Annotated in this window: 106 protein-coding genes, 1 pseudogene and 1 riboswitch (1 of these 108 running past the window's edge); of the genes and pseudogenes, 77 read left to right on the top strand and 30 right to left on the bottom strand. The window is 40.4% G+C overall.

Going from position 1 to position 115,343, the window contains the following annotated elements; genetic code table 11:
• From tgt to HRT96_RS03740, 6 genes are all read left to right on the top strand, one after another.
• Window positions 1-165: the end of a tRNA guanosine(34) transglycosylase Tgt gene (tgt, locus tag HRT96_RS03765; RefSeq protein WP_293135918.1), read on the top strand. It extends 975 nt beyond the left edge of the window; the window shows 165 of its 1,140 coding nt (coding positions 976-1,140); the start codon falls outside the window, past its left edge; it ends in the stop codon at window positions 163-165.
• Window positions 166-283: 118 nt separating this feature from the next.
• Window positions 284-622, top strand: a complete 339-nt coding sequence (gene yajC, locus HRT96_RS03760) for a preprotein translocase subunit YajC (RefSeq protein WP_293152419.1) — start codon at window positions 284-286, stop codon at window positions 620-622.
• 29 nt (window positions 623-651) lie between these two features.
• On the top strand, window positions 652-2,496 hold the full coding sequence (secD, locus tag HRT96_RS03755; RefSeq protein WP_293152416.1) for a protein translocase subunit SecD: 1,845 nt from the start codon (window positions 652-654) through the stop codon (window positions 2,494-2,496).
• A gap of 11 nt (window positions 2,497-2,507) precedes the next feature.
• Window positions 2,508-3,452 (top strand): protein translocase subunit SecF, encoded by a 945-nt coding sequence (gene secF / locus HRT96_RS03750; RefSeq protein WP_293152413.1) that lies wholly within the window; start codon window positions 2,508-2,510, stop codon window positions 3,450-3,452.
• Window positions 3,453-3,660: 208 nt separating this feature from the next.
• Entirely contained in the window at window positions 3,661-4,086 is a 426-nt protein-coding gene (locus tag HRT96_RS03745; RefSeq protein ID WP_293152409.1) for a hypothetical protein, read from the top strand.
• A 233-nt stretch (window positions 4,087-4,319) separates the two neighbouring features.
• Window positions 4,320-4,688, top strand: coding sequence for a rhodanese-like domain-containing protein (locus HRT96_RS03740; RefSeq protein ID WP_293152406.1), 369 nt, complete (start codon window positions 4,320-4,322; stop codon window positions 4,686-4,688).
• A 105-nt stretch (window positions 4,689-4,793) separates the two neighbouring features.
• Here the strand turns inward: HRT96_RS03740 and HRT96_RS03735 are convergent, their stop codons facing one another.
• Window positions 4,794-6,014 carry a response regulator gene (locus HRT96_RS03735; RefSeq protein ID WP_293152403.1) on the bottom strand — a complete coding sequence of 407 codons (1,221 nt, stop codon included), beginning with the start codon at window positions 6,012-6,014 and terminating at the stop codon, window positions 4,794-4,796.
• A 396-nt stretch (window positions 6,015-6,410) separates the two neighbouring features.
• On the opposite strand from HRT96_RS03735, the gene HRT96_RS03730 reads away from it, so the two are divergent.
• The 5 genes from HRT96_RS03730 (at window position 6,411) to HRT96_RS03710 (ending at window position 12,669) form a co-directional block, all read left to right on the top strand.
• Complete coding sequence (locus tag HRT96_RS03730) at window positions 6,411-7,187, top strand: ABC transporter ATP-binding protein (protein WP_293152400.1); 777 nt, start codon at window positions 6,411-6,413, stop codon at window positions 7,185-7,187.
• Window positions 7,162-8,226, top strand: a complete 1,065-nt coding sequence (locus HRT96_RS03725) for an iron ABC transporter permease (RefSeq protein WP_293152397.1) — start codon at window positions 7,162-7,164, stop codon at window positions 8,224-8,226. Before HRT96_RS03730 ends, HRT96_RS03725 begins: the two co-directional genes overlap by 26 nt.
• A complete protein-coding gene (locus HRT96_RS03720) occupies window positions 8,223-9,269 on the top strand; it encodes an iron ABC transporter permease (protein ID WP_293152394.1) in 1,047 nt (348 codons plus the stop codon). The genes HRT96_RS03725 and HRT96_RS03720 overlap by 4 nt, the downstream gene beginning before the upstream one ends.
• Before the next feature lie 64 nt (window positions 9,270-9,333).
• The gene (locus tag HRT96_RS03715; RefSeq protein WP_293152391.1) at window positions 9,334-10,302 is read left to right on the top strand and encodes an ABC transporter substrate-binding protein; all 969 of its coding nucleotides are present in this window, start codon (window positions 9,334-9,336) and stop codon (window positions 10,300-10,302) included.
• 288 nt (window positions 10,303-10,590) lie between these two features.
• Window positions 10,591-12,669 (top strand): TonB-dependent siderophore receptor, encoded by a 2,079-nt coding sequence (locus HRT96_RS03710; RefSeq protein WP_293152388.1) that lies wholly within the window; start codon window positions 10,591-10,593, stop codon window positions 12,667-12,669.
• Window positions 12,670-12,745: 76 nt separating this feature from the next.
• Here the strand turns inward: HRT96_RS03710 and HRT96_RS21915 are convergent, their stop codons facing one another.
• The 5 genes from HRT96_RS21915 to HRT96_RS03690 form a co-directional block, all read right to left on the bottom strand.
• The gene (locus HRT96_RS21915) at window positions 12,746-13,057 is read right to left on the bottom strand and encodes a DUF2218 domain-containing protein (RefSeq protein WP_366051320.1); all 312 of its coding nucleotides are present in this window, start codon (window positions 13,055-13,057) and stop codon (window positions 12,746-12,748) included.
• 15 nt (window positions 13,058-13,072) lie between these two features.
• Window positions 13,073-13,900 (bottom strand): ABC transporter ATP-binding protein, encoded by an 828-nt coding sequence (locus HRT96_RS03705; RefSeq protein WP_293152385.1) that lies wholly within the window; start codon window positions 13,898-13,900, stop codon window positions 13,073-13,075.
• Window positions 13,897-14,979 carry an iron ABC transporter permease gene (locus HRT96_RS03700; RefSeq protein ID WP_293152382.1) on the bottom strand — a complete coding sequence of 361 codons (1,083 nt, stop codon included), beginning with the start codon at window positions 14,977-14,979 and terminating at the stop codon, window positions 13,897-13,899. Before HRT96_RS03700 ends, HRT96_RS03705 begins: the two co-directional genes overlap by 4 nt.
• Window positions 14,976-16,121 (bottom strand): ABC transporter substrate-binding protein, encoded by a 1,146-nt coding sequence (locus HRT96_RS03695; RefSeq protein WP_293152379.1) that lies wholly within the window; start codon window positions 16,119-16,121, stop codon window positions 14,976-14,978. Before HRT96_RS03695 ends, HRT96_RS03700 begins: the two co-directional genes overlap by 4 nt.
• A gap of 77 nt (window positions 16,122-16,198) precedes the next feature.
• Complete coding sequence (locus tag HRT96_RS03690; RefSeq protein WP_293152376.1) at window positions 16,199-18,253, bottom strand: TonB-dependent siderophore receptor; 2,055 nt, start codon at window positions 18,251-18,253, stop codon at window positions 16,199-16,201.
• Window positions 18,254-18,392: 139 nt separating this feature from the next.
• Between HRT96_RS03690 and HRT96_RS03685 the strand changes: the two genes are divergently transcribed.
• The 5 genes and pseudogenes from HRT96_RS03685 (at window position 18,393) to ribA (ending at window position 22,730) form a co-directional block, all read left to right on the top strand.
• A complete protein-coding gene (locus HRT96_RS03685; protein WP_293152373.1) occupies window positions 18,393-19,406 on the top strand; it encodes an AraC family transcriptional regulator in 1,014 nt (337 codons plus the stop codon).
• Window positions 19,407-19,755: 349 nt separating this feature from the next.
• Window positions 19,756-20,730 carry a DMT family transporter gene (locus tag HRT96_RS03680; RefSeq protein ID WP_293152370.1) on the top strand — a complete coding sequence of 325 codons (975 nt, stop codon included), beginning with the start codon at window positions 19,756-19,758 and terminating at the stop codon, window positions 20,728-20,730.
• A 58-nt stretch (window positions 20,731-20,788) separates the two neighbouring features.
• A complete protein-coding gene (locus HRT96_RS03675; protein ID WP_293152367.1) occupies window positions 20,789-21,460 on the top strand; it encodes a cytochrome b/b6 domain-containing protein in 672 nt (223 codons plus the stop codon).
• Window positions 21,461-21,677: 217 nt separating this feature from the next.
• A pseudogene (locus HRT96_RS21910) lies at window positions 21,678-22,097 on the top strand (NADAR family protein); the annotation flags it as partial.
• On the top strand, window positions 22,089-22,730 hold the full coding sequence (gene ribA / locus HRT96_RS21905; protein ID WP_366051361.1) for a GTP cyclohydrolase II: 642 nt from the start codon (window positions 22,089-22,091) through the stop codon (window positions 22,728-22,730). The pseudogene HRT96_RS21910 and the gene ribA, both read left to right, overlap by 9 nt.
• A gap of 71 nt (window positions 22,731-22,801) precedes the next feature.
• Here ribA and HRT96_RS03665 read toward each other — a convergent pair whose 3' ends face one another.
• Window positions 22,802-23,557: a transporter substrate-binding domain-containing protein gene (locus HRT96_RS03665; protein WP_293152361.1), complete on the bottom strand. Its 756-nt coding sequence runs from the start codon at window positions 23,555-23,557 to the stop codon at window positions 22,802-22,804.
• An 81-nt stretch (window positions 23,558-23,638) separates the two neighbouring features.
• On the opposite strand from HRT96_RS03665, the gene HRT96_RS03660 reads away from it, so the two are divergent.
• The 3 genes from HRT96_RS03660 (at window position 23,639) to dnaJ (ending at window position 29,625) form a co-directional block, all read left to right on the top strand.
• Window positions 23,639-25,945 (top strand): response regulator, encoded by a 2,307-nt coding sequence (locus HRT96_RS03660; RefSeq protein WP_293152358.1) that lies wholly within the window; start codon window positions 23,639-23,641, stop codon window positions 25,943-25,945.
• A gap of 531 nt (window positions 25,946-26,476) precedes the next feature.
• On the top strand, window positions 26,477-28,402 hold the full coding sequence (dnaK, locus tag HRT96_RS03655) for a molecular chaperone DnaK (RefSeq protein WP_293152355.1): 1,926 nt from the start codon (window positions 26,477-26,479) through the stop codon (window positions 28,400-28,402).
• Window positions 28,403-28,497: 95 nt separating this feature from the next.
• Window positions 28,498-29,625, top strand: a complete 1,128-nt coding sequence (gene dnaJ, locus HRT96_RS03650) for a molecular chaperone DnaJ (protein ID WP_293152352.1) — start codon at window positions 28,498-28,500, stop codon at window positions 29,623-29,625.
• 91 nt (window positions 29,626-29,716) lie between these two features.
• On the opposite strand, the gene HRT96_RS03645 is transcribed toward dnaJ, so the two are convergent.
• Window positions 29,717-30,439, bottom strand: coding sequence for a lipoate--protein ligase (locus HRT96_RS03645; protein ID WP_293152348.1), 723 nt, complete (start codon window positions 30,437-30,439; stop codon window positions 29,717-29,719).
• A gap of 276 nt (window positions 30,440-30,715) precedes the next feature.
• Here HRT96_RS03645 and HRT96_RS03640 point away from each other — a divergent pair, with 276 nt between their 5' ends.
• The 8 genes from HRT96_RS03640 to carB all read left to right on the top strand — a co-directional run bounded on the left by HRT96_RS03640 (window position 30,716) and on the right by carB (window position 40,416).
• Complete coding sequence (locus HRT96_RS03640; RefSeq protein ID WP_293152345.1) at window positions 30,716-31,648, top strand: ROK family protein; 933 nt, start codon at window positions 30,716-30,718, stop codon at window positions 31,646-31,648.
• A gap of 189 nt (window positions 31,649-31,837) precedes the next feature.
• Entirely contained in the window at window positions 31,838-32,611 is a 774-nt protein-coding gene (locus HRT96_RS03635) for a hypothetical protein (RefSeq protein WP_293152342.1), read from the top strand.
• Between the two features lies 1 nt (window position 32,612).
• The gene (locus HRT96_RS03630; protein WP_293152339.1) at window positions 32,613-33,017 is read left to right on the top strand and encodes a hypothetical protein; all 405 of its coding nucleotides are present in this window, start codon (window positions 32,613-32,615) and stop codon (window positions 33,015-33,017) included.
• Window positions 33,005-33,463 carry a hypothetical protein gene (locus tag HRT96_RS03625; RefSeq protein WP_293152336.1) on the top strand — a complete coding sequence of 153 codons (459 nt, stop codon included), beginning with the start codon at window positions 33,005-33,007 and terminating at the stop codon, window positions 33,461-33,463. Before HRT96_RS03630 ends, HRT96_RS03625 begins: the two co-directional genes overlap by 13 nt.
• 138 nt (window positions 33,464-33,601) lie before the next feature.
• The gene (locus tag HRT96_RS03620; RefSeq protein WP_293152333.1) at window positions 33,602-34,219 is read left to right on the top strand and encodes an FKBP-type peptidyl-prolyl cis-trans isomerase; all 618 of its coding nucleotides are present in this window, start codon (window positions 33,602-33,604) and stop codon (window positions 34,217-34,219) included.
• Window positions 34,220-35,023: 804 nt separating this feature from the next.
• A complete protein-coding gene (gene dapB / locus HRT96_RS03615; RefSeq protein ID WP_293152330.1) occupies window positions 35,024-35,842 on the top strand; it encodes a 4-hydroxy-tetrahydrodipicolinate reductase in 819 nt (272 codons plus the stop codon).
• A 182-nt stretch (window positions 35,843-36,024) separates the two neighbouring features.
• Entirely contained in the window at window positions 36,025-37,170 is a 1,146-nt protein-coding gene (carA, locus tag HRT96_RS03610) for a glutamine-hydrolyzing carbamoyl-phosphate synthase small subunit (RefSeq protein ID WP_293152326.1), read from the top strand.
• Between the two features lie 27 nt (window positions 37,171-37,197).
• Window positions 37,198-40,416 (top strand): carbamoyl-phosphate synthase large subunit, encoded by a 3,219-nt coding sequence (gene carB / locus HRT96_RS03605; protein ID WP_293152323.1) that lies wholly within the window; start codon window positions 37,198-37,200, stop codon window positions 40,414-40,416.
• Window positions 40,417-40,564: 148 nt separating this feature from the next.
• Here the strand turns inward: carB and HRT96_RS03600 are convergent, their stop codons facing one another.
• A complete protein-coding gene (locus HRT96_RS03600) occupies window positions 40,565-40,786 on the bottom strand; it encodes a hypothetical protein (protein ID WP_293145015.1) in 222 nt (73 codons plus the stop codon).
• A 186-nt stretch (window positions 40,787-40,972) separates the two neighbouring features.
• On the opposite strand from HRT96_RS03600, the gene HRT96_RS03595 reads away from it, so the two are divergent.
• From HRT96_RS03595 to HRT96_RS03530, 14 genes are all read left to right on the top strand, one after another.
• The gene (locus HRT96_RS03595) at window positions 40,973-41,503 is read left to right on the top strand and encodes a Tfp pilus assembly protein FimT/FimU (RefSeq protein WP_293152320.1); all 531 of its coding nucleotides are present in this window, start codon (window positions 40,973-40,975) and stop codon (window positions 41,501-41,503) included.
• Window positions 41,504-41,555: 52 nt separating this feature from the next.
• Window positions 41,556-42,110 (top strand): hypothetical protein, encoded by a 555-nt coding sequence (locus HRT96_RS03590; RefSeq protein WP_293152849.1) that lies wholly within the window; start codon window positions 41,556-41,558, stop codon window positions 42,108-42,110.
• Window positions 42,110-42,577, top strand: a complete 468-nt coding sequence (locus HRT96_RS03585) for a hypothetical protein (RefSeq protein WP_293152317.1) — start codon at window positions 42,110-42,112, stop codon at window positions 42,575-42,577. Before HRT96_RS03590 ends, HRT96_RS03585 begins: the two co-directional genes overlap by 1 nt.
• On the top strand, window positions 42,578-43,015 hold the full coding sequence (locus tag HRT96_RS03580) for a hypothetical protein (RefSeq protein WP_293152314.1): 438 nt from the start codon (window positions 42,578-42,580) through the stop codon (window positions 43,013-43,015).
• 152 nt (window positions 43,016-43,167) lie between these two features.
• Window positions 43,168-44,382 (top strand): serine/threonine transporter SstT, encoded by a 1,215-nt coding sequence (sstT, locus tag HRT96_RS03575; RefSeq protein ID WP_293152311.1) that lies wholly within the window; start codon window positions 43,168-43,170, stop codon window positions 44,380-44,382.
• Between the two features lie 342 nt (window positions 44,383-44,724).
• Window positions 44,725-45,735 (top strand): low-specificity L-threonine aldolase, encoded by a 1,011-nt coding sequence (gene ltaE / locus HRT96_RS03570; protein ID WP_293152308.1) that lies wholly within the window; start codon window positions 44,725-44,727, stop codon window positions 45,733-45,735.
• A 155-nt stretch (window positions 45,736-45,890) separates the two neighbouring features.
• Window positions 45,891-46,304, top strand: coding sequence for an acyl-CoA thioester hydrolase YciA (gene yciA, locus HRT96_RS03565; RefSeq protein WP_293135551.1), 414 nt, complete (start codon window positions 45,891-45,893; stop codon window positions 46,302-46,304).
• A gap of 400 nt (window positions 46,305-46,704) precedes the next feature.
• Window positions 46,705-47,559, top strand: a complete 855-nt coding sequence (locus HRT96_RS03560) for a sigma-70 family RNA polymerase sigma factor (protein ID WP_293152305.1) — start codon at window positions 46,705-46,707, stop codon at window positions 47,557-47,559.
• Window positions 47,560-47,758: 199 nt separating this feature from the next.
• On the top strand, window positions 47,759-49,447 hold the full coding sequence (locus HRT96_RS03555; protein ID WP_293152302.1) for an NAD-dependent malic enzyme: 1,689 nt from the start codon (window positions 47,759-47,761) through the stop codon (window positions 49,445-49,447).
• Window positions 49,448-49,687: 240 nt separating this feature from the next.
• Window positions 49,688-50,878, top strand: coding sequence for a glycine C-acetyltransferase (locus HRT96_RS03550; protein WP_293152299.1), 1,191 nt, complete (start codon window positions 49,688-49,690; stop codon window positions 50,876-50,878).
• A 102-nt stretch (window positions 50,879-50,980) separates the two neighbouring features.
• Complete coding sequence (gene tdh, locus HRT96_RS03545) at window positions 50,981-52,006, top strand: L-threonine 3-dehydrogenase (protein ID WP_293152296.1); 1,026 nt, start codon at window positions 50,981-50,983, stop codon at window positions 52,004-52,006.
• A gap of 309 nt (window positions 52,007-52,315) precedes the next feature.
• Complete coding sequence (locus tag HRT96_RS03540; RefSeq protein ID WP_293152294.1) at window positions 52,316-53,458, top strand: fatty acid desaturase; 1,143 nt, start codon at window positions 52,316-52,318, stop codon at window positions 53,456-53,458.
• Between the two features lie 88 nt (window positions 53,459-53,546).
• Window positions 53,547-53,882, top strand: coding sequence for a hypothetical protein (locus HRT96_RS03535; RefSeq protein WP_293152292.1), 336 nt, complete (start codon window positions 53,547-53,549; stop codon window positions 53,880-53,882).
• 144 nt (window positions 53,883-54,026) lie between these two features.
• Window positions 54,027-55,328, top strand: coding sequence for an inosine/guanosine kinase (locus HRT96_RS03530; protein WP_293152289.1), 1,302 nt, complete (start codon window positions 54,027-54,029; stop codon window positions 55,326-55,328).
• A gap of 210 nt (window positions 55,329-55,538) precedes the next feature.
• Here the strand turns inward: HRT96_RS03530 and dacB are convergent, their stop codons facing one another.
• On the bottom strand, window positions 55,539-56,933 hold the full coding sequence (gene dacB, locus HRT96_RS03525) for a D-alanyl-D-alanine carboxypeptidase/D-alanyl-D-alanine-endopeptidase (protein WP_293152286.1): 1,395 nt from the start codon (window positions 56,931-56,933) through the stop codon (window positions 55,539-55,541).
• Between the two features lie 187 nt (window positions 56,934-57,120).
• Here dacB and HRT96_RS03520 point away from each other — a divergent pair, with 187 nt between their 5' ends.
• Window positions 57,121-57,384 (top strand): GIY-YIG nuclease family protein, encoded by a 264-nt coding sequence (locus HRT96_RS03520; RefSeq protein WP_293152283.1) that lies wholly within the window; start codon window positions 57,121-57,123, stop codon window positions 57,382-57,384.
• Between the two features lie 29 nt (window positions 57,385-57,413).
• Here the strand turns inward: HRT96_RS03520 and HRT96_RS03515 are convergent, their stop codons facing one another.
• Window positions 57,414-59,201, bottom strand: a complete 1,788-nt coding sequence (locus HRT96_RS03515; RefSeq protein ID WP_293152280.1) for a GMC family oxidoreductase — start codon at window positions 59,199-59,201, stop codon at window positions 57,414-57,416.
• A gap of 314 nt (window positions 59,202-59,515) precedes the next feature.
• Between HRT96_RS03515 and HRT96_RS03510 the strand changes: the two genes are divergently transcribed.
• The gene (locus HRT96_RS03510) at window positions 59,516-60,193 is read left to right on the top strand and encodes a metallophosphoesterase (protein WP_293152277.1); all 678 of its coding nucleotides are present in this window, start codon (window positions 59,516-59,518) and stop codon (window positions 60,191-60,193) included.
• Here the strand turns inward: HRT96_RS03510 and HRT96_RS03505 are convergent.
• Window positions 60,190-62,091 (bottom strand): DUF3413 domain-containing protein, encoded by a 1,902-nt coding sequence (locus HRT96_RS03505; protein ID WP_293152274.1) that lies wholly within the window; start codon window positions 62,089-62,091, stop codon window positions 60,190-60,192. The two genes, HRT96_RS03510 and HRT96_RS03505, sit on opposite strands and share 4 nt — an antisense overlap.
• Before the next feature lie 81 nt (window positions 62,092-62,172).
• Window positions 62,173-62,403 (bottom strand): DUF1414 domain-containing protein, encoded by a 231-nt coding sequence (locus tag HRT96_RS03500; protein ID WP_293136546.1) that lies wholly within the window; start codon window positions 62,401-62,403, stop codon window positions 62,173-62,175.
• 80 nt (window positions 62,404-62,483) lie between these two features.
• Here HRT96_RS03500 and yejK point away from each other — a divergent pair, with 80 nt between their 5' ends.
• Window positions 62,484-63,518 (top strand): nucleoid-associated protein YejK, encoded by a 1,035-nt coding sequence (yejK, locus tag HRT96_RS03495; RefSeq protein WP_293152271.1) that lies wholly within the window; start codon window positions 62,484-62,486, stop codon window positions 63,516-63,518.
• 57 nt (window positions 63,519-63,575) lie between these two features.
• Here yejK and HRT96_RS03490 read toward each other — a convergent pair whose 3' ends face one another.
• From HRT96_RS03490 to HRT96_RS03480, 3 genes are all read right to left on the bottom strand, one after another.
• Complete coding sequence (locus HRT96_RS03490; protein WP_293152269.1) at window positions 63,576-64,073, bottom strand: hypothetical protein; 498 nt, start codon at window positions 64,071-64,073, stop codon at window positions 63,576-63,578.
• 205 nt (window positions 64,074-64,278) lie between these two features.
• The gene (locus HRT96_RS03485) at window positions 64,279-64,689 is read right to left on the bottom strand and encodes a hypothetical protein (RefSeq protein ID WP_293138261.1); all 411 of its coding nucleotides are present in this window, start codon (window positions 64,687-64,689) and stop codon (window positions 64,279-64,281) included.
• A 150-nt stretch (window positions 64,690-64,839) separates the two neighbouring features.
• A complete protein-coding gene (locus HRT96_RS03480) occupies window positions 64,840-66,555 on the bottom strand; it encodes a choice-of-anchor I family protein (RefSeq protein ID WP_293152266.1) in 1,716 nt (571 codons plus the stop codon).
• 222 nt (window positions 66,556-66,777) lie between these two features.
• On the opposite strand from HRT96_RS03480, the gene HRT96_RS03475 reads away from it, so the two are divergent.
• Window positions 66,778-67,077, top strand: a complete 300-nt coding sequence (locus HRT96_RS03475; RefSeq protein ID WP_293152263.1) for a Dabb family protein — start codon at window positions 66,778-66,780, stop codon at window positions 67,075-67,077.
• A 77-nt stretch (window positions 67,078-67,154) separates the two neighbouring features.
• Here HRT96_RS03475 and metE read toward each other — a convergent pair whose 3' ends face one another.
• Window positions 67,155-69,461, bottom strand: a complete 2,307-nt coding sequence (metE, locus tag HRT96_RS03470; RefSeq protein WP_293152260.1) for a 5-methyltetrahydropteroyltriglutamate--homocysteine S-methyltransferase — start codon at window positions 69,459-69,461, stop codon at window positions 67,155-67,157.
• Window positions 69,462-69,661: 200 nt separating this feature from the next.
• On the opposite strand from metE, the gene HRT96_RS03465 reads away from it, so the two are divergent.
• Window positions 69,662-70,579, top strand: a complete 918-nt coding sequence (locus tag HRT96_RS03465; RefSeq protein WP_293152257.1) for a LysR family transcriptional regulator — start codon at window positions 69,662-69,664, stop codon at window positions 70,577-70,579.
• Between the two features lie 120 nt (window positions 70,580-70,699).
• Here the strand turns inward: HRT96_RS03465 and HRT96_RS03460 are convergent, their stop codons facing one another.
• The 5 genes from HRT96_RS03460 to HRT96_RS03440 form a co-directional block, all read right to left on the bottom strand.
• On the bottom strand, window positions 70,700-70,927 hold the full coding sequence (locus tag HRT96_RS03460) for a hypothetical protein (protein WP_293152254.1): 228 nt from the start codon (window positions 70,925-70,927) through the stop codon (window positions 70,700-70,702).
• Between the two features lie 24 nt (window positions 70,928-70,951).
• Complete coding sequence (locus HRT96_RS03455; protein WP_293152251.1) at window positions 70,952-71,749, bottom strand: response regulator; 798 nt, start codon at window positions 71,747-71,749, stop codon at window positions 70,952-70,954.
• A 465-nt stretch (window positions 71,750-72,214) separates the two neighbouring features.
• Window positions 72,215-73,300, bottom strand: coding sequence for a hypothetical protein (locus tag HRT96_RS03450; RefSeq protein WP_293152249.1), 1,086 nt, complete (start codon window positions 73,298-73,300; stop codon window positions 72,215-72,217).
• A 206-nt stretch (window positions 73,301-73,506) separates the two neighbouring features.
• The gene (locus HRT96_RS03445; protein WP_293152248.1) at window positions 73,507-74,973 is read right to left on the bottom strand and encodes a HAMP domain-containing sensor histidine kinase; all 1,467 of its coding nucleotides are present in this window, start codon (window positions 74,971-74,973) and stop codon (window positions 73,507-73,509) included.
• Entirely contained in the window at window positions 74,963-75,667 is a 705-nt protein-coding gene (locus tag HRT96_RS03440) for a response regulator transcription factor (RefSeq protein WP_293152245.1), read from the bottom strand. The genes HRT96_RS03445 and HRT96_RS03440 overlap by 11 nt, the downstream gene beginning before the upstream one ends.
• Before the next feature lie 271 nt (window positions 75,668-75,938).
• Between HRT96_RS03440 and HRT96_RS03435 the strand changes: the two genes are divergently transcribed.
• The 5 genes from HRT96_RS03435 (at window position 75,939) to HRT96_RS03415 (ending at window position 83,230) form a co-directional block, all read left to right on the top strand.
• Window positions 75,939-76,394 (top strand): hypothetical protein, encoded by a 456-nt coding sequence (locus tag HRT96_RS03435; protein WP_293152242.1) that lies wholly within the window; start codon window positions 75,939-75,941, stop codon window positions 76,392-76,394.
• Window positions 76,395-77,024: 630 nt separating this feature from the next.
• Window positions 77,025-78,566 (top strand): Re/Si-specific NAD(P)(+) transhydrogenase subunit alpha, encoded by a 1,542-nt coding sequence (locus tag HRT96_RS03430; RefSeq protein WP_293152239.1) that lies wholly within the window; start codon window positions 77,025-77,027, stop codon window positions 78,564-78,566.
• 11 nt (window positions 78,567-78,577) lie between these two features.
• Window positions 78,578-80,113 carry a Re/Si-specific NAD(P)(+) transhydrogenase subunit beta gene (pntB, locus tag HRT96_RS03425; RefSeq protein ID WP_293152236.1) on the top strand — a complete coding sequence of 512 codons (1,536 nt, stop codon included), beginning with the start codon at window positions 78,578-78,580 and terminating at the stop codon, window positions 80,111-80,113.
• Window positions 80,114-80,339: 226 nt separating this feature from the next.
• Complete coding sequence (locus tag HRT96_RS03420; protein ID WP_293152233.1) at window positions 80,340-81,530, top strand: amino acid aminotransferase; 1,191 nt, start codon at window positions 80,340-80,342, stop codon at window positions 81,528-81,530.
• Between the two features lie 473 nt (window positions 81,531-82,003).
• Window positions 82,004-83,230 (top strand): OFA family MFS transporter, encoded by a 1,227-nt coding sequence (locus HRT96_RS03415; RefSeq protein WP_293152230.1) that lies wholly within the window; start codon window positions 82,004-82,006, stop codon window positions 83,228-83,230.
• Between the two features lie 61 nt (window positions 83,231-83,291).
• Here HRT96_RS03415 and HRT96_RS03410 read toward each other — a convergent pair whose 3' ends face one another.
• Window positions 83,292-83,780, bottom strand: coding sequence for a hypothetical protein (locus HRT96_RS03410; RefSeq protein ID WP_293136354.1), 489 nt, complete (start codon window positions 83,778-83,780; stop codon window positions 83,292-83,294).
• A gap of 441 nt (window positions 83,781-84,221) precedes the next feature.
• Between HRT96_RS03410 and mrcB the strand changes: the two genes are divergently transcribed.
• The 4 genes from mrcB (at window position 84,222) to HRT96_RS03390 (ending at window position 89,659) form a co-directional block, all read left to right on the top strand.
• Window positions 84,222-86,501, top strand: a complete 2,280-nt coding sequence (gene mrcB, locus HRT96_RS03405) for a penicillin-binding protein 1B (RefSeq protein WP_293152227.1) — start codon at window positions 84,222-84,224, stop codon at window positions 86,499-86,501.
• A gap of 97 nt (window positions 86,502-86,598) precedes the next feature.
• Entirely contained in the window at window positions 86,599-87,036 is a 438-nt protein-coding gene (locus HRT96_RS03400; protein ID WP_293152224.1) for a tetratricopeptide repeat protein, read from the top strand.
• Window positions 87,037-87,055: 19 nt separating this feature from the next.
• Window positions 87,056-88,933 carry a DUF294 nucleotidyltransferase-like domain-containing protein gene (locus tag HRT96_RS03395; RefSeq protein ID WP_293152221.1) on the top strand — a complete coding sequence of 626 codons (1,878 nt, stop codon included), beginning with the start codon at window positions 87,056-87,058 and terminating at the stop codon, window positions 88,931-88,933.
• Between the two features lie 9 nt (window positions 88,934-88,942).
• Window positions 88,943-89,659: a 3'-5' exonuclease gene (locus HRT96_RS03390; RefSeq protein WP_293152218.1), complete on the top strand. Its 717-nt coding sequence runs from the start codon at window positions 88,943-88,945 to the stop codon at window positions 89,657-89,659.
• A gap of 108 nt (window positions 89,660-89,767) precedes the next feature.
• Here the strand turns inward: HRT96_RS03390 and HRT96_RS03385 are convergent, their stop codons facing one another.
• The 6 genes from HRT96_RS03385 to HRT96_RS03360 all read right to left on the bottom strand — a co-directional run bounded on the left by HRT96_RS03385 (window position 89,768) and on the right by HRT96_RS03360 (window position 95,927).
• The gene (locus HRT96_RS03385; protein WP_293152215.1) at window positions 89,768-90,430 is read right to left on the bottom strand and encodes a TenA family protein; all 663 of its coding nucleotides are present in this window, start codon (window positions 90,428-90,430) and stop codon (window positions 89,768-89,770) included.
• Window positions 90,431-90,464: 34 nt separating this feature from the next.
• Entirely contained in the window at window positions 90,465-91,412 is a 948-nt protein-coding gene (locus HRT96_RS03380; protein WP_293152212.1) for an ABC transporter substrate-binding protein, read from the bottom strand.
• 89 nt (window positions 91,413-91,501) lie between these two features.
• Window positions 91,502-92,308: an ABC transporter permease gene (locus HRT96_RS03375; RefSeq protein WP_293152209.1), complete on the bottom strand. Its 807-nt coding sequence runs from the start codon at window positions 92,306-92,308 to the stop codon at window positions 91,502-91,504.
• Window positions 92,301-93,098, bottom strand: coding sequence for an ABC transporter ATP-binding protein (locus tag HRT96_RS03370; RefSeq protein WP_293152206.1), 798 nt, complete (start codon window positions 93,096-93,098; stop codon window positions 92,301-92,303). The genes HRT96_RS03375 and HRT96_RS03370 overlap by 8 nt, the downstream gene beginning before the upstream one ends.
• Window positions 93,091-93,990: a bifunctional hydroxymethylpyrimidine kinase/phosphomethylpyrimidine kinase gene (gene thiD / locus HRT96_RS03365; RefSeq protein ID WP_293152203.1), complete on the bottom strand. Its 900-nt coding sequence runs from the start codon at window positions 93,988-93,990 to the stop codon at window positions 93,091-93,093. Before thiD ends, HRT96_RS03370 begins: the two co-directional genes overlap by 8 nt.
• 73 nt (window positions 93,991-94,063) lie before the next feature.
• Window positions 94,064-94,168: riboswitch (TPP riboswitch) on the bottom strand.
• A 178-nt stretch (window positions 94,169-94,346) separates the two neighbouring features.
• Window positions 94,347-95,927 (bottom strand): BCCT family transporter, encoded by a 1,581-nt coding sequence (locus tag HRT96_RS03360; RefSeq protein WP_293152200.1) that lies wholly within the window; start codon window positions 95,925-95,927, stop codon window positions 94,347-94,349.
• Window positions 95,928-96,396: 469 nt separating this feature from the next.
• Between HRT96_RS03360 and HRT96_RS03355 the strand changes: the two genes are divergently transcribed.
• The 6 genes from HRT96_RS03355 to HRT96_RS03330 all read left to right on the top strand — a co-directional run bounded on the left by HRT96_RS03355 (window position 96,397) and on the right by HRT96_RS03330 (window position 103,906).
• Window positions 96,397-97,110 carry a GntR family transcriptional regulator gene (locus tag HRT96_RS03355; RefSeq protein WP_293152197.1) on the top strand — a complete coding sequence of 238 codons (714 nt, stop codon included), beginning with the start codon at window positions 96,397-96,399 and terminating at the stop codon, window positions 97,108-97,110.
• Window positions 97,111-97,123: 13 nt separating this feature from the next.
• Window positions 97,124-98,032 (top strand): methylisocitrate lyase, encoded by a 909-nt coding sequence (gene prpB / locus HRT96_RS03350; RefSeq protein ID WP_293152194.1) that lies wholly within the window; start codon window positions 97,124-97,126, stop codon window positions 98,030-98,032.
• Between the two features lie 244 nt (window positions 98,033-98,276).
• Window positions 98,277-99,401 carry a 2-methylcitrate synthase gene (prpC, locus tag HRT96_RS03345; RefSeq protein ID WP_293152191.1) on the top strand — a complete coding sequence of 375 codons (1,125 nt, stop codon included), beginning with the start codon at window positions 98,277-98,279 and terminating at the stop codon, window positions 99,399-99,401.
• Window positions 99,402-99,579: 178 nt separating this feature from the next.
• Entirely contained in the window at window positions 99,580-102,183 is a 2,604-nt protein-coding gene (gene acnD / locus HRT96_RS03340) for a Fe/S-dependent 2-methylisocitrate dehydratase AcnD (RefSeq protein WP_293152188.1), read from the top strand.
• Window positions 102,183-103,376 (top strand): 2-methylaconitate cis-trans isomerase PrpF, encoded by a 1,194-nt coding sequence (prpF, locus tag HRT96_RS03335; RefSeq protein WP_293152185.1) that lies wholly within the window; start codon window positions 102,183-102,185, stop codon window positions 103,374-103,376. The genes acnD and prpF overlap by 1 nt, the downstream gene beginning before the upstream one ends.
• A 110-nt stretch (window positions 103,377-103,486) precedes the next feature.
• Entirely contained in the window at window positions 103,487-103,906 is a 420-nt protein-coding gene (locus HRT96_RS03330; RefSeq protein WP_293152182.1) for a lysozyme inhibitor LprI family protein, read from the top strand.
• Here the strand turns inward: HRT96_RS03330 and HRT96_RS03325 are convergent.
• A complete protein-coding gene (locus tag HRT96_RS03325; RefSeq protein ID WP_293152179.1) occupies window positions 103,903-105,117 on the bottom strand; it encodes an NAD(P)/FAD-dependent oxidoreductase in 1,215 nt (404 codons plus the stop codon). The genes HRT96_RS03330 and HRT96_RS03325 overlap by 4 nt on opposite strands.
• 288 nt (window positions 105,118-105,405) lie before the next feature.
• Here HRT96_RS03325 and HRT96_RS03320 point away from each other — a divergent pair, with 288 nt between their 5' ends.
• The 16 genes from HRT96_RS03320 (at window position 105,406) to HRT96_RS03245 (ending at window position 115,267) form a co-directional block, all read left to right on the top strand.
• Window positions 105,406-105,867 (top strand): GNAT family N-acetyltransferase, encoded by a 462-nt coding sequence (locus HRT96_RS03320; RefSeq protein ID WP_293152176.1) that lies wholly within the window; start codon window positions 105,406-105,408, stop codon window positions 105,865-105,867.
• A gap of 44 nt (window positions 105,868-105,911) precedes the next feature.
• On the top strand, window positions 105,912-106,523 hold the full coding sequence (locus HRT96_RS03315; RefSeq protein WP_293152173.1) for a LysE family translocator: 612 nt from the start codon (window positions 105,912-105,914) through the stop codon (window positions 106,521-106,523).
• A 20-nt stretch (window positions 106,524-106,543) separates the two neighbouring features.
• Entirely contained in the window at window positions 106,544-107,014 is a 471-nt protein-coding gene (locus HRT96_RS03310; RefSeq protein WP_293152170.1) for a GNAT family N-acetyltransferase, read from the top strand.
• An 85-nt stretch (window positions 107,015-107,099) separates the two neighbouring features.
• Complete coding sequence (locus tag HRT96_RS03305) at window positions 107,100-107,900, top strand: class I SAM-dependent methyltransferase (RefSeq protein WP_293152167.1); 801 nt, start codon at window positions 107,100-107,102, stop codon at window positions 107,898-107,900.
• 509 nt (window positions 107,901-108,409) lie between these two features.
• Complete coding sequence (panB, locus tag HRT96_RS03300) at window positions 108,410-109,243, top strand: 3-methyl-2-oxobutanoate hydroxymethyltransferase (RefSeq protein WP_293152164.1); 834 nt, start codon at window positions 108,410-108,412, stop codon at window positions 109,241-109,243.
• Window positions 109,244-109,405: 162 nt separating this feature from the next.
• Window positions 109,406-110,131 carry a bifunctional 2-polyprenyl-6-hydroxyphenol methylase/3-demethylubiquinol 3-O-methyltransferase UbiG gene (locus HRT96_RS03295; protein WP_293152161.1) on the top strand — a complete coding sequence of 242 codons (726 nt, stop codon included), beginning with the start codon at window positions 109,406-109,408 and terminating at the stop codon, window positions 110,129-110,131.
• 23 nt (window positions 110,132-110,154) lie between these two features.
• Window positions 110,155-110,541, top strand: coding sequence for a nuclear transport factor 2 family protein (locus tag HRT96_RS03290; protein ID WP_293152158.1), 387 nt, complete (start codon window positions 110,155-110,157; stop codon window positions 110,539-110,541).
• A 72-nt stretch (window positions 110,542-110,613) separates the two neighbouring features.
• Complete coding sequence (locus HRT96_RS03285; RefSeq protein ID WP_293152155.1) at window positions 110,614-111,357, top strand: metallophosphoesterase family protein; 744 nt, start codon at window positions 110,614-110,616, stop codon at window positions 111,355-111,357.
• A 30-nt stretch (window positions 111,358-111,387) separates the two neighbouring features.
• A complete protein-coding gene (locus tag HRT96_RS03280; RefSeq protein WP_293152152.1) occupies window positions 111,388-111,762 on the top strand; it encodes a cupin domain-containing protein in 375 nt (124 codons plus the stop codon).
• The gene (locus HRT96_RS03275; RefSeq protein ID WP_366931162.1) at window positions 111,659-112,009 is read left to right on the top strand and encodes an FMN-binding negative transcriptional regulator; all 351 of its coding nucleotides are present in this window, start codon (window positions 111,659-111,661) and stop codon (window positions 112,007-112,009) included. Before HRT96_RS03280 ends, HRT96_RS03275 begins: the two co-directional genes overlap by 104 nt.
• Window positions 112,010-112,115: 106 nt before the next feature.
• Window positions 112,116-113,144, top strand: a complete 1,029-nt coding sequence (locus HRT96_RS03270) for a S66 peptidase family protein (protein ID WP_293152146.1) — start codon at window positions 112,116-112,118, stop codon at window positions 113,142-113,144.
• A 3-nt stretch (window positions 113,145-113,147) separates the two neighbouring features.
• Window positions 113,148-113,603, top strand: coding sequence for an N-acetyltransferase family protein (locus HRT96_RS03265; RefSeq protein WP_366931161.1), 456 nt, complete (start codon window positions 113,148-113,150; stop codon window positions 113,601-113,603).
• 1 nt (window position 113,604) lies between these two features.
• A complete protein-coding gene (locus HRT96_RS03260; protein WP_293152143.1) occupies window positions 113,605-113,820 on the top strand; it encodes a DUF6434 domain-containing protein in 216 nt (71 codons plus the stop codon).
• Between the two features lie 88 nt (window positions 113,821-113,908).
• Window positions 113,909-114,535, top strand: coding sequence for a LysE family translocator (locus HRT96_RS03255; protein WP_293152140.1), 627 nt, complete (start codon window positions 113,909-113,911; stop codon window positions 114,533-114,535).
• A 52-nt stretch (window positions 114,536-114,587) separates the two neighbouring features.
• Complete coding sequence (locus tag HRT96_RS03250) at window positions 114,588-115,052, top strand: N-acetyltransferase (RefSeq protein WP_293152136.1); 465 nt, start codon at window positions 114,588-114,590, stop codon at window positions 115,050-115,052.
• A gap of 23 nt (window positions 115,053-115,075) precedes the next feature.
• Entirely contained in the window at window positions 115,076-115,267 is a 192-nt protein-coding gene (locus tag HRT96_RS03245) for a nucleotidyltransferase family protein (RefSeq protein ID WP_293152133.1), read from the top strand.
• Window positions 115,268-115,343 lie beyond the last annotated feature (76 nt).

The raw sequence follows: 115,343 nt of genomic DNA, 5'->3' as shown, positions 1-115,343 counted from the left end.
ATCTTAGGTGCACGTTTAAACACAATGCATAACCTACGTTACTATCAAAACCTAATGCAAAGTATCCGTGACGCGATTGATTCTGATACCTTTGAACAGTTTGTTACAGATTTCTATACTAAACAAGGCCGTGAAGTGCCACCTTTAGCGAAGTCTGACGCTTAATTATTAAGCAAACACTAACCTGATTGTCGATCTAAGTTTGGTAAACCTTTCTCATTAGTAGTAATGTAATGTGATTGGTTTATCATATCAATATTAAAATTTATAAAGGGAAATAAAAATGAGTTTTTTCATTGCAAATGCAGTTGCTGCTGAAGGTGTTACAGGTCCTGCAGGTGGTGGTTACGAAATGTTGATCATGTTAGGTATTTTTGGTGTGATCTTCTACTTCATGATCTATCGCCCACAAGCGAAACGTCAAAAAGAACAGAAGAACCTAATGTCATCGTTGTCAAAAGGTGAAGAAGTTCTTACTGTTGGTGGCATCGTAGGTAAAATTACAAAGATTTCTGACGGTAATGATTACGTTGTGATCAGTATTGCTGATGCAACTAAAGTTACTATTAAGCGTGATTACATTGCCGCAGTATTACCAAAAGGTAGCATGCAGTCGCTTTAATCTTTTCCGTATCCCAGTAAGGTAATATTGTGTTAAACAAATATCCTCTGTGGAAGTATCTAATGGTGATCGCTACGATCGCCATTTGTTTACTCTATGCCACACCGAATCTATACGGGGAAGACCCCGCTGTTCAAGTCTCTGCTGCACGTGGTGCTGTTATTGAAGTATCAACTCTCGATAAAGTGAAAACCGAACTCGATAAACAAGATATCAGCTATAAAAGTGTTTCATTAGAAAATAATCAAGTATTGGTGCGTTTAAACGACAGTGAACAACAGTTACTTGCTAGTGAAATCTTAAAAGAGCAACTTGGTCAGAAATTCATTGTTGCTTTAAACCTTGCCCCTGCCACACCAGACTGGCTACAAAGTATTGGTGCTGGACCATTAAAACTCGGTCTTGATTTACGTGGTGGTGTTCACTTCTTATTAGAAGTTGATATGCAAGAAGCGTTAGTGAAAGCACAAGATCAAATGTTACAAGATTTCCGTACCGATTTACGTGAAGAAAAATTGCGTTATACCGCAATTCGTAAAAACAGTAACGGTATCACCGTGCGTTTTCGTGATGCTGAAACTCGTGATAAAGCCGAAGAATTCCTTAATTCTAAATATGCCGACCTACTGTTAACCGATAGTGAAAATAATGGTCAATTTAGCCTGTTGGCAAAAATGTCAGAAGACAAACTTGCTGAAATTAAAGAATATGCTCTGCAACAAAATATCACTATTATCCGTAACCGTGTCAACCAATTAGGTGTTGCTGAGCCGCTAGTACAGCGTCAAGGTGCAGACCGTATCGTGGTTGAATTACCGGGTGTTCAGGATACTGCTGGCGCGAAAGAAATTTTAGGCGCTACAGCTACGTTAGAATTCCGTTTAGTTGATAATAAAGCGGACCCTTATAGCAGCCGAGTACCTGCTGGTAGCCAAAAGTACACCACGCGCGACGGTCGTCCTGTAGTACTGAAAAAACAAGTGATCTTAACCGGTAATCACATCACAGGTGCAACGTCGAGCTTAGATGAATTTAGTCGTGCCCAGGTGAATATCGATCTTGACTCGCAAGGCGGCAGTAAAATGTCTCGTGCGACGAAAAAAGCAATCGGCACATCCATGGCGACAGTATTCATTGAATACAAACCAACGGGTGAAAAAACGGCTGATGGCAAATCGAAACTGCAAAAAATTGAAGAAGTCATTAACGTGGCGACAATTCAAGCGCAGTTAGGGCGTAGTTTCCGTATTACTGGCTTAGACAGTAGCAGCGAAGCGAAAAATCTGGCGTTATTATTACGTGCAGGTGCGTTAGTGGCGCCCGTTCAAATCGTTGAAGAACGTACCATTGGTCCTAGCCTAGGTAAGCAAAATATTGAAAACGGCTTAGCTGCGATGATTTATGGCATGATTGCTATTGTTGTCTTCATGGCTGTCTACTATCGTAAATTTGGTCTGGTTGCCAATGTGGCCTTATCTGCCAACATCATCATGATCATTGGTATTATGTCGATGATCCCGGGTGCGACAATGACGCTGCCAGGTATTGCCGGTATCGTATTAACGATTGGTATGGCTGTCGATGCCAACGTATTAGTATTTGAACGTATTCGTGAAGAGCTAAAAGAAGGCTGTAGCGTGCAACAAGCGATTCATCGTGGTTATGAGAATGCGTTATCAACCATTGCTGATGCCAATATTACCACGCTATTAACGGCGATCATTTTGTTTGCGGTTGGTACTGGTGCGATCAAAGGTTTCGCTATTACGCTAGCAATTGGTATTGCTGCTTCTATGTTTACTTCCATCATAGGGACACGTGCGATCGTGAATTTCCTTTGGGGTAATAAAAAGATCGATAAACTTTCAATCTAAGGGGATTAATTATGTTTGAAATTATTAAAACAAAACGCACGATCCACTTTATGAAGATGACGAAACCCGCGTTTATGTTATCCGCGCTGTTAGTTATTTTATCGATATCTTCTATTGCGATTAAAGGTATTAATTGGGGTCTTGATTTCACTGGTGGTACGGTGATTGAAGTGGGTTATGATAAACCTGCTGATCTTGAAGTGATTCGTCCGCTGTTATCTGCGGAAGGGTTTGGTGATGCGGTGATCCAACATTTCGGCTCTAGCCGTGATGTATTGATCCGCCTTGCCCCACGTGAAGGTTTGGACAATGAGCATCTTGGTAGCCAAATTATTACAGCATTACAGGGCTATGATAAGAGTGTAGAAATGCGCCGTATCGAGTTTGTTGGTCCAAATGTAGGTGATGAATTAGCTGAACAAGGTGGCCTAGCGCTGCTTGCTGCGTTAATTTGTATCTTGCTTTATGTTGGTGTACGTTTTGAATGGCGTTTAGCATCGGGCGCGGTATTAGCGCTTGCGCATGACGTTATCATCACGTTAGGTATCTTCTCGGTATTGCAGATTGAATTCGATTTAACTATTTTAGCGGCGCTATTGACCGTGATTGGTTATTCATTGAATGATACGATCGTGGTATTTGACCGTATCCGTGAGAACTTCCGTCGCATGCGTACTGATGACGCTGTGGAGATCATGGATGTATCATTAACGCAGACATTGTCACGTACGTTAATCACCTCAGGTACAACATTAATGGTATTAGTATCATTATTCCTGAAAGGTGGCGCACTGATCCACGGCTTTGCATTGGCACTATTAATCGGTGTTGTGGTTGGTACCTATTCTTCGATTTACGTAGCGAGTGCATTAGCACTGCGCTTAGGCGTATGTCGTGAAACGATGTTACCACCAGTGGTCGAAAAAGAAGGCGCAGATCAAGACCCAATGATGTAAGCCTTAGGGAAACCTAGTTAACTTATTGGTCTTCAGACTGTTATAAAACCCGCCTAGTGCGGGTTTTTTTATGGGTCTGTCGAAAACTAAAATATGCAGTTCTAAATGAAGTTTTTATTTTTGTAGACACCATAATCAGTCCTTGAACAGCGGGATGATTAAGATGTTTTACGTTGTAACGCTATGATTTAAAACTTTATATTGACTAATGTATGACATTTTATCTGCAATACTTTATAGTGACGGTATCATTTCTCAATCAAAAATAATTATGTTGTCTAAGTTAATACAAACAGTGCTGCATTTTGGCTACATCCATAAATTCATTCTTAGTTTATTACTGGTCTCCTTCGCTGCGGGTGGTTATATTATATTGTGGTTTAATGATAACTTTGTTACTGAGCCTCGTTATCCCCTCTACGAAGAGGCGGCTATTATTTATGGCTGTGCCAACGCTGGTCATGCTTTGCTAAAAGATAATTCGGAGAAAGAACGCCAGCGGATATGTGCTTGCGCGCTGCAAGAAACGATGCAAAAAATAGATTTTTTACAATATCAGGAAAAACCACGGTTATTTAATCAGTATCTTGGTAAAGGGTTACTTGATTGCAGTAAAGCGTCTATCTTTGGGTAAATTAAGCTTAGGTTCAGTTCTGTAATAAGTGCGACATGGTTACCAATAAAACTTGAGGATATCAGTCTTCTTAGTTATAACAGACTTGGTTTTTTGTGTGATAACAAGATTCAGCTCTTAGTTAATGGCAGAATATGATCAATCATTATTTTTTGTTTAGAGATTGAATTATCAGATACAAAATGAAATAGTAGTTTAGTAAACACTTGGTATTTAACTGAAAGGGTAACAACATGGCTCATAGTCAACGATTTTTAGATTTATGTAATGAAGCACGTAAAGTAGTCAAAGAATGTAGCTGTAATGATGTAAAGCAGTGGCAAGACGAAGGTAAGCAATTTGCACTGGTTGATGTGCGCGAAGAAAGCGAATGGGCTGCAAGTCGTATAAGCGGCGCTGAATACATGGGCCGTGGCATCATCGAGCGTGATTTAGAAGCTAAATATCCAGCACTTGATACCTGTATCGTACTGTATTGTGGTGGCGGTTATCGTTCCGCGTTATCAGCTGAGTTCATCCAACGTATGGGTTATACAGACGTAATCTCAATGGATGGCGGTTTCCGTGAATGGAAAATGAAAAGCTATCCGATCAGTAAATAGCTTATGTTGATTATCTAATGAATGTTGTAATGTGAAGTACAACATTCATCTTGTTAGCATAATATGACACAGAGAATTGATAACTTTTTCACTCTTCTTATCACACTATTGGTAGACAACTTGGTTACGGCCATTAGTTTTAGCTTTATATAAACGAGCATCGGCTTCGGAGATCATTTCATCAATCGGTTTATTGCCAAAGCTGACGCCTATACTGATCGTGATCTTGATGTTCTCGTCATTGTGCTTCATGGTTAATTGTTCAATCTTATGGCGCATTAATTCCAGTTGCGGCACAAAAATAGCGCGGTCGCTATTGCTTTGAATACAAAATTCTTCACCTCCAAAACGTGCCACAATAGCATCTGAAAAATGATTTTGTAATTGCTGGGCGATTGCCACTAAGACTGTATCTCCACCATCATGGCCATAGTTATCATTCACTTTTTTGAAAAAATCAATGTCCAGCATGGCAATATTCTTATGTTCAGCAGCGCTACTGCTACTGTGTTGACTAAAGAAGTAGCGTCGGTTCCATAAACCAGTGAGCGCATCTTGATTAGCCATCTTGTAGAGTTTGTCGGCGGTATCTTTCATGTTGAGAATATGATGGATTCGACAATAAAATTCTTCTTGATTAAAAGGCTTATAGAGAAAATCATTAGCGCCAGCTTTAAGAAAACGGGCCGTCATCGAGCGATCACTACTGCCAGATAGACCTAGAATGGCCAGTTGATTCCGATCGAACTGTCGCCGGATCTCTCGGGTCATCGTTATACCGTCTTTTTTGGGCATGTCATGATCTGTGATGATCAAACTGATATCGGGATGCTGTTGTAATAACTGGATTGCCTGCTCACCGTTTTCAGCCGCAATGACCTGCAAGTTTTGTCTCTCTAGTAAATTAATGAGATGGAAACGCACGGTTGCTGAATCTTCAACGACCAGCGCCTTATGGTGGCTATTGTCTTGCAGACGTTGTAATAATGGGATGAGATAGGATACTGACGATATGCTGTCTTTTAGCAAGTAGTCAATGACACCTTTTGATAATACTTTTTTGCGGATATGATCACTGAAATGAGCGGTTAAAATAATGGCCTGTACACCATAACTCAATACATGTTCGATGATCTCCCCGTCATGACCATCAGGTAAGCAATAGTCGAGTACAGAACAAAGAAAATCGCTTTCTCGTGCTAAGATCTCGCGCGCTTGTGCTATTGATTCAGCAAATACTACTTGAAAACCAGCTTGGCTCAGCTGGATATTCAGGTATTTGCGAAAAGCTCGGCTGTCTTCAACAACAAGTATTTTGCAGAGCAATTGGATATCCTTATTACCGTTAACTTTACCATCACCGTATTAGATATTAACTAATTGAAAAATAAAGGGATATATCTATGGCGTTGTGATTGGTTGAGTCTATTTAATTGATGAAACATTATAACACTATAACACTATAACATTCTTTGTGTTTTACCACCTTAGGTATAAAATTTAGGTTGATTCAATTTATTGTGGTCGATTACTGTCATATCTTGAACCTAATCCGTAAATTATATCCGATAAAACCTGCATTTACTTCAACTAAAGCCTGCTCATTAGTCTGTTATCACCTTCCTGTTATATTTGTCCTTTTTTTAGCCATGTTATACCTGCGGTTTACATCATATTTGTTATTGGTTATCATTCTCATCAACATAATCTTGTTGACACACTATGACTCTCAAAATCGATAACGTCAGTTTTTCCTACCAAGCTGACCGTAAAATATTAGATACTATTTCTCTGACTTTTAAACCGGGAAAGTTCTATGTGATCATTGGTCAAAATGGCTGTGGTAAAAGTACCCTGTTCAATTTGATCATGCGTCATTTACCCTTGTCATCAGGTCAGATCCGCATTAATGGCAAAGACCTACAGCAACTTTCTTTTAAAGAGCAAGCACAGCGCGTTTCAGTATTATCGCAGTCCATGCCATTGCCTGAGTTTATGACTGTCGCGGATATGGTGATGCAAGGGCGTTTTTGCTATCAAGGCTTTTTTTCTCGATTTAGTGCCGAAGACCGAACGATAGCTGAGCAAGCAATGCAAAAAATGCAACTGACCGAACTGGCAAATAAACGTTTGTCGACACTGTCCGGTGGTCAACAACAACGTGCCAGAATGGCGATGTTACTCACCCAACAAACAGACATCGTATTGCTGGATGAACCGACTACACATTTAGATTTAAAGCATCAATATATGCTGTTAGATCTAGGTCGAGAGTTGGCTCAGCAAGGTAAAACTGTGGTTGCTATCTTACATGATATGACCCAAGCGGCGTTATACGCGGATCATGTGATCGTGCTTGCCGAGCAAAAAATATATGCACAAGGTGCGGCACAATCGGTGATCACCGATACCATGATGCAACATGTTTTTCATGTAAATACGTCACGTGTTGGTAACGAAAAGGTCGGTATCCATGTTCCAACGCACCTCATTGCCTAGTACTGTATCGCGATCTTTATCGAGAATATTACCTGGCTATCGTTTCCTCGGTGCGGTATTTTTGTTGACGTTGATGCTGTTACTGGTGGCGTTAACTCACATCAGTATTGGTGCGCGGGCGATAGCCTGGGAAGATATTTTTAAAGCCATTTTCTCTTTTGACAGCCAGCAGTTTGTTCACCACATCGTGATCAAACAAAGATTACCGCGTTTGGTTGTCGCCATGGCCTGTGGGGCAATGTTAGGTCTGGCCGGTTTTAGCGCCCAGAAAATGTTTCAGAATCCGCTGGTATCATCTTCTACGCTCGGGGTCAGTAGTGGGGCGGTATTCTTCAGTTTGTGTGCCATCTATTTCTTTAATGTCTCTGAGAATGATATTTTTATTCCAGCGTTTCTCGGTGCCGCGATTGCCGGGCTCTTTACGCTGTCGATGACGGAAATGATGAACCGCTCTAGTATTTCCAAGAACTTGCATATTGTGCTGGCGGGCAGTCTGGTTTCTATGTTGTTCTCCTCGTTAAGTAGCTTTTTGATGCAGCTTGATCCACTGCGCTTTGCCAATGTTCAAGACTGGTTACTGGGAGATATAAGTCCCGCTGACTTCACCGATTTAAGTCGGATTTATCCGCTGGCATTGCTGGCGATAGGGGTGCTGTTAAGTCAAGGACGCTCGTTGGACGTGATGATCATGGGGGAGAAACAGGCGCACAGTGCCGGGGTTAATGTCACCCGAACCCGTAATGTCACCTTGCTGTGTATTTTTTTACTGGCCTCGTTGGTTGTCTCGATTGTCGGTCCTATCGGTTTTATTGGCTTGGTCGTACCGCATATCAGTAAGCTTTTTGTCAGCGAGGTGGGTAATAAAGGGGCCTGGTTATCGATGCTTATCGGTGGCTTATTATTGAGTTTGTCAGACTTACTCGCCCGTATCGTGATTGCGCCCAAAGTATTGATTGTCGGTGGTGTCAGTGCATCTATTGGCAGTATCTGCTTTTTATGTTTACTGTATTTTATGGTCCGGGATAAACGCATGTCATGAATATATTTGACGATCAAAATATGATCATAAGTCCCTCGAAAGGGATCAGCTTACCGATTTATAAGCGCACTTTTTGGGTGCTTTGTGCATTAGTGATATTGTTGAGTCTGAGTTTTATCTTTAGTCTTAAATTAGGCTCGGTCAGTGTTTTATGGGCTGATGTGTACGCGGTTATCGGCTTTGATGTCGCGCTTAATGACGCCACGTCTACTATCTATGAACTAAGATTACCGCGTATTATGGGGGCTATTGCTGCGGGCGCCTTGATGGCGTTATCAGGTTACTTGTTACAGACTGCCGCGCGTAACGCGTTGGCCGATCCTGGCGTATTAGGACTTTCTGATGGTGCAGCGCTGTCAGTCATTGTGCTGTATGTGGTGTTCTCACAGGTTTCCTTAACGGCGAGTATTCTTGCTAGCTTCTTTGGGGTATTCGTTACCGCGTTGCTGGTGCTCTGGTTTGTCCATAAAAACCTCAATGGTACCTTTATCGTATTAGTCGGTATTGCCGTGGGGGCGGTTGTGTCTGCGTTTAGCGATATACTCTTATCATCGGTTACTATCGAAGATATGGCTTTTCTTATGGCGTTTTTATCCGGCAGTTTTTTATCTCTGGATCTTGCCAGTGCCAGCTTTTTAAGTATCTGGATGACGGTCATCATCGGGGTGTTTTTGTTGTTAAGCCGTTATATTAATCCGCTCAATTTTGGTTATCAGCACGCCATGTCATTAGGCGTTGATGCCAAAAAATATTATATATTTATTATTATATTAGCGGTATTTGCTATGGCGCCTGTGATTGCTCTGGTTGGTTCTATTGGATTTATTGGCCTGATTGCTACCTTTTTAGCTAAAAATATTATTGGCTATCGCGGTACGGAATTAGGTATTGTCAGCATGTTGTTAGGGGCTATTATGACGCTCTGGGCCGACACCCTTGGACGGACACTCTTTGCGCCGATCATGATCAATGCCGGGGTATTTATTGCGTTAATCGGCGCATTATTTTTTATTATCATGACGCGTTACATTGTTAGGCCGTAGCCTGGTGCTCGTTAATATAATGATTAAATAATTTAGTGTAATGATGAAAGAATATAGGAAAATTATGAAATTTAAAAAAATTGTGCAGAGTGCGTTGTTGCTAAGCTTATCGTTGCAAGCAGTTGCTAACGAAACCATGATGATAACCGATCATGCGGGCAACAAGGTTGAGATATTAACCCACCCGAAACGTATCGCATCCCTGCATGTGATGTCGACAACGTCTATTTTGTTAGATGTTGATGCCCCGATAGTAGGCACTTCAACTTATATTAAATTACCGGGGAATATGCCTTATATTCGCGGCGGTGAAGAGGTCTTTGGTATTAAATTTGCCGATACGGGTTACTTCAACTACGGTAATAAAGGCAGTGATATCGAACAGATAAAAGCATCAAAACCAGACCTGATTATCGGCACGGTCAAATATCAGAAAAAAATATTTGATAAGCTCTCTAAAATTGCCCCAACTGTATTGATCCAACGGTATACGCCGAACATTTTTGATGCTTATCGCGATGTGGCTACCTGGGTGGGTAAGAAAGAGATTTTCGAACATAATTATGGCCAGTACCAACAAAAAATTGTCCGCTTTAAAGATAAATACGCAGATGAATTATCGGGTAAAACATTTATTTATGCGGTCCCTAGTAAAGGTCAGGCGGAAATTAAGATCCGCCAAAATTCAGGGGTCATTACCCAAGTATTATTTGATTTAGGCTTAACCCGACCAGCATTTTTGAAAGATAATTTTGACCCTGACGATGCGGGTGCCGAAGTGAGTTCTGAACTGATTGAGTCATTAGATGCAGATTGGTTTTTTAGTACCTACACATCGCAGTTAGGCGTGGGTCCGGAGTCAATCGACGCCGGTTTTGATGATGTTGCACCCGGTTGGCAATTTGCCTTAACGGCCTATCAAAACAACCAGTTTATTCGTTTAAACCGTGAACAAGCGTATACGCCGACTTTTGTTTCTGCAGATTATGTATTACATGCATTAGAACAACAGATTTTGAAAAATAGAAAATAGGGTCGAGATGACCCTTTATTTTAATGATCTGATTAATTTTATTCACTGATTTACCAGTTCTTTCATTGTCAAAAAGTTCCCCGTTAATTGATGTTTTACATATTTATTCTGTAAATTATTAAAAACCAAGCATTTAAAACTTGACACCAGTAAGCTAATCAATAAAATAAAGGCAAATAAGAACGATTCCTATTTCAGTTTGTATTTGGGTGGTTACACTCCCATACAAAATATTTTAGCGATGAAATATATCCAATGGATGTATTAAGCTACAAAGGTTTTACTTACATGAACACTCAAGTTAAATTTATATCCGCCGTTATTTCGACAATCCTTTATTCACAAGCGAGCCTCGCACAGGCTGTTCCAGCAGACACTACAGAAACGATGACAGTGGTTGGCTATCAGCAGCACTATAAAATCGATCAGGCTCATGCCGCGATGCGTTCGGATGTCTCCTTGTTAGAAACGCCGCAAATGGTCACAGTGATCCCTGCTGAGGTGTTAGAGGATCAGTTAGTTGTCACCTTAGGTGATGCATTAAGAAATGACGCGAGTGTTTCATTAGGTCGAGTTACATCGGATCGAGAACGCTTTAGTCTGCGTGGTTTTAGCTTGGAAGAAAATACTAATATCCTGAAAGATGGTCATCAGCATTTTGCTAAATACCGGATGCCGATGGCATTAATCGATAATGTTGAAGTATTAAAAGGACCATCAAGTTTATTATACGGTCAGTCAACACCCGGCGGTATCGTTAACTTAGTCACCAAAAAACCATCGAATGAACGTTCAGTTAAATTTGCGGTAAAAGGTGATGACCACGGTTCATTCCGTAACTCGATTGATGCGACTGGCAGCTTGAATGACAATAAAACTATTCGTTACCGTGCCATTATCGAGCAGCAAAAAAATAACAGCTGGCGTGAGTATCAAGACGGCAGCAACTTAGAAAGTGAGTCTGTGGTTGGCAGTTTAGTGGCTGAGTTTGATGTGACTGATGCGCTGACTATCGCCCTGCATTACGATAAATTGGATGATGTTTCTGGTCAGGACAGTGGCGCATTGGTTGATGATAATGGCAATGTGATCGGTGGTGATAACACCATCTGGGATATGCCCTGGACTAAGATCGATGCGCAAAGTGAAAACTACGGTGTGGATGTGACGTATCAAGTGAACTCATATTGGCAAGCGTCGACGGGTTATAATCACCAACATAACGAACGTGAACGTTGGGAAAGTAAACCGCAAACCGGTAAGTATGATCCCGTTGATGGCAGTTATGGCAACAAGCCTTATAACAAGTTAGAAGACTGGCAACAGCAGTCATTCTATTTTGATCTGATGGGCTCGGTGACAACTGGCGGTATTAGTCATGAGTTATTAGTGGGTGGAAACTATCTTTCTTATGAAAAAACGTCATTAAAAGTGAAGGATAAAGCAAAGCTAGATGGCAATATTAACGATGGTATTATTATTGAGCAACCGGTATTAGATTATGCTGATGGTGACGCTGAGAGTGAAGATTATAAGTACTATGGTATTTATGTTCAGGACCTGATGACCTTAAATGATCAGTGGCAGGTACTCGCAGGCGTTCGTTATGACCGTCAGGATAAAACCAATGCGAATAACAATGCGCTATTACCGAAGTTTGGCGTCATTTATCACCCACAAGATAATGCATCAATTTACGCGAACTACAGTGAAAGCTTTGAACCTCTGGGGCGTGTACTTGAAGACGGCCCTAGTGGTAATAATGGTACGGAGTTAGATCCAGTTAAGGGCAAGATGTACGAACTGGGCACTAAATGGCAAGTTATGGATAATAAGTTAGCGATTAACGCCGCTATCTTTGATATTACTCGCAGTAACATCGTGCTGAATGAAGGCACCAAAGATGAGCCAATCACCACTCAGGGCGGTGAACAGCATCACCAGGGTGCAGAGCTTAGCGCGATCGGTAAGGTTAGTTCTAATTTGTCTTTGATCACCTCGGTGATGTATCTTGACGCTAAATATGCGAATCATAATAAGTTAGAAGGCAATCGTCCGGAAGATGTACCGGAATGGACTGCATCAATCTGGAGCAAATATGCATTTACTGAGCAATTATCAGTTAATTTAGGCGCGTATTATGAAGGCGAACGTTATGGTGATGAGGATAATGAATTCTTAAAAGGCAGCTATATCCGCATTGATACCGGGATTAATTACCAGACTTCAGTTGCTGGTAACGCGCTGCAACTTCGTCTTAATATCGATAACCTGTTCGATACCGATTATCTTGCTGGCGGTGAAAATGGCGAGGTAAATGTGGGCGAACCAAGAACCTTTAAATTTGGTATTAGTTATATGCTCTAGCAGCGGGTTACTTTTCTAACTATTAAAATGGCCAATTTCGATTGGCCATTTTTTTATCTCAACGAAAGTATGTCCATTAGTTCGTTACTACCCGCGCAGGTTGTGTCGAATATTGCCAAACCGCCTCTATAGGTTCTCTTCTAGAAAATAAATGTAGATGCGAATCTATAATTGTTTGTTGTTTTTCTAGTTGCTCCTCATCCTTGCTTCGGCATTCAATTAATAATTCGTTGTCATTCACGATCATCATACATCGCCCAACTGGAAAGTTTATCTCTCCATGAGCCTCATTCCATGTTGCTGCCACCTTACGGCTAAAATGTCGGCATAAAACACTCAGGTACTTACTGGCTTTTTCTGTTTCTATGTACGTTATTGCGTATTTCAATGTTTAGTTCCTCTATTAAATTGCAGCATCAGTAATGATCATCGGATAACCTTGTGAGCAGTTCTCTACACGCGCTTTAATGCCATAAATTTGCGCTAGCATGGCGCTGTTAACAACGTCATTTGGTTTTCCAAAATGGGTAAGCCCTGCGTGTCCTAATACCCATACTTGATCACTAAAGCGCAATGCCAAATTAATATCATGGATAGCAATAATGGCGATACAATTGGTGCGTTGTACTTGTTGTTTTAAAGTATTAATGACTTTTAATTGCCAGCGTAGATCAAGGGCACTGGTTGGTTCATCAAGTAATAGTAATTTCGGTGTTCTAGTCAGTACGTTTGCCACCGCCACCATTTGCCGTTGCCCTCCAGATAGTTGCGATAACGGTGTAAGTGCAATATCTGATATTTCTAATTGCTTAAACACTTGAGTAATTAAGGTATTTATCTGGTGTTTTGGCGTTTGCTGGAGATGTAAAAGGCTACTCCTTAACATTTCGAAAGGGGTGAGAGGGGTTGTTTGTGGCAATGCTTGTGGCACATAACCAATATGCTCTAGGCGCTGTTTTGCGGTCATATCACTGAGTGGTAACTGATTTAAACACAGCTCACCTTCAACCTTTAGTAACCCTGCGATTGCTTTTAATAAACTCGATTTACCTATGCCATTGGCTCCGATGAGTGTCACTAGTTGACCAGGTTGTATATGAGGAATTATTATTTGTTCAAATAGCGTTTTTTTACGATAGCCAAGTTTAGCAAACTGGCCATGTAAACCGGCTTGCAGCTCATGCGATGACGCTATTTGTTGTTTGTGCGGTAAAACTATGTGCTGCTTCATAAACGACTCTGACGCGATAAGATTAAAGTGATGAATAAGGGAATGCCTACAATGGAGGTGACGATGCTAATAGGCAGCACAACACCACTAATAAGTACTTTACTGGCAATGGATGCAAAGGACATTAATAACGCGCCAGAGATCGCACTCATGGGCAGAAAGAAAGTATGATCTTCACCCACTAGTAAGCGTGCAATATGCGGCGCAATCAGACCAATAAAGCCAATCTCACCGACAAAGCAAATCGAAATTGCCGTAAGTAATGAGACGCGGATCATAATGCCATAACGCAGCTTACTGACATCAACCCCATTGGCTTGTGCATGCTGTTCGCCGCAGCGTAATAACGTCATTGCCGCGACGTTACGCAGTGCAAGCGGTAAACATATGCATAAACACACGGAGACAATGATAACTGTTAGCCAGCTTGCACGACTAAGCGAACCCATTGTCCAGAATACAATTTGTTGTAGTGCATTATCGTCACTTAAGAATTGTAGAAAGGACACCGCAGCGTTCAAAGCAAAAAATAGTGATATACCAAACAAGACAATAGTGCTGATATTGGCGTTAATGTAGCGGATCACAAGCAAGATGATCATGGTTGCCAATAGTGAAAAAACAAACGCCATGATAGGTAATAGGTATTGATTTGAAATTCCCGGTATTTGTAGATTAAACACCACTACAATGGCTGCGCCTAATGTTGCGGCGGCAGAAATACCTAATGTAAAAGGACTCGCTAAAGGATTGTTTAACGCCGTTTGCATTTCAGCCCCTGCGAGCCCTAAGCAAGCACCGACCACTATCGCCATAAGGGAATAAGGTAACCGAACCTCCCAAACAATGACTTGTTGATAGAGGTCTGCTTGTTGCTGATCAAATAAAACAGATAATACCGTATCTAGTCCCATCTCTGCGGGACCACTACTTAAATCAAACAGTAAAACGAACAGGGTGAAGACCAATAAACTACCAAGTAATAGCCACTTTCGACGTATTTGCTGGTTATACTCCTGTTGTAATGGTATTGGCGAACTATCGTCTGAGTTAATGGCTTGTGTTGATGATAAGCTCATAACAGGTCCTTCGCGCTATTGTGTTTCAGCTCAACCCAATATTGCCCGCTATATTCTATCGGTTGGAATTGGGCATACAGGCGTTTTAACGTGAGTTCTGGATCCAGATCTTTGAATGCTTGAGGATAAAACCATTTTGCCATTTGTTGGACTGCGACAACATTAAATGGCGAATTATAAAAGTGGTGCCAAATGCCATAAGCATTGCCTTGTTGTACGGCTTTTAAGTAGTGTAATTTATAGCTGGTGATCGCACTTGCTAATGTTTGCTGGGCATTTTCTTTGTTACTTGCCGCGCCAAGAAAGATACGATTGCCACCTTGTTCAAAAAAGGCTTTAGAACCAATTGCGGTACCAATATAGATATCGGGTTGATGAGTTAATAAATATTCATAATTAATAATACCATGGGTACCGGGTAGCAAATCTTGAGCAATATTATTTCCCCCAGCGGTGGTGACCATTTCGCCCAACATACCGTGTGACATCGAGTCGCAACAACTTTCAGAAAGCCCTAAGCGGCTATGTAAAAATACGCTTGGTGGTGGAGTGTTGATCGTCGCAAGTGTTTGAGTGACCTTGTCCATTTCTGCTTGGTAGGCGTCGATAAAGATTTCTGCACTGGCTGTATTGTTAAATATCTGTCCAAGTAATCTAATACTCGGTAGGGTATTTTGCATGGGCTTTCGTCTAAAATCGATGAACACAACTGCGATGTCTGCGGCTTCTAATTGCGCGATGACGCGCGCGCTTTTTGAGCCTGGACCGTGTCCCCCTAAACCAAATATAGCTAAATCAGGTTTGAGTGCGATCACTTTTTCGATACTAAAACTACTTGCATCATTACCACCCACTTCAGGAATGTTTTTGAGGTGTGGATATTGCGTTAGATATTTTTGATATCCATCGGCATCATACTTACGAAAGTCAGCCAGCATAGCTGTGATGCGTGATGTTATTTCTGGTTCAACAATGGCGATAGCAGGAATGAATCGACTTTCACCAAGTATGATTTTTTGGGGCTCAAGCGGGACGCTCACCGTTCTGCCACTCAGGTCGGTAACCTGTATATTCATCGCCGATAATGAAAAACACGAAAAAATTGTGAAGAAATATAACAGGTTTTTTAAATTATATTGCACTTTGAGTTCCTTTCTAAAGCCAATAAATGCATAACTACATTTATTGGCTTTAGGTTTTTTATTTAATAAACAAGTTGTTAGAATTGATAAGCAAGCGTTGCTTTAACATTTCGACCGGGTTCATAGTCAGTCATGTTAATTAGCTGACCACGATTAACGGTACCGCTGCGCGATGCATGAGACGCATACTGCTCGTTAAAGATATTGTCGATGCCAAAGGTGAGCGCTAACCCTTCAATTTGACGAGGTAACCATTGCGCATATAAGTTATGCACATCGTAGCTTGGTTTGACAGGTTGGTCTTGAGCGACGTTATCTTCTTCAAGGATAAAGCGAGAATTCCAACCCAAGATGACATCTAATGACGTCAGGTCATAATCAAGATTAAGTCCGATTGAATCACCAATATCAGTACTACGTGCAGAGTCTCGAGAAATAATCGGGGTGTTTGCCGTTTTATCCCAGTTATCTGATTTGGCGTAGGTAAGCTGCGCACCAAAATCATAAATACGGTATAAAATACTTGCCTCAAAGCCTTCGTATTCCACATCACCAATATTTTCAACATCGTAACCATGGTTCTGTGGGTTATATGTTTTTTGGATATAATCGTCGATATCAGTTCTAAATACCGTTAAGTTAGTGGCGATACTGCCATCACCTAAGTCATGTTCAAAACGGAAACCAACTTCAGTGTTCAAGCCTGATTCTGCTTTGATATTAGGATCTAAATAGGTCACCGCTTGATAGTTAATAAAGGTTTCGAGCAGTTGCGGTGCTTTGAACAATTGTCTGCTGTTCGCAAATAGTGTGAATCCATCTGTGATGTCATATTCAGCGGCGAGTGCAAAGCTTATATCATCAAAACTTTTGGTACTGGTAACGGCTTTACGTTTAAAGTAGTCATAGCGAACACCGGGTGTGATAGATAAACTATCAGTAATATTGATTCTATCTTCGACGAATACTGCACCACTGATTGCTTTTTCTTTGGTCTTTTCGGCATTACCGTATTGGCTAATACTTTGTTGCTCGTTACCATCAATACCATAAGTGATTTTGTGGTACATATTCACAAGTTCAACCTGACTTATCGCCGTGGTATTAAATCCGGTATTAATATTTTTCGCATTGTTTTCAGATAATCGATCGCCAGGCCAGCGGATCGTTAATCCCGATTCATCACGGGTTAAATCAATGTGGTTGCGATAGAGGCTACTGGTTAAATACAGCTCTTCATTTTTTTGTAATAAGTAATTTAAACTCAGCGTCTGTCTAATATATTCAGTTGGCATTACGGTCGCTTGTGACAGGGCTTCATTGGCAGAAGAGCCCATGTCAGGTCTTGGGTTATAGTCACCTTTATCTTTATAAAAATCATAAGCAAGGTCGAATCGTTGCTGGGAATCTGGTGCGAATCCGATTTTGAATAAGGCGTTGCCTATGGTGCCGTCAGAGCCGAATGTTGGCGTACCGTCGCCGTCAGAGAAATTGTTTCTATCATAAATGTAGCCATAAACCATGGCATCAAACTTTTCTGAAAGTTGGCCATAAAGTGCTAATGATGCTTGTTGGTAATCATTTGAGCCGTAATTCAGGCTTATGCGACTACCAAAGTCTTCATCTGCCTGTAACAGATCTTGTGCATTTTTGGTGGTGAAGCTAACTGCACCACCAATGCCCCCATTCACCACTGAGTTAGCGCCAACCTGCACATCTGCAGATTTCAAAATATCGGCATTTAAGGTTAAATTACCAATGTGATGGAACATGTTTGCTGACTGTGAGGCGCCATCTAATCGGATCTGTAAGTCTGTTTCATTCATGCCGCGTATATTGATACGCTGATTGACTGAGTGGGTTCCACCAACATCGACCCCTGGTGTATCCCTTAATAAATCAGATAAATGATCGGCTTGTTTAATGGCTATTTGATCATCCCCTAAAAATACCGATGAGCTATTAATTTCAGTCGCCCAAACTGTGGTGGTACTCGTCGTATCTTGCTCGTCATTGGTAGATTCAATATTTGCATAGACATTTATTGGCAATATTAATAATGACAGCTTTAGACAGCGAGTAAGGTAAGACAGTAAATATTTTTTACTTGTTGATGGGATACTGCAAGTCATGAACGAGATCCTGTTGTTTTTATAATAAAAAAGTTGGGTTGTATAAATCATTATTCTTTTTGATAATAATTCTCATTAATGTTAGCATTTTGGACACAAACTAATAGATGAAAGCGTTATTCGAAATCGGCGTTGAATTATGAAAATTGAGCAAACAGGAAAAAGTTCAAATAAAGGGGTGGTTGTCGGTGCGCAGCATATTGCAATGACGGAAGTCGTCAATGGCACCCAAATTATCAATAGAGGTAAGATTAAAAATGAGGTTTTAATTAAGGGGAAATTGGTTAATTTAAAATTACCTTCAGGCATCTTATTGTTTGGTGGTTCAACATTAGAGCAAGACAGTCGAACAGTGTTAGGGAGAGCTGGGCAGAGTTTATCTATTTGTTTGGTGTTAGAAGGTAAGCTGAATTTTAGTTATGGCGATAGTGCATTTGAATTACAGGGCAAAGAAGGAAAAGCCCATGCGGTCGCAGTACGACTTAAGCATGGTATTCCATTCACGCGAACCTTAAAATTAAATCAGCATATTAAAAAATTACATATAGTTTTAACGCCTGAATGGTTCACATTGCAAGGGTGTCAATTACAAGGGTTGCCACTGGCACGGCTACAAACACACTTAGCTGCATTTTATTGGACGCCTTCCACTGATGTTGTTATGGCTATTAATAATTTCTTTATTGAAGAATTGCCTGAGTGGCAAATTGCATTTTCGGCTGAGCGTATAGTGTCACTTATTTTACAGCAAATGTTAAAACTACTTGTTGAGAATAACTCGTTATCAAACTCTGATACAGAAGTCGAAAATCATGATAAACCGCATAACAATAAAGCGATCGGATTAGTGGTAAATTATTTGGAAGAGCAATTACATAATGATATTAATCTGACAGAACTTGCCTATAGTCAAGCGATGAGTATGAGTAGTCTGCAGCGTAAGTTTAAAGCCGAGTTTGGAGTGACGATTGCATTTTATATTAAAGAGCGCAGGTTAGAGCATGTCATGGCGGGTATTAAGAGTGGTCAGATAAACTGTGTCGCTGAAGCGGCTTACCAAGCTAAATATCAGCATAGCTCAAATTTTGTTACTGCATTTAAGAAGAAGTTTGCTGTAACGCCGGGTGAGTTAATGCAGCGTTATAAAAATTAAGCCGCGTCTATTGAGTAATACATAATTAAATCTATCCTGTTTATCGCTATATTTTTACTATATAAAAGTTAACCCTCGCGCTAAAGTGAGCATTTATATTGATTCGCTGCTTATCAAAATTATGAGCTTGTTCAATATTATGGTAACTGTCATGATGAATTTTAACTTTAGATCAAGGTAAGGGTGAATACTAATGACAATTTATTTTCGCGCTTACTCTATTATTCGATTATGGCTGTTCTGGAAACCAGAGTAGCAGCTAACTAATTTTGGCGAGGCTACGGGATCTGTAGTCTGCTATCTGTTTTATTCTACTTATTCCTAGCCTTCATTTTATCTTGGAGGGGTCATGGAACAGACTACTATCACCAGCAATAGCACCAGTACGACCAATAATACAAAGCAACGCACTATTCGTTCAGCTTTACGGAATAAGCTATCAGCCCATAAAATTGGTCTGTTGTGTGCATTTTTTGCTACCTGTTTGTTTTCGACAAAAGGTATTTTCATTAAACTGGCTTATCAATATGGGATCGATAGCATCACGTTAATGACGTATCGCATGTTCTTGTCGCTGCCTTTTTATATCGCCGTATTTGTGTGGATAATAAGAAAAAAACCTGCATTAAAATTACCGATAAAAGCACAGTTTATGCCGGTGATGGGCATTGGTCTTTTAGGTTATTACTTGTCCAGTTATTTTGATCTGCAAGGACTTAACTATATTAGCTCACAGCTAGAACGGTTATTGTTATTTACCTACCCAACAATCGTGGTGCTCCTCAGCTGGCTGGTATTGGGTAACCGCATTAATCGACAAGTGATTGGTGCGCTTATCTTGGCCTATGCGGGGGTTTTTGTACTGTTTTATCATGACTTGGGTAAGCAGGGGGAGGGTGTGATAACGGGATCTTTATTGGTGTTAACTGCGTGCTTTACGTTTGCTTGTTATTTGCTATTTAGTAAAACTAAGATCCAGAAATTAGGCAGTTTAGTTTTTACCTGTATTGCTATGTTTGGCGCCAGTTTTATGATCTTTGTGCATTTTTCCATTGAGCACGATGTCGCAGATCTAAGTATACCTATGCCTGTATTTTGGATATCGCTGTGGTTAGCGATTGGCTGTACTGTGATCCCTTCTTTTTTAATGAGTGAAGCTATTGCTAGAGTGGGGCCTGAGCAAACCTCGATTGTGGGGGGCAGCGGCCCAGTATTAACGGAGTTAATGGCGGTATTTTTACTGGATGAAGTATTCACTATTTTCCATTTTGTAGGTATGTCGATGGTAATTGTTGCTATTGTCTGGTTAAGTGTTAGAAAATAGCCCACATTATCTCAATGTGAGCTGGGCATTTACGTCGTTACGATTTACAGAGGGTTGTATGGTTAAGGTTAAAGTTTGGGACGGATTTATTCGTGGCTATCACTGGTTACAAGTGGGCTTGTTATTTGCATTGTGGTATTGCGCTGATAATGGCGAAATGGAATGGCACTTTGTGTTTGGCTACACATTACTTGCGCTTTGGATCACCCGCTTTATTTGGGGGGTTATTGGCAGTGATACGGCTAAATTCAGTTATTTTATAAAAAGTCCAAAAGCGTTAATCGATTACCTCGCGGATAAAAACAAATTTGACCGGGTTAAGTTTGGTCATAATCCTGCTGGCGCATGCATGGTGCTATTGTTTTTAGCCTTACTTGCAACCCAGTTATTCAGTGGACTGAGTGCCAGTGATGATATCTTGTCAGAAGGTCCATTAGCACAATATTTTTCTGCAGATACGGTCAGCTTCATGACCTGGTTACATAGCGTTAATTTCGACTTACTACTTTGGGCAATAGGCTTACATGTCATTGCCATCGGCACTTATAAATTCAAGAAGCAGCCGCTAGTAAAAGCAATGTTTACTGGCGCTGCAGAATATAAGTTAGTGAATTCTATTATACAGCCTACAATGATGAATGGCTTGGTGGCTTGGCTTATATTTGTGTGCATTGCTGGGATCATTTGGTGGCAATGGGGACATGAAAATTTAGGCTACCTGCTTTATTAGGTCTAACTATTTAAAATAATGTATAAAATGTATTCTTGCAGACATTAAAGTTAATTTTTTAACTTTAATGTCTAAACTTTTAAGCATGTAACACTATTGCTCTCGCCATAGCTCATTCCTTACTATCAGCCCTATACTCATTTTTATGCATGATATTCACGTATTTATATCTGATATATCGATGTTCATTAATATCTATATTCATGGAGTAGAGTAAATGATAGATGAAATACAGTTTTATGAACCGAATGATGAATTTGGTTTTCTGTCTAATTTTGCGCTAGCAGCAGTTAGGATAGACGGCGTTGTATGGCCGAGCAGTGAGCATTTTTATCAAGCGCAGAAATTCAATGATCCGCAATTACAAGGTTTCATTCGCACCGCTACTACACCAGATGAAGCTTTTAGTTTAAGTCGAGAGTATGCACAATTGGTAAAATCGGACTGGATGGCAGTACGTGACGGTGTAATGCGTGATGTCGTGATGGCAAAATTTAGTCAGAATCCATTTTATGCCTACCAACTTGTTGCGACAGGTGAACAAGTATTAACAGAACATTCGCATAAAGACGCGTATTGGGGCGACGGTGGTGATGGTCTCGGCCGTAATGAGCTGGGTAAAATATTAATGGATGTACGTCATCTGTTAGCATCACAAGCGCCGTATAATCTTGTCAGTTATGTTGATAGTGCAAAGTTACCGACCGAATTTGGCACATTTCAGATGAATGGTTTTATCGAACACGCCACGGGTAAAGAGCACTTAGCCTTAGTTTATGGTCAGCTTGATACCAGTAAACCGGTATTAATCCGTTTACATTCGGAATGCTTGACTGGGGATGCGCTATTCAGTGCGCGTTGTGATTGTGGTTTTCAGTTAGCAAAAGCAATGAAAAATATTGTCGCCAAAGGCAGTGGGGTGATTTTTTACCTGCGTCAAGAAGGCCGTGGTATTGGTTTGCTGAATAAGATCAGAGCTTATCACTTACAAGATGACGGTGCCGATACTGTCGAAGCAAACGAACGCTTAGGATTTGCGGCGGATATGCGAGATTATACGTTTTGCCAAGGTATGTTAGGTTATTTGAATATAAATACGGTTAATTTAATGACCAATAATCCGCGTAAGGTAGATGCATTAATGAAAGCGGGTATTAGTATTGCCGAACGCGTGCCGTTACAAGAAGGTCATAACCCGCATAATGCAGGTTACCTTAAAACCAAGGCGAACAAGCTAGGGCATATGTTTGAATCTAATTTTATTAATTGAATGTGATACGTCAGAATAGGTTTACATACACCGATAACTAAGTTGACGACTTATTTACCGGTGTTATGGTATTAAATATAGCGATTAATAATTTCTGTCAAAGTACCTGAATTCGATAATAATAATAATTGCTGATTAATAAATTTTTGGATATCGCCATCCATATTTGGGTCGAGTGCTAAGTAGATAGGATAACTTGGAATCAATGCAGAAAAGTCTTGTAGCTTATAATCCTTTAGGTTCCTTGAAAGCAGCTTAAGATTATATTTAATGCGTGATGTCATTTCAACAAATACAGCATCTTGCGGCATTCTATCTAAGATACGAAAGGCGGCTGCATAATCGTTCACTCGTAATTCTTTAATTTCGCTACTATCAATAAAAGGTTGTAAGCTCGGGTAATCAAAACCATTGAGTAATATAAAAATTTTGTCGTTTATGTCTTTAAAATCACGGAACACAAAGTCAGATTTAGCATGAGTCAATATACTGTGACTCACGGTATAAATAGATATGTCAGATAAGTTCGCTGCTTGCACTCCCCCCCAATTTGGACTGCCATAAGTTATCCAGTTTTTTTCACCACCAGATTCCAATTCTAAGATCATTCTGTTGAACGGATAGGTGTGATAATTAACAGTATATTTTTCAGCAAAGACACTGGATACAATATCTGAAACCATACCGGAATGCTGATTATTGTTGCTTATGATTTGAAATGGCATTGCTTGTTTGGCAATGACATAATAATTAATAGATTCAGCATGAACAGTAAAGCTAGCAAGACAAATCTGTAGAGTTAACATTATTGTAATAAAGCGTTTCATTTTTATGTCCTTATCGTCGTAATTCCCTTTCTAGTGTCTATTATTAGGTTAGTCGATTAGTAACAGGATGTGAGTTTAGGGATGAAGAAAGCGACTTTACACAAAAAAAAAATAGGTATTGCGAGGCAATTGCTCGTATCAATCATGCTTATCAGCTCTATTTTTACATTACTCATTACAGGTTTGAATGTCTATCTTGATTATAAAGAAGATATCTCAGGTATTGAAACTCAGCTTGATCAAATAAAACAAAGTTATTTATCCAGTTTAACGGCAAGTTTGTGGATTGAAGATCGTGAACACTTAACGCTGCAGGCAGAGGGGATAATGCAGTTACCAAGTGTTAATTATCTCGAAATTAGAGATGACAGCGGCATTGTCCTGCAATTAGGAAAACCGCTTGTTGAATATCAGTATAATGTAACTTGGCCAATGCAGCATCACTTTGCCAGTAAGACGTTTGAGCTGGGTATATTTAAGGTTCAGGCCGATCTTTATCCTATTTACAAAGGCTTGTGGGATAAATTTGTTGTCTTGTTATTATCGCAAGCAGTGAAGACCTTCATGGTTGCACTTTTCATTATTTTTGTGGTGTATAAAATTATTATTCGCCCCTTGACTGAGATGTCAGATGCGGTCAGCAAATTTGATAGCGAACAATTACCACAACCGCTTGAGCTAACAACGCGGTTATTTGATGATGAAATCACCACTCTCACCACCAGTTATAATGCCTCGGTTAAACACACCCGCCATCACTATCGCGAACTTGAAACTGCAAAACGTCAAGCTGAAAATGCCAACTTGAAGAAAAGTGAATTTTTGGCAAATATGAGTCATGAGATCCGCACACCAATGAATGGGGTCATTGGTACAGCATCCTTATTACAAGAAATGCCAATGGGGAGGGAGCAGAAAGAGTTTGTTGATATGCTTTACTCTTCGTCTATTACGCTACTTGATTTGATTAACGATATTCTCGATTTCTCAAAAATAGAGTCTGGCCAACTTATTCTGGCGAAAAATCCATTGAATCTATTTGAGTTATGTAAAGAGATTGAATCCAACTTTTCTATTATCGCGAGACAGAAACAGATCGCGCTAGTCTGTCATATTGATGACAACATACCTGATATGGTACTCGGTGATATTACGCAATTACGTCAAGTTTTGAATAACCTATTATCTAATGCGATCAAATTCACTTCTTTAGGTTGTGTTCGTTTGAATATCAAATTAATGGTTCGTAAAGATAATAATGCCGGAGTTATGTTTCAGGTTATTGATAGTGGTATTGGCATTGCTGCTGAGAACCAACAAAAAATATTTGAAAAGTTTCAGCAAGCAGATGGCAGTACAACACGTAATTATGGTGGTACGGGTTTAGGTTTAGCCATTTGCCGTAGCATTGTAAAATTAATGGATAGTGACATTCTTGTTTACAGTAAGCCAGGTAAAGGTAGCCGCTTTGAGTTTGCTGTGCAATTCGAATCTATTGACGAATCATTGCTGAGGTCTGATTCAGAACAAAGTCTTGCCGGGTTATCTATATTGTTGATCGATGACAGTATGTTGAATATGCGAATTACCTCTGCGCAATTGAAAAGTTTTGGGGCGACATCGATATGTTGTGATGATCCCTGTTTAAGCAAGAACGTTGTACTTGATGCGTTAGATAAAGGTAAGCCTTTTGATTTAGTTATCATCGATAAAGTGATGCCGACAATGGACGGTTTTACGGTTGCGAAACAATTACAAGATGAGTTTGCTGAACTCACTCCTCGGTTAATGCTTATGTCTGCAGAGGCTCAAGTAGGTGATGATGTATTGGCAAGACAACTCGGGGTAAGAGCATTTTTGAGTCGTCCTTATAAAGCCGATGTATTAAAAAAGGTTGTACTTCAAACGCTGATGAATGAGCAGCCTAAGCAAATTGAAACTGCTGTAGAGCAAACCGTGGCTGCCGATGAAATGCAGGTGTTATTGGTTGAGGATACCTTAATCAATCAGAAAGTAACTAAGATGATGTTACAAAAGCTAGGCATTGTAGTTACGATTGCTGGCAATGGCCAAATAGCGGTAGACTTATGTAAAGAGCAAGGGTTTAATTTAATATTGATGGATTGTCAGATGCCTGTACTTGATGGCTTTGATGCGACAAAAATTATTCGCGACAGTGAAACTGCTGGTCAGCACACTCCCATCATTGCATTAACCGCGAATGTACTGCAAACCGAAAAAGATAAGTGCTTTGCGGCTGGGATGGACGATTTTATCGCTAAGCCCGTCAGTAAACAGGTATTAACCCTGATGTTACAGAAACATTTATCGCCTTGGTTAGCGGATACGCCTTACAAGTATACCGTGATAGACATTGATACAGCGTAGCTGAGGGGCGCAAACATAAAAGGCGAACAATATACATTGTTCGCCTTTTTTAGATATGGTCGTGGTTATTTTGATTTTACCTCGATTACCTTCTTTGGCTACGGTCGCTAAGTTTTGTGCGTCTTTACTAAATTGGCTAAATTTAGCGGCGAAACCGTCCTTGCTCAACCCGTTTTTTCTCTTAATCCACGTATGGACGTTGAGTTATCGAGTGACGTGATTAATAAAGCAAAGTTTATTGTAGAATAACAGAGACCTAATCTAGCTTTAATATGCGCTATTTACTGTCGAACACCGAGTATTTAAGTCAACTTTTGCAATTATATTCAATTTTTTTTTAATAAATTCATTTTTCTGCTTGAAGCGTTCAATTTCGCCCCCATATTTATTTTCAATCGCAGAGATAACCTTGCAAGGCGCGGGTTGTCAGTGATGGGGAAAGTATTTTAATTGACTTGAAATTACTTTAACCATCACCATTTATTCTGTATCAAATTTGTAAATGAAAGTCTTTATTGGAGAATTACGATTATGGGTAGAATCATTGGTATCGATTTAGGTACAACGAACTCTTGTGTATCAATCTTAGATGGCGACACTGCTCGCATAATCGAGAATGCTGAAGGTGATCGTACTACTCCGTCAATCATCGCTTATAGCGCAGATGGTGAAACGTTAGTTGGTCAGCCTGCAAAACGCCAAGCTGTAACTAACCCTGAAAACACGTTGTTTGCAATCAAACGTATGATCGGCCGTCGTTTTGAAGATGAAGAGATCCAACGTGATATCAAAATCATGCCTTTCAAAATTGTGAAAGCTGACAATGGTGATGCATGGGTTGAAGTTAAAGGCGAAAAGATGGCTCCGCCACAAATTTCTGCTGAAGTTTTGAAAAAAATGAAGAAAACTGCTGAAGACTATTTAGGTGAAGCAGTAACTGAAGCCGTAATTACGGTACCTGCATACTTTAACGATTCACAACGTCAAGCAACGAAAGATGCTGGTCGTATTGCTGGTCTTGATGTTAAACGTATCATCAACGAACCAACTGCTGCTGCATTCGCTTATGGTGTAAACACAGCTAAAGGCGACAGCATCGTAGCTGTATATGACCTTGGTGGTGGTACATTCGATATCTCTATCATCGAAATCGATGAAGTTGATGGCGAAAAAACGTTTGAAGTATTAGCGACTAACGGTGATACGCATTTAGGTGGTGAAGATTTCGATACACGTCTAATCAACTACCTAGTAGCAGAATTCAAAAAAGAACAAAACTTTGACCTAACAAACGATCCGCTAGCAATGCAACGTCTAAAAGAAGCTGCAGAAAAAGCGAAGATCGAACTATCTACAACACAACAAACAGATGTTAACTTACCTTACATTACTGCTGATGCAACAGGTCCTAAACATTTAAACATCAAAGTGACACGTGCTAAATTAGAATCTCTAGTTGAAGACCTAGTTAAAGCAACGATGGAACCACTACGTATTGCATTACAAGATTCAGACCTAGCAGTTGGTGACATTAACGACATCATCCTAGTTGGTGGTCAAACTCGTATGCCTATGGTTCAAGCGGCTGTTACTGAGTTCTTCGGTAAAGAAGCACGTAAAGACGTTAACCCTGATGAAGCTGTAGCGATGGGCGCGGCGATTCAAGGTGCGGTACTTTCTGGTGAAAAAACAGACGTACTTCTTCTAGACGTTACACCTCTATCTCTGGGTATTGAGACTATGGGTGGTGTTATGACTAAGCTTATCGAGAAAAATACAACTATCCCGACTAAAGCGTCACAAACATTCTCTACTGCAGAAGATAATCAATCAGCGGTAACCGTTCACGCAATCCAAGGTGAGCGTAAACGTGCTGCAGACAACAACTCACTAGGTCAATTTAACCTAGAAGGTATTCGTCCTGCACAACGTGGTATTCCACAAATCGAAGTTTCATTCGATATTGATGCGGATGGTATCTTACACGTATCTGCAACTGATAAAGATACGGGTAAAAAACAAAAAATTACAATCCAAGCATCGTCTGGTCTTTCAGAAGAAGAAGTAGATGCAATGGTACGTGATGCTGAAGCAAACTCTGCTGAAGATGCTAAATTCGAAGAGCTAGTACAAGCACGTAACCAAGCTGATGCAATGGTTCACGGTACGCGTAAGCAAATTGAAGAAGCTGGCGAAGCACTACCTGCTGATGAAAAAGAAAAAATTGAAACAGCAATTGTTGAGCTAGAAGCAGCAATTAAAGGCGACGACAAAGAAGCGATTGAAGCGAAAACTCAAACGTTAATGGAAGCGGCTCAAAAATTGATGGAAATTGCTCAACAGCAAGCTCAAGCACAACAAGCTGGCCCAGAAGCCGGTGAACAGCCAAAAGAGAAAGATGTAACTGGTGATGTTGTTGACGCTGAGTTCGAAGAAGTGAAAGAAGACAAAAAATAATAACGCCTAAGTTATTCGTTTTTAAATAGCAAAGGCGTTGGTGCTTCACCAACGCCTTTCGTGTATCTAAATTATTTCAATTTAAGCTGATTATTATGTCAAAACGCGATTATTACGAAGTGCTAGGTGTATCACGCGACGCTAGCGAAAAAGATGTTAAAAAAGCCTATAAACGCATGGCTATGAAATATCACCCTGATCGAACTAAGGGTGATAAAGCGATGGAAGAGCAATTTAAAGAAGTTAAAGAAGCTTATGAAGTGCTAAATGATGCACAGAAAAAAGCGGCTTATGACCAATATGGACATGCAGGTTTAAATCAACAAGGCGGACACGGTGGTCAAGGTGACTTCGGTGATATCTTTGGCGATGTATTTGGTGACATCTTTGGCGGCGGTGGTGGCCGTGGTCGTCAGCAACGTGCTGCACGTGGTAGTGATCTGCGTTATAACATGGAACTTACCCTTGAAGAAGCGGTGCGTGGTGTAAGTAAAACAATCCGCATTCCAAGCCAATGTCATTGTGAAGTATGTAATGGTTCTGGTGCTAAAACAGGTACTAAAGCAACAACTTGTAGTACTTGTCATGGCCAAGGCCAAGTGCAAATGCGTCAAGGTTTCTTTGCTGTAAACCAAGCATGCCCAACCTGTCATGGTAAAGGCAAAATCATTAAAGATCCTTGCCGTAAATGTCATGGTGAAGGTCGTTACGAACGTAGCAAAGATCTCAAAGTAACGATTCCGGCAGGTGTTGATACTGGCGATCGTATTCGCTTAACTGGCGAAGGTGAAGCGGGGGATATGGGCGCCGGATCCGGTGATCTATATGTGCAAGTCAGTGTGCGTCAACATGCTATTTTTGAGCGTGACGGCAGCAACCTGTACTGTGAAGTGCCAATTAGCTTTGCCCATGCCGCTATCGGTGGCGAAATTGAGGTACCGACCTTAGACGGTCGCGTTAAATTAAAAATACCTGCTGAAACACAAACTGGTCGTATGTTCCGTTTACGCGGTAAAGGCGTGAAATCAGTACGTGGCGGTGCGACGGGTGATCTACTGTGTAAAGTAACACTTGAAACGCCGGTCAAGCTAAACGCTGAGCAGAAAGAGTTGTTACAGCAGTTTGAAGCATCATTAAACAATGCGTCGGCAAAGAAACATAAGCCAAAGTCAGAAGGTTTCTTTGACGGTGTGAAAAGCTTCTTTGATGATTTTACTAAATAATTAAGTCATTTTATTGATTTTACTATTATAAAGCCGCCGTTTTTACGGCGGCTTTATTTTTATCCATTATTATTACTTTTCTCGACTCTACTCAATCGCTCTTGATGGCATAAGTACTACGTAAAAATGCTTGGGTTAGTTGCTGATATATTGTGTCTATACTTGGACGTTCTTGAATATGCTCAAACAAACAAGTGTGCGCATTCGCCTTCACTAATGGTGTCTTACCTAACATTCCATAACAAAGATTGACCGGTTTAATTAATTCATCGAGCAGTACATCAATTAATATAAATGCTTGCGCCAGAACGATTTTACGGCCGCCTTTTTTTAGTATGACGCGCTGTGCAGTACCAACAATTTTTCGACCATTAATATTTAAGTTGTAATCACCATCGCAATAAGAGAAGGGGGTTGCAGCCGCGTTACTTTCTAATCCATATTGAGAAAAAAAGTCCTTTAGCACAGTACACAAATGTACATAAGCAGTAGCCGTAGAGTAAGCTGTTTTTTCTGGCCAAAGATAGATGTGGGATAAGTTGATGATACCGGGTGATTGAGGCACTGGCGCGCCCCCTGTTCGTCTCGATAATACCTGCCAAGATTGTTCTGCAAGCGCTTGTTTCAGGGTATTCGATTCAGGCCATTTATTCCCTGCCGGTAATACCAGTGTTGGTGTCTTAGCTTGCCATAACATTAAACATTGGCTTAATTCATCCTGTTTTATTTGGGCAATGAATTGTGCTTCTTTAGCGAAAGCATTATCGATATCGATACTTTTAAAACGGATGGATTTATTTTTAGGTGGCAGCATTTTAAAGTCTATAGTTTGGACCGTTACTGCTACTTTAAGCTTTATCACCTGTAACTACAAACTCTTAAGTTGGTGTAATATAGATTAACTGAGCGTGATTTCATCTTGTTCTTCGGTATTTCTGGTTACAGGATATTTAATAAATTGTTGATGTGTGATTGATTACACAGATATAAACCTGCCCATTAGTATGAAATTGATTACACTTTCATACTGAATTGAAATATCACTATATCATCAATTATTTAGCTGTTATTTAACGGTTATGGGGGTTAAATGTATTACGGTTTTGATATTGGCGGTACCAAGATAGAATTTTCGGTATATAACACAGATCTTGAGTGTGTTTTCAATGAGCGGATCCCCGCACCTACCGAAGATTACGAAGAATTATTAGATGCACTTGATACCTTTATTTTTAAAGCCGATAAAGAGTTTGGTTGTAAGGGCATGGTTGGTATCGGGTATCCAGGGGTGATGGACCCAGAAACTAATACCACCATTTGCCCTAATTTACCCAGTTTACATGGCCAGAATTTACAAACTGATTTACAGAAACGTATTAGTCGTGACGTAAAAGTGCAGAATGATGCCAACTGCTTTGCGCTATCAGAATGTTTTAAGGGTGCAGCGGAAGACGCCGATATTGCTATCGCGGTGACTTTAGGCACAGGTTTAGGTGGTGCCATTTGCATAAATAAAACCATTTTGTCTGGGCATAACTTTGGCGCAGGTGAGTTTGGTCATATGGCTATTCCTGGCACCATGTTACAACGTTATCCTGAGCTTCCATTGACTCATTGTGGATGTGGGGGGCATTCTTGTTTAGAAACTTATTGTTCAGGCACTGGACTTGCTGCGTTATATAAATTTTACAAAATCCATATCGATGGTTCATGTAACGAAGAACAGGCGCTGAAAGGCCCGGATATTATTGCTGCATATGAAGCGAATGATGCCGTAGCAGTCAAAACCGTGACGGTATTTTTAGATATTTTAGCCGCTGCACTAGGCAGTTTGATTATGATCCTTGATCCCCATGTGGTGGTGTTCGGAGGTGGCTTGGCGCGCTTTGAGGCCTTGTATACTCAACTACCTGAAAAGATAAAGGCTTATGTATTTGATAACATGAAATTGCCGCAGTTAAAGCAAGCCGAATTTGGTGGTGAAGGCGGTGTTCGTGGTGCAGCGCTGTTGAATTATAAATAGTCTTTCTATACGTTTTCCCCAACTGATTAGAGCGTAAATGGTTTCTATAAAGGCGCTTCTTCAGGCCTTTATTTAGTTGCATAGTATGAAATTAGTATGGTTTAACTGAATTTCTATTAATGAAGTCCCGCATCAGTGTTATCTTTAAATTTAAGATATTAATTTATCTCTTATTTTTCAAGGGTGAACATGTCACAAGCTCAGATAATCAAAGCCAAAATAAATGAAAATACCCAATCTATAAACATACTGTCTACAGAGCAGCTGCTTAACGCTTGGCATAAAGTAACAGGCCAATCCATTCAGGAACTCATGACGTCTGTTAGATATGTATCAAATTTTGCAGCTGCAGCCCTAGATTCGGTTACAGCGATGAAAGTTATAAACGATTTAGGTATAACCGGTAAAGTGGTACTGAAAACTGTAGGTGCTAAACAATATGTAATATTTAAAGGTTATGCTGGTGTACGCTCTATTTTTACGGCTACTCGCTACTTATCTACCAATGTTAAAGTTGTAGATATGGCAATTGGACAGGTCGGCGTTAGGAATTCAATAATATCAGGAACTCGATTAACTATTTACCTGATTGTACCAATGAATATTATTAATGTAATTTTGAGTGATGAGCAATCGATGTCAAGGTTGATTGGTTCTACAGCAACCGATCTAGTTAAACTTGGTGTTGCAGTTGCTTTGGCTGGTTTAGTTTCTGCTTCTGGTGTTGCGGCAACTTATGCTGTTGGTCCATTGCTTATCGCTATAGCAGTTGGATTATTAGTTAGTGTAACGCTTGATGCTATTGATAATCATTTTGGCGTTACAGATGCTTTGATTAAATTTATAGATGATTCAGTTGATAATACTATTGGTAATTTTTCAAGAGAAATTAACCGAGTTGAACGTGAATTGAAGTGGAGAATTATCAATGGTTTACCACTCGGATTGAGTGGATTTAACTAAAATGATAAAAATAAAGGATCACATAGTCTTGATAATTGCTGATTTAGCCGCATTCTTAGCTTGTATTTATGTTTACATTGAATATATAAACATTACTAAAAATGTTTACGAACTTGTTGATAATATTACACTTCAAAGTAATTATGGATTCTTTTTTATCTCTATTATAATTCCAATCATTCATGGTGTTAGTTGTATTAAAAAAAATAATCTTAATACAAGATATGTTAACTACGCTTTTATTTTTATTTTTTTATGTTTATTGGTAACTAATTTTTGGTTTGATTTTTGGTTAGAATCGAAGGTTGTGGATGCTGGATATACTTACTGTGAAGCAATGAGTAAATCAATGAGAATGATAGATTTTAACGTTTACTTAAAAGCAGGTGTGGAATGTCTAAAATAATAAGCACTTTTATTTTAATACTCACTTTTTATATTGAACCAAGCTATGCAGCACTGATAGTCACTCCGCTGGATCTAAAATGTGGCGTATATATTTCAAATTATGATGGCATTGAGCATTATTCAACAAGCAGTAATGTGTCATTGATCGGGCAAAAAAAAGATATAGAAGGATCGACACTCATTGGTGAAAATGAAAAATATGAATTTTGGGTTTTTACGAACGGTGTTATGTCTAGAGGAACCGCTTATCTCATCACCAGTTTTCAAGTCGCTATTAAGGTTAAAGCGACGGATGAATTTTTTCATGCTGTGAGTGACACAAGTTATGATCCAATGGTTTTACCAAAACAAGCCAGAATAAGTTTGATTAAATATTTCGATAACACTTTTCAAGAAGAGGGAAGTCTATTTTTTGAATGTTTATCTCTGAAATTTTTAGATTAATAATCAATTGATGTCAATTAAGCCGTAGTCAGTAGAAAAAATTTATGTTCTCCCTTGTTTTTATACAAATCGCCCATACCTAGTTATTTAAGCAACACAGTTACTGTGTTTATCATTAAGAATTATGGAAGTTTAATTATGTCTGAATTTGCAACAAGTGAACAAAAAGGTAGTTACGGTATTGGTCTACAAATGGGTCAACAGCTTGCTGCTAATCCATTCGAAGGTCTAGACATTTCAGCTGTTCAAGCTGGTCTTGCTGATGCGTTCGCTGGTGTAGACAGCAAAGTTAGCGATGAAGAGCTAAACGATGCTTTTAAACTGATCCATGAGAAATTAGAAGCTGAAAAAGCTGAAAAGTCTAAAATATTTGCTGCTGAAGGCGAAAAGTTCCTAACTGAAAATGCAGAGCGTGAAGAAGTTACTGTAACTGAATCTGGTCTACAGTATGAAGTTATCGCTCGTGGCGACATCGAGGAAAAACCAACTGCAGAATCTACAGTGCGTGTTCATTACCATGGCATGCTAACTGACGGTACTGTATTTGACAGCTCTGTTGAACGTGGTCAACCTGCTGAATTCCCAGTTGGCGGCGTTATCGCTGGTTGGACTGAAGCACTACAACTAATGAACGTTGGTGATAAATTCAAGCTATCTATCCCACACAACCTTGCTTATGGCGAACAGGGCGCAGGCGCTGCAATCGGTCCATTCCAAGCGCTAGTATTTGAAGTAGAACTATTAGACATCATCTAATTAGTCCTATATATACCCAAGTTACTTCAAGATGCTATATCAGAGACGAGCAGGGATAACAGAACAAGGCGCAATATGTAGATAATGGTTATCCATTTTCAAATATTGCAACGCTGTGCTGTTATTCCTGCTCGCCTCCCGTAGGGCAAAACGAATGAAGGCATCTTCGGCGTTATGAAGTCTTGATTTAGAATAACTAAATCCTCGACTTCATGCCTTGAATATACTCTTCATTCGGTTTGCTGATTGTGCATCTTGACGTAGCTTGGGTATAAACTAGCTAAACGCCTTGTTCATCGCGATATGAGCAAGGCGTTTTTTTATGTCTGAAATATGCTTTTAGTTCATTCGTTGGTACTATATCTGCATGCTCTGCGTTTTTTCATTAGTCGTAATATCTTAAATTTGAACTACCTATAAAGATATAAATTTGTTGTGTGGCTGATATAGTTGCTGCTGAGCTAATATTATTTAGGTAAGATGATTTTTGATTTAGATCAATTGATGGATAATGAGTAATGGCAACGTATAACGATTTTAACTGGAAATATGCATTAGTATTTTTAATTGTGTTTTTAACAATACCAACGATGCACCTATGGGCTGGCCTATTTGGTATCTTCGGTTGATTGCTAATATTCAGTATAACAAAACCCGCCTTCTAACAATTAGAATAGCGGGTTTTTTTATGCCTAATTTTTATGCTTAAGAAACGCAAGTTAGCGTTGTTGATGTGTTTCGAGGAGTGCTATTATCAAAGTACTTTAACTATTTGATTAATAATAAACACAGGGAGAAGTCTAGATGGGACAAGCGGTAAGAATTGCGGTGATGGGTTGTAATGGTCGTATGGGCCGTACGATTTTAGAAGCCATTCAAGATAGTGATGGTGCAGCCATTGTTGGTGCAGCAATCGAACGCCCTGAGTGTAACTTCTTAGGCGCGGATGTTGGAGAGTTAGCTGGTCTTGGTTCACTCGGTGTTAAAGTAGTTAGTAGCCTTGCTGACGTGGTGAATGACTTTGATGTTATTGTCGATTTTACCGCGCCAGAAGCAACCTTGCAGCATCTTGAGTTTGCGGTTGCGAATCATAAGAAAATAGTGATTGGTACAACTGGGTTTAGCGATGAACAAAAACAACTGATCCATGATGCCGGTAAGTCGACAGGCGTGGTATTTGCGCCCAACATGAGTGTTGGTGTTAATGTGATGTTTAAACTGTTAGAAATGGCGGCTAAGGTCATGGGTGATTACACCGACATCGAGATCATTGAAGGTCATCACCGTTATAAAGTGGATGCACCGTCTGGTACAGCATTAGGTATGGGCGAAGTGATTGCAAATACACTTGGTCGTGATCTGAAAAAAGTGGCAGTTTATGGCCGCGAAGGTAATACCGGTGAGCGCGATCGCGAAACCATTGGTTTTTCGACTATTAGAGCCGGTGATCTGGTTGGTGAGCATACCGCTATGTTTGCTGACATCGGCGAACGCATTGAAATTACACATAAAGCATCAAGCCGTATGACATTTGCAAAAGGTGCTATACGTGCATCAACTTGGGTATTTGCCCAAAAGCAGGGCTTGTATACAATGCAAGATGTGCTGGATCTTAAATCTTAAATTAAAAACGTAATAAAACAGTTGCGTAACATTTGTTTTATCTGTATTATCCGCGGAATTTGCCAAAATTTAGTAATTCAGAGATTGTTTTTTTTTAATCTCGAATTACTATGCTGTGTGACAGCCTGGGGTAAATAGTTGATTTATTTTATTATTTTTCTATCTATTTTTTGGAGGTTGTCTTGAGTAATATCGCCTTGTTGGTGTTGGAAGACGGAACAGTATTCCGTGGTGTGTCTATCGGTGCAGAAGGTCATTCGGTAGGTGAAGTAGTTTTTAATACTTCAATGACGGGTTATCAAGAAATATTAACCGATCCTTCCTATTCTCGCCAAATCGTTACTCTCACTTACCCACATATCGGAAACACCGGTACAAATGATGAAGATGCAGAATCTTCAGATGTTCATGCTTGTGGACTAATCATTCGAGATCTTCCTTTAGTTACTTCTAATTTCCGTAATCAACAATCACTTACTGACTATCTAAAAGAACGTAATGTTGTTGGCATCGCTGATATTGATACCCGTAAACTTACCCGTATTTTACGTGAAAAAGGTGCGCAAGCGGGTTGTATCATCGCAGGTGAAAGTATAGATGAAGCGAAAGCATTAGAACTTGCTAAAGCATTCCCTGGCCTAAAAGGCATGGATTTAGCGAAAGAAGTAACAGTGAAAGAAGCATACGAATGGAACCAAGGTAGCTGGACATTAATGGGTGGTTTACCAGCTGATGCGACAGACTCTCGCTTCCACGTGGTTGCTTATGATTATGGTGTTAAGCGCAATATCTTACGTATGTTAGTTGATCGCGGCTGCCGTATCACGGTTGTCCCTGCGCAAACATCGGCGAAAGATGTACTGGCATTAAACCCTGACGGTGTGTTTTTATCAAACGGCCCCGGTGATCCAGAACCGTGTGATTATGCAATCGCAGCAATCAAAGAAATTTTGACTACAGATATTCCAGTATTTGGTATTTGTTTAGGTCACCAATTACTTGCATTAGCAAGTGGTGCTAAAACATTAAAAATGAAGTTCGGTCATCACGGTGCTAACCATCCTGTAAAAGACTTGGAACGTGGCATAGTGATGATTACGGCGCAGAACCATGGTTTCGCAGTTGATCAAACCACATTACCTGACAATCTAATAATGACGCACAAATCATTATTTGATGACTCTTTACAAGGTCTTCATCGTACAGATAAACCTGCATTTAGCTTCCAGGGTCACCCTGAAGCAAGTCCTGGTCCACACGATGCAGCTCCACTTTTCAATCACTTTATAGAGTTGATGGAAAAGAGTATGGAAAAAAGCCAAGCCTAAGCCTGATACCTAGTAGAGAATTGAACTATGCCAAAACGTAATGATATAAAAAGTATTCTAATCTTGGGCGCAGGTCCTATCGTAATTGGTCAAGCGTGTGAGTTTGACTATTCCGGTGCTCAAGCTTGTAAAGCACTTCGTGAAGAAGGCTACCGAGTTATTCTAGTTAACTCAAACCCAGCTACCATTATGACTGACCCAGAAATGGCGGACGCGACTTACATCGAGCCGATCCATTGGGAAGTTGTACGTAACATCATTAAAAAAGAGCGTCCAGATGCGATCTTACCAACAATGGGTGGTCAAACAGCATTAAACTGTGCACTTGAGCTAGACAGCAAAGGTGTTTTAGCAGAGTTTAACGTTGAACTGATTGGCGCAACAGCTGACGCGATTGATAAAGCGGAAGACCGTAGCCGTTTTGACAAAGCAATGAAAGCCATTGGTCTTGAAACGCCTCGCGCTGGTATCGCACACACTCTAGAAGAAGCAAAAGGCGTGCTAGCTGAAGTTGGTTTCCCGTGTATTATTCGTCCATCATTCACTATGGGTGGTTCGGGTGGCGGTATCGCTTACAACATGGAAGAGTTTGAAGACATTTGTACGTTAGGTTTAGACCTTTCACCAACAACTGAACTATTGATCGATGAATCACTAATTGGTTGGAAAGAATACGAAACTGAAGTTGTACGTGATAAAAACGATAACTGCATTATCGTCTGTACCATTGAAAACATTGACCCAATGGGTATCCACACCGGTGACTCAATTACGGTGGCACCAGCGCAAACTCTCACGGATAAAGAATACCAGATCATGCGTAATGCATCGATGGCTGTTCTACGTGAAATTGGTGTAGAAACAGGTGGTTCAAACGTACAGTTCGGTATCAATCCAGCTGATGGCCGTATGGTCATCATCGAGATGAACCCACGCGTATCTCGTTCATCTGCACTTGCATCAAAAGCAACGGGTTTCCCAATTGCTCGAATTGCGGCAAAACTAGCGGTTGGTTACACGTTAGACGAACTATCCAATGATATTACAGGTGGTGCAACGCCAGCATCATTTGAACCAACACTGGATTATGTGGTCACTAAGATGCCACGCTTTAACTTCGAAAAATTTGCCGGTGCGAATGACCGTCTAACTACCCAGATGAAATCTGTGGGTGAAGTCATGGCGATTGGTCGTAACTTCCAAGAGTCAATGCAAAAAGCAATACGTGGCCTGGAAATCGGTAAGAACGGTTTTGATCCAGAAGTGAACTTAAACGACGAGTCTGCAGCAGCTAAGATCCGTCAAGAGCTAACAGAAGCGGGCGCTGAGCGTATCTTCTATATAGCGGATGCTTACCGTATTGGCATGTCAACAGATGAGATCTATGCGATCACATGTATTGACCCTTGGTTCTTAGTGCAAATCGAAGACATTGTTAACGCTGAAGCAAACGTCAGTAAAATTGGTTTAGCGGGTCTAAACGAAACGTCATTACGTCAACTTAAGCGTAAAGGTTTCTCTGATTTACGTCTGTGTAAACTTGCTGGTGTAAGTGAAAATGAAATCCGTAAATTACGTCATCGTTTAGAGATCTTTCCGGTTTACAAACGTGTCGATACTTGTGCCGCTGAATTCTCAAGTGACACCGCTTACATGTATTCTACTTACGATGAAGAATGTGAAGCAAACCCAACAGATAACGATAAGATCATGATCATCGGTGGCGGTCCTAACCGTATTGGTCAAGGTATCGAATTCGATTACTGCTGTGTACACGCGGCATTAGCAATGCGTGAAGATGGTTACGAAACTATCATGGTTAACTGTAACCCTGAAACGGTTTCAACTGATTACGATACATCTGATCGTTTATACTTCGAACCTATTACACTAGAAGACGTATTAGAAATCGTGCGTATTGAAAAACCGAAAGGCGTGATCGTTCAGTACGGTGGTCAAACACCCCTTAAACTAGCGCGTGAATTAGAAGCAGCTGGCGTACCAATCATAGGTACATCACCGGATGCGATTGACCGTTCTGAAGATCGTGAACGCTTCCAACAAGCGGTTGAGCGTTTAGGTTTGTTACAGCCTGACAATGCGACGGTAACAACGACTGAGCAAGCGGTTATTTCAGCTGAAGGTATCGGTTATCCGTTAGTTGTTCGTCCATCATATGTACTTGGTGGCCGTGCAATGGAAATTGTATATGACGAAATCGATTTACGTCGTTACTTCAAAGAAGCGGTCAGTGTTTCTAACGAATCACCAGTATTACTTGACCGTTTCCTAGATAACGCAATCGAGCTTGACGTTGATGCAATCTGTGATGGTAAAGATGTTGTTATTGGCGGCATCATGGAGCACATTGAACAAGCAGGTGTTCACTCAGGTGACTCCGGTTGTTCATTACCTCCTCATTCATTAAGCCCTGAAATTCTGGATGTTATGCGTGACCAAGTACGTGCGTTAGCATTAGAGCTAGGTGTTATTGGTCTAATGAATACCCAGTTCGCGGTGAAAGATAATGAAGTTTACTTGATTGAAGTAAACCCACGTGCTGCACGTACGATTCCTTTTGTTTCAAAAGCAACGGGTGTGCAATTAGCAAAAATTGCTGCACGTGTCATGGCGGGTCAAACGTTAGTTGAACTTGGTTTCACTGAAGAAGTGATTCCTCCATATTACTCTGTTAAAGAAGTAGTATTACCATTCGGTAAGTTCCCAGGTTCAGATCCGTTACTTGGCCCTGAAATGCGTTCTACTGGTGAAGTAATGGGCGTGGGTGATACCTTTGCTGAAGCTTATGCTAAAGCACAGCTTGGTGCTTCTGCTGAAGTTGCTAAGAGTGGTCGTGCACTTATCTCTGTTCGTAACGGTGATAAAGCGCGCGCAGCTGAATTAGCGAAGCAGTTAATTGAACTCGGTTTTGAGATTGATGCAACTCACGGTACTGCCGTTGCGCTAGGTGAAGCAGGTATTAATCTTCGTCTAGTTAACAAGGTACATGAAGGTCGTCCTCATATTCTTGACCGTATCAAAAATGGCGAATACAGCTACATCATTAATACGACTGAAGGTCGTGTTGCGATTGAAGATTCTCGTCAACTACGTGCAGCTGCTTTACGTTATAAAGTGAACTACACAACCACAATGAATGCAGCATTTGCAACGTGCCAAGCGCACTCTGCCGATGCCCGTGGTACTGTTCGTTCAATACAAGAGTTACATACTCGCATTAAGTAAGCAGTAAATAGCAGTATTTATAGTTAATAAAAAACCTCGCTACTTCAGTTACAGTTAGTAACAATAAGTAGCGAGGTTTTTTTATATCTGCAATTTAGCGTCATTAAAATCGTGATGACTTCAATGACAGTTTACAGAACTATTGCAACTACAGCTCAAATTCCAATTCAATAAACGTGCAACCTTTTACGCAGCCCACTCCGGTTTTAGATTCATCATTTTTGTTCTTTGGTGGTAATAACTTTAATGCTTGCTGGCACACTGGGCATAAAACCGTTTTTCCAAGGCATACATTTTTGATGGTATTACGCTGTTCATGAAACGATTTTGAACTGCTTTTGTTAATTGCTGAAAAATCTATTTTTGACATAATAACTCTTTAATTACACCTGTAATTTACTTGTTTATTTCACTGCGTTTAATCAAAGCGAACAAGCAGTCACTGTGGCTGTATTCAATAATAATGGAACATTTTACCTGTTTATTAATATAAAAGTATCAGTGATTACATTTTATTCTAGGGTTAGTGTTAGTCGATCACGAATAAATGAAGCTAATGCGAATGATACACCGTAAATTAAAATCCCCCGGGCTAACCTTAATCGAGTTACTGTTAACGTTGGCGATCGTGACTATATTGATGGCTTTAAGTGTGCCTTCATATAGTGCATATGTGCATAAAAATAAACTAGGCAATCTCACCAGACAATTAGTTGAAGCGCTAAATATCACGAAACAATTAGCGCTACTGCGAGGTGAACGGCATTATTTTAATGTCCAGGTTAATAATGCTGTCAATAGCACAGTCAAGTCATGCTGGATTATCAGTCATCACGAAAATTGTGATTGTTTAACATCGACTACGCTATGTCAGTCTACCGATGGACAAGCCAGCGCAGCGATAAGTGATATAGAGCTCACCGTTAATCGACCCCACTTATCTTTTTCACCATTATTTGGCACGACAAATGGTGCCAGTTATCAACTTTCCTTAGGTCGCTTTAGTACTATGGTTATTGTCAGTACTCAGGGACGTATTCGAGTTTGTATGGTGCGGGGAGATAGTGCTATTTATGCGCCTTGTTAAACCCTTTTGCTCCGGGCGTCTTCACATGTGTGGACATGGGTTAATTGAGTTGATGATATCAATAGCGCTAGGGGGTATTATTTTTACTGGGTCGAGTTATATATACGCCACACATGAAATTCAAAATAATCGGGCTGAACAATATTATCTCGTGCAGCAGGAGGCTCAGAATGTACTGACTATTATGCAGCGAGAGTTAGGTCGAGCAGGTTATAACAGCAATATTTCCGCAGCGAATCCTTTTATTTATAACGATGATAAAATTTATATTCTGAATCCCAGTAATGATTGTATTGTCTATCGTTATGATCGTAACGAAGATGGTATTTTTAGTCATGAAAGCTTTGGTTTTCGTTTGCATCGTGGAGGGATACAGCAGCGCAAAGGCAGCGAAGTTGACTGTGATGGTGGCTTAGGTTGGGAAATGATTTCAGATGCGGCGAACACCGAAATTATCCAATTGCAATTCACTGTGTCACAACAGCTATACACGCTACCGCATAAAGTTAAAGGTTATGTCAGTATCGCGCTTAGTATACGTCATCGTCAATTCACCGAGTTTGAACTCGGTTATTTTCGCAATAGCAGTGCGAGGGCTTTTCTATAGTGACGTCTAAGCAACCGCAATCCCATGCTGTTCGTGGTTTTTTTATGTTATCAATGACGCTAATCTTAGTATTCATTACGATCAGCAGCAGTTTGGCATTTACTTATATCCAGCAACAGCGTATTCAACGTAATCAGCGCCATATTAATTACCTGAAAGCTAAAATTATAGCGGCCAATAAATTGGATTTGTTTTATATCGTGCTCTATGAATCACCTGAATTGCTGGTTCTATCACCGCCATGTACCAACTTAGCGTTAGATACTCATCAGTTAGTTATTGCTAATGACCTGATGCATCAATATCTGTTGTCAGAGCGATTGTATTTATGCATTGCAGAGGACGCAGTGTTCAATATTGCGATAGAGGTTACCTACAATAATACGGAGCTAATTGTCATGCAGCGTCAGCTTATTACGACATCAATGCCTTGGACTTGGCAACCAACTTCATTATACGGTTTTTAAATGCGGTTGAGACAACATACTTTGCAGCAAGGTGGAAGTTTACTTGCAGTTATGATCAGTTTATTTATGCTGACCACCGCTATATTTGGCGTCACGAGTTTAAAGCTAACGCAGGCTCAAATTATATTACAGCAATCACAATACACAGCAGCATGGGCGTTAATGGAGTATAAGCTGAATGAAATACGGTATTTGACGGATTCGATTGATGGATATACTGCTTTGAATACCAATATCGGCGGTAACTTGAGTGCGGGGGATATTCAATATGATCAGCACTGGTTTAATTTAACTTGGCAAGTGAGATCGTTAACTACGCTTACCACCTCAAGTCAGCTAAAGGAAGTCGAGATTAAGATTCATTGGCTGGATAAGACTAATTCCCCTCAGATAATCAGTAGCATGACTATGCTGAATCAGGACGTTATTGTGAATTAATGGCGCAATGCAGGCGGTGTGAACTATTATTTCCAAATAAGTTAATATTTATTGTCAATTTGTGGTGAATCGCTCATATTTAGTATTATATTATCTTTTTAATTTGGTATTATCCTGCCTTTATTGGTGTTTATGGATATTTAGGACGTGATATGGGTAGTAAAGTAGCAAAGCTTTTTCAATTAAGTTTGGTTAAGCAGATCATGATTAGTATTATTGCGGGTATCGCGTTAGCGTATGCAGCCCCTAGTATTGCTGTCGAAGCAAGTTTGTTTGGTGGGTTATTTGTCAGTGCGTTGAAAGCAATCGCACCTTTATTGGTATTTGTATTAGTTATCTCTGCAATTGCAAATCAAGAATCTAACACTAATGCTAATATACGCCCAATTGTGACCTTGTATTTATTAGGAACCTTTGCAGCGGCGCTTGTCGCAGTAAGTTTAAGCTTTTTATTCCCCGTTCAACTTAGCCTAGTGACGGAAGCTGCAACAAATACAGCGCCGAGTAATATTACTGACGTGCTGCGTAATTTGATTTACAAGGTCGTCGATAACCCGATTAATGCGATTGTAACCAGCAACTTTATTGGTGTGTTAACTTGGGGTATTGGTTTTGGTGCTGCGCTAAAACATGCATCACCGACCACGAAGCAAGTGATCAAAGATGTTGCCGGTGGCGTATCTAAAATTGTGCATGTTGTTATCCGTTTCGCACCATTGGGTATCTTTGGCTTAGTCGCATCAACGTTTGCGACAGTCGGTTTCTCTGCGATGGTTAGCTATACTCATTTGTTAGCGGTATTATTAACCTCGATGGCTGTGGTTGCATTAGTGATTAACCCAATTATCTTGTTCGTCATGTCACGCCAAAATCCATATCCATTAATTTTCCAGTGTCTACGAGAAAGTGGCATTACTGCCTTCTTTACCCGTTCATCAGCTGCGAACATTCCAGTAAATATGGAACTGTGTAAAAAACTTAATTTACACAAGGATACGTACTCGGTCTCTATCCCTCTGGGAGCTACTATTAACATGGGTGGCGCAGCGATCACGATTACAGTACTCACACTCGCAGCGGTTAATACCTTAGGTATCGCGGTTGATTTACCGACAGCATTATTACTTAGTTTAATTGCGGCTATTTCTGCGTGTGGTGCTTCTGGTGTGGCTGGTGGTTCATTATTGTTAATCCCATTAGCTTGTAGTTTGTTTGGTATTGATAATGATATTGCAATGCAAGTTGTGGCAACGGGGTTCATTATCGGCGTATTACAAGATTCTGCTGAAACAGCGTTAAACAGCTCCACGGATGTGGTATTTACTGCTGCCGTGAGCCATGCTTATGAGCGTAAAACTGACGTATAAAAATAAGCGTTACTCTGATTAGTTTATGTGATTTTTAGTCTACGAGGCTAGGTGAATTACGTCAGTATATTGAATAACAAAGCAGCCATTTAGTCATAATAGGCTGCTTTTTTATTGGTTGATTTTAAATACGTAACGATTAGTGACTGAATAGAAAATCATAGTCGTAACACAATATAAAATTATAGTGAAAAAATACGAAATTAACCTGACTCTTGTTACTCGGATGTTATACTCATTTACAATTCGGAGAACCGAAATAGTAATGGATTAAAACATTAATCATCGATTTAAGATGAAAAGATAGTTTTTTGTATAAAGCACGGCCAAGGGAAGAGACAAATGTTCGACTTTAGAAGTGATACTGTCACACAACCCACCGCTGCAATGCGTAACGCGATGGCGACCGCCATTGTGGGGGATGATGTTTATGGTGAAGATCCGACGGTAAATAAGTTGGAAGCAATGGCCGCTGAACGTTATGGATTCGATGCCGCTATCTTTTGCTCGTCAGGTACACAGGCTAACTTGTTAGCTATTATGGCGCATTGTCAGCGTGGTGATGAATATATTTGTGGTCAAAATGCCCATAATTACCGTTGGGAAGGCGGAGGTGCTGCGGTACTAGGTAGTGTACAACCACAACCGATTGCCAACGAAGCCGACGGTAGTATTTGTCTGCAAGCGATCCGTGACAACATTAAACCTGATGATGATCACCATGCTAAAACCAAATTATTATCATTAGAAAATACCATTGGCGGTAAAGTCTTATCGCTTGAGTATCTAGCTCAAGCGCAAGCATTGGCCTTTGAGCATGGATTACGCATTCACCTTGATGGTGCGCGTGTCTTTAATGCTGCGGTTAAACTTAACGTAGATGCGAGCGAAATTACCCAATATTTTGATTCTGCGTCGATTTGTTTATCGAAAGGACTTGCTGCACCAGTCGGTTCGTTATTACTTGGCTCTGAGTCATTGATCCGCACCGCCAGACGTTGGCGTAAAATGCTGGGCGGCGGTATGCGTCAAGCGGGTATTTTAGCGGCTGCGGGTATTCTTGCGCTCGATGAGCAAGTTGAAAAACTGGCTATTGATCATGAAAATACGCAGTACTTAGCACAGCAGTTGCTGACGTTACCTGAGTTCTCGTTTGATTTAGACAGTGTACAAACCAATATGATTTTCACCCAATACACGGGGGGGAATGGTAAAGCACTGTCGGCATATTTACGTACTAAAGGCATTATTATTAGTGCCAGTAATGCGATCCGTTTTGTTGTTCATCAAGACATTACAGTTGACGCAATCGACTTATTAATTACAGAGATTAAGCATTTTCATTCAATGTAAATTAAGTCTTATTTCGCGTAAACAGGGCAGATCGAATATAATTATAATAAAGGCAATATCAGAGTTAGCATGTCAGATAGAATAGCGGCTAAATAATATGTTTTACTTAGAATCGCTACTTTTTAACTAATAAAAATAAAATTAAATACTAAGAGATGATTATGACTATACCAAAAGGCCAACTATTAACACGTACGTTATCAATGCCGAGTGATTGCAATGCAAATGGCGATATCTTCGGTGGTTGGATAATGTCACAAATGGATATCGCAGGTGGTATTTTAGCAAAAGAGGTGGCACAAGGACGAGTAGCTACTATTTCAGTTGATGGTATGACATTTCATAAACCGGTTGCTGTTGGTGATGTTGTTTGTTGTTATGGCTCGTGTACTCACATTGGTAATTCATCAATGACGATTAACTTAGAGGTTTGGGTTAAGCCCGTTCTTAATGCCCCTAAATCGATTAATTTCCGTTATATCGTTACCGAAGCAATATTCACCTATGTCGCAATTGATGATAATGGTAAGTCGCGTAAAATTGAACGTACGTGCGAACTGCCATCGTAATGCAGAAATAAAGTGATAATCATGCAGTAGGGTGTTCTTAGTGGGAACGCCCTTTTTTATAGCTAAAATTTAGGGTTAACCCCTCGTCATTAGCTCACGCCGTATTCAATTTGGTATTCTCAGCATCATAACGATCAAGATAAACTTATTAACAATAGGGGCTGATAATTATTGTCTGGTCCGACCTTGTTTGGTTTTATTGTATTTTATGACTAATCTAATAATGTTATTGTTTTTTTTAAGAATAACCTTTCTAAAAATTAATTCCCGACTAACCTTATTTCTACTACATTATTTTCTAATCAAAATTTGTTTCTAGTTAGTTTTATAGTTGTTGCTAGGTATGTTTAATTTGTAAGCGTGGTTTCATGTGGAGAGACTCGCTTAGGGAGATAGAAAAATGGAATTATCTAACGAGTCGAATGCGCTAGACGTATACATGTATCAAGTTAACCAAAGTAGTAAACTATTAACTAAAGAGGAAGAATATGAAACGGCTATCGCTTCTAATGAAGGTGATGAAAAAGCCAGACAACGCATGATCCAATCTAATTTACGTTTGGTGATTAATATCGCTAAACGCTACCAACATACCTCTCTACCGCTCGTTGATATTATCCAGGAAGGGAATACGGGGTTAATCCATGCTGTCGAGAAGTTTGATGCGACCAAAGGTTTTCGTTTCTCTACTTATGCAGTGTGGTGGATCAAAAATAATATCGAACGCTTTATTATGAATCAGTCACGTACTATCCGTGTGCCAATCCATATTGGTAAAGTATATAAACGCATTTTAAAAACAGCACGTGAACAAGAATTGGATTTGCAGTGTAATCATGATGTGATGACATTGGCAGAATTTCTGGAAATGCAGTACGCACAAGTTAATGAAGTGTTATCCTATTACTTTAATGAAGCAAGTTTAGATAAAACAATCGTTACTGATCGTGATTCGAGTACGGCGTTGGTCGATATGTTAGAAGATTATTCTATCTGTAAACCCAACGATGAACTCGAACATGCTGATACATTATGTTATTTGAATGAAGTATTAGGACATTTATCTGAACGTGATAGAAAAATCATTGAATTAAGATTTGGCTTAGGTGAAGAAGATCCACTGACTCTACATGTTATCGGCGAACGTCTATCGATGTCGAGAGAGCGAATTCGCCAAATTATTAATTTAAGCTTACAGAAAATTCAACCTGAGTTACTACAAAACACAGTACAAAAACAAGATTATCTCAATTAAATAATCGGCCTCAGTGCTTGTTAACTTTTTGTATATATAAAAAAGAATATATTGGAATATATTGTCAGCGATTATTGTTATCTTTAGTTTTTTTCTTTAGATCATGATACTTTAGATGGGTATATTCCTTCGTCATTTTAGCCCGTCCAGTAGTTACGGATTGTAACATACTGCACTTTTTCATATATATGAGATATCAATGAGCACAACAAGTCGTCCTCTGTATTTACCCTACGCTGGCTCTACACTATTAGAAACCCCTTTATTAAATAAAGGCAGTGGTTTTAGTGCAATTGAGCGTCAAAGTTTCAACCTTACTGGTTTAATCCCACCGATGGTTGAATCTATTCAAGAACAATCTGAACGTGCTTATAAGCAATTTTCTGGCTTTGAAAGTGCGATGGATAAACACGTTTATTTACGTAACATCCAAGATACTAATGAAACATTATTTTACCGTTTAGTTGATAATCATCTTGAAGAGATGATGCCAATTATTTATACCCCTACGGTTGGTGCTGCTTGTCAGCAATTCTCGGATATTTACCGTCGTGCTCGTGGTCTATTTATCTCTTACCCAGAGCGTGAAAATATTGATGATATTTTACATAATGTAAATAAACAAAATGTAAAAGTGATCGTTGTAACGGATGGTGAGCGTATTCTTGGTTTGGGTGATCAAGGTATCGGTGGCATGGGTATCCCAATTGGTAAACTATCACTCTATACTTCGTGTGGTGGTATTAGCCCGGCGAACTGTTTACCTATAGTGCTCGATGTGGGCACCAATAACGAAAAACGTCTGCAAGACCCAATGTACATGGGCTGGCGTAGCCCGCGTATTGACCAAGATAAATATAATGAATTTTTAGAGTTGTTCATTGATGCAATAAAACGTCGTTGGCCAAATGTATTATTACAGTTTGAAGATTTTGCACAACAAAATGCAATGCCATTATTACAACGTTACAAAGATAAGATTTGTTGTTTCAATGATGATATTCAAGGTACCGCTGCGGTTACGCTTGGTAGCTTGATGGCGGCATGTCGCGCTGCAAAAACCAAACTCAGTGAGCAAAAAGTTGCTTTCTTAGGTGCGGGTTCTGCTGGTTGTGGTATTGCCGAGCAGATCGTTGCGCAAATGAAGTCAGAAGGTTTATCTGATGGTCAAGCACGTGAGCGTGTATTTATGGTTGACCGTTTTGGTGTGCTAACCGACAAAATGCCAAACTTACTCGATTTCCAACAGAAACTGGTACAACATCAGGGACTGCGAGACGAGTGGGACATTAATAGTGATGTGATCTCACTACTTGACGTGATGAAACATGCTAAACCATCGATTTTAATTGGTGTATCTGGGCAGCCGGGTCTGTTTACTGAACAAGTGATTAAAACCATGGCGGCAAATACTGAGCGTCCGATTATATTCCCGTTAAGTAACCCGACATCTAGAGTCGAAGCAACACCACAAGATCTTATCCGTTGGACAGAAGGTCGTGCATTAGTCGCTACTGGTAGCCCGTTCCCACCGGTAAGTTATGGTGATGAATTGATCACTATTGCACAATGTAACAACAGCTACATTTTTCCAGGTATTGGTTTAGGTGTGTTGGCTGCAGAAGCGACGCGTGTAACAAATGCAATGTTAATGGCAGCAAGTCGTGCATTAGCGGATTGTTCACCGTTAGGTCGTGATGGTGAAGGTCCACTATTACCACCATTAACGGACATTCATTCGGTAAGTAAAGAGATTGCTTTCTGGGTAGCTAAAACAGCACAACTGCAAGGTGTTGCTCTGCAGACTTCTGATGAAGCGATCCGTAACAAGATTGAAAAGAACTTCTGGTTACCAGAGTATCGTGAATATAAGCGTGTCGCTAACTAGTTAATACCACTAAATATGCGATGCATATAGGTGTTCTATACTAACATTAAAAAAAACCAGCTATTTTAGCTGGTTTTTTTATAAAATTTACTGGTTATATGTTGCAATAAGTAGTGCTACGTAACAATTTTGCAAAAAATACTTGTGTATTTACCATATACTTCTGGCTTGATTAGCTATGTTTAGTAAAATATGTGGCGTTTATCTATCAAATCAACATTAACCTTAGGAGTTGGCCAGATGACCACGTCATTTTATTCGCAAATTCAATCTCAGCTAGAACAAACTAAAGCTGATGGCCTTTATAAACACGAGCGAGTGATTACTTCAGCCCAAAATGCCAACATTCAAGTGGCAGGTAATGAAGTTGTTAACTTCTGTGCGAACAACTATTTAGGTTTGGCTAATCATGCTGATTTAATTGCGGCTGCACAATCAGGTTTAGAAAGCCACGGTTTTGGTATGGCATCAGTACGCTTTATCTGTGGTACCCAGGACAAACATAAAGAATTAGAAAGTAAGATCAGTACTTTCCTAGGAATGGAAGATACTATCTTGTATACGTCTTGCTTTGATGCAAACACGGGTTTATTTGAGACGTTATTAAGTGCAGAAGATGCAATCATCTCAGATGAACTAAACCACGCGTCAATCATTGATGGCGTACGTCTATGTAAAGCAAAACGTTTTCGTTATAAAAATAACAACATGGCATCATTAGAAGAGCAACTTATTGCTGCCGATGCTGCAGGTGTGCGTCATAAATTGATCGCAACGGATGGTGTATTTTCAATGGACGGCGTGATCGCGAATCTAAAAGGCGTTTGTGATCTTGCAGACAAATATAATGCACTGGTGATGGTTGATGATTCACACGCTGTTGGTTTTGTGGGTGAAGGCGGTCGTGGTACCCCTGAACATTGTGGCGTAATGGATCGTGTTGACATCATCACCGGTACATTAGGTAAAGCACTAGGTGGCGCGTCAGGCGGTTACACTTCAGCTAAAAAAGAAGTTGTTGATTGGTTACGTCAGCGTTCACGTCCATACTTATTCTCAAACTCGGTTGCTCCTGCGATTGTTGCTGCATCAATTCGTGTTATCGACATGATGGAAGAAGGCCATGAATTACGTGCCAAAGTTAAATCTAACGCTGAACATTTCCGCCGTGGAATGAGTGCAGCAGGCTTTACACTTACTGGTGCAGACCACGCGATTGTACCTGTGATGATTGGCGATGCGGCACTGGCGGCTGAAATGTCAGATCGTTTATTAGCAGAAGGCATTTATGTGATCGGTTTCTCTTTCCCAGTGGTTCCACATGGTAAAGCACGTATCCGTACACAAATGTCAGCAGCGCACAGCGTAGAACAAATTGATATTGCCATTGCCGCATTTACCCGTATCGGTAAAGACCTTGGCATCATCTAAATAGACAATTAATTAAGCTTCGAAGTACCTAGTACCTAGTACCTACTATCTAGAGTCTAAGTATCGAAGCTTAATATCATCGAGACAAGTGGATTAAAGAAAATGAAAGCACTAGCAAAATTAAAACCTGAACAAGGTATTTGGATGACAGATGTGGAGAAGCCAACGCTTGGCCACAATGACCTGTTAATCAAGATCCGCAAAACTGCAATTTGTGGTACTGATATCCATATTTATAACTGGGATGAATGGTCACAAAAAACAATTCCAGTACCTATGGTTGTTGGCCACGAGTATGTGGGTGAAGTTGTTGGTATCGGCCAAGAAGTTCGTGGTTTCACTCTCGGTGATCGCGTTTCTGGTGAAGGTCACATTACGTGTGGTCACTGTCGTAATTGTCGTGCCGGCCGTACCCATTTATGTCGTAATACGATTGGTGTTGGTGTTAACCGTGAAGGCGCATTTGCTGAATACTTAGTTATTCCTGCATTTAACGCATTCAAACTGCCAGATGATATATCTGATGACATGGCGGCCATTTTTGACCCGTTTGGTAATGCAGTACACACAGCGTTATCATTTGATGTGGTTGGTGAAGATGTATTAATCACCGGCGCTGGCCCAATCGGTATCATGGCTGCGGCAGTATGTAAGCACGTTGGTGCACGTAATGTTGTGATCACTGATGTGAATGAATTCCGTTTAGACCTCGCTCGCAAGATGGGTGTTACACGTGCAGTGAACGTAACAACAGAGTCACTTACAGATGTGATGGACGAGCTTAAAATGACAGAAGGCTTCGATGTTGGCCTTGAAATGTCAGGTGTGCCATCTGCATTTCGCGATATGCTCGACAAGATGAACCATGGCGGTAAAATTGCTATGTTGGGTATCCCTCCAAATGACATGAGCATCGAATGGGGCAATGTTATCTTTAAAGGTTTAGTCATTAAAGGTATTTACGGTCGTGAAATGTTTGAAACCTGGTACAAAATGGCTGCATTAATTCAGTCAGGTTTAGACCTAACACCAATCATTACGCACCATTTCCCCATTGATAAATTCCAAGAAGGTTTTGATATTATGCGTTCAGGCATGTCAGGTAAAGTGATCCTTGATTGGGAATGATAAAAACATAAGATCTACCCAGAGGTACTTGGCTTAATGTTGATCAGTTAAGCAAAGTATGACCGGTTGAATGACTATTCTCAGTTGTCAAAATCCAAGTGTCTTCAACACTTGGATTTTTTTATGTCTATCAAGCCCTCGACGGTATTAGCTAAAAACATGATTTGTGTAGTATATTCAATTAAAGGCAGGCAAATAGTCGATTATATAGCTATTTTTGTAACATTGGATTGCTTTAATTAACAACTCAGCTTACACTTGTGCGCTGTTATTAATGAAACTACGTCATCAGACTTTAGAGATAGTATTATGAAAAAACCACCGTTAATTTGGTTAAACGTATTCGTTTTTGCTTCAACCTTCCTTGTCGCTATCACTGCAGTGCCTTGGTATGGTTATACGTATGGCTTTGAGACATTCGAAGTTGTTGCTATGATCATGGGTATTTTCATGTGTGGTTTGTCTATTACAGGTGGCTACCATCGGCTTTGGTCTCATCGTACTTACAAGGCGCATTGGTCAGTACGATTGATTTTTGCATTAGGTGGTGCGTTTGCATTACAAAACAGTGCAATCCATTGGAGCTCTGATCACCGTCGTCACCACAAACATGTTGATCACGATGAGAAAGACCCGTACTCAGCAAGTCACGGCTTTTGGTATTCTCATATTGGTTGGATGTTACGTGAGTATCATGCAATGTTGTATAGTGATTATACGAATGTGCGCGACTTACAAAAAGATGCTATCGCAGTATGGCAGCATAAATATTATAACGTACTTGCACTGGTGATGAATGTTGGCGTGCCTATTTTAGTTGGGCTGTTGTATGGTGATGTTTGGGCTAGCATATTATTATTAGGTGTTGCGCGTTTAGTATTGAGCCATCATTTTACTTTCTTCATCAATTCATGGGCACACATGTGGGGCACACAGCCTTATACTGACCGTAATACAGCGCGTGATAATGCCTTATTGGCTATCTTCACTCATGGTGAAGGCTATCATAATTACCACCATATTTTTGAAACAGATTATCGTAATGGGATTAAATGGTATCAATATGATCCAACCAAATGGTTAATCAATGTTTTAGCGTGGTGCAACTTAGCCAGTGATTTACGTTCTGTACCAGAAGCGCGTATCGAACAGGCTAAATTGAAGATGGAACTTAAACGCCGTCACGATAAAGTGCAACATTTGCCTAATGCTGACGAAGTTATTTTACGTCTTAATCAAGAATACGATGTATTATGTGAGAGACTTAACGCTTTTTATAAAGCAAAAATCGTACTATTTGAATCTAAGAAAAAATCACTGAATGTGAAATTTGATAAAATTCAATTTGAGCAACAAATTCGTGATACTAAATTGCAACTAATCCAACTTAAAAACGCCTTCTATGAACAGCGTGAAGTTTGGAATAACATGCAGTTTAGTTTTTCTCATTAGATAACGATATATGTAATAACAGTTAGGTTGTAATCTTAATACAGCCTGACAGATTGCCAAGGATGGCATATTTATCAAGGAAGATATTTTGATCAAGCATAAAGATATGCGTAAGTATTTACTTGCACATGATTTACCAACCAATGACTTCGGTAACGCCTCGTTTTTCGCCTTTGTTGAATATGTTAGTCCATTACGTAAGTGTCATGTAGAGACACTTGTCAGTTTTGTTCTGGCTGGTTATTGTGAAGGCACTGTTCGTCTTGATCCTAATGACGATCTAACCCAAACCGATTATATGATGAACTTCACGTGTGCCTGGCATGAATGTCATTTTGACCTTGCGAGTAGCAGTTTTACCATTCGTGGCAGTGATCAGGATAAAATGGGTGGTGATTTTGTCGTGAGGATCCGACAAGCTTAAGCGTCTTTTACCATTTATTTCGATTAAATCTATGTGATCGACCAGAATGTGGTTAATAATTGGATCATTAAATTGGTTTTGCTGGTATTTCAGAATTAGACTGGTAAAATCAGCCCCCTTTTATTCTCTCATGCTGGTTCAAATATGAAATTTCCCGGTCAACGTAAGTCTAAGCATTACTTTCCTGTTAATGCAGGTAATCCATTTGTCAAACCAGCAACTATTGCAAATGTAGCTCAACCTGTATTATGTGGTATTGATCAGACGCTCGTTGATATTGAAGCACATGTCGAAGATGCTTTTTTAACTCGTTTTGGTCTACGAAAAGGTGAGTCACTGATGATCAGTGATGAAATTGCCGAGCAAATTTATACCGAGTTAAAGCAACACGATCTTATCGTTAGCGAGTTCGCTGGTGGTACAGTAGCGAATACTTTACATAACTACGCGATCTTGTCTGAATCACAGTCACTGCTATTTGGTACTATGTGTGACCAAATTAAAATTGGTAGCTATGCGTACCAATATTTATGTAATACCAGCAGCAAGGTAAATCTTAATTACTTGCAACCTGTTAAGGGCCCGATTGGTCGTTGCTTTACCTTCATCTCTGCTGATGGAAATCGTAGTTTCGGTATCAATGCTGGCTTAATGAATAAATTAACCAAAGAGCATTTGCCTGTAGATCAACTGCAAAAAAGCTCTGGTTTACTTATTTCTGCTTATTTATTACGTTGTGCAGATGACGATCCAATCAAAGACGCTGCAATGTATATGGTTGAGCAAGCCAAATACCTTAATATTCCAATCATCCTTACACTGGGTACGCGTTTCATTATTGAAGGTAATGAAAAGTGGTGGCAGAATTTCATTAACGAATATGTGACCGTTATTGCAATGAACGAAGATGAAGGTGAAGCGTTAACAGGCTTTAGTGATCCTTTATTAGCGGCTGATGCGGCACTGGAATGGTGTGATCTTGTGCTTTGTACTGCAGGTGCAGAAGGTCTGTATATGGCTGGCTACACAGATGAGAAAAATAAACGTGAAACCAGTGGTCAACTATTGCCTGGTGCCATTGCTGAATTTAACCGCTATGAATATAGCCGTCCAATGCGCTTAGTTGATACCACTGAACCATTAAAAATGTATTCACATATTGCGCCGTACCTAGGCGGTCCTGTCGAGATCAAAAATACCAATGGCGCGGGTGATGGTGCATTATCGGCAATCTTACATGATATGTTAGCTAACTCTTATCACCGAGACATTGTGCCTAATTCAGATAAGCACACGGCGAACTGTCTGGCTTATTCATCGCTTTCACAGTTATGTAAATATGCAAACCGTGTCAGTTATGAAGTATTGGCGCAGCACTCGCCACGGTTATTAAAAGGCTTGCCTGAACGTGAAGATTCGCTAGATGAAGGTTATTGGTCTAGCTAATCGCGTTAGCGTCAAAGCCGTGTTGTTGATCGGTTATATGGCATGATGGGTAGATAGCTTGATAAAGAAAAATGGCGAATGACTAAACGGATATTCAGTTTAGTCATTCGCCATTTTTGTAACTGTTTCTTTATAATTGATTATGATACCGGAGCCAAGCGTTGGTATCCAAGCTCGTCTCTGATATAGCATCTTGTCGTTAGCTAATATTTAGTAATGGCTAACAATAGTATTAAAAAATGCCGCTGAATATTGTGTTAATGGTGACGGTTGTTTAGGTTTGTCCGCATCGCGTGGTTTCGGGTTATAACCACTGACCATAAGAACAAAAGGCACCATGTGGTTTTTTTCTGTTTTTACAATACCGACTAAATTTGATAAACCTTTTAACGAACCTGTTTTCGCAACGACTTTCCCGGTTAGTTTTTTAGTCAGTAAACCGCGACGATATTGTAATGTACCGTCCACACCAGATATCGGCATGGTATTTAATAATTGCAGTTCATCATCATGACTAATTATATATTCAAGTATATTGAACATCGTTTGTGCTGACACTAGATTATGACGTGACAGTCCGGAACCATCCGCGATCACATTTGAGGCTAATGATAAGCCTTCACCAGCCAAAATTTCACGCATGGCTTTAGCACCATTGCGGTAGTTACCCGGTTGCTGAAAGTATTCTGCCCCGATGGTTTTAAATAATATGTCTGCAATTAAATTATCTGATTCTTTCATCATCTTGGTGATAATGTCTGCCAGCGGTGGTGATTGGTGGTTAACAATGACAGCGGTATTCACCGTTTGAAAACTTTCAACCACGTTACCGGTAAATTCAATGTTGGCCTGTGCTAATTCAGCATTAAGTAATGCGGTAAAATAAGTTACTGGATCGGATATAGCAAATGATAAGGGTAGGTTGCGTTTAGAGGGCGTAATACAGCCAAATAAGGTGTAATTATTGTTTGGGTGACGTATGACCTCTAAATCACAAAACTGCGCTTGTTGCTGCTCTTTGCTAATGATATCGACTTGGCTCGTTAAAATGATCGGTTCATATTCTGGAATATAGATTGTGGCTTTTTTAAGATCGGCTGAGCGTCTTAAATTGCCTAATACACAATTATTGTTTATGACCAAGGCGGATGCCTGGGTGGCATAACAGACGGCTTGATCATTCCAAACCTGACCGTTGCCCCAATTATAACCATTAAAGCGACTTTGATTGAGCGTTATATCACCGTCAATCTTTGTGATGCCACTTGCTTTCAAGCGCTTAAGCATGTTCCGTAAATCGTCTCTGCTAAAGGTTGGATCGCCGGTAAAGTTGAATTCCATCTTACTTACACTTTGTTTGCTTATGCTGCCGTGCAAACTGGTATTAAATATATACTCGTCGGTAAGATAAAGTTTTGCGGTTAATGCTGTTAGTAGCTTTTGTGTTGAGGCTGGTGTTAATAACAGCTCGGCATTATGCTGGCTGACGGCATTGTGACTGACTTTTTCAGTCGCAGTAAAAGGCTGACCAATAATATAAGCGACATTTGTGCCTGGTGGAAGCAGCTTTTCTAAAGGCGCTATTTCAGAGGCATGAGTATTCATGCTGATGAAGCAGAGAGTGATACAATATAGGTAAGTTCGTAGCATATTATTTTTACATATTTATCGTTATATGGATGATTATTCTATCTGAGATTGTAAAGTAATAGAATGGGTATAATTAATTTACACTAAAAATTCATAATATGAACTGTTATGATATTAGTTATTATAAGTTCAGGGTTAAGTTGTGGTGAAAGCGAGTTTATGGATTGTTTATCTTATTGAAACGGATGCGGGGTTGTATTGTGGCATTACGACTGACATGGAGAGGCGTTATCAGCAACATTGTAAAGGCACTGGTGCAAAATTTTTCCGTCGGGCGAAACCGATACGTATTGCTTACACTGAAATTCAACCCGACCGAAGCCGGGCCAGTAAACGAGAGTACGCGATTAAACAACTACCGCGTAAACAAAAACTCGCTTTAATCAATTCAGCTATTTGTTGTTAACACGGCATGTTAGTAATATTTTATAAAAATTAAACTGCTTTGGCTATAATGTCTGGTACACCAGCTGTTTGCAGTGCCGAGGGATTACCATCGAGCGCGGCTGAAAAATGGATTGGTTTAATCTTAGCCGCTCTCTCGGCATCAAATACTGGGATCTGCGCCATCGCATGCTCAGTTAAGGCTAGGATCGTCAGCGATGGATTCACCCCTAAATTACCCGCAATAATTGAACCGTCAAGTATACGCAGGTGTTTATAACCATAAGTCTGACCAGTATCATCAATCACGGCAGTCTCAGGATCTTTGCCCATTCTTGCACCGCCCATCATATGCGCTGTGATAGGGGTGCCAGCGATAACCTCTAAGGCGAGATTACCAGCATCACCACCAGAGTATTTAATGTAATGTTCAGCCACTTTATGCGCAATCGGGAAGTAGTTTCTGAGCTTTTCATCACCTTTATGTTGCACCGGTATCCAAGTCGGTTTGAACGGTGAGTACCAAGCTCGTTTACTCTCGAGGTGGATATTGTTTTGCGCAGTTTGCATGACTAATAAAATGATGGTGTCTTTGGCTTTACCAACCGGGTTTATCATTTTTAGGGTTTTGATAGGTTGTTTGACAATGTTAAGCAGCATACTAACAGAGCGTGGGATACCTGATTGCTTTGACGTGAGAGGGACAGACATGCCCCCTGTGAATGCCGCATCGCTGCCTTTGGCATAACGTACTATTTCAACTTTCGTTTCATCATCAGGTGAAAAAATTGAAGTAATAGCAGCACCATTCCAAACTTCTTCTTTTTGCTCTTGCAAGGTTAAGCGATTATGTGAAACGGTTAATAATGTTTCTGAGTTTGTCAGTACATTTTGACCAAGGTTCGGGCTTAAGTTGGGTAATGTTTTGTCTACATCTCGCATTTTAAGCAATAACGGCATCGTGCCGAATACACCACCCGATACAACCACTCCTCGTGTCGTTAGGGTGTACTTTTTCTTATTAAACAGTCCCAGACCTTCAGTAATGTGGATGGTATAACCGGCGCTACCATCTTTGATGCCGTTGTCATCAGCAATCGGTTCAATCTTAGTTACATTTGATTCTGGGCGGATCTCTGCGCCATTACGTTCGGCAAAGTAAAGGTAGTTTTTATCAAGACTATTTTTAGCATTATGACGGCAGCCTGACATACAGTTACCACAATAAGTGCAACTATTACGTTGTGGACCATCACCATTAAAATACGGGTCGCCACGATCTTCACCTAAGCGTTCTACATCGATATTTTGTGAAACTTTATCTTCACCTTTTGGATAGAGCAGGCCGCTATATACTGTTTTAAAGGTATCTTCACGTCCCATATCGGTTGCAACGTCTTTTAAGATAAGATCGGCAGGACCAAAGTAGCGGTTTTTTTGTACGCCAATCATGCGTTGTGCTAGTGCGTAATAAGGAGATAGGCGTGCGTGCCAGTCATCATGCATCCCTGTCCAAGAGGGGTGTGCAAATATCGCTGCATCTGGAATAAGATGGGTATTGCCGTAAACGAGTGAACCACCGCCAACAGCACTACCGTGAACGAGGCTTATTTTACGGGTAACCGTGAATGTAAATGGGCCTGTTAATCCTAATTGCGGTAGCCACATAAAACGTTTTAGGTTCCAACTTGAGCGTGAAAACTCTTTGGTTCTAATACGCTTACCACGCTCTAAGACTAATACTCGAAATCCTTTTTCTGTTAAACGCAATGCGCTGGCGGAACCACCAAAACCAGATCCGATAATTATCTGGTCAAAATCAAAGTTAGTACTCGACATGTATTACCCCTACTGCTAGTCCGTTAGTTTCACACCAAGACTGTGCCTCAAGCACTATATTTATTTTAGAATATCTTTGGTGTGCTAATTAGGTTAATTAAGCCTAATGACTGAAATATGTTATCAAGATGTAGTTATCATGGTATGTACCATACTGTAGGTACGTAGTTAAATAATACTAGTAAAATTACTTGGCTGTGATATTTGGAGACGCTTTCCTTTATTAAATCGTGTTAGCGCTAACTAATCAGGGTATTAATGTGAGGGTCATCTCAAAAATAAAATATTGTTGGATATATCTAATGAGGTAGGAAATGCAAATACATAAAAATATACCCGCTAATCATACCGGGCAGGATTTTTTTGTGGGTGATATCCATGGTGAATATGATTTGTTATTAACAACATTAGATCAGTGTCAGTTTAATTTTGAATGTGATCGGTTGTTTTCTGTTGGTGATATTATCGATCGTGGTGTCGACTCTATTGCCTGCCTTGAATTATTGCATAAACCTTGGTTTTACGCCGTTCGTGGTAACCATGAAGAGATGTTGTTAGCGGATGAAGGCAGTGAATTGGCTCGTATTCACCGAAATTCGGGTGGTGAATGGTTTTTTCAGTGCTCGTCACAAGAACAATCTCGATTAAAAGCCTTGGTTGAACAGTATTGTCCCTTTGCTTTTACGATTGAATCTAAGTTTGGACATATTGGTGTTTGTCATGCCAGTTCACCGCTACATTGGTCTGCGCTACAAAATGCACGCGCAGATAATATTGAGCTATTAAAAGACTGTGCTTGGTCGACAAAACAATATCAGCAGGTGAAAAAAGGGGACGTCTTTCATATTAACGAGATCACATTTGTGATACATGGACATGTAAACTGCGCAAGAGTCACAACGAATTTAAACCAATTGTGGATTGATACGTTAATGCGGACAAGACGATTAACGATCCTGTCCGCACAACAAATCTATATGGTAATAGCCTAGTGCTTGATTTTTAACGCTTCATTTTGTATTTGCGCGGGCACGGCTTTGTAAAAGTAGTTTAACTCAGCAAAAATCTGTTTAAATTGAGTTTCATGCATAGCGGTTAGCGGAATCGATTTGTAATCATTACGATTGCGAACATCATGATTACCTTGACGGCTGAATAGACTTTGGTAAGTAAATAATGTGATTGTGTCTTTCTGCAGAATTACAAAGTTATTTTTATCGCCGAGCAGTTGCCATGTTTTAAAGTGACCAGAAAAAAGGTCAATACCATTGCTGTAATCTGAGATCGGGTTCTTGACTGCGGCAAGGTTAGTCAAAATAGTCGGGACTAAATCGGTATGATTAGTATCCTGTTCTATCACGCTTGGTGTTTTACCTGGCCACACAATAAAGAGGGGTACTTGAGTTTGGTACGTTGAATAATTACTGCCATATCCCCACGACTGATCTTCTGAATCATTAAATTCATTACCGTGATTGGCGGTGAAAATAATGACCGTATTATCATATTGTTTCGATTGTTCTAATTCATAAACAATTTTAGCGACGGCTTTATCAATATAACTGACACTATTTCGATAACTGTTAAACAGGGCGATTTGACGGTTAATTGCTTGGCTATTTAAGTCTTGAATATTAGGGTAGAACAACGCTGGGAAACCATTTGGCGTTTTCATTTTTTGCACTGATTGTAAACTAACGTAGGCAAACCAAGGGGTCGACTTATCTTGTTGTTTTATCCAGCGACGTGTTTCCTGCACTGTTTCATTATCTTTTTTTGTACCCGCTACTATGGTTGTTTTTGGGCCTTCCAAGTTAATGAATGTTGTTTGTTTTTGTTTAGCTAACACTTCGGTGTTAAAGATACCGAGGTTATAGCCCGCCTGAACGAAGTAATCGAGCATGAACGGTGGTTTGGCTGATGTCTCTATATCATCCCAATATTGGGGGGCGAGACCATACATGATCCCGAAGTTACCTAATAAATCATTATTGCTGGTACTAAAATGGTTATTAAATTGTAGGCCTTTACGCGCCAATTTAGACATTTCAGGCATCACGCTGTCATTAAGCATATCTGCTCTAAGTGCGCTGATGTTGATTAATAACACATTCAGTTTTTGATTGTCGTTATTAATCAGCAGTGGCTTCTTAGGGTAATCAAGACGTGAATCAGATTGTTTTCTGGTATCACTGATACGTTTATTAAACGCTTCTTTGTCTAACCAACCGTATTTAGCCAAGAAGGTTCTTGCTGTCATCGGGTAAGCGAGTGGGAAGTTGGCTTTTTGTGCCGTAATAGGTCGGTAAACTGCGGCATCAGCCCACATATGTAGTAGGTGTCCAGTTAAGAAACAGCAGAAAAAGAAGATGGCAATAATAGGGCCAAGTTTAAAGCGGCTTAACGGTCTTAATCTATGCCATAAAAAGCTTGAAATAAGTAACTCAACTAAAAATAAGAAAGGCACGAAAACAAAGAGGGATTGCCAATCAGAATTTAGTGTTTGTTCACTTTCGCCCAGCAGTATCTCAAAGATAATGGGGTTAATGTGTAAATTATATAGTTTAAAAATCTCGGTATCAATAATTAACAGAGATAGTCCCACGGTGGCAAATATGACCGTTAGAAAACGTAATGTGCGTGGGAACGGTATCAGGAAGCTGATCGGGAAGATCACCACCAAATACAGTATAAAAATAATAAAACTGAAATGGCCAAGCAGGCTAATAAGAGAATAGACTTGACCAAGCATAGTTTCAGGCCATTCGGCGATGAAAAGGTAACGTGATGCAAGTAAGATAGCCAGTAAGATGTTGGCTAAGCTAAACCAATGACCCCAACTAATAATCTTGGAGACTTGATCGCGATAATGATGTCCTGTTTCTAGCATAAGTTAAACTGCAGTCTCATAGTGCTTATAGTGTGTAATGGGTAAAAATAAATGACAAGGCATCCTTGCCTATCATTTTAATTAATGTGATGTATCTTTAGACTTTACTGAAGCAACCAGCGCTTTAGCAAACTTTTCAGCAACCGCTTGGCGCTGTTTTGGTGATAAAGATGCGTTGATGATGTTCGCCGCTGCATTACCAAGAACCATTAAGCCAAGGTCTAAGGGTGCATCGTGTTTTTCTAGTACATCAATAACTTCATCAATAACTTTTTCAACTTTATCATTTTTGTATTTAGAAACTATAGGCATAATTTAATCTTTTAATGTATGAATGGGCAAAGATGATTATAATACCTCACAGAATTCATTAACTCTAATACTTTAAATATATGCAGCTAAAATTAAATAACATTATTCTACATTCATTGGCCTTTAATACAGAAGGCGAGCTGAAATGTTACCCACGCAGTGAAGAACTGGTTAATTCAGAACCGGTTGAAGAGCTTGCAAGTGAATTACATCGTATTTATAACGCCAAACCAGCAAAAGGTTTTGGTTATTTTAAATGTACTGAAGAAGACAATAGTCGTCTACCTTTTGAAGTTGAACTGCGCAAATTTATCGATGAAGAAAGTAATTTCGTTGATTTTTCAAGCGCAGCATCAAATTTATTGGTGGCTGAGCTATTAAAATATGACTTTGGGACACAAGGTATTCTGTCTTTTGTGCATTATAATTGGATGGCATCGGATTACCTTATCGTTGCGTTATTGGAAAATAAAGACAGTGTAATGGTGACTGAACAGCTTGATCTCAGTAATACGCATTATCTTGAACTGTCTAAAGTGCAACTTGCCGCTAAAATTGATTTGACGGAGTGGCGACAAAATAGCGATTCGAAACGTTATTTATCATTTATTAAGGGTCGTGCTGGACGTAAAGTGTCTGATTTCTTCTTGGATTTTCTTGGCTGTACCGAAGGTATGGATGCAAAACTACAAAATGCGGGTTTAATGCGTGCTGTGGATGAGTTCTGCCACGTTGCAGAACTTGACGCCGAAGAATCAATACAAGCACGTGAGCAAGTAGCGCAGTACTGCAACGAGCAAATTAAAGAAGGTAATGAAATTGAAATCAAAGATCTATCTGATCATTTAGCGGATGTATCATCACGTGATTTCTATCAATATGCTTCAGAAGCTTATGAACTTGAAGATAGCTTCCCAGCCGATCGTGGTGCGGTACGTAAACTGACCAAATATGTCGGACAGGGCGGTGGTCTCAGTATTAGCTTTGACCAGAAATTGATGGCCGAACGTATTAGCTATGATGCACAAACGGATACGCTAACAATCGTTGGTATCCCGCCAAACTTACGTGAGCAGCTTATCCGTCGTAGTATCTCTGGCGAAGATCATGAATAAGATCTAATTCGATATTTTAACATGGTGGTGGCGATGGCTATCACCATGTTATCCGGGCTATTCGGTCAATTTATTCTCAATAGACCTCACTTGTTTTAGTCCCCATTCCCCCTTGATAGCTACTTTTAGCATCATATCTAAAAAAATATGTAAGCCGTTATTATCGAGATCAAGACAGATACCGTGATTTTCTCGAGAATAAACATATAAGGCGACCAGATTATCAGGTTTTTTATCTAAAGATATCCGTGTCGTTAACAGCGCATCAGGTTTTGCTGGTGTTGATTTTTTCTGTATTTCAGTTCGACCTGCTGCATCATGTAATGCTTGCTGGTGTTTATCTGCAAATGACGCTTCTTGGTTAGTTTTATTTTCTTTGTATAACGATTGAATTTTATCTAATTCATATTGCAGGGTTAACTCTGCGTTGAGCATTTCTAATAATTTTTTGCACATGTGCCGAGTGAGCCACCATTGAGGATGATTTATATTATTAGAAACGATGAGTAACATGCGATCTTCAACAGGGTTATAAGTTAAGCTGACTTGGCTCATTCTTAGTCCTTACTGGATGGTATACGTTGTTTTGATATTACTTAATAGTAGTTTTTACATTGTAAAGTGCAAACGCAAATGAAAAACAGTTTGTAGGTAATTGTAATGCGGAGTTGATAGATATGCGCTAAGGGGGATAAGCGATAAATGGATAGAGAATAGGGGGACTTAGCCCCCTTTAATCAATTATGCAGTCAAAGTATTATTATGCTTCAGCAGTTGCTTTGGTTGGTGCTTTAACCACTTTTTGTACTTTTGCTGGTTCAGTTTTTAGTTCACTGATCATCGTAGCAAGTAAATCAATTTTGCTTTCTACTTCATTCAGTTTTTGACCTTGAACACCAGTAAAACGGCTAGTAATGCTTTGCGCTTTAGTTTCAATTGATTCTAAAGATATTTTTTTACCTAAAAATGCAGAAACTTGCTCTTTTACTTTAGGTTCAACTTGCGTACCGCGCTCAACTAGAGATTCAAACAGTTGAGTTGCTTTATCTGATGACTTTGCTGCTTCATCAACGATTGTGCCATAAACACCAAAACCTGCAGTGATAGATGTTTTTGCTGTTTCTTTTGCGACATTGAAGATAGTTTCTACTTGGTTTAGTAAGTTAGCCATGATGATCACTCCTAGTGAAAGTATTTAGGTTAAGGTTTGTTTCAACTGAGTTAATCATATTGGTTTTATTTAGAAATCACATTCCAGAGCAGAATAAAAGATGACAAATGGTAAATAAAAAATGCATCACCTTAAGTGATGCATTTTAGTTTATTTTTGTAATTGATAAGCAACCGTTGTACCACTGACTTCATTAGCGACTAATAATAGTGGTTTACCATTTGGGCTTTTATCCGCAGCAATAAACTTCATGCCTTCAGGTCCGAGATCGCCAACCACACTTGGGTCCCCCTTTGTCACAACGCCGTCTTCGACCTCAAATGTAGGCGCAAAGTCACGATTAACAATGTAATCAACGAAATAGGCATGTTGTGGTTCGGTAATATCATAAATCATAAAACCGGATGTGCGCTCTAGGCCAATAAAGGCATATTGGCGTCCATCAATGCCGCCAAGCGCTAATGCTTCAGGCTCAGGACCTTTATCGTCACTGCGATTATCGCCTTTGTTTTTACTATTATGGTTATTAAAATTGATCCCTAAGCGGTCAGCGGTAATGCGTTCAAAGTCATTGCCACTGTCGAATACTTGTTTGCCTTGTGCATCCCAGATAGAGAAAGAACGAGAACCGTAACTGTAGATCTTGTCGATGTCACCGTCATTATCGGTATCACCAATACTGGTTGTTACTTTGAGTCGTCCTAGCTGTGTTTTATCTTGGATAGCGTCAAATTGTGGGTGGTTTTTATCGAGTGTGAGTTTACCTGCGCGAGTCTCTTCAGAGAAACCGGCATAATCACGCGCATCACCTTCGTTGGCGGTGACGATGAAATCAGCGCCATCAATACTGTAGCTGGCTATTGTATCAGGCTGGTAAAGACCGTACACACCTGGGTAGGTTTGGATATTTACTTTGCCGTCTTTATCACTGGCATCGAAGGCGTTTTTGGCTAAACCATAATCTTTGCTGCCTAAATCAATAATGCGTTCAACACGTTGTAATTTTAGGTTGATAACCGCAATGGCATTATTCTCTTGCAGTGATACAAATGCTTGCGAACTGTCGTGGGAAATAGCGATATATTCAGGTTCAAAATCTTGACTAACAGTTGATTTTGGACCGTTAATTTTTACGCCTTTAGGTAATTCATGATGACGTGCAGATTGAATATTGAAGTCGTTAAAGTTGATATTCGTTGCTTGTTGTTCAGGTACGTTGTTATTGATATTAATGATTGAAACAGAACCTTCTGGATCAACAGTATAAGCATCATTTGGCTCACCTTCATTTGCCACGACAACTTGATTACCATCATGGGTAAAAACAACATTATCCGGTAGATAACCAACTTCGACCGCTTGTAAATACGTTGCTTTACCTGCGTTATCGAGTGTATAAAATCCGATAAAACCACGACCTTGGACTGGATTACCTTTGCCGTCTCCACGTTCGATCGCGACGGCCAGTAAATTATCAAAAATAGCGACACTGTTTACTGAACCTAAGCGCGGCAACTGCAAATCTGACGCTAAGTTTAATGTCGCTCTTTTAGTTAGATTATTAAGAGTCAATGGATCTTTAGCGGCTTGTGCAGAGCCAATTATACTGGCATCGAGAATATCTACTTGGCCACTTTCTGCGTTAACCACGAAAATAGAATTACTTGGTGGGTGATAATCTAAGATCTCTGCAGCACTAACACCATATTGGCCAGACTCGTAACGAGCAAGCATAGTGACAGTAAGGGGAGATGGTACTTGTTGCTGTGATCGTGCAACCGATGTGTCATTTTGTTTTGCTGTGCAGCCTGTTATAGCAGTCATTAGTGCTAGGGCTATGGTTGTGCTTATCAGCGTCTTTTTCATTTTATTCACTTATATAATTGTGATGAATCTGTATATACCTAAACTATAGGGCAGGTGTAATGCACATTTGTGATGCTTATATGACAATTTTGTGAAATATTGACATTCATCCACCTAAATAAGACATTTAAAGTTATACTTTCGCTTCTTCAATCCCCTAGTTGCTTAGATAAATTGTTGCTTGGGTGAATTATTCGTTTTGTTAAAAAGGATGGAACAATCATGGCGTTCAAACATATTGTGATGTGGACTTTACTCGACACTGCTAATGGTAATGATAAAAGCACCAATGCTAAATTAGCTAAAGAGGCACTTGAAGCGCTTAATGGTCAGATCCCTGGGTTACAACGTTTGGAAGTGGGTATTGATTGTCTGCAAGGTGCGGGCTCTTACGATTTAGTATTAATTGCTGATTTAGATTCTCGTGAAACGTTAGATGTATATCAAGATCACCCAGCGCATCAAGCTGTGTTACCAATGATGAAAAGTATTACTAGCAAGCGTGCAGCTGTAGATTATTAATACCTACTATATAAAAATATAGATTGAGAAAGGAGAGCGCGCGCTCTCCTTTTTACGTTCTGGCGTGGCTATAACGCTTAGTTAGAAAATGTATCGCGTAAGTGATGTGCCGCAGTCACCATGTTCTTCAATGCTGCTTCTGTTTCTTTCCAGCCTCGTGTTTTTAGACCGCAATCAGGGTTAACCCATAAGCGTGCCACATCGATGTATTCACTGGCATTAGTGATTAACTGCGTCATCCACTCTACACTTGGTACATTTGGCGAGTGAATATCATAAACACCCGGACCAATATCATTTGGGTAACTAAAATCAGTAAAGGCAGATAACAGTTCCATGTTAGAGCGTGAGGTCTCGATTGTTATCACATCCGCATCTAATGCGGCAATTGACGGCATAATGTCATTAAATTCGCAGTAACACATGTGTGTATGGATCTGGGTATTGTCTCTTACACCTGACGCGCTGATTCGGAAGGCTTTGGTTGACCAATCTAAGTATGCTTGTTGCTCGCTTTTACGTAGCGGTAGCCCTTCACGCAGCGCTGGTTCGTCAATTTGAATCACTTTAATTCCTGCATGTTCTAAATCAACCACTTCATCACGAATGGCCAGTGCGATTTGATTGGTTTGTTCTTCACGGCTGATATCATCGCGTGTAAATGACCAACAAAGAATAGTGACTGGACCTGTTAGCATACCTTTCATTAGCTTGTTGGTTTGCGCTTGAGCATATTTACTCCAAGCTACCGTCATCGGTGCAGGGCGAGAAATATCACCAAAGATGATTGGTGGCTTAACGCAACGCGTACCATAACTTTGTACCCAACCATTTTTAGAAAATGCGAACCCATCGAGTAGTTCACCAAAGTATTCAACCATGTCATTACGCTCAGGTTCTCCGTGTACCAGTACATCTAGCCCGAGTGCTTCTTGGCGTTTGACGACATCTTTGATCTCTGCTTGCATCTTGGTGATGTATTGATCTTGGCTGATGATATTTTGTTTAAATTGATTACGCGTTTGACGAATATCACTGGTCTGTGGGAACGATCCAATGGTTGTGGTTGGGAATAGTGGTAAATTCAACTCTTGCTGCTGGCTTGCAATACGCTGGGTAAATGGACTATGCCGTTGTGCATCTTTATCGGTAATTGCCGCTACACGTTCTTTAACCGCGGCATTGTGAATTCGCGAAGACGTTGCTCGAGATGCAACAACCGCGGTTGATTCCGCCAATTGTGTGGTTAATTGTGTTGTAAATTGCGCGGTTAATTGTTCAGAACAGTCACCGTTTAGCAACGCATTGATGGTGCTGACCTCGGTTAATTTCTGTGTCGCATACGCTAACCAAGATTTAAGCTCGGTATCGAGTTTGGTTTCGTTATCCAGATCCACTGGGCTATGTTGTAATGAACATGATGAAGCTACCCATAAACGTGCTCCTAACGTTGCTTTAGCTTGTTGTAATGAACTTACTGATTTTGCTAAGTCGTTACGCCAAATATTGCGGCCATTGACGATACCTGCGGATAAAATAGCGTGAGCAGGCAGTAATGCTAATGCGGTGTTTAACTGCTCAGGCGCACGTGATAAGTCAATATGGAAGCCAGCAACAGGCAATGAGAATGCTAATTCTGCATTATCGCCTAACGCACCAAAGTAACTGGTGAGTAACAGTTTGTTGCTACCTTTCGCTAATTCAGCATAACTGGTGGTCAATGCCTGTTGCCATTCACTGGTTAGATCTTGAACGAGAATAGGCTCTTCAATTTGTAGCCATTCAACATCTTCTGCGGCGATGTTAGCAAGTAGTTGTTTATAGGTTGCAACAAGTTGAGGTAGTAATGTCAGTTTATCAAAATCACTGTTGGTTTTACTTAACCACAGGTAGCTTACTGGACCTAGCAGATTGGCTTTAATGGGGAAACCAAGTGCTTTTGCTTCTTGTAGCTCTTCAATAAGCTGGTTGTAGCTTAACGCGAATTGCTGGTCTTCGTTTAGTTCTGGAACAAGATAGTGATAATTAGTATCAAACCATTTCGTCATTTCACATGCCGCCGCTTGTTGACCGCAACAAGGGCTAGAACCACGCGCCATATTAAACAGCGTATCAAGGGTGATCGTTTCTGCTTGATGGCGCTCTGGGATCACACCTAAGGTCGCTGACAATGCCAATACTTGGTCGTACCAAGCAAAGTCACCCACAGTGATGAAGTCTAGCCCAGCGTCTATTTGTTGCTGCCAGTGCTTAGCGCGCAGTTGTTTACCAACGGCTTCTAACTCAACGTTGGTGATATCATTTTTCCAATATGACTCAATTGCTTTTTTTAACTCGCGGTCTGCACCAATACGGGGGAAACCTAATATGTGTGATTTAGCCATCTGTAACTCCATTTGCGTAGATGTATTCATGTTATGTATTGCTTTATGCTCTGGGCGAAAGATACATAAAGCCGTTTAGATGGCTAAAGTATTGAATATTATTTCACATGAATCAAATTCATATTTTTACTGATTAAGTTGAAATTAATTGATGTTGGCATTATGCTAAATTTAGTCATCCGTTTAAAAGGAAATTAACGATGCTCGAAGTTAAGCATTTGAAAACTATTATCGCATTAGAAAAAACCGGTTCATTAGTCGAAGCATCTGAAAGCCTTTATATGACGCAGTCAGCGTTATCACATCAGATCAAAGATCTTGAAGATCGTTTAAATACGGCGTTATTTATTCGTAAAACAAGGCCGCTACGCTTTACGGTCGCTGGTGAGAGGGTACTTAAACTCGCGAAATCAGTACTACCTATGTTTGCTAATACCGAACGTGATATCAGCCGTTTGTTATCCGGTAATGCCGGGCGCTTACATATGGCTATCGAATGCCACAGTTGCTTTCAGTGGTTAATGCCGGCAATTGATGTGTTCCGTGACCATTGGCCTGAAGTCGAGCTTGATTTGACCTCGGGCTTTAGCTTCGCCCCTTTGCCAGCATTAAAGCGGGGCGACGTAGATTTAGTGGTGACGTCCGATCCCCAAGTATTATCCGGTATTCATTACGAACCGCTGTTTAGCTATCAGCCGATGCTTGCAGTGAGCCGCCATCATGCTTTAGCGGATAAAGCGTATATCGAGCCAGAAGATCTGAGTGATGAAACGTTGATCACGTATCCTGTAGAGCAGGAACGGTTAGATATCTTTAATTTATTTTTAGACCCTGCGGGGGTTTCCCCTCATGCTATTCGACATGCGGAATTAACCATCATGATGTTACAGCTGGTGGCGAGTGGGCGTGGTGTTGCGGCATTGCCAAATTGGGCGTTAACGGAGTATTTAGAGAAAGATTATATTGTAGCTAAGCCACTTGGTGAAGAAAGTTGTTGGACAACGCTATATGCGGCTATTCGAATTGAACAATTAGAAATGCCTTACATGGCTGAGTTTTTAAAAGATGCCAAATCCAGCTCATTTCAGCAGTTAAAAGGCATTAAAATCGCGAGTTAATTTTAATCTCTCGATGTAAAGGGATCTTACGATCCCGTATTTAGCGGAAGAAAAGTATGCTAAATCGGTTGTTTTTCGAAACCTTGCTCCTTGTAAATATTCAGAGAGTAAAACACCTAACTAGGATTGTGGCTCAACTAAAATAACCCAACCTTCTTGCATCACTAATCTGTGTTCAATATCGGAAGCAAGAACGAGGGGCTTTGTTATTTGTGTTTCAAGCAGTGTGACATTTGAGTTTGCACTGGGCCAGACGATTTTTATGGCATTATGTTTATGCGGTTTGGCTTCAACGGAAGTACCATAAAACATAAAAACCCCCGGCATAGCCCAGAGGTTCGGTATCATTGTAGCTGCTTGTTTATTAAAAAATTATTGTTCATTTAACAGTTGTTGCACCAGCATTCTAACCGTATCAATATCAAAAGGTTTATCACACAGTGCAGAGACACCGGCTTGTTTTACCGCGCTTAACTGCGCACAGCCTTCTTCAGATGTTACCATCAAGATTGGTAGGTATGATAATTCTGGGTTTGTTCTGATCTTCTCAACTAACTCTTTACCATCCATTTCTGGCATGTTGTAATCGGTAACAATCAAATCGAAGGTGTTTTGTGCCAAATATTCTAATGCTTCAACGCCATTTTCTGCGGTTGTCACCCCCTCAATTCCCATACTGTAGAGTACTCGACAGATATGCTTTCTTGCCGTCAAACTATCATCGACAACAAGTATTTTTAATGTGGTTACATCGTATAAATCCAGTTCCATTTCTTCTGGTTCAATGAAGCTAAGCGTGGCATTGAGGGCGCGTTGTAAATCAACAAATTTAAAAGGCTTGGGTAAAATTGCGATAGCGCCAGCTTGTTTTACTTTATCTAATACAGAGAATCGTTGCTCACTTGAGATGAGCATAAAGGCAATATTTTCAGTGAGAATATTTGACTTAACGAATTCAGCAAATTCAGCCCCTGAACCATCTTCAAAATACATGGCACTAATGATCAAATCAGGAATGAATCCAGTTAAACTTTGCTTGGCTTGTGAGATGGAGGCTACACACTCGATGTTATCAACACCGGCATCCTGTAATTGGGTAGTGATAAACCTGCTTTGTGTAGTGGATGGCTCAATTAATAAAATAGACAGGTCACGAATTTCAAGATTCATATGATCCCTTTTATATAAGTTTATATTATGATTAAGTAGTCACATCATGACAAATATGACTTATAGACACTATAAATTATCGTGACCGAGTAAGCTAGTGTCGTTCTACCGCTATGCATCGTGACCTTGATTACTCATTTGTAATTGCGGGCACTTGATGGTTTTCAATGCATTGATTTTTAAATATTTTAAGTTATTCCCATTGATTTTTCATCATAACCGAGGGGAGAAAATAAAATGACCTGGCTCTTCTTTGCATGGTCAGTATGGTTATTAGTGGGTTGCTCTCAATGAATGGCTACTAGAACATGGCGCTAGTTTACTACCTATTTCTGGGGTTTACGACTGCTGCGTATACCTAACATCGGACTATTATGGTATTGACTTTGTTGACCACAACCTATGTTGTTGTGACAGGGACACAACTGGAAAACACTGTGTCCCGGCACTATTAATTGTTTAGTACTAGTTGTTCACTATTGAGTGCGTCGTTTCAGCTATCTCCTCTTCCGTTGAGGTTTCGATGAGCGTATTTTTAATCTTAGTTTCGGCATCGTCAGTAATGGTTACATCACTCTCTGTTGTTTCAAATTCAGCTAACTGAGCTGACAACTCACGCTCAAACGTAGTTACTTGTGCTTTGTATGACAGGTTAGACAGATCTTGGTTTAAAAATTTAAGCCCTAAACCTTCTAATGTGGCACGATAGTGTAAAACAATTTCTTCACGCTGGTTTTTATCTAGGTTATTGATCCAGTTAACATCGGCTGCGATATGCTTAGCACTTTGTATATCTTTTTTAATCCAATTTGCCGTGTCGGTGAGCGCTGTTGTATCACGTGGAGCCGTCGTGATAACGTTATTAAGCTGCTGTAAACCCAGAAAAACTTCATTGTAACTCTGAGGAATTAATTGCTTATTTAACTGATGAAATTGTTTTTCTAATGGTGAATAATATTCTGCGTTCACTAGGTTTATTTCGAGATCATGAACTTTTTTCTGTATTTTATCACGATCAATTTGTTGTCTTGATACGGCTCTATTTTTTTCAATATTATTAATGAATTGAATTATATTATGGTTAATATTGCTGAGATCCCTTTGCCATTCCTTACCGACTTTAGGGGTTAGATACTCAATATCAGCTAACGGCTGAGCTAAAATTGTCGTGACTTGGTGTTTGATTTTTTGCGCTTGGATTAATTGCACGCTAACTTCTGCAATACTCGCCAATACGGAAGCCTCTGATGGTCCACCAAAGAAGCCCTGGTTGTTTGGATCAAATCTGTTCACTAGTTTGCGAGTACTCACTAAATCCTGTTCAACAGACTGCCAAGTACGCGGGGCATAATAACTGAAGCTCTCATCTTTAGCCTGCAGGTAATGTTGTTCAACTTGTGTTATTGCGTCTTGCACTCGTTGGTTAAGTGCTCGATTGATTATTTTATCTTGTTGTAGATTGGTCGCGACAGACGAGCTCTTTTCAAAGCTGGCACAACCTGTGGCAAGCGTGATAAATAAAATAATAGCTGTAAGTTTCAATATCTGCATATGGGCCATCCTAAACGAGAGTGTTGGAAGTCGTCGTAACATAGTTTTTTATATAAAATTAGCACGAATTAAGGTATTTGCAGGCTGAATGATAGGAGTACTTTAGAACGATTCAAAACTGTGAGCTAGGATGAAAAATAATACAGGGTTGAATTATGTAGCAGAAAACTGGCAGCTTAGTCAAAAAAACTAAGCTGCCGTTAGATTTATATGTTCGTACTCGTTGGTAAGCTGAAGCTGAATGTTGTGCCTTGACTCAATACACTCGATACCGAGATCTTGGCATGATGTAATGACAGTAGTTTCGCTACGATAGCGAGTCCTAATCCAGAGTTACCTTGTTGACCATTGACGGTATTTTTGGCTCTGAAATGGGCATCAAAAATATGCGCTACATCTTCTTTTGGTATACCCACACCTGAATCGGTAATACTGATGATCAGCTGATTATCTTTCGGTTGTAAGTGGATCTTAATACTATCACCAGATTGGCAGTGCCTTAAGGCGTTATCAACCAAATTGGTAAATACCCGCTCTAATTTAGCAATATCGGCAATTGCTTGTAGGCTCGGGTCTTTAGGTTCAACAGACAGGGTGATGTCTTTTTGCTGTGCTTGTAGTTGGAACTTATTTAAGACGTCCTGCGCAAGCTCGGCGACTGCCACTGGTTCTTGATATAGGCTTACGGTATTACTGTCTAGCTGAGCGAGTTCGATGATCTGCTCGACAAGACGCTGTAATTGGTTCGCATTCTTTTGCGCGACTTGAATAAAGTCATTACCCGCAGCCTCAGGATGTTGTATTAGCCAAGTTTCAAGATAACCTTTTAATGAGGCGAGTGGGGTTTTTAGATCGTGAGAGATATGTGAAAGCATTTCTCGACGCAGTTGTTCTGTGGATTTAATTTGCGTTAACTGCTTGTGTATCTTATTTTCTAATGACGAAAAATTATTATGTAAATTAATGATCTCATTAGCGGCGTATTGATGCGGTTTTGATGTTGATACCGTTGTGAAGTCATTTCGGACAAAATTAGTAATATCTTGATCTAGTTGACTAATCGGCCTAACAAGTCGTGCAAATATGAAGACTAACAACGCGAAGGCTAACGCGAAGAAGATGACTAGGGCAGTCAGGATCTTATACATATCACTGTCGAATGCAAAGTTCTTCACAATACTGTCGTATTTATCTCCGCCGAGAATAACAAAAACATAGCCAATTTGTTGATGGTTTTGAAATATAGGGGCTGTTGAAAACAGTTTTTGTTGATCTAGACTTCTTGGGTTATCAGCATAAATAGGATAGTTAACGCCTTTAATAAAGCTGTCTAATGGTTTTATATTAATCGTATCCCGTTTGATCTTACTTGATTCTGCGGCATACACTAATAATTTACCTTGGTTATCAGTGATGTAAATTTCATAACTCGGGCCAAGCAGCATTAAGCTATGGAAGGCGGGTTTTAGTGCTGTTCGACTAATATCGCCTTGTTGTAATTCCTCAGAATAATGGATGATTTGTTGAGCTAAATTTTTGTGCAGGGTTTGTTCTACACGGGCTGAGTTGGTATCGGTAATTGCACAATAAATAAAAAACAAGCCCGCAGCCATAGTGACAAACAAAATAATCAACGGGAATGTTATCTGTCCTAATAAGGATCTATGTGACATCGCTGACCTCCAGTTTATAACCAACGCCCCACACAGTTTTGATGTAAGTGGGTTTTGCTGGGTTTGGCTCAATTTTGTTTCTTAATCTATTCATGTGTGAGTTGACGGTATGCTCATAACAGTCATTATGATAATCCCATACCTCGGCAAGTAATTGCTCTCTGCTATATACTCGGCCTGGCGATTTAGCTAAAAAGACTAATAACGAAAACTCAGTACTGGTTAGTGTGATTAACTGTTTATTTCTATACACACTATGCGTTGCTTGATCTATGATTAAGTCTGCAATCTTAATTTGTTCAGGTTCGACATTTTTTGTTGCTTGCACATTACTACGACGCAGCAGGGCTTTAACCCGAGCCTGTAACTCTAATACACTAAATGGTTTAGCAAGGTAATCATCCGCACCGGCTTCTAAGCCTTGAACACGATCGAGCTCTTCTGTGCGGGCGGTTAACATCATGATTGGCACGATGGCATCATTGATTCTTATTTTTTTACATATATCGAGTCCATCCATATCAGGTAGATTTAAGTCTAACAAGATAAGCTGAAACACATTGTCGCGCAGTTGCTGAAATGCATCTTTAGCGTTATGGCAACAAGTCACTTTTTTGCCAATCATTTCTAGATTAATGCGAATTAAATTAGCGATATCCTGCTGGTCTTCGACCACCAATACATGTGTATCCATATGTGTCCTTTTATCTCTTACGTCATCTTGATATATTGTTATTTATCGTATTACAGTACATTTATTTATTACAGCATTTTGATAACTATTTATCTATATAGATAGTATGGCAACTGCAAAAAACAGGGCGTATTAGCCTTGTTAACTGCGATCTATGTTGGTTTTTTGGCAACTGTTTGTATTGATATCATACATCTGTAAGTTTATTCATGCATTTTTATTTATATTGGCTACCGTTACATTATAACCCCCGTAAATAAAGTGTAACAGTATGCTTGGTCAGATAACTGAAACTGATAAATTAATCTTGTTGTATCAATTTGAAACGCAAGGCGAACTAGCGTCTGAATCCGTGCTTGATATTTCTGACGAAGAAGCGCGCTTTATACGGACTTCTGGCGAGTATATTTTGTGGGAGGCGGGTAAGCGTGACTTTGACTACCCTGAAGTGGCCAATTCACATTGGTTAGAAACCACCTATCGCGGTCAAGTGGCTAAATTAGACTGTTTACAAACTCGTGATGCGGTCTTATGTCCTTTGTTTATGAGTGAGCAATTCCACGGTGAGTGGCATATCCATAATGGTTTTTTACGGATGAATATAGAGTCACCACATCATCATATCGAATTGTTCTCTGTGGCCAGTGATGGCAGTAATATTCATTCATTATTGCTGTTTAAGGATAAACAGTTAGCAGGATCGGCAAATATAACCTTAATGGTGTAAGAATTTGGAAGCGTTAGCACCCTTACTTTCCCTTGTTTGATATGTAAAACCATTTGATTTGATAGCTATAGCTGATTAATCATCATTTAAACGGCCGTTTAATTGTGGGATCCCTATTTTTTGTAATTAAAAATTAACCTATACAGCTGTAAAATTAGTCATCAATTATCAACAAAAACGATAAAATGACACTTTATAATAAAAAGTAACAACATATGTTTTTTTATTTCACGGTTTCATTGTTTCATTTTATAGCCTTTCGATATCGTCTACCATTTCAAACGAAACCTTCTTTACTTAGTCATGTAAATCATTGAACATTAAACCAGTTTAATCTTGTCAACCACACTTCAAAGATGCTTTAATTCGAGTTAGATAATATCTATTTTACTTTTAATCCACATTTTAGATTCCAAATTCCATTTGAAATGCGGTAAGGTAAAATAAATTGTTGTTGCGTTAAGTCACATTTTTGTGAACAATCGTTAGTGACAAATAACCCATTTCATTTTTATTATGAATGGTTTAATCCGATACTTTGTACTTATGCTTCTCCGTACCTCATGCTATATGGGATACACATGGAACGTAGTATTTTATCTTTGATGTTGAAACAGACAGGAACAGATGATGCAAATAGGTATACCAAGAGAGAGCCTCAAAGGTGAAACTCGAGTTGCTGCCACACCAGCAACTGTTGAGCAGTTACAGAAATTAGGCTTTTCTGTGTTGGTTGAAAGCAACGCAGGCCAACTAGCTAATTTTAATGACGCTACTTTTGAAGCGGCTGGAGCAACTATTTCGGAAGATACCAAACAAGTTTGGGCTTCTGATATTGTACTAAAAGTTAATGCACCAGCAAATGACAAAGAAATTAAGTTATTACAAAAAGGCACTACATTAATCAGCTTTATTTGGCCAGCTCAAAATGAAGAGCTTCTAGAGAAGCTTGCAAAACGTGACATTAACGTTTTAGCAATGGATTCCGTGCCACGTATTTCACGTTCACAGTCACTTGATGCATTAAGCTCAATGGCTAATATCGCTGGTTACCGTGCGGTAATCGAAGCAGCAAATGAATTTGGCCGTTTCTTTACCGGTCAAATTACCGCTGCTGGTAAAGTACCACCTGCAAAAGTACTGATTATTGGTGCTGGTGTTGCTGGCCTTTCTGCCGTAGGTGCTGCGGGTAGTTTAGGTGCGATTGTTCGTGCGTACGATACGCGTCCTGAAGTTAAAGAACAGATCACCAGTTTGGGTGCTGAGTTCTTAGAGGTTGATTTTGACGAATCAGCTGGTTCTGGTGACGGTTACGCGAAAGTAATGAGTGAAGACTATAAAGCTCAAGAGCAGAAGATGCTTGCTGAGCAAGTTGCTGATGCTGATATCATCATTACCACTGCATTAATTCCTGGTCGTCCTGCACCACGCCTAATTAGCCAAGAAATGGTTGATGCAATGAAAGCGGGTAGTGTGATTGTCGATTTAGCCGCTGTGAATGGCGGTAACGTTGAACCAAGTGTCGTTGATAAAGTTATTACTACTGATGGTGGCGTTAAAGTCATCGGTTATAACGAAATGGCACGTCGTCTACCTGCACAAGCATCACAGCTTTACGGTACCAATTTAGTTAACTTGCTTAAATTACTTACACCAGAAAAAGACGGTGAAATGATCATCAACTTTGATGATGTTGTTCAACGTGGTGTGACGGTAATTAAAGACGGTGAAATTACTTGGCCTGCGCCACCGATTCAAGTTTCAGCTGCGCCTCAAGCTGCGAAAAAAGAAGAAGTGAAAGAAGCGCCAGCTAAACCTGAAAAGAAAAAAACAGGTATCTACAAGGCATTATTAGCCGGTGGCGGGATCTGGGCATATTCAGCGCTAGCAAATTATGTTCCTGCTGAATTTTTAAATCATTTAATGGTATTCGCACTGGCTTGTGTGATTGGTTATTACTTGATTTGGGATGTGGCAGCGTCATTACATACGCCGCTGATGAGTGTAACGAATGCTATTTCAGGTATTGTTATTCTTGGTGCTTTCTTCCAAATGGGCGCAGAGAGTGGTCTTGTAACCTTACTCGCATTCCTCGGCACATTTATTGCCACTATCAACATCGCCGGTGGTTTTGCCGTTACTGAGCGTATGCTGAAAATGTTCCGTAAATAAGGATTTTTATAATGTCTCAAGAATCAATTGAAGCTGCACAACATGCTATCAATGCTGCACAAGCAGCGGTAGATGCAGCAACACAAGCCGCGCAATTGGCACAGATTGCAATTGCAGAACAAGCTCCAGTTGCTGTTGACGTGGTACAGGAAGTTGCAGTCGCAACGAATGGTAAAAGTATTTTAGAAGCAGCGTATATTGCTGCTGCAGTACTGTTTGTACTTGCTCTTGCTGCGTTGTCAAAGCAAGAAACGGCACAGAAAGGTATTTATGTCGGTATTCTGGGTATGATTGTAGCGGTTGTTGCAACATTATTTAGTAGTGACGTAACAAATATCGGCTATATCATTGCCGCTATGCTTGCTGGTGGTGCATTTGGTGTACGCTGGGCAAACAAAATCGGCATGACTGAAATGCCAGAAATGGTTGCGATCCTAAATAGCTTCGGTGGTTTAGCCGCGGTATTTATCGGTTACAACAGTTATATCGAACACGGCATTACAGATCCTGTTATGTTAAGCATCCACTTAACACTGATCTTTTTAGGCGTGTTTATCGGTATCGTGACATTTGTTGGTTCATTAATCGCTTGGGGTAAACTAAACGGTCGTGTTAAATCGAGCGCGTTAATGCTACCACACCGCCATAAAATGAATTTAGTTGCATTACTTGCTACTATTTATCTGATGTTCTCGTTTGTTGGTGCTGGTTTTGAAGGCAACACGACAGCATTGGTATTAATGAGTCTTATCGCAATCGTATTTGGTGCGCATTTAGTACTATCAATTGGTGGCGCAGATATGCCAGTGGTTGTATCTATGCTTAACTCTTATTCTGGTTGGGCTGGTGCAGCTACAGGTCTTATCTTAGGTAATGATCTGTTAATCGTAACAGGTGCGCTAGTTGGTTCTTCAGGTGCAATCTTAAGTTATGTAATGTGTAAAGCGATGAACCGTTCGTTTATCTCTGTTATTGCGGGTGGCTTCGGTAACGACGTTGTTGCGCCAACAGGTGATGAAGAGCAAGGTGTTCACGTTGAAACATCTGCAGCTGAAGTTGCTGAAATGCTAATGGGTTCTAAGCGTGTAATCATCACTCCTGGTTACGGTATGGCTGTCGCGCAAGCACAGTATCCTGTATTCGCAATCACCAAGAAACTGCGTGACGCGGGTGTTGATGTACGTTTTGGTATTCACCCAGTAGCGGGTCGTTTACCTGGTCACATGAACGTATTACTTGCTGAAGCAAAAGTACCTTACGATATCGTATTAGAAATGGATGAAATCAACGCAGATTTCAACGACACTGATACCGTACTTGTAATTGGTGCGAATGATACGGTTAACCCAGCAGCGAAAGAAGAAAACTCGCCAATCTCAGGTATGCCGGTACTCGAAGTATGGAACGCAAAAAATGTTGTTGTGTTCAAACGTAGTATGGCGACTGGTTATGCTGGTGTTCAAAACCCATTATTCTTCAAAGAGAACACCACTATGCTGTTTGGCGATGCTAAAGACAGCGTAGAAGAAATCTTCAAAGCAATGTAATTGTTTTGTCAGTATTGGTAAAATTATACAAGATTTTTTGAAACCTGAAGGAGCCGAAAGGCTCCTTTTTTTATTTTCAAATAAGGGATGATTCATCTCTGTATTTATTTCTTATATCTCTGTTATTTTTTCGTCACATCGCTATGAATTTAGGGGTTGTGATGGTATAAATAAGTCAAATCTTAGATTTAATACGTAGTTTAATTACAAACAGATAGGGAATACCATGTTTGAGAAAATCGTTACAGCAGCAGCAGATCCAATCTTAGGTTTAACAGAAGAATTTGTTAAAGATCCACGTGCCGAAAAAATCAATTTAGGTGTGGGTATTTATAAAGATGAAACCGGCCAAACTCCTATCCTAAAATCAGTTAAATTAGCAGAGCAAAAGCTAATTAATGAAGAGAAAAGTAAAAGTTATTTGAGTATTGAAGGCCATAAAGCCTATGCGTCGGCAGTACAAAAACTATTATTTGGTGCCGATAGCGAGGTTGTAACTCAGCAACGTGCAATCACAGCACAAGCACCGGGTGGTACTGGTGCACTACGTACAGCTGCAGATTTTATCAAAAGTCATTTAACCAGTGATCGTATTTGGGTAAGTAACCCAACATGGGCAAATCACGGTAATGTGTTTAATACTGCGGGCCTAGAAGTCAAGCAGTATGCTTATTATAACGCAGAAACACGTGACTTAGATTTTAATGCTATGTTAGCTTCTTTAGCTGAAGCTGAAGCGGGTGACGTGGTGCTTTTCCATGGCTGCTGCCATAACCCAACCGGTATTGATCCTACGCTTGAACAGTGGACTACACTTGCGCAGTTATGCGCGAACAAAAAGTTATTACCACTGTTTGATTTTGCATACCAAGGTTTTGCAACAGGTGTAGAAGAAGATGCTGCTGGTCTACGTGTATTCACAGAGCATTGTGAAGAACTATTAGTGGCTAATTCATTCTCTAAAAACTTTGGTTTATACAACGAACGTGTTGGCGGTTTAACGCTCGTAGCGAAAGATAAAGATGTTGCGGCTGCGGCATTTAGCCAAATTAAATCAGGTATTCGTGCCAACTATTCAAACCCACCTGCACATGGTGCGGCCGTTGTTGCAATTATTCTTGATGATGAAGTATTACGTAAACAATGGATTGCAGAAGTAGCTGAAATGCGTGTACGTATTCACGAAATGCGTGAACTATTTGTAGCAACACTTGCTGAAATGGGGGTGACTGACGACTATAGCTTTATTACTCGTCAGAATGGTATGTTCTCATTCTCGGGTCTTACTAAAGAACAAGTGGCGACATTGAAAGATGAGCATGCTGTTTATATCGTTGGTTCTGGCCGTATCAGCGTAGCTGGTATGACTAAAAACAACATGCAACCGCTATGTAAAGCGATTGCCGCGGTTCTTTAATCGTTACTCGATGATTAATGACTAACTGGCTATATAGCGAATAATGAAATGGGTGCTTCGGCACTCATTTTTATTTCTGGGATTTAGTATTGAATTAGAATGAGTAAGTCATCAATCAAGGTTATTCATTAACTAAAGCCATTTATTAACTAAGGTGGTAATGTCGATTGATGAATTCGGTGCTGCAATCATTCTAGGTATAAAAAAGTTGCCACTTTGTGCGATATGATGAATGAGTGTACCTCAATAGGGTAGGTATAATAAAAACTAAAGATCGGATGTTATTAATATATTGCTTATTGGTTGCTTTAGGTCTGTTTAACTGTAAATAACAGCTATTATACGAGCTCAACCTGTGACACTCCGTTCTGTTTGTGTTTTATATCAACAAAAATACGATATTTTAAATTAAAAGTTGTACCTAGATCACAAAACGTGTAGATTGCCGCAATCTTTGTAATTTTGAGGCAATAATGAGTAATAAACCACTGCAAATCCTATTAGCTGGCATCGGCATTAACTTAACAATCGGTATATTATACGCATGGGGTGTTTTCACTGTACCTCTAGCAGAAGCGTTAAACGTTGATGCCGCAGATGTAAAAGCACCGTATAAAATTGCTGTTTTCACATTTGCTACTTGTTTACTTATTGCTGGTATCTTACAAGACAAGATTGGTCCTAAAAAAGTGGCTATGCTTGGTGTAACGCTAGTTGGTCTTGGTCTTATTGCTTCAGGTTACACTACGACTTTAGCAGAACTTGAATTTACCTTTGGTGGTATTGTTGGTGCTGGTATTGGTTTCTCATACGCATGTATTAGCCCAAGTGCGATGAAATGGTGGCCAAAAGGTAAAAAAGGTTTAGTGAGTGGTTTAACTGCGGGTGGTTTCGGACTTGCTTCTGTATACCTAGCGCCATTATCTACAAACCTTATTGAAACTTACGGTATCTACGATACATTCAAAATCTTAGGTGCTGGCCTATTAGTAATCGCTATTCCATTAGCGTCTCTACTTGTTGCTCCACCTGCTGGTTATGTTGCAGACCCATCTGAAGCAAAAGCGGCTGCATCAAGCGATGATATCAACCTTAGCTGGCAACAAATGCTGAAAACACCTCAATTTTACCAGTTATGGGTAATGTTCATGGTTTCAGCTGCTGCAGGTATCATGCTTATTGGTAGTATTGGTAACATCAGTAAATCAATCGGCCTGACATCAGAGCAAATTGCATTCAGTGTTGTATTACTTGCTATCTTTAATACTGGTGGCCGTATTGTTGGTGGTTTAGTTTCTGATAAGATTGGTCGTGTAAATACACTTGCTTTAGTATTCTTAATGCAAGCGGGTAACATGGCATTCTTCACTACAATTACAACGCAAATGCCGCTTATGGTTGCGATTGCAATTGGTGCAATGTCATACGGTGCACTACTAAGTGTATTCCCAACGATTACGGCTGATAACTACGGTCTAAAAACTTACGGTACTAACTTCGGCATCCTTTATTCTTCATGGGGTGTATCTGGTTTCTTCGGTGGTTTCCTAGCAACTGTTGCAGGTTCAACTAACAACACTTATTTTGCTTTCGCAGCATTACTAGTGGCAGTTACTGTGATTGCATTCTTTACTAAGCCTGTTGATAAAGCAGCTGTCTTAGCGAAAGAAGAACTCAAATTAAAAGTCGCTAAAGCTTAACCATTAGCGCTTAACAATTTGTGTCAAAGGGATAGCTCAAGCAATTGACTATCCCTTTTTGTCAGAAATGAACATTCCCGCCTAAACTAAAATATTTTAAATCAGCTTCAATCACTGTATAGCCTGCTTCTATCGTAAATGCATCGCTGAGCTCAATACCAAATAGTACACCGCCAGAAAAACCGTCGTCTTCCCACTTCCGCGTATTTGATTTTAATGTTTCCTCTAAATAACCCGCTCTTAATTTGGCGTAGAATTTACCCGGTGTTCGATAGGCTGCGTAGATAGCGTAAGATTCGTATTCAAAATCAATATTGTTTTCATCCATATCGACAAAGGTTCCTTCAAACTCTAAGCCGAAGCCACTCTTTTGAATACCAATCAGAAAAGTAGCAGGGATTTTTGGATCGAGTTCGTCAAATGCGGTATATAGATAACCCGTTTTAGCACCAAGGTAAAAGTCGACATCACCTGATGTTTTATCTTCAGCAAGTGCAGATGATGCAGCTACTGTACTGAGTGATAAAATGAGAGGGAGTAATTTATTCATCATTGATCCTTAATTTATGTGAACTAAGACGTGTTTTTTTAATCATAGTTACAAGAATCAATTTCGCTATAATATAAGCTATTTATCAGTCGATTATCTAATGAATGAAACTATTTTAATGATATTTATCTAGTGTTTTTGGTTCGTTTTATTTGATTTAGTAGGGGGAAAAGATTGTTTTACAATACAATTACTTACTATTTCACTTGAAGGGGGGCGGAGTAGAGGTAATTGTCGTTTTATAATAAATTTGCTAGTAAAGATGATGGGTTAAATACGGGGTATAAATGCTGATTTTAAGTCTCATCTACAATTCAATGTATTGGCGATGACTTTAAATTCAATTCTCGATGAGGGAGTATTTACTATGTTATTATCCGTTAATAGTAATAGATTAAAATCCGTTGTCGTTTAACGGCACAATGGCAACGAGGGGTGCTTGTGAGTAAGAAATTAAAAGGCGATAACAACCAAAGTCGCAAAGGTTTATGGTGGACGTTATTATTGATCCCGGTGTTGATCTGCATCGCAGTCATGATTTATTTAGATGTGATTATTCGTTCTACTTTTGATGAAAATCAATGGGCGGTACCATCGACGGTTTACGCGCGCCCGCTGGAGTTATATGAAGGTGCAGCCGTAACAGTCGCCGACTTGAAAACCGAACTTGGCTTGTTGGGCTACAAATTTGTGGCTTATCCAACAAAACCGGGACAAGCAAACATCCAAGGTGAGCAGGTCCATATCTATACCCCTGGGTTTCAATTTAGTGATGGTTTAGAACCGCCACGTAATATTTTACTGACAGTGAAAAATGGCTTAGTAGCGAAGCTTGACACTGATGATAGCGCCTCGTTATTGCGTTTAGAGCCCGTCGTTATTGGTGGTATCTATCCTGCGCACAATGAAGATAGACTATTAGTACAATTGTCCGACGTGCCGGAATCGTTACAAGCAATGTTAGTGGCGGTTGAAGATGATGGTTTTTATGATCATTTTGGTATTTCTTTGCGTGGTATCGCCCGTGCGTTAGTGGCGAATATTAAGCAAGGTGGTATTGCGCAAGGCGCATCTACACTGACTGAGCAACTCGTTAAGAATTATTATCTCAGTTCTGAACGTACTTTAAGCCGCAAAGCACAAGAAGCCTTGATGGCGATTTTGCTCGAGTTTCATTTTTCCAAGACGGATATCTTAGAAGGTTATATTAACGAAATTTACCTTGGTCAAGACGGACCTCGAGCCATTCATGGCTTCGGTTTGGCCAGCCAGTATTATTTCAAAACACAGCTTGCAGAGCTGTCACTGGATAAACAAGCGTTATTGGTCGCACTCGTGCGTGGCGCAAGTTATTATAACCCATGGCGCAATCCTGAACGGGCACTTAAACGCCGGGACTTAGTGCTGGATATTGCAGTACGTGAGGGTCGTTTGGATACTGAGTTAGCGGCGGCAGCAAAAGCCCTGCCACTCGGCATGGGAGAACAAACTGCAAGTAGCACGAAACGATTCCCGGCTTACCTTGATTTGGTGCGCCGGCAATTACAGCGCGATTATAAAGTCGAAGATTTAAGTGAAAATGGGTTATCTATTTTTACCCATTTTGATCCGCTGGTGCAAAGCAGTGCTGAATCAAGTTTAACAAAAGCCATTGCTCGACATAAGCGTGATGGGTTGAGCGCTAAGCTTGAAGGTGCTGTTGTTATAACCCGACCCAATACAGGCGCGGTGATTGCTATTGTCGGTGGTGTTAATACGCGTTTTGCTGGTTTTAACCGTGCAATTGATGCAAGACGTCAAGTTGGTTCGTTAATAAAGCCAGCGGTGTATTTAACCGCCTTAGAGCAACCACAGCAGTATAACTTGGCCACTTTAATTAGTGATGATGAATACAACCTTAATCTACCCAATGGCGATATTTGGTCACCTAAAAATTATGATAAAAAAGATCACGGTGAGGTGCTGTTATATACCGCGTTAGCTAAGTCTTACAATCAATCAACAGCCCGTTTAGGTAACGAATTGGGGTTAGATAAGATCGCAGATACACTGCGTCGCTTGGGTGTCGAGCAAACTATTCCTGAGTTACCTGCTATTACTTTAGGTGCGGTGGATATGTCACCGATTTCTGTGGCTCAGATGTATCAAACATTATCTGCGGATGGATTTTATACCCCTTTATTAGCGATTAGTGCCGTCGTTGAGCCTGACGGTACTGTGTTGAAGAGTTATCCGTTAGCAGTGGATAAACGTTTTGATGCAAGCTCGGTTTATATGTTGCGTCATGCTATGCAGGCTGTTACCCATGAAGGTTCGGCAAGAGCATTACAGTGGCTGTTACCTGATTTTGAAGTTGCTGGTAAAACGGGCACGACCAATAATCTAAGAGACAGTTGGTTTGCTGGGTTTTCTGGTGACATGATGGCTGTCGTGTGGATGGGACGTGATGATAATGCCTCGATTGGTTTAACAGGCTCGAGTGGTGCGTTACGTGTGTGGGCTGATATTTTCCGTCAACGTTCGGAATTACCGATTCAGAATCTGCCACCACAAGATATTACCGTGGCTTGGGTGGATAAAGATACCGGGCAAGGTAGTCAAGGTAGCTGTATTAACTCTATTCCACTCCCTTTTGTGAGTGGTTATGAACCAGAAATTGAATTACGCTGCAATCAAGGTGTTAAGCGTGTTATTGAATGGTTCCGAGATCTTGTTGAATAATGCTATTTGTTATTGAACGGTACTCTTTGTTATTGAAAATTAATAGTTATCATTGAACAACTAATGGTTGTCATTGACAATTAACAGTGGAAATAAAATGAAAATATTGAAACGCGTGTGCTTGTTGTCTTTACCCTGGTTGTTGACAGCTTGTGGCACAATACCTACGTATAACGCGAATGGGACTCAGGTTCAAGAAACTAATAATAGCGTCCCTGCGTTGGGAAAACAAAGTAAACCGGCACCTGTTGATGATACGGCTCAAGCGCCTGCTGCGGTATTATCGTTAATGAAACGTGCTGATAAACAACTGAGTCATGGCGATAATAACGGTGCGATTGCCTCGTTAGAACGGGCTATCCGCATTGCGCCACGTTATCCAGAAACTTATTATCGTCTTGGCGAGCGCTATTTTTATCAAGGTAGTTATAAACAAGCGCGTTCATTGGCCGAAAAGGCGATAACATTGGGTGCTGATTGGCTGTTACGTCGACAAGCGGAGTCTTTAATTGAACGCGCCTCGGCATATCAATAAATTATCAATCGAGTAAAAAATGGAAATCGAACTACTAGAAATTAAAAACTTTATCAGCCAGTACCAACCTTTTGACCAACTACCTGAAGAAGCAGTGTTAGAGGTGGTTAAGAGCATTGAGATCTCATACTTCCGTGCAGACTCGATGATCATTGAATATGGTCACAAGATCCATGATCTGTATTTTATTCGCAGTGGCGTAGTGGAAATATACCGCCGCAAAGGTGAATTATACAACCGCTTGGATCAAGGCGAAATATTTGGCCAGATGGGATTATTGGCGAATAATAAAGTTCGACTTCCTGCTAAAGCGGTAAAAGATACGCTGCTTTATTGTATTCCAGAAGCAATCTTCCATGATTTTTGTGAGCGCTATGAAGCTTTTTCTGATTTCTCTGAAGTTGAAGGTACTATCCGTTTAAAACAAGCGGTTGAAGATAATAGTGATGATGCCAACTCATTAACCACCTCAAAAGTGAAGACATTATTAAGCCGAGACTTAGTGATGTTAAAAAATACGACGTCAATTCAAGATGTTGCTAAGGTGATGGCGGAAGAGAGTGTCTCAGCCGCGTTGATTAATGATCCGACTATTACCAATGAAGATGGCAGCAATTTTGTCGGTATTATCACTCAGCATGATTTGTGTGCAAAAGTTATTGCGACGGGTCTTAGTGTTGATAACCCTGTTTCAGATGTCATGTCGACAGAATTGATGTCACTCGATCATAATGCCTATGTCTCGGAAGCGATGCTGATGATGCTACGTTACAACGTCCACCATTTACCTATCCTAAAGAACAAACAGCCGATTGGCCTGATTGAAGTGGCTGATATTATTCGGTATGAATCACAAAATAGTTTGTTATTGTCGGGCAGTATTTTTCAACAACAAAATATTGAAGACTTGGTGCTACTTTCTAAACAGCTCAAAGATTGTTTTGTGCGTATGGTGAATGAAGATGCCAACTCTCACATGATCGGTAGTGCAATGTCCGAGATTGGTCGCAGCTTTAAACAGCGATTACTTGAACTTGCCGAAGAAGAGTTAGGTCAGCCGCCGGTACCTTATTGCTTCTTAGCGTTGGGCTCGATGGCGCGTGATGAACAACTGATAGTAACGGACCAAGATAACGGCATTATTTTAGATAATAGTTATGATGATGTCCTGCATGGCGAATATTTTGAAAAATTATCTAAGTTTGTCTGTGATGGATTAGCTGCTTGCGGTTATACCTATTGTACAGGCGATATTATGGCAACTAATCCAGAGCATCGTAAAACGCAATTGCAGTGGGAAGAATGTTTTGCTGACTGGATTGATAATCCAAGCCCACAAGCGTTATTAAACTGTTCTATCTTCTTTGATTTAACCGGTGTTTATGGTCGTGTTAAATGGGCTGAACAATTAAACGCCTTTATCTTACGTCGAGCCAAGAAAAACAATCGATTCTTAGCATGTTTAGCACGTAATGCTTTAAACCGTACGCCGCCATTGGGTTTCTTTAAAAACTTTGTGATGGAGAAAGATGGTCGCCATAACAATACCATTAACTTAAAACGTCGAGGTACAGCGCCGCTGGCCGATTTGATCCGAGTGCATGGATTAGCGATTGGCTCGCAATCCCAAAATTCATTCGAACGTTTGGAAGATATTATTGAAGCAGGGATCCTACCGCCGTCAAAAGGGCAGGATCTACACCATGCGATGGAATTGATTTCCTTAGTGCGTTTACGCCACCAAGCGTTAGACGTAGAATCGGAAATTGAACCGGATAATAATATTGAACCAGAAAATATGTCGGAATTTGAGCGCCGTAATCTTAAAGATGCATTTTTGGTGTTAAGTAACGCCCAGAACTTTTTAAAGTATCGTTATACCGCTAATAAAATGTAGGGATTATGAATGCACAATTTTATTAATAAAGAGATTTTAAACTGGGGCGCATTCTATAAACTGAAAATAGAGCAGAGCAAGGATGAACGTTTAAAGTCTTTTTATCGCGCTGGTACGTATCACGATGAAACGAAATTAGGTGATATTGATTTTGTCGCATTAGATTTTGAAACGACGGGGCTAGACTCAGAACAAAACAGTATTATTAGCATTGGCCTGGTGCCGTTTAATTTGAAGCGTATTTTTTGTCGTCAAGCGCAGCACTGGTATATTGAACCTGAAGATAAGCTGAAAGAAAACTCCATTATTATTCATGGTATTACTCATACTGACTTGAAAGGTGCACCGGACTTATTGCGTATTCTAGAACCGGTATTAGATGCGTTAGCAGGCAAAGTTGTGGTGGTTCATTACCGCCGTATTGAACGTGATTTTTTTGATAATCATCTACGCAGTTTTATTAATGAAGGCATTGTGTTTCCGGTTATCGATACTATGCAGATTGAAGCCGATGTTCAGGAATCGCAACATAAGGGCTTTTTTAGTCTGTTTAAACCCAGGCGCCAAGGGTCTATTCGTCTTGCTAATAGCCGCGCACGTTATAATTTACCCGCCTATCCGCCACATGATGCATTAACGGATGCAATTGCGACAGCCGAGTTATTACAAGCGCAGATCCATTATCACTTTTCACCTGATACGCCAATTAAACAATTGTGGTTATAGTTAAAGATTGAAGTAAGTTTGGTTTGAACAAAACAGCCCGTTAATATTTGATGATATAACGGGCTATTTTATGGCACTGGTTATTTGGTGTTAGTTATTTGGCTTTTCTTAAGATACATCAAGTCCTTGCTGCCAAAATGCAATTTCCATACGCGTCGCCGTTCTAAATACATGAATTAGATTGCGGCCACGTTGACTGTTGGCGTCAATCTCAGCGAGTAACTCATCAAGATGTGCAGTGCCTTGTGCGACCCCTTGTTGGAATTCATCTCCACTATAGAGTTCAATCCAACTGGCAAACGGGTTATCAATTAGCTTGGTGTTTGCATTCACAGCGAGATTACGGCCAATTTCGGCGTAACCAATAGAACAGGGCGCTAGCGCAGCGTAGAGATCGACGATATCACCCGCCATACCCGCATCCAGCACATAACGTGTGTAAGCAACGGTGCCAAAGTCTTCTGGTTCTGCTTCTAAATCGGATTCGGTTAATCCCCACTTGCCACAGTAAGTAACGTGGTGACCAATTTCAGAATCCAGTAATGCATGGACACTCGGCAGCGCTTTACGCATATCCGCGAGGGTACGGGCTTTGTAAATGGCTAACGCGTAAGCACGGGCATATTGTTTAAGAAACAAAAAATCTTGCTTAAGGTAATGTAAGTAACTCGGCTGTGCTAATGTTCCTTGCGATAATTGTTGCACAAACGCATGCTGAGTATACGCCAGCCAATCTTCACGACAGGCATTGATTAGATCTTGATGATTCATAATTTTCTCGATGATTGTCTACAACAATGACTAATTACAGTGTCGGCACGTAATCTTGTGCTTTGGGTAAAGTTTTGATGATTTTTTGCGAATACATGAATTCGGCATAATCGTCATAACGTTTTAAATCAACCGCAGAAGGACGCAGTGCGAAACGAGTAAGGGTATCGTTCCAAGCGCGTTTATTTAACTCGTTATTTAGCGTGTCAGGTGCATAAGCAACAAACTCTGTCCATGATGCTTGTGGGTGATTAACTATGTAGGTAGTTGCTTTCTCCAAGGCTTTATTAAAGGCTTGGATAGCGGTTTTGTCATAGGTATTGGCGTTAGCGACAAATATCAATTCGTCATAAGCTGGTACACCGTGCTCTTCTGGGAAAAATGCTTTGGTTTTAAAACCTTTAAGTTCCAGTTGATTGGTTTCAAAGTTACGTAAGCCACCCCAGATTGCATCCACTTTACCTGATGCAAGTGATGATGATAGCGCCCAACCAACATTAATTATTTGTACGTCATCATAATTAACGCCGCCAGTCTTTAGCATAGTGCCGATTGTCGCTTCTTCGTTACCCGCAATAGCGATACCAATTTTTTTACCTTTTAAATCAGACATGTTGTTAATTTTGTTGTTGTCGAGCACCATTAAGGTATTAAGGGGTGTGGCGATCAAGGTTGCAGAACGGATAAGCGGTAAACCAGCCGCGACATCAATGGTTAAATTCGGTTGATAGGTGATCGCCAGATCAATTTTATTCGCGGCGACAAGTTTTGGTGGCATGCTTGGATCCGAGGGTTCTTGGATCACGACATTAATGCCTTGCTCTGTAAAGTAGCCGCGCTCTTTAGCAATAATAATAGGGCCGTGGTTCGGATTAACAAACCAATCTAACATCAGGGTTAGGGTCTTTGTTTCTGCATGTACGTTTGCCGACAATATCGCCGCGGTAAATGCCGCCGCCTTGAGTAAAGTGTTGTTTTTCATTAAATGTCCTTTTTATATTTATAGTGTTGTATTTAATATGAGTGCATTCGTTATTTTTAATAAACACTGTGTTAGTCACAGCTGCTTGATTATTTTTCCCAAGGAATGAGTTTTTTCAATGCTTTGTCAGTGACAAAATAAAGCAAGACTGACAGGGCGGATAGGATCAGCAATGCGGCAAACATTTCATCAATCATCATGCGTGCATTAGCCTGGAGCATGAGATAACCCAAGCCAGCACTCGAACCTACCCATTCACCTGCTACTGCGCCAATCGGTGCTATAACGACAGCCACACGGATACCCGATGCTAATGTCGGCAGTGACGCGGGCAGTTGAATATGGCGTAACAGCTGCCATTTAGTCGCGCCCATGGTTTTAGCTAGATCTAAATAACCCGTTGGTGTATTGCGTAAACCGTCATAACAGCAGGTTGTGACGGGGAAAAAGATAATTAAGGCGGCCATGACAATCTTGGAAGCCATGCCATAACCCAGCCACAGCATCAGTACTGGTGCAATGGCGAATACTGGAATAGCTTGACTGGCGATCAAGATAGGTAATAACCAATGCTTAATGGGTTTAAACAACAGCATTTGCAGCGCAAAAAATAGCCCCATAAATAAACCGAGTAACAAGCCAAATACAATTTCTTGCGCGGTGACTAATGTATGTTTTAACAAGACGTCATGACGCTCGATTAAACGTTCAAAAACAGCGAGTGGCGCGGGAAGAATGAAAGAAGGCATGTCAAAAATAACCACCATACTTTGCCATAATCCGATGATAACCAGTGCACTAATGATCATGCGCAGTACCGGGCTAATAGGGACTTGTTGTTGCTTGTCTTTGCTATTGTGCTGATGTGTAAGGTTTGAATTAATGATATTATTCATGTTCAGCTCCATATTCCTGGGCTAAACAAGTCATGATTTGTTGCTGTAACTGTGCACATTCAGCATCGAATGGACGGGGTGTCGCCGATGTCGGCACTTGCAAGTATTCTGCTCCAGCGGGTTTACCTTGCATAATATAGATATGATCAGCGAGGCGGATCGCTTCTTGTGGCTCGTGAGTGATTAATACCACTGTTTTATCTTTTAACAATTCACAAGCAAGCTCTTGTAATCGATAACGGGTGACGGCATCTAACGCTGAAAAGGGTTCATCCATTAATACGACGGGTTTGTCTTGCATTAATGTTCTTGCCAGTGCCGCGCGTTGACGCATGCCACCAGACAGTTGTTGCGGAAAACGATTGGCATTATCAGCAAGGCCTACCTTAGCCAATAGATCGAGTGCTTTGTCCGTTTTTTCCGCAGATTTTTCTGTTCCGAATTTACTACTTAACATGACATTGTCGAGCACGGATAACCAAGGCAGCAATAAGTCTTGTTGTGCCATGTAAGCAATCTGATTGGTTAAGTCAGGTTGAGCTAAGTGATTGGCGTTAATTGAGAGTTCTCCAGACCACGTAATTTGCTGATCTAACAATCCTGCAAGGTAACGCAGTAGCGAGGTTTTACCACAGCCGCTGCGACCTAAAATACACGTCCACTGCCGAGCTGGAATCGTCATGTTTAGTTGGCTTAATACGGGTTCAATACTGTCGTTATAATGTAAATAACCGTTCTTAATCGCAATTTTTACCGCAAGGCTCTCTTTAAGTTGCGAGGTACTAGACATTAGCGTGGCCAGCAAAGAAGTGATTGACTGGACCGTGGCCGCTGCCTATATCTAATTCGTCTGCGTGGGCAATGGCATTGGAAATGTATTTTTTACCTAACTTCACCGCTTGCAGTAGATCATGGCCTTGGGCCAAGTAGGATGCGATTGCAGAGGATAGCGTACAGCCAGTGCCGTGCGTATTGTGGGTATTAATGCGTTTCGCGGTTAACTGTTCAACATGATCTTGGAAGATGAGTAAATCGTTACTGTTTTCATCTTGTTCTAAGTGACCGCCTTTTAATAGTACTGCATTGACATTAAGCTGACGTAATTCGCTAATCATGCTGCCCATTTCATCTTCATTGGTTGGCACATCTGAACCAATTAAAGCAGCACCTTCGGGTAGGTTAGGGGTGATCAAATCGGCTAATGGCAGCAGTACTGATTTAAGCGTGCTGATCGCAGATTCTTGTAGCAATAAATCGCCGCTGGTGGCAATCATGACAGGATCAACGACTAAAAAATCTGGCTTGTATTGTTTAATCTTAGCGGCGACAACCTTGATGATTTCGCTGTCAGCTAGCATGCCTATTTTCACGGCTACAATATTTAAATCGCTAAAGACGGCATCAAGTTGTTTTTCAACATGTTCAAGCGGAATAGGGAAGATGGCGGAAACGCCAAGGGTATTTTGCGCGGTAATGGCTGTTATTACAGTACAAGCGTAACTACCGGTTGCAGATATGGCTTTGATATCAGCTTGAATACCTGCACCGCCACCACTATCAGAACCTGCGATCGTTAATACAATAGGTATTGATGGGCTTTGTTTTAATGAAATCGGTGTTGATGTGCCATTTTTTGAAATACTGTGTGTTGATAAAACGTCAGTGGGTGTAACCTTTAGCATAAATATCCCTAGTACAGACGTATAGGAACTTTATCAAGCCAAAGATGTTGAGACGTAGGAGGTCAAATCTTGAGAAGCGAGACTGATAGTTCCCTACGTCAGTGTTAACTGAATCAGGTTCAACGGGTCTCGCAATTAATGTGCGATCTCAGCCTATTAGGCCCCCCGACTATATAAGTGGCAATAGTAACAAGTTTTGTTGAAAGCGCAATAGCCAGTTACTTATATTAGAATAACGCTGGGCGATTGATTTATCGTATATAAAGAAAAGGCCACTCGTCAATGTAACGAGTGGCCTGTTATTGCGGTTCAATGTAGAACATTAGATTTTCACAGTTGAAAACCTAATATGCTAATCATTTACGATTATACTGTTCTGTTCTCAAACCCATTATCAAGCTCACACACATCACTAACAAGATAATCGTGAAAGGTAGTGCGGTTGAAATCGCACCAGCTTGCAGTGCTTCAATTGCTTGTGTACCACCAACCCAAAGTAGCGCGGCAGCAATTGCACCTTCAATTAATGCCCAGAACACACGTTGTGGTATTGGCGCATCAACTTTACCACCAGCAGTAATGCTGTCGATAACTAATGAACCTGAATCAGACGAGGTAATGAAAAATACTAATACCAATACGATTGCCAACATTGATAACACTTCACCCATAGGTAAAGAATCAAACATTTGGAACATAGCTAAAGGTACATCCGTTAAGCCTTCACTACCTAAAATACCCACGTTATTCACTACTTGATCAATGGCTACGCCACCAAATACAGACATCCACAATACTGTCACACTGGTTGGAACAAGTAGTACCGCAGTGATGAATTCACGAATTGTACGGCCACGTGAAATACGAGCAATGAACATACCAACGAATGGTGACCATGAGATCCACCATGCCCAGTAGAAAACAGTCCAGCCATGCATCCAAGCTTCGTCTTCACGACCAATTGGATTACTTAATGGGATGATATTTTCAATATAACTCATGATAGTCGTTGGTACTGTGCCCATTGAAACGGCAAATGTAACTAAAATAACGAATATTAATAGTACTAATGCAAGTAGCATGTTGATGTTACTAATTACTTTTACGCCCCCATCAATGCCACGAACTACCGATACAACAGCCAGCAAGGTAACAACTATGATGATCGTTATTTGTAAAAATAAGCCGTTCTCAATGCCGAATATATGATGGAAACCACTTGCAGCTTGCTGCGCGCCTAAACCGAGTGATGTCGCTAAACCAAACAAGGTAGCTAATACCGCTAGGATATCCACGATATGACCAGCCCAGCCCCACGTTCTATCACCTAAGATAGGGTAGAATACAGAGCGCATTGAAAGAGGCAGGCCTTTGTTATAAGCAAAGAAAGCCAGTGATAATGCAACAACACCATAAATTGCCCATGGGTGTAAACCCCAGTGGAACATAGTCGCGCCTAATGCCAGTTTTGCCGCTTCGGGTGTATTTGCGGTCACATTAAGTGGCGTCTCATACCAACCTGTGTAATAAGCCACAGGTTCTGCAACCCCCCAGAACATTAAGCCAATGCCCATGCCAGCAGCAAATAACATCGCTATCCAAGACATGCGGCTATAATCCGGTTTAGCGTCATCACCACCTAAACGAATTTTACCGTATGGCGAAACAATTAACCCGAGACAGAAAATAACAAAGATATTTGCAGACCACATGAATAGGCCGTCAAAAGCCCCAATGATCCACCATTTGATGCCGTCCAGGAATGATTTCGATGTTTCAGGTTCTACTAATAAAATAGCGACCAAGAATAGGCCAATTAACGATGCACTGATACCAAACACTGGGTTGTGTACATCAAAACCCCATTTTTGGACGTTATCTTGTCCGACAGTATAATCAGTGTTGTCAATACTGTATTTATCCTTATTAATACTCATTAGTCCTCAGTTAGAACAGTTCTGTTCTATATCGTGTATCTATTTGTTACTGATAAGTTTAGCAAATATCAGGTATAAATACCGGATAAATATCAATATAAAGGGTATTAACCATAACGATAGAATAGTTATTAATAACGGGATAGCAAATTAGTTTATCGTAAAATGTATTCGTATAGCAGGTAGTTGAGGTGTGAAAAACGCGTCGAGAATTAGCTATTACAGGGTTCTGCTTCTTTCTCGTTGGCCACGTTTCAAGCCCAGAAACTGACGCGGTTGCTTATCCACCTCACCAAATTAAGCACGTTTATCGTTTAGCCAATAACCAATAACAGTGCAGCGTACTAAATTGAGTATTCACATTATAGATTTAATCATCGCTTAAAATCGAGCGTTTAGTTGCGTAAATGTTGACAAATTGTAAAAAGCTAATAGTATTGAGTTAAATTTAAACATTGTCGACAATCTTATGCCTTTAGATGATCCAACGAAAATAGTCGCTGTGACTACAGCCGATAAAGTCTTTGAGCAAATGCAGCGTGCCATTGTTGAAGGTGAGCTGCTTGCTGGCAGTAAGATCAGTGAGCCAGAACTCGCAAAGCAATATCAAATCAGCCGTTCTACCCTTCGCGAAGCATTAAATCGATTAGAGAAATGCCATTTAATTGAACGTAAAGCCAACGTTGGCTCACGGGTGGTGCAATGCACAACACAAGGATTACTCGACCTGTACTTTGTGCGTGAAGCGTTAGAAGGCATGGCATGCAGACAAGCGGCAGAAAACATGAGTGATGCTGAAATTGTCGACATGAAGGCCATGCTTAACCAACACGCTATGTCACAAGCACTGAAAGATGGCGTTGCTTATTATCAAGAAGAAGGTGATTTAGATTTTCATTATAAAGTCATCTTGGGCAGTCATAATGCCCAACTCATTCAATTAATATGTGGTCAGCTCTATCATTTAGTGCGTATGTATCGCTGTCAGTTTGGTATGCATAGCCCCAGAGCCAGCCGCGCTTTTTCAGAACACGCTCAAATTATCGAAGCCATCAGTGATCGAGATGGAGAGTTAGCCGAAATGCTGATGCGCCGTCATATCGCCGCGTCACGTAAAAACATTGAAACTAAAATTGCACGTCAACTAGCCGCAGAATTAAAGACAGGCCCCACACCAGTTTAAGGAGAGAAATTATATGTCTACAGAGTCACTTTCGTCTCAACGTTTATCCCCAGGCGCTAAGTTTCGTTTAGCACTGACCAATAATAAACCCCTGCAAGTCGTCGGTACTATTAATGCGTATTGCGCAATGATGGCTGAACAATTAGGCCATCAGGCTATCTATCTGTCAGGTGGTGGTGTTGCCAATGCGTCTTACGGTTTACCGGATTTAGGCATGACCTCATTGAATGATGTGATCGCCGATGTACAGCGTATTACTGCCGCATCGAGTTTACCTTTGTTGGTTGATATTGATACCGGTTGGGGCGGGGCTTTTAACATTGCTAAAACCATTCGAGATATGGAAAAAGCGGGTGCCGCAGCGGTGCATTTAGAAGATCAAGTAGCACAAAAACGTTGTGGTCATCGTCCCAATAAAGAAATTGTGTCGACAGAAGAGATGGTTGATCGTATCCGCGCTGCTGTTGATGCCCGTACTGATGCTGATTTTTTCATTATGGCGCGTACCGATTCATTCGCACAAGAAGGCTTGGAAGCCGCGATAGCAAGAGCACAAGCCTATGTTGACGCTGGTGCGGACGGTATTTTTGCTGAGGCAGTGAAAACCGAAGCGCATTACCGTGCATTCTCGGCTGCGTTAGATGTGCCTATTTTGGCAAATATCACAGAATTTGGGCAAACCGAATTATGGAATAAAGCGCAACTTGGAGAGTGGGGTTGTGCCATGGTGCTGTACCCATTATCGGCATTCCGCGCGATGAATAAAGCTGCTGAGCTGGTTTATAAAACGTTGCTGGTTGATGGAGACCAAAAAGCCGTAGTTGATAATATGCAAACGCGTATGGATTTATATGATTATCTCGGTTATCACGACTATGAGCAAAAATTAGATAATCTATTTTCCGAAGGTAAGAATAAATAAAGAGCCGAAGGAAAGAATAAATAAAAATCGAAGGACGAAATAGTCCGCGTGATAATCGACTAAAATTACTTATATTAGAAATAAAACGATATATATAAAATATAGACATTACAGATATAGAAATTAAATCATCAAGCGAATAGTAGCAAACAGGATGTTGCAATGTGAGCCAATTGTAGTCAAAGACAGTTGAGTATGTAGAGTTGCTATTAATAACCGTTTGACATTAATTAAGGGAGTAATTATGACAGATAAAAAATTATCAGGTGCCGGTTTACGTGGCCAAAGCGCAGGTGAAACAAAATTATGTACGGTGGGTAAATCAGGCAGCGGCTTAACGTATTGCGGTTATGATATTGCTGATCTTGCCGAAAATGCAACATTTGAAGAAGTCGCTTATTTATTGTTTAACGGTGAATTACCGACATTTGACCAGCTTGAAACATACAAAGCTGAATTGAATACCCTACGTGATTTACCCCAGTCGCTAAAAGAAGTATTACAGCACATTCCTGCAGAAACGCACCCTATGGATGTGATGCGAACGGGTTGTTCATTTTTAGGTAACATTGAGCCTGAAACTGATTTCTCAGCGCAAAATAAAGCCGCGAATCGTCTACTGGCTGCGTTCCCTGCAATCATGTGTTACTGGTATCGTTATTCTCATGATGGTGTGGAAATTGACTGTACTAGTGATGAAGCATCGCTAGCTGGTCACTTCCTTAAGTTATTGCGTGGTCAAACACCGTCAGCACAACATCGTCGGGTGATGGATGTATCGCTGATCCTTTATTCCGAGCATGAATTTAATGCTTCAACCTTTACTGCGCGTGTGTGTGCATCAACATTATCGGATATGTTCTCGTGTGTGACGGGTGCTATTGGTACATTACGCGGGCCATTACATGGAGGTGCAAATGAAGCGGCAATGGATATGATCCAGACGTTTACTTCACCTGCAGACGCTAAAATTCAGATGGCAGGCATGCTTGCACGTAAAGAAAAAATTATGGGCTTTGGTCATGCGATTTACCGTACTTCCGATCCGCGTAATGTGATCATTAAAAAATGGTCAGAAAAATTGGCTCACGAACACGGTGATACTTCGTTATACGATATTTCGGTGGCATGTGAAGAGTTTATGTGGGATAGCAAAAAACTGTTCTGTAATGCCGATTTCTTTCATGCCTCTGCTTATCATTTTATGGGCATTCCGACTAAATTATTCACCCCGATTTTTGTCTGCTCACGTTTAACTGGTTGGGCTGCGCACGTGATGGAACAGCGTAGTAACAACCGTATTATTCGTCCAAGTGCAGATTATATTGGCGCAGAGCCAAGAGTCGTAACACCAATCGCAGACAGATAAGTGACCGTTATTAAAGCATTCATAAAGAATGAGTAAATAATACTGTATTGAGTGATCTACTTGTTTTCATTATTGATGAATAGGAGCAGATCACAATGTTATTTTTGATTAAAAGAGGGAGGAGTAAAGCCGATTTTTTGTGCTTATCTCAAGCCCCGTTTATTTAATGGATTAAGTTATGAACATTAACTATCGTAAACCGTTGCCGGGCAGTGAGCTCGATTATTTTGATACCCGTTCTGCAGTTGATTCAATCCAACCCGGTGCGTATGCCACTTTGCCTTATACTTCACGCGTATTTGCAGAAAACTTAGTACGTCGCTGTGATCCTGAAATATTAGAAGATTCGTTAAAGCAGCTAATTGAACGTAAACGCGACCTTGATTTTCCTTGGTTTCCTGCTCGTGTTGTTTGCCATGATATTTTAGGGCAAACCGCATTAGTTGATTTAGCGGGTTTACGTGATGCGATTGCAGAAAAAGGCGGTGATCCATCCAAGGTTAATCCTGTGGTACCAACGCAATTGATCGTTGACCATTCATTGGCTGTTGAACATGCAGGCTTCGAACCAGATGCATTTGAAAAAAACCGTGCAATTGAAGACCGTCGTAACGATGACCGTTTCCACTTTATTAACTGGACGAAAACAGCCTTTAAGAATATAGATGTGATCCCGCCTGGTAACGGTATTCTGCATCAGATTAATTTAGAGCGTATGTCACCGGTGATCCAATCTCTTCATGGCGTGGCGTTTCCAGATACCTTAGTGGGCACAGATAGTCATACGCCAATGGTTGATGCGTTGGGTGTTATTGCCATTGGTGTCGGTGGACTTGAAGCTGAAAGCGTAATGTTAGGCCGTGCATCATACATGCGTCTGCCAGAAATCATTGGTGTTGAACTGACTGGTAAACCACCAGCAGGCATGACAGCAACCGATACTGTTTTAGCATTGACCGAGTTCTTACGTGCACAGAAAGTAGTATCAAGTTATCTGGAATTTTATGGTGAAGGTGTACCGCATCTGACCCTAGGTGATCGCGCTACTATTTCTAACATGACACCGGAATATGGTGCGACCGCTGCATTGTTCTCAATTGATGAACAGACCATCGATTACCTTAAATTAACGGGGCGTGAAGACGAGCAAGTTAAGCTGGTGGAAACCTATGCCAAACAAACCGGTTTGTGGGCTGATGACTTAGCGAACGTTGAATATGATCGGGTGCTTAAGTTCGACTTGTCGACAGTGTGCCGTAATATTGCTGGTCCATCAAATCCACATAACCGTGTCCCTACCTCTGAATTAGCCAAGCGTGGTATCAGTGGCAAAGTTGAAAATGTACCGGGTAAAATGCCTGACGGTGCAGTGATCATTGCCGCTATCACCAGTTGTACCAATACCAGTAATCCTCGCAATATGATTGCTGCAGGTTTGATTGCCCGTAACGCTAATAAACTTGGATTAACCCGTAAACCTTGGGTTAAAACCTCATTGGCGCCAGGTTCTAAAACGGTGAAGCTGTATCTACAAGAAGCCGATTTATTGCCAGAGTTAGAGCAACTTGGTTTTGGTATTGTCGCGTTTGCCTGTACCTCGTGTAATGGCATGAGTGGTGCGTTAGACCCGGTTATTCAGAAAGAAGTGTTGGATCGTGATCTGTATACTACCGCGGTATTATCTGGTAACCGTAATTTCGATGGCCGAATTCATCCACATGCCAATGAAGCCTTTATTGCCTCGCCACCATTAGTGGTTGCGTATGCAATTGCGGGTACCATCCGTTTTGATATAGAGCGTGATACGCTCGGTTTAGATCAAGCTGGTAATGCCATCACCCTAAAAGACATTTGGCCTAGCGATGAAGAGATTGATGCAGTACTTAAGGCAAGTGTGAAGCCAGAACAATTCCGTCAAGTTTACAACTCGATGTTTAGCAAGGATATCGAGTGTAGTGTTGAGTACGGTGAGAAAATTGATCCGCTGTATGACTGGCGTGAAATGAGTACCTACATTCGCCGACCGCCTTATTGGGAAGGTGCTTTAGCAGGTGAGCGTAGCCTTAAAGGCATGCGTCCATTAGCGGTATTGGGTGACAATATTACGACCGATCATTTATCTCCTTCTAACGCCATTATGCTAGATAGTGCCGCGGGTGCTTATTTAGATAAGATGGGTTTACCTGAAGTTGATTTTAACTCATATGCTACGCACCGTGGTGATCACCTTACAGCACAACGTGCGACGTTTGCTAACCCGAAACTAAATAATGAAATGGTGTTAGAAAACGGCCAAGTTAAGCAGGGATCATTAGCGCGTGTTGAGCCAGAAGGGAACGTAATGCGCATGTGGGAAGCGATTGAAACCTACATGGAACGTAAGCAACCACTGATTATTGTGGCAGGTGCCGATTATGGTCAAGGTTCTTCACGAGATTGGGCGGCGAAAGGGGTTCGTTTGGCGGGTGTCGAAGCGATTGTTGCCGAAGGGTTTGAACGTATTCACCGTACCAACCTAGTCGGTATGGGCGTGCTACCACTTGAATTTAAAGCCGGTGAAAACCGTAAAACCTATGCTATCGATGGCAGTGAAACCTTTGATGTTATCGGTGAACCGACACCTGGTTCAGCGTTAACCCTCATTATTAACCGTAAAAATGGTGACACTGTTGAAGTGCCTGTGACTTGTCGTTTAGATACCGCGGAAGAAGTGTCTATCTACGGCGCGGGTGGCGTGTTACAACGCTTCGCGCAGGACTTTCTTGAATCAAGTGAGGCTTAATGAACAATAGTATGGCGTATTCACCTCAACTAAAGATCCCTGCTACTTACATGCGTGGCGGCACGAGCAAGGGCGTTTTTTTTAGTCTTCAAGACTTGCCGGAAACGGCGCAAATACCGGGAGCAGCGCGTGATGCGTTGTTGCTGCGAGTGATTGGTAGTCCTGATCCCTACGGAAAGCAAACAGATGGTATGGGCGGAGCAACATCGAGTACCAGTAAAACGGTGATTGTGTCGGCAACGGATAAACCCGACCATGATGTGGATTACCTGTTTGGTCAGGTATCGATTGATAAACCGTTTGTAGATTGGAGTGGTAACTGTGGCAATTTATCTGCAGCAGTCGGCTCTTTTGCCATAAACAGTGGTTTGGTTGATGCTAGCCGAATTCCAGAAAATGGCATCGCAGTTGTACGTATTTGGCAGGCGAATATTGCGAAAACGATTATCGCCCATGTGCCAATTAGCAACGGCCTAGTGCAAGAAACGGGTGATTTTGAACTTGATGGTGTTACCTTTCCAGCGGCAGAAATACCCGTTGAATTTATGGAACCTGCCGATGGAAATGGTTCGATGTTTCCTACTGGTAATCTGATTGATGATTTGCTGGTTCCTGAGTCTGTTGTGGCGGGTGGACAGTTAAAGGTAACGATGATTAATGCGGGTATCCCGACTATTTTTGTTAATGCTGACGATATTGGTTATACCGGCACCGAGCTACAAGATGCCATTAATGGTGATGTTGAAGCGTTAGCTATGTTTGAAACGATCCGAGCTTACGGCGCTGTGCAGATGGGGTTGATATCAGACATCTCAGAAGCCGCGCTACGTCAGCATACCCCTAAGGTCGCATTTGTTGCTAAGTCGGCCGATTATGTGTCTTCCAGTAATAAGTACGTTGCAGCAGGTGAGATTGATTTATCAGTGCGGGCATTGTCTATGGGTAAATTACATCATGCGATGATGGGCACTGCTGCTGTTGCCATCGGTGCTGCCGCCGCTGTTCCAGGGACTTTGGTTAATTTGGCTGCGGGTGGAGGGGGTCGTGACACGGTGAACTTCGGCCATCCGTCGGGTACACTGCGGGTTGGTGCGCAAGCAAGAGAAGTTAATGGTGAGTGGACGGTCACCAAAGCCAGTATGAGCCGCAGTGCACGTATTTTAATGGAAGGCTGGGTACACATTCCTCGTTAAAAAATCTAGTTAATAACACCTAACTAATCTTACCAGTTGCTAGAATAATTGGTTTAATTGTTAGATAACGTTATATTGTCAGCCTGCTCATTTTTTAGGTTGATTTTATAATGGTAAAGGCAATCATACTTGTGATGATGAGTATTTTTAGTTTTAGCGCCGTGGCTACGGTAGACTGCGATAAAGCATTAAACACGTTGCAAATTAATTACTGCGCTAAGTTAAAGTTAGATAATGCTGAAGCTGAAATGCAGCGTTATCTTGATAAAAGTATTGCGCAATATACAGCGGATACCTACGTTGTAGAGTCGATCAACATCGCACAGTCAGCATGGACGTCGTATAGTAAATCACAGTGTGATTCGGTATTTACTATGTTCAGAGGTGGTTCGTTGCGCGTTGTGATGACGTTAAGCTGTCGAACGAAACTTACTCTGCAGCGTACTCATGAACTTTGGTCACAGTACTTAACGTATATGGACAGTTCAGAACCGGTATTGCCAGAACCAGCCGCATCTGATTTAAGTTAAAAGCTTTTATAATAGGGGTTTAGCATAGCTTTGATACGTTTTAGTACCATAAGTGCTGTTACGCGTCTCCAGCTAAATAATACTCGCTGGTGTAAACGAAATATCGTATCGTATAAATATCGGATTAAACGTCCTTTCAATACGATCCTATTATTCATTAAAGCGCCAACGGCATTATTGTGGCCGACAGCGACCACCATACCACCATCGTTATAGATAAACGGCTGTAATGGTTTGTCTTTTAGTATTCGATTAAACTGTTTTGCTAAATGTGTCGCTGCTTGGTTAGCTGCTTGGGCACGCGGTGGCACAATACTACCGTCAGGTTGCGTACACTGCGCATTATCACCTATCACAAAAATATTGTCATCAAGGCTCGACTGTAGTGTTGGATTCACGATTAATTGGTTTAAACGGTTGGTCTCTAATCCGTCGAGTTTGGTTAACCATTCTGCACATTTAATACCTGCTGCCCATATCTGTAAATCGGCAGGAATTACTTCGTTTTCCGATGTGACTAATTTGCCCGCTTCAGCACGTTGTACACGCGTTGCAGTGCGAATGATGATGCCTTGTTTATTAAGCGCTTCCTGCACCTTTTCTGACATGCATTCTGGACTGCCGGGTAACACTCGGTCTGCTGCTTCGACTAAGGTGATTTCAAATTCTGATGCTTGTCTATAACGTTGTAATTTACTGCTTACCTTCGCGAGTTCGGCGGCGAGTTCTACGCCTGTTGCGCCTGCACCAACAATAGATATACGACGTGTACCAGTGGCTTTTAGTTGTTGTTTTATTTGTTGCCAAGCCAGTTCAGCTTGTCCTGATGAATCTAAAAACAAGCAATGTTCACTCACACCTGGGGTTTTAAAATCATTACTGATCGCGCCTACGGCCATCACTAAGTGATCGTATTGAAGTGTCGTTGGACCGCTATTCATACCTCGTAAACGGATGGTTTTATTGTCGCGGTCTAATCCCGTCATCGCATCTTGAATGTGGGTATAGCCATTACATTCAGCATGTTGGAAATAACTCACGGCATCCAACTCGGCATCAAAGGTACCCGCCGCTACTTCATGTAAGCGAGGTTTCCAGAAGTGATGTGAAGATGGCTCTACGAGCATAACTTCGTGGCGTTTATTTCGGCCTAATCGGGTCACTAATTCAAGGCCAGCTGCACCGCCACCTACAACAACAATTCTTAACATAATACATTCTACCATTCTGGGTAACTAAATCTAATGACGGCATTATATCTATACCGCAGTTATTTATAATCCCTAAAAATAGTAAATGACTATTACTCAACTGTAACAGTAATCGAAATTGATATCATCTATATTTCATTAGGTTAGTAAAGTACTTAACGTAAGTTTATATTATGTTATTTTATTAATTGAATTAGTAGGTGAATTAGTCTTGTTCCATAACGAAATACTTGAAATACTCGTTATACGTAATTCTGTATAATAAACTGTGATGAACTTCGAGAATTAATGATGAAAATAAGACAAGTTTCTAGTGCAGATTGGGATCATATTTACCAACTGATAGAAGTAAACATGTTCTCAATGCAACAAGAATTGGGACTCGATTGGAATAGAGAGTCGATTATTAAGCATTACATGTCCAAGACGGTATTAGTTGGAGAATCTGGACGTCATGTTGTAGGGTTTATTGCTTATGACGTGTCAACAAACAACCAAACTATTCACTCACTTCAAATCTCTCGAGAATATCAAAATGGTTTGTGTGGATTTCGTTTGTTAAAAGCTGTACTTACAACAGAACCAGATTATTTTGACCATGACTCCCACGTGTCATGCTGTGTCTTCGAAAATAACGTGGCGAAAGCTCAGTATTTTTCGCTGGGTTTTAAGGAAGTAGGCAGACACAAAGGCGTACTAAGTTTAGAGATTAAGCGCCAGCAGTTACTGAAACGTTTGAGGCTTGGATAGCGATATGATTGAATTACTGTCGCATATTTCAATAAGGATAAGTTGTGGAAAATTATTTAATGTATGTTGTCGTGGCTGTTCTTACTATTGCCAGCCCTGGTCCTGGTGTTATCTTAACTATAAATAACGCAATACAAAGGGGAACTTCAAATACCCTTTCTGGCATATTTGGTATTGCCACTGGGGTGTTAACTGTTTCAGTTCTTTCTGCAACAAGTATCGGCGTTATTTTGGCAACCTCTGCTATCGCATTTACTGCGGTAAAATTGATTGGGGCAGCCTATTTAATTTATCTGGGTATAAAGATGTGGGGAGCGCAAGCGCCCTTAAATTCCCATGTCGAACTGAAAGAGAAATCGAATGCAAAATGTTATATCGAAGGGCTTTCTCTTACTCTCTCAAATCCCAAACCCATATTATTTTTCATGTCCTTATTTCCGCAATTTATAGACTCTCAAGGGAGTTATATTGCTCAATTTATTACTTTATCTTTAACATTTTGTTGTTTAGTCATTACCATCCATAGTGGCTATGCTTTTTTGGCAAGTTTTGCTAAAAATAAATTATTAGAACCAAAGGGCAGGCGAGCGCTTAATAAAGTGAGTGGCAGTGTTTTCATGTGCTTTGGCGTAGGCTTGGCAGCATCAAGTAAATAGGTGAAATAGGTCTCTAAATTATGGAAATAACGTTACTCGCGGATCATCCGCATGAAGCAAAGAACATAGCTCAATGGTATTACAGTGAGTGGGCTCACGCATTCCCAAATATGACCGTAAATATGGTGTTAGAAAAAGTGGCCGAGAAGTCGGTTAATCGCACTGCCATTCCGTTAGCAATCGTGGCTCATGAGAATCGTGAACTTGTTGGCGTTGTTGAACTAAAGTACCGTGAAAATGCTAACTATCCACAATATGAGCACTGGTTAGGCGGTGTCTTTGTTGACCATTTAAGTCGAGGACGAGGCATTGGAGGTTTATTAATCTCAGAGGCTAAAAGCAAAGCTGTGAGCTTAGGGATCCAGCAATTATATTTGCAGTGTGAGACTCATAATATAGCGCTTTATAAAAAACATGGTTTTAAAGCGTTACATCAGGCTAACCACCATGAAATAGTAACAACGATAATGAGGTGGGTAGCGGCCATTTAATCGAGTCTGGAAAGGGGTAATAAGTGATATCTAGCTGACTTTTGGTTGTTGAATTATGTCAACGGATCTTGTAAAAGGAAGTATCATGCAAGAATTAATAGAGCAGTATACAGATACCAATGAAGATAGTCGTCTTACTCGGCAATTCATAACTCAAATGGAATTTGATACCACAATGGATACACTGAAAGCGTATCTTGTTCCAAACGTCAAAGTTATCGAATTAGGTGCTGCAACCGGCCGATATTCTCTCAATTTTTCGAAAATGGGTTGTAATACAACGGCTGTCGAACTGGTACCTGATCAAGTCAACATTCTGAAGCGTAAAACCGAAGAACAAGGTTTAACACTTTCGATTTATGAAGGTAATGCTTGTTCAGTGCCGTTTATCGAAAGTAATTCACATGACCTTTGCGTTATTCTTGGGCCTCTCTATCATTTACAGACCCAAGAACAGCGTGACCAAGCTATCGCAGAGGCTTACCGAATTCTAAAGCCGAATGGTGTGTTAGCGGTTGCCTACATTTCGCGTTATTTCGTTGCCGGTATGTTTGCTCAGCAATACCCAGAGCTGGTTACACCAGAGATTCTCTTTACGCTTTTTGAATCGGGTTTAGTTCCAAGTCAGCTTGCTGATAGTTTTTTTAATGTGGGTTACTTTGCTACTCCAGCTGAAGTGGAAGCGCTGGTAAGCACACATGGTTTTACTACATTACGTCATGTAGCGACAGACGGATTTGGGCGATATATCTCGTCAGGGGTTAATAACTTTACCCCTGCGCAATATCAAACGTGGTTGAGCTATCATCTAAAAACATGTGATGAACCGTCTCTGTTAGGGTCAAGTAACCATGGTTTAGTCATCGCTAGAAAAATAAGTGTGTAAAGCTATCGAACAAAGAATTGGAAATGTAGCGTTAGTTGTTGAAAACTACGATGACGCTATTGGGTTTTATACCAAGTAACTAATTTTATTGGTGTTATCTTCACGTTTTTATATGTCTATTTTCTTTTCTACATAGAATCCAATTTTCATCCTTACTTCATTCGCATTACCGATAATTGTGCTGGTATCAAGGGGTAACTTGCCTTTAAATAGCTGATATTTTTATTATTTCTGGCTTATTTACTGCGGAAATGAAGATTAATCGACTTTTAACTACCTATATCAACAATATTATTCTGTTATAAGCGGTGTCGACAATGTCTAATTGACATTTTATTTATGTTAACTCATTGTAATATAAGTATATACAGTGACTTTTAGTTCTTTAGATTGCTGGTGAAGTATTACAAGTTATACGGAAAATGATACGCCTAATGGAAGTCGAGCAAGGTAGTTCGACGCTTATGTCCTGAGATAATTCAACATAATCATACGTGAAAGGAATTTTTATGAGTACCCATACTTCAAATAGTAAAATAACAACAACCAAGATCCAGAGTATGAAAGGCAAGGGAAGTATCGTATCTCTTACCGCATATACAAAGCCGATGGCTCAAATGATGGATCAATTTGTTGACTTAATTATCGTTGGTGATTCTTTAGGTATGGTGGCATACGGTTTCGATTCAACTTTACCTGTTACTTTGGATATGATGATTGCTCATGGGGCTGCGGTAGTTAGAGGTGCTGAGCGAGCATGCGTGGTGATCGATATGCCTTTTGCTACTTACCAAGAGTCTAAAGAAATCGCTTATAGAAATGCATCAAAAGTTTTAATCGAGACCGGAGCACAGGCAATAAAGATTGAAGGTGGATTAGAAATGGTTGAAACGGTTCAGTTTCTTGTAAACCGTGGTATTCCTGTCATGCCTCATATTGGGTTACGACCACAGCATGCAAATACTCAGGGGGGTTTTAAAGCTCAGGGCCGAGATGATGCAGCTGCAGACCTGCTTGTGCAGGAAGCAAAAGAGTTTGAAAATGCTGGTGCTTTCTCATTACTTGTGGAAGGTGTATTTGAAAATGCAGCGAAGCGAGTAACCAATGCAATTAAAATCCCAACAATAGGAATTGGTGCTTCACCTGAATGCGATGGTCAAGTGCTAGTTACAGAGGATGTTCTGGGTTTGTTTTCTGATTTCACTCCAAAATTTGCAAAAAAATACATTGATTTAAGTACCACAATCAAAGAAGTATTTGCTGAATACGAAAGAGAAGTTCGAGGTGGCGATTTCCCAACCGCAGAGCATTGTTTCGGGGTTAAAGTTGAACATAATAAATGAATGATGGTGAAGTATTAGGCGTAAGATAAGCGCCATTTATTGTATTTTTGCATATCAATTTGTTCCTCTACGAAGGGCTTAAGTCAGGCTTGATTTCACTTTAGGTTAGGTCTTAAACTTGCCTAGTTAGTAGCTAGGAAAAACACCACAGGAGTAGGATTAATGGTTACTGTTGAAGAGCATTATGAAAGCTTATTATCTGATGTATATACATGGTTAATGGGTGGGTTTGATGAAGCTAAAAGCAATAATGTTGAGTTCTTTAAAAGTAGAAATATTACTCCCTCATCCTCTGGTATCGCTGTTGATTTAGGGGCTGGTTCTGGCTTTCAATCGATCCCTTTGGCTGAGCTCGGTTTTAATGTAACAGCGATAGATCTTAGCCAAAAATTATTGAATGAGCTGAAGTCTAATTCTAATAACCAACCGATCATTACCATTAATGATGATATTTTGAATTTCAAAGATCATGTCAGTGCTAGCTGTGAATTGATAGTTTGCATGACGGATACGATTACGCACCTAAAATCGAAAGATGATGCCTTAAAAATATTTCAAGATTCATTCAATTCACTTGAGGATGGTGGGAAGTTGATTTTAACTTTTCGTGACTTATCGACTGAACTCAATGATACGGATAGATTTATCCCTGTGAGAAGTGATGAAAATATCATCTTTACTTGTTTTTTAGAATATGAACCCGCAACGGTTAAGATCCATGACATTGTTTACATAAAAACGAATGGTACATGGAAACTGAATAAAAGCTGTTATCGCAAAATTAGGTTATCTGTAGAGTGGGTTGAAAACCAGCTTTTAAGTATTGGGTTTAAACTCGAAGAATCAAGTAACAGCAACGGATTTAAAACAATCGTTGCGGTAAAGTAAAACAATATTACACGGAGAGAGTAATGATTGATCAAGCATGGATAATTGAAATATTTTCGCATTTTGAAAACGGTAATCCTCAAGGTTTTTTTGAACATGTGAGTGATGATGTTGTTTGGGAAGTAACGGGTACTCATCCGCTTGCAGGCGTTTATACATCAAAACAAGACTTCATTACTGGAACCATCTCAAAATTAAATGAAGTATTAGAGTCACCTCTATCGTTAAAGTTACTTTCTTGTATAACCGATGGGCGTTCCGCGTCTGTTGAATTGGTCGCAAATTCAATAACCAAAAAAGGCGCTGAGTTTAATAATCGCTATTGCTGGATTTGTGAATTTGAGAATAATAAAATAGTACGGGTTCGAGCATATTTAGACTCAGCGTTAGTTGCAAAAACGCTGGCTTAACGATACCTATATGACTTCAAGTAACCTACTTAATCGTTTACTGAACTCAGCGTTATATCCTAAGAGAACATCATGAAAATTGCTGTATTATCAGACATTCACAGTAATGTGTTTGCATTGGAAGCCGTTATTGCTGATGCAAAAAAGCATTCGGTAGATTTAATGGTCAATCTTGGCGATATTCTTTATGGGCCTATTGCACCAAAGGCGACTTTTGATCTTTTAATGCAACATGAAATAGTCACTATTTGTGGTAATCAAGATCGCCAAATATTCGAAGCCACAAAAGCAGAAATTGATTCTAATTCAACAATGAAATTTATCATAGATGATCTTGGTGCAGAGCCTATTAGTTGGATGAAATCCTTACCGTTTGATGTTCAGTTAAATGATGATGTTTATTTGTGCCACGGTACGCCTGATAATGATTTAGTCTATTTATTAGAAAATGTTGAGCTTGGCTATGCTTGCCTGCGTAGTGATAGCGAGATTATAACACTGCTAAATGGGCAAGGCTCCAAGCTTATCTGCTGTGGTCATACCCACACCCCTAGAGCCGTGACTTTAACAACAGGGCAAATTATCGTAAACCCCGGCAGTGTTGGTTTGCAGGCATATACAGATGATGAACCTATTATCCATTCAATGGAAAACTTTAACGCTATGGCATCGTATTCGATCGTTGAGAAAACGGGAGATAATTGGAGTGTTCTGCATATTAAAGTGCCATATGACGTTGGCTTAGCTGTTACAGAGTGTGATAAAAGAGAGCGAATGGATTGGGTGCATTTTTTAACAACTGGGCGGAAGGTATAATCCGCCTAGATAATTTAAACAAGGACAGTCATGACTAAAAGCACAATTCAGTATTGGAATACGTTAGCTGCGGCGAATAAAAGCCAGTGGAGTGTCATTGAGGATACAAACGGGCAACTTGAACAGCTAACGTTATCTATGGACGACGTTACGGGGGATTACACGCGCTTAACTCGGTTTAAAGCGGGTGCTGATACCTCTATGTTCGGTGGCAAATCTCATGATTATCCTGAGGAGAGATACATAGTATCAGGTCGTCTTTTTGACGTGGCTTTTGATGTTTGGCTTGAAGCCGGTGATTATGCCAGTCGTCCGCCGAGAGAGGTTCATGGCCCGTTTATATGTGAGCAAGAATGTTTGGTTTTGGAAATATCATATCCAAGCCAAGCTATTACCTCGGAGTGATACATTGGTCGTTGTTCTTTGCTCTGTATTGGAGGGAATAGTTTCTGGTAAGGTATTGAGAAGGTCAACAAGACACCGACTCGTTTTTCATGGCCCAAATGGTTATATCTCACCAAACCATTATCTAACGAAGCAAAAAACGGGCAGAGCAGTGCTAACATGGAATTATGTTGCCGCACATGTAAAAGGCTCGATGACGTGTATTCATTATTATAGCTTCCACCCCATTTCGACTATTACGCAATAAATACCTATCCAGATAGAAATGCATTTAAATAATTAGACTGTAAGTTGTTGTATTTTAGTGTTTTTATGTTTACTGTTGTTAAAGGCTAAATTTACGGGGAGTGTTAATGAAATATCCTAAACCACTACAACAAGGTAGCACTATAGCTATTACTGCGTTTTCATCAGGAATTGAAAAAAAACATGACGCTAGGTTTCGAGTTGTGCGAGCGAACCTTGAATCTAGAGGTTTTAATGTGGTTGTAGGTAAATGTCTATACGGGCAAAGAAAACACGTAAGCGCACCGGCACAGAAACGTGCGGATGAGCTTATGTCATTTCTTATGGATGACGAGATTGACGCTATCTACCCTCCCTGGGGCGGAGAGTTAGCGATTGAACTCCTTCCGCTTATAGACTTTGCCAAACTTCAAACCGTACGGCCAAAATGGATCTTAGGATTTTCCGACGTGAGTACGATAGCTGCCGTGTTCACGAGTAAACTGAGCTGGGCAACCGGACACGGTTCAAATTTGATGGATTTAACCAGCGAAGCTAATGATCCCTTAACAGCTAATACACTTACGCATTTAAGTACTTCTATAGGTGGATCTTTTTCGCAAACTGAATCGAAATTATATGCGAGTAGCTGGCCAGATATAGTCACTGAACCAACCTCTGGAATCATGCCTGATACCCCAACTAACTGGAAGTGGTTGGTAAAACCTGAATTTGGTTCATCAATAGAGGGAAGATTGATTGGCGGGTGTTGGGATACACTATCTCATCTCTTTGAAACTGAGTATTTAGATCTAAAAGGACTATCGCAGCGTTACTCTGAGGGAATCGTCTTATATCTAGAAAATGCTGAAATGTCACCAACTGAGCTAGCCAGAACAATTTTAAACATGAAGTTTAGGGGCGTGTTCTCATGTATCAGCGGGTTGCTGCTAGGTCGAAGTGCAGCTGCTGTACCGAAAAATGAGCAGAGCCTTAGTTACTATGAGGTATTGGGAAAATACCTGATGGATCTAGGGCTTCCAGTTATGATAGACCTGGATATAGGTCATGTTCCACCAAACTTAACATTAATCAATGGCGCAATCGTAAAGGTTGAACTAAATGAGACTGGAATATTGCATCAATACTTGAAGTGATGAATTGCTATTTTACTGATAGAGAACAACATCATTAATACAAATTCTCGTTTCGAAGAACAGATATTTTCTTATGAAGATAGGCTCAAATGGTTTCAGCAGTTTAAGCCAGATTCAAAATATCAAATTTATGTAGCGGTAGAAAATGCGTTAGTTTTAGGGTTTGCTTGCTCTCAATTATATAGGCCTGCATCAGCATTTGAGGATACGGTGGAAGTGACGGTATATCTCGATGAACACGCTAAAGGTAAGGGGGTCGGTTCATCGCTATATAATCGACTATTTACGGCGTTAAAAATACAAAACGTTCATCGTGCTTTGTCTGGTATTGCTTTGCCTAACGATGCATCTATTGCTTTACATAAACGCTTTGGATTTAGAGAGGTCGGTATATTTAATGAATACGCGAAGAAAGACGGTCATTACATAAGTTCAGTTTGGTTGGAGAAACAGATTTAACATGGATGAATTTGATTGGCATAAAGATACTATTTCTAACCGTACTTTGATTACATCGTCTTATAAGAACACGCAAAATGTTCGTTGCTTCTTTAAGTTAAATTGTGGCGAAAATTTTAAGTTTGATCGTAATTTTATGCAGTGGATGAAAGGTGCGCAAGGATTAACTATGGGTGATGCAGTCGGAGAGTGGCTAAGTAGGAAATCCAAGTTTTAGAACTTTAAATTATTGTTTGAAAAGTTAATTTTAGGTTTCTTTCAATGGCTCTGTTAGCGTTGTTATGTACCACTTACAAGGAGGTTTTATGTTTCCATCAGAAGTTTGGTTTGCGTATACGATCGCATGTTTATTATTGGTTATCTCACCAGGGCCAGATAACTTACTCGCGATAGGGCGTGGTCTCAGTCAAGGTAAGCTGGCTGCTATTATATCGGGTACATCGTCGGGCGCAGGTATTCTATTTCATGTACTGGCTGCAACGTTTGGGTTAACGCTGTTACTTCAAACATCAACTATCGCATTTTATGTTGTTAAATTTATAGGTGCAGCGTATCTAATTTGGCTTGGGATTAAAGTGCTTAGGTCTAGAAATCTATTTTCGTTAGAGCCTACAAAAAAGCAACCATTGAAAACAATATTCTCAACAGGCTTTTTATCCGCCGCATTAAATCCGAAGCCAGGTATGTTTGTGCTTGCTTTTATACCTCAATTTGTTAACCCGAATTTAGGGTCTGTTTCAAGCCAAATGTTGGTTTATGGCGTTTGGTTTGCCTTACTTACCGCTGTTGGTTTCAGTTTGATGGGCATTTTCGCTTCAAAATTGTCAACTTGGTTAAAGCGTAAGCCAAAATTAGTTAACGGTTTGAATATAGGTGCTGGTATTACATTTGTATCTTCAGGGCTAGCAGTGGCTTTTATGAAACAACGATGAATATACGGGGTGTTTACAGCACTGTTAAGTTCACTTTTTAATAGGATTAAGCATGATCAAACTTCGACCAATGACATCAGACGAATATCCCGCGTATTGTGATTATTTCATTGACGATTACAGTCATGAGATTTCTCAAAACTATGGTCACTCAATGGACCGGGCAATCGAATTAGCTCAGCAAGATCTCATACGTTGTTTTCCTAATGGATTGGAAACCAATGAACACGAACTGCTGTGTATTGAATCAGAATCGAACCTTGTAGGCTATTTATGGCACTCGATTAAGGTAAGTGATAAATCCACGTTTATTTATGACTTTTTCATATTCTCTGATCACCGTAATATCGGTTATGGAAAATTAGCAATTAAGGCACTTGAATCACAATTGCAATTAATTGGTATTGAGCAAATAAAATTAAGAGTTGCTTACCACAATCAAAGGGCTTTAAAGTTATATCAGGAAGTTGGTTTTGCTATTAGTGGATATAATATGTCAAAGAAAATAGCAAGTTAGCATCTTGGTAAGTAGGGAGGCGTATGGAACATCAGCTAAAATTGTTAATAAAGTCTGTACCAGAGTTGATTGAGACTGCAGAAGCTTGTCTAAGTGCTGGTTTACCGAACTTCTATATTGCGGGTGGGGCGATTACGCAATTGATATGGAACAGTTTACTTGGGGTAGAACCACTAGAGAAGGTTAAAGACTTTGACATTGTCTACTTTGATTAGGCGTTGTTGATCAAATCAGCTAGAGGTTTGATCATCCCCTTTTTATCAAAATCTAAATACTTGTGTTTCTTTCAGG

The sequence above is a fragment of the Moritella sp. genome (genome assembly GCF_013215705.1).
In the GTDB taxonomy this organism is placed as follows: domain Bacteria; phylum Pseudomonadota; class Gammaproteobacteria; order Enterobacterales; family Moritellaceae; genus Moritella.
Note: the sequence above shows the minus strand (reverse complement) of the source record. Positions and strands in the feature narration are given on the sequence as shown.

What these genes read in the sequence shown, in the direction of transcription:
- HRT96_RS03745 (WP_293152409.1), top strand. Translation starts at nt 3,661, where the DNA reads ATGTATGACATTTTATCTGCAATACTTTATAGTGACGGTATCATTTCT.
- HRT96_RS03590 (WP_293152849.1), top strand. Translation starts at nt 41,556, where the DNA reads ATGATATCAATAGCGCTAGGGGGTATTATTTTTACTGGGTCGAGTTAT.
- HRT96_RS03400 (WP_293152224.1), top strand. Translation starts at nt 86,599, where the DNA reads ATGAAAATATTGAAACGCGTGTGCTTGTTGTCTTTACCCTGGTTGTTG.
- sstT (WP_293152311.1), top strand. Translation starts at nt 43,168, where the DNA reads ATGGGTAGTAAAGTAGCAAAGCTTTTTCAATTAAGTTTGGTTAAGCAG.
- HRT96_RS03290 (WP_293152158.1), top strand. Translation starts at nt 110,155, where the DNA reads ATGATTGATCAAGCATGGATAATTGAAATATTTTCGCATTTTGAAAAC.
- HRT96_RS03475 (WP_293152263.1), top strand. Translation starts at nt 66,778, where the DNA reads ATGGCGTTCAAACATATTGTGATGTGGACTTTACTCGACACTGCTAAT.
- HRT96_RS03600 (WP_293145015.1), bottom strand. Translation starts at nt 40,786, where the DNA reads ATGTCAAAAATAGATTTTTCAGCAATTAACAAAAGCAGTTCAAAATCG.
- HRT96_RS03280 (WP_293152152.1), top strand. Translation starts at nt 111,388, where the DNA reads ATGACTAAAAGCACAATTCAGTATTGGAATACGTTAGCTGCGGCGAAT.
- tdh (WP_293152296.1), top strand. Translation starts at nt 50,981, where the DNA reads ATGAAAGCACTAGCAAAATTAAAACCTGAACAAGGTATTTGGATGACA.
- prpF (WP_293152185.1), top strand. Translation starts at nt 102,183, where the DNA reads ATGAACAATAGTATGGCGTATTCACCTCAACTAAAGATCCCTGCTACT.
- HRT96_RS03555 (WP_293152302.1), top strand. Translation starts at nt 47,759, where the DNA reads ATGAGCACAACAAGTCGTCCTCTGTATTTACCCTACGCTGGCTCTACA.
- yejK (WP_293152271.1), top strand. Translation starts at nt 62,484, where the DNA reads ATGCAGCTAAAATTAAATAACATTATTCTACATTCATTGGCCTTTAAT.
- HRT96_RS03375 (WP_293152209.1), bottom strand. Translation starts at nt 92,308, where the DNA reads ATGAATAATATCATTAATTCAAACCTTACACATCAGCACAATAGCAAA.
- HRT96_RS03260 (WP_293152143.1), top strand. Translation starts at nt 113,605, where the DNA reads ATGGATGAATTTGATTGGCATAAAGATACTATTTCTAACCGTACTTTG.
- ribA (WP_366051361.1), top strand. Translation starts at nt 22,089, where the DNA reads ATGGATGTACGTCATCTGTTAGCATCACAAGCGCCGTATAATCTTGTC.
- HRT96_RS03580 (WP_293152314.1), top strand. Translation starts at nt 42,578, where the DNA reads ATGCGGTTGAGACAACATACTTTGCAGCAAGGTGGAAGTTTACTTGCA.
- HRT96_RS03250 (WP_293152136.1), top strand. Translation starts at nt 114,588, where the DNA reads ATGATCAAACTTCGACCAATGACATCAGACGAATATCCCGCGTATTGT.
- dnaK (WP_293152355.1), top strand. Translation starts at nt 26,477, where the DNA reads ATGGGTAGAATCATTGGTATCGATTTAGGTACAACGAACTCTTGTGTA.
- yciA (WP_293135551.1), top strand. Translation starts at nt 45,891, where the DNA reads ATGATTATGACTATACCAAAAGGCCAACTATTAACACGTACGTTATCA.
- dacB (WP_293152286.1), bottom strand. Translation starts at nt 56,933, where the DNA reads ATGAATACTCATGCCTCTGAAATAGCGCCTTTAGAAAAGCTGCTTCCA.
- HRT96_RS03330 (WP_293152182.1), top strand. Translation starts at nt 103,487, where the DNA reads ATGGTAAAGGCAATCATACTTGTGATGATGAGTATTTTTAGTTTTAGC.
- HRT96_RS03665 (WP_293152361.1), bottom strand. Translation starts at nt 23,557, where the DNA reads ATGAAACGCTTTATTACAATAATGTTAACTCTACAGATTTGTCTTGCT.
- dnaJ (WP_293152352.1), top strand. Translation starts at nt 28,498, where the DNA reads ATGTCAAAACGCGATTATTACGAAGTGCTAGGTGTATCACGCGACGCT.
- HRT96_RS03410 (WP_293136354.1), bottom strand. Translation starts at nt 83,780, where the DNA reads ATGAATAAATTACTCCCTCTCATTTTATCACTCAGTACAGTAGCTGCA.
- HRT96_RS03420 (WP_293152233.1), top strand. Translation starts at nt 80,340, where the DNA reads ATGTTTGAGAAAATCGTTACAGCAGCAGCAGATCCAATCTTAGGTTTA.
- HRT96_RS03445 (WP_293152248.1), bottom strand. Translation starts at nt 74,973, where the DNA reads ATGTCACATAGATCCTTATTAGGACAGATAACATTCCCGTTGATTATT.
- HRT96_RS03480 (WP_293152266.1), bottom strand. Translation starts at nt 66,555, where the DNA reads ATGAAAAAGACGCTGATAAGCACAACCATAGCCCTAGCACTAATGACT.
- HRT96_RS03320 (WP_293152176.1), top strand. Translation starts at nt 105,406, where the DNA reads ATGATGAAAATAAGACAAGTTTCTAGTGCAGATTGGGATCATATTTAC.
- HRT96_RS03560 (WP_293152305.1), top strand. Translation starts at nt 46,705, where the DNA reads ATGGAATTATCTAACGAGTCGAATGCGCTAGACGTATACATGTATCAA.
- HRT96_RS03275 (WP_366931162.1), top strand. Translation starts at nt 111,659, where the DNA reads ATGCCAGTCGTCCGCCGAGAGAGGTTCATGGCCCGTTTATATGTGAGC.
- HRT96_RS03485 (WP_293138261.1), bottom strand. Translation starts at nt 64,689, where the DNA reads ATGGCTAACTTACTAAACCAAGTAGAAACTATCTTCAATGTCGCAAAA.
- HRT96_RS03255 (WP_293152140.1), top strand. Translation starts at nt 113,909, where the DNA reads ATGTTTCCATCAGAAGTTTGGTTTGCGTATACGATCGCATGTTTATTA.
- HRT96_RS03435 (WP_293152242.1), top strand. Translation starts at nt 75,939, where the DNA reads ATGCTTGGTCAGATAACTGAAACTGATAAATTAATCTTGTTGTATCAA.
- thiD (WP_293152203.1), bottom strand. Translation starts at nt 93,990, where the DNA reads ATGCTAAAGGTTACACCCACTGACGTTTTATCAACACACAGTATTTCA.
- HRT96_RS03675 (WP_293152367.1), top strand. Translation starts at nt 20,789, where the DNA reads ATGGTTAAGGTTAAAGTTTGGGACGGATTTATTCGTGGCTATCACTGG.
- HRT96_RS03700 (WP_293152382.1), bottom strand. Translation starts at nt 14,979, where the DNA reads ATGAGCTTATCATCAACACAAGCCATTAACTCAGACGATAGTTCGCCA.
- HRT96_RS03720 (WP_293152394.1), top strand. Translation starts at nt 8,223, where the DNA reads ATGAATATATTTGACGATCAAAATATGATCATAAGTCCCTCGAAAGGG.
- HRT96_RS03490 (WP_293152269.1), bottom strand. Translation starts at nt 64,073, where the DNA reads ATGAGCCAAGTCAGCTTAACTTATAACCCTGTTGAAGATCGCATGTTA.
- carB (WP_293152323.1), top strand. Translation starts at nt 37,198, where the DNA reads ATGCCAAAACGTAATGATATAAAAAGTATTCTAATCTTGGGCGCAGGT.
- HRT96_RS03685 (WP_293152373.1), top strand. Translation starts at nt 18,393, where the DNA reads ATGAAAATTGAGCAAACAGGAAAAAGTTCAAATAAAGGGGTGGTTGTC.
- HRT96_RS03310 (WP_293152170.1), top strand. Translation starts at nt 106,544, where the DNA reads ATGGAAATAACGTTACTCGCGGATCATCCGCATGAAGCAAAGAACATA.
- HRT96_RS03455 (WP_293152251.1), bottom strand. Translation starts at nt 71,749, where the DNA reads ATGAATCTTGAAATTCGTGACCTGTCTATTTTATTAATTGAGCCATCC.
- pntB (WP_293152236.1), top strand. Translation starts at nt 78,578, where the DNA reads ATGTCTCAAGAATCAATTGAAGCTGCACAACATGCTATCAATGCTGCA.
- HRT96_RS03305 (WP_293152167.1), top strand. Translation starts at nt 107,100, where the DNA reads ATGCAAGAATTAATAGAGCAGTATACAGATACCAATGAAGATAGTCGT.
- HRT96_RS03430 (WP_293152239.1), top strand. Translation starts at nt 77,025, where the DNA reads ATGCAAATAGGTATACCAAGAGAGAGCCTCAAAGGTGAAACTCGAGTT.
- metE (WP_293152260.1), bottom strand. Translation starts at nt 69,461, where the DNA reads ATGGCTAAATCACACATATTAGGTTTCCCCCGTATTGGTGCAGACCGC.
- HRT96_RS03595 (WP_293152320.1), top strand. Translation starts at nt 40,973, where the DNA reads ATGCGAATGATACACCGTAAATTAAAATCCCCCGGGCTAACCTTAATC.
- HRT96_RS03625 (WP_293152336.1), top strand. Translation starts at nt 33,005, where the DNA reads ATGTCTAAAATAATAAGCACTTTTATTTTAATACTCACTTTTTATATT.
- HRT96_RS03355 (WP_293152197.1), top strand. Translation starts at nt 96,397, where the DNA reads ATGCCTTTAGATGATCCAACGAAAATAGTCGCTGTGACTACAGCCGAT.
- HRT96_RS03725 (WP_293152397.1), top strand. Translation starts at nt 7,162, where the DNA reads ATGTTCCAACGCACCTCATTGCCTAGTACTGTATCGCGATCTTTATCG.
- panB (WP_293152164.1), top strand. Translation starts at nt 108,410, where the DNA reads ATGAGTACCCATACTTCAAATAGTAAAATAACAACAACCAAGATCCAG.
- HRT96_RS03450 (WP_293152249.1), bottom strand. Translation starts at nt 73,300, where the DNA reads ATGCAGATATTGAAACTTACAGCTATTATTTTATTTATCACGCTTGCC.
- HRT96_RS03540 (WP_293152294.1), top strand. Translation starts at nt 52,316, where the DNA reads ATGAAAAAACCACCGTTAATTTGGTTAAACGTATTCGTTTTTGCTTCA.
- HRT96_RS03360 (WP_293152200.1), bottom strand. Translation starts at nt 95,927, where the DNA reads ATGAGTATTAATAAGGATAAATACAGTATTGACAACACTGATTATACT.
- HRT96_RS03395 (WP_293152221.1), top strand. Translation starts at nt 87,056, where the DNA reads ATGGAAATCGAACTACTAGAAATTAAAAACTTTATCAGCCAGTACCAA.
- HRT96_RS03505 (WP_293152274.1), bottom strand. Translation starts at nt 62,091, where the DNA reads ATGCTAGAAACAGGACATCATTATCGCGATCAAGTCTCCAAGATTATT.
- HRT96_RS03645 (WP_293152348.1), bottom strand. Translation starts at nt 30,439, where the DNA reads ATGCTGCCACCTAAAAATAAATCCATCCGTTTTAAAAGTATCGATATC.
- HRT96_RS03530 (WP_293152289.1), top strand. Translation starts at nt 54,027, where the DNA reads ATGAAATTTCCCGGTCAACGTAAGTCTAAGCATTACTTTCCTGTTAAT.
- HRT96_RS03440 (WP_293152245.1), bottom strand. Translation starts at nt 75,667, where the DNA reads ATGGATACACATGTATTGGTGGTCGAAGACCAGCAGGATATCGCTAAT.
- HRT96_RS03465 (WP_293152257.1), top strand. Translation starts at nt 69,662, where the DNA reads ATGCTCGAAGTTAAGCATTTGAAAACTATTATCGCATTAGAAAAAACC.
- HRT96_RS03705 (WP_293152385.1), bottom strand. Translation starts at nt 13,900, where the DNA reads ATGAAGCAGCACATAGTTTTACCGCACAAACAACAAATAGCGTCATCG.
- HRT96_RS03640 (WP_293152345.1), top strand. Translation starts at nt 30,716, where the DNA reads ATGTATTACGGTTTTGATATTGGCGGTACCAAGATAGAATTTTCGGTA.
- HRT96_RS03715 (WP_293152391.1), top strand. Translation starts at nt 9,334, where the DNA reads ATGAAATTTAAAAAAATTGTGCAGAGTGCGTTGTTGCTAAGCTTATCG.
- prpB (WP_293152194.1), top strand. Translation starts at nt 97,124, where the DNA reads ATGTCTACAGAGTCACTTTCGTCTCAACGTTTATCCCCAGGCGCTAAG.
- HRT96_RS03510 (WP_293152277.1), top strand. Translation starts at nt 59,516, where the DNA reads ATGCAAATACATAAAAATATACCCGCTAATCATACCGGGCAGGATTTT.
- HRT96_RS03325 (WP_293152179.1), bottom strand. Translation starts at nt 105,117, where the DNA reads ATGTTAAGAATTGTTGTTGTAGGTGGCGGTGCAGCTGGCCTTGAATTA.
- HRT96_RS03285 (WP_293152155.1), top strand. Translation starts at nt 110,614, where the DNA reads ATGAAAATTGCTGTATTATCAGACATTCACAGTAATGTGTTTGCATTG.
- HRT96_RS03415 (WP_293152230.1), top strand. Translation starts at nt 82,004, where the DNA reads ATGAGTAATAAACCACTGCAAATCCTATTAGCTGGCATCGGCATTAAC.
- HRT96_RS03515 (WP_293152280.1), bottom strand. Translation starts at nt 59,201, where the DNA reads ATGTCGAGTACTAACTTTGATTTTGACCAGATAATTATCGGATCTGGT.
- HRT96_RS03245 (WP_293152133.1), top strand. Translation starts at nt 115,076, where the DNA reads ATGGAACATCAGCTAAAATTGTTAATAAAGTCTGTACCAGAGTTGATT.
- HRT96_RS03620 (WP_293152333.1), top strand. Translation starts at nt 33,602, where the DNA reads ATGTCTGAATTTGCAACAAGTGAACAAAAAGGTAGTTACGGTATTGGT.
- HRT96_RS03295 (WP_293152161.1), top strand. Translation starts at nt 109,406, where the DNA reads ATGGTTACTGTTGAAGAGCATTATGAAAGCTTATTATCTGATGTATAT.
- dapB (WP_293152330.1), top strand. Translation starts at nt 35,024, where the DNA reads ATGGGACAAGCGGTAAGAATTGCGGTGATGGGTTGTAATGGTCGTATG.
- yajC (WP_293152419.1), top strand. Translation starts at nt 284, where the DNA reads ATGAGTTTTTTCATTGCAAATGCAGTTGCTGCTGAAGGTGTTACAGGT.
- HRT96_RS03680 (WP_293152370.1), top strand. Translation starts at nt 19,756, where the DNA reads ATGGAACAGACTACTATCACCAGCAATAGCACCAGTACGACCAATAAT.
- HRT96_RS03730 (WP_293152400.1), top strand. Translation starts at nt 6,411, where the DNA reads ATGACTCTCAAAATCGATAACGTCAGTTTTTCCTACCAAGCTGACCGT.
- HRT96_RS03385 (WP_293152215.1), bottom strand. Translation starts at nt 90,430, where the DNA reads ATGAATCATCAAGATCTAATCAATGCCTGTCGTGAAGATTGGCTGGCG.
- HRT96_RS03660 (WP_293152358.1), top strand. Translation starts at nt 23,639, where the DNA reads ATGAAGAAAGCGACTTTACACAAAAAAAAAATAGGTATTGCGAGGCAA.
- acnD (WP_293152188.1), top strand. Translation starts at nt 99,580, where the DNA reads ATGAACATTAACTATCGTAAACCGTTGCCGGGCAGTGAGCTCGATTAT.
- HRT96_RS03270 (WP_293152146.1), top strand. Translation starts at nt 112,116, where the DNA reads ATGAAATATCCTAAACCACTACAACAAGGTAGCACTATAGCTATTACT.
- HRT96_RS03500 (WP_293136546.1), bottom strand. Translation starts at nt 62,403, where the DNA reads ATGCCTATAGTTTCTAAATACAAAAATGATAAAGTTGAAAAAGTTATT.
- HRT96_RS03710 (WP_293152388.1), top strand. Translation starts at nt 10,591, where the DNA reads ATGAACACTCAAGTTAAATTTATATCCGCCGTTATTTCGACAATCCTT.
- prpC (WP_293152191.1), top strand. Translation starts at nt 98,277, where the DNA reads ATGACAGATAAAAAATTATCAGGTGCCGGTTTACGTGGCCAAAGCGCA.
- HRT96_RS03390 (WP_293152218.1), top strand. Translation starts at nt 88,943, where the DNA reads ATGCACAATTTTATTAATAAAGAGATTTTAAACTGGGGCGCATTCTAT.
- HRT96_RS03370 (WP_293152206.1), bottom strand. Translation starts at nt 93,098, where the DNA reads ATGTCTAGTACCTCGCAACTTAAAGAGAGCCTTGCGGTAAAAATTGCG.
- HRT96_RS03380 (WP_293152212.1), bottom strand. Translation starts at nt 91,412, where the DNA reads ATGAAAAACAACACTTTACTCAAGGCGGCGGCATTTACCGCGGCGATA.
- ltaE (WP_293152308.1), top strand. Translation starts at nt 44,725, where the DNA reads ATGTTCGACTTTAGAAGTGATACTGTCACACAACCCACCGCTGCAATG.
- secF (WP_293152413.1), top strand. Translation starts at nt 2,508, where the DNA reads ATGTTTGAAATTATTAAAACAAAACGCACGATCCACTTTATGAAGATG.
- HRT96_RS03740 (WP_293152406.1), top strand. Translation starts at nt 4,320, where the DNA reads ATGGCTCATAGTCAACGATTTTTAGATTTATGTAATGAAGCACGTAAA.
- HRT96_RS03630 (WP_293152339.1), top strand. Translation starts at nt 32,613, where the DNA reads ATGATAAAAATAAAGGATCACATAGTCTTGATAATTGCTGATTTAGCC.
- HRT96_RS03635 (WP_293152342.1), top strand. Translation starts at nt 31,838, where the DNA reads ATGTCACAAGCTCAGATAATCAAAGCCAAAATAAATGAAAATACCCAA.
- HRT96_RS03690 (WP_293152376.1), bottom strand. Translation starts at nt 18,253, where the DNA reads ATGACTTGCAGTATCCCATCAACAAGTAAAAAATATTTACTGTCTTAC.
- HRT96_RS03550 (WP_293152299.1), top strand. Translation starts at nt 49,688, where the DNA reads ATGACCACGTCATTTTATTCGCAAATTCAATCTCAGCTAGAACAAACT.
- HRT96_RS03460 (WP_293152254.1), bottom strand. Translation starts at nt 70,927, where the DNA reads ATGATACCGAACCTCTGGGCTATGCCGGGGGTTTTTATGTTTTATGGT.